The organism is Streptomyces arenae, assembly GCF_022343545.1.
GTDB classification, from domain to species: Bacteria; Actinomycetota; Actinomycetes; order Streptomycetales; family Streptomycetaceae; genus Streptomyces; species Streptomyces humi.
The window spans coordinates 1-114,644 of sequence record NZ_JAKQYH010000097.1; the positions used below are offsets into that span (position 1 = coordinate 1).

Genomic DNA, 114,644 nt, shown 5'->3' on the forward strand with positions numbered 1-114,644 from the left:
CACTGGACCGAGTTGGACCAGCGGGCCGTCGACACCGCCCGCGTCCTGGCCGCCGATGCCGTACAGAAGGTCGGCAACGGCCATCCGGGTACGGCGATGAGCCTGGCGCCGGCCGCGTACACCCTCTTCCAGAAGGTGATGCGGCACGACCCGTCCGATCCCGACTGGGTGGGCCGCGACCGCTTCGTGCTGTCCGCCGGTCACTCGTCGCTGACCCTCTACACGCAGCTGTACCTGGCCGGCTTCGGCCTGGAGCTGTCGGACCTCGAAGGCTTCCGCACCTGGGGCTCGAAGACCCCCGGTCACCCGGAGTACGGCCACACCAGGGGCGTGGAGACCACCACCGGTCCGCTGGGCCAGGGTGTCGCCAACGCCGTGGGCATGGCCATGGCCTCCCGCTACGAGCGCGGTCTGTTCGACCCGGAGGCGCCGCAGGGCGAGTCCCCCTTCGACCACTACATCTACTGCATCGCCGGTGACGGCTGCCTCCAGGAGGGCATCTCCGCCGAGGCGTCCTCGATGGCCGGCCACCAGAAGCTCGGCAACCTGATCCTGCTGTGGGACGACAACCACATCTCGATCGAGGGCGACACCGAGACGGCCGTCTCCGAGGACACCGTCAAGCGGTACGAGGCGTACGGCTGGCACGTGCAGCGGATCGCCCCGAAGCCGGACGGCGACCTGGACCCGCACGCCATCTACAACGCGATCGAGGCGGCCAAGGCGGTCACGGACCGGCCGTCCTTCATCGCGATGCGCTCGATCATCGCCTGGCCCGCCCCGAACGCGCAGAACACCGAGGCCGCCCACGGCTCAGCGCTGGGCGCCGACGAGGTCGCGGCCACCAAGCGCGTCCTCGGCTTCGACCCGGAGAAGAGCTTCGACGTCGCCGAGGAGGTCATCGCCCACACCCGGCAGGCCCAGGAGCGCGGCGCGGCCGCCAAGGCCGAGTGGGAGAAGTCCTTCCAGCTGTGGCGTGACAACAACGCCGAGCGGGCCGCCGACTTCGACCGCATCGCCGCTGGCGAGCTACCCAAGGGCTGGGAGGAGAAGATCCCGGTCTTCGAGCCCGGCAAGGGCGTCGCGACCCGTGCCGCCTCCGGCAAGGTGCTCCAGGCCCTCGGCGCGGTGATCCCCGAGCTGTGGGGCGGTTCCGCCGACCTCGCCGGGTCGAACAACACGACCATCGACAAGGACAGCTCGTTCCTGCCGGCGGACAACCCGCTGCCGGGCGCGGACCCCTACGGGCGCACCATCCACTTCGGCATCCGCGAGCACTCCATGGCCGCGGAGCTGAACGGCATCACCCTGCACGGCAACACCCGCGTCTACGGCGGTACGTTCCTCGTCTTCTCCGACTACATGCGCAACTCCGTCCGCCTGTCGGCGCTGATGCACCTGCCGGTGACCTACGTGTGGACGCACGACTCCATCGGCCTCGGCGAGGACGGCCCGACCCACCAGCCGGTCGAGCACCTCGCCTCGCTGCGCGCCATCCCCGGCCTCAACGTCGTACGTCCCGCCGACGCCAACGAGACCGCGATCGCCTGGCGCGAGATCCTCCGGCGCTACACCAAGGTGTTCGGCAAGGGCGCCCCGCACGGGCTCGCGCTGACCCGCCAGGGCGTGCCGGTGTACGAGTCCAACGAGGACACCGTCAAGGGCGGTTACGTCCTGTTCGAGGCTTCGAACGGAGCCCCGGAGGTCATCCTCATCGCCACCGGTTCCGAGGTGCACGTCGCCGTCGAGGCGCGCGAGCGCCTGGAGGCCGACGGCGTCCCCACCCGTGTGGTGTCCATGCCGTGCGTGGAGTGGTTCGAGGAGCAGGACCAGGGGTACCGGGACAGCGTTCTGCCGCCGTCCGTCAGGGCTCGCGTCTCGGTCGAGGCGGGCATCGGTCTCACGTGGCACAAGTACGTGGGCGACGCCGGCCGCATCGTTTCCCTGGAGCACTTCGGTGCTTCCGCGGACGGCAAGGTGCTCTTCCAGGAGTTCGGCTTCACTGCCGAGAACGTGGCCGACAAGGCCCGGGAATCCATCGCCGCCGCCCAGCGCTGACGCTCATATACGACACGTAGGAGATGTAATTCCATGACAGACGCACTCAAGCGCCTCTCCGAAGAAGGCGTCGCGATCTGGCTGGACGACCTGTCGCGCAAGCGGATCACGTCCGGCAACCTCGCCGAGCTGATCGACCAGCAGCACGTCGTGGGCGTCACCACCAACCCGACGATCTTCCAGAAGGCGATCTCGCAGGGCGACGGCTACGACCAGCAGGTCTCGGACCTCGCCGCCCGCAAGGTCACCGTCGAAGAGGCCATCCGCATGATCACCACGGCGGACGTCCGCGACGCCGCCGACATCCTGCGCCCGGTCTTCGAGGCGACCGACGGCCAGGACGGCCGGGTGTCGATCGAGGTCGACCCGCGCCTGGCGCACAACACCAAGTCGACCGTCGCCGAGGCCAAGCAGCTGGCCTGGCTGGTGGACCGGCCCAACACCCTCATCAAGATCCCGGCCACCGAGGCGGGCATCCCGGCGATCGCGGAGGTCATCGGCCTCGGCATCAGCGTCAACGTCACGCTGATCTTCTCGCTGGAGCGCTACCGCAAGGTCATGGACGCCTACCTGACCGGCCTGGAGAAGGCCAGGGAGCGCGGCCTCGACCTGTCGCAGATCCGTTCGGTGGCGTCGTTCTTCGTGTCCCGGGTGGACACCGAGATCGACAAGCGCCTCGACGGGATCGGCACCGACGAGGCGAAGGCGCTGCGCGGCAAGGCCGCCGTCGCCAACGCCCGGCTCGCCTACCAGGCGTACGAGGAGGTCTTCTCCTCCGACCGCTGGAACGCGCTGGAGTCCGCGGGCGCCCGCAAGCAGCGTCCGCTGTGGGCCTCCACCGGCGTGAAGGACCCGGCGTACAAGGACACCATGTACGTCGACGATCTGGTGGCGCCGAACACGGTGAACACCATGCCGGAGGCCACCCTCTTCGCGGTCGAGGACCACGGCGAGATCACCGGCGACACGATCACCGGCACGTACGAGCAGGCCCGCGCCGACCTCGACGCCGTCGAGGCGCTCGGGATCTCGTACGACGACGTGGTCCAGGTCCTGGAGGACGAGGGCGTCGAGAAGTTCGAGGCGTCCTGGAACGACCTGCTCAAGTCGACCCAGGCGGAGCTGGAGCGCCTGGCCCCCTCGGAGGGCTGACATCTTGTCAAGCAGCAACCCGCTGCGTGACCCCGCCGACCGACGGCTCCCGCGTATCGCGGGGCCGTCGGGCCTGGTCATCTTCGGCGTCACGGGCGACCTCTCCCGCAAGAAGCTCATGCCCGCCGTGTACGACCTCGCCAACCGGGGTCTGCTGCCGCCGGGCTTCTCCCTGGTCGGCTTCGCCCGCCGTGAGTGGGCCAACGAGGACTTCGCCGCCGAGGTCCACGACGCCGTCAAGGAACACTCCCGCACCCCGTTCCGCGAGGAGGTCTGGCAGCAGCTCATCCAGGGGATGCGCTTCGTCCAGGGCACCTTCGACGACGACGACGCCTTCGAGCGGCTGCGCTCCACCATCGAGGAGCTGGACAAGGCGCAGGGGACCGGCGGCAACTTCGCCTTCTACCTGTCCGTGCCGCCGCGCTCCTTCCCGGTGGTCATCCAGCAGCTGAAGAAGCACGGGCTGGCCGACCAGTCCGGCGGCTCCTGGCGGCGCGCGGTCATCGAGAAGCCCTTCGGCCACGACCTGAAGTCGGCCGAGGAGCTCAACAAGGTCGTGCACGAGGTGTTCGAGCCGGACCAGGTGTTCCGGATCGACCACTACCTCGGCAAGGAGACCGTCCAGAACATCCTGGCGCTGCGCTTCGCCAACACCATGTTCGAGCCGATCTGGAACCGGTCCTTCGTGGACCACGTGCAGATCACCATGGCCGAGGACATCGGCATCGGCGGCCGCGCCGGCTACTACGACGGCATCGGCGCCGCCCGTGACGTCATCCAGAACCACCTCCTCCAGCTGATGGCCCTGACCGCCATGGAGGAGCCGTCCTCCTTCGACGCGGACGCGCTGGCCGCGGAGAAGGAGAAGGTGCTCGGCGCCGTACGGCTGCCGAAGGACCTGGGCAGGTCGACCGTGTTCGGCCAGTACGCGGCCGGCTGGCAGGGCGGCGAGAAGGTCATCGGCTACCTCGAAGAGGACGGCATCGACGCCAAGTCGAAGACCGACACCTACGCCGCCGTGAAGGTCGAGGTCGACAACCGCCGCTGGGCGGGCGTCCCCTTCTACCTGCGCACCGGCAAGCGCCTCGGCCGCCGGGTCACCGAGATCGCGGTGGTCTTCCAGCGGGCGCCGCACTCGCCCTTCGACCACACCGCCACCGAGGAGCTCGGGCAGAACGCGATCGTCATCCGCGTCCAGCCCGACGAGGGCATCACGGTCCGCTTCGGCTCCAAGGTGCCGGGCACCTCGATGGAGATCCGGGACGTGTCGATGGACTTCGCCTACGGCGAGTCCTTCACCGAGTCCTCCCCGGAGGCCTACGAGCGGCTGATCCTGGACGTGCTGCTGGGCGACGCCAACCTCTTCCCGCGCACCGAGGAGGTCGAGCTGTCCTGGAAGATCCTCGACCCGATCGAGGAGTACTGGGACAAGCACGGCAGGCCCGCGCAGTACAAGTCGGGCACCTGGGGTCCCGTCGAGGCCGACGAGATGCTCGCACGAGACGGACGGAGCTGGCGCCGGCCATGAAGATAGACCTCACGGACACCACGGCCGGCCAGGTCAACAAGGCGCTGGTGCGGGGCCGCCGGGCCATCGGCACGCCCGCCGTGGGCATGGTGCTGACCCTTGTCATCGTCACCGACGAGGAGAACGCCTACGACGCCCTGAAGGCGGGCGGCGACGCCTCGCACGAGCATCCCTCGCGCACGCTGGTCGTCATCAAGCGCGTCTCCCGCTCGCCCCGCGACCGTACGGCGTCCCGGCTGGACGCCGAGGTCCGGGTGGGCGCGGACGCGGGCACCGGCGAGACGGTGGTGCTCCGGCTGCACGGCGAGGTCGCCGACCACGCCGACTCGGTCGTCCTGCCGCTGCTGCTGCCGGACGCCCCGGTCGTCGTCTGGTGGCCGGTGAACGCCCCGCTCGACCCGGCGAAGGACCCGCTGGGCGCTCTCGCCCAGCGCCGGGTCACCGACACCTACGCCTCCGAGCAGCCGGTACGGGAACTGTCCGCCCGCGCGGACACCTACACCCCCGGCGACACGGACCTGTCCTGGACCCGGATCACCCCCTGGCGCTCGATGCTGGCGGCGGCCCTGGACCAGGTGGTCTGCGAGGTCAAGGCCGTCGAGGTGGAGGGCGAGGAGTTCAACCCGAGCTGCGAGCTGCTCGCGATGTGGCTCGCGGACCGGCTGGACGTCCCCGTCAAGCGGTCGCTCTCCGCGGGCCCCGGTCTGACGGCGGTCCGGATGCACACCAGCGAGGGCCCGATCGCGCTGGACCGCGCGGACGGTTCCCTCGCCACCCTCTCCATCGACGGGCAGCCGGACCGCGCGGTGGCGCTGAAGCGCCGGGACACCGCCGAGCTGATCGCGGAGGAGCTGCGCCGGCTCGACCCGGACGACACCTACGCGTCGGCGCTGCGGTTCGGCGTGGAACGGCTGAACGCGTCGTCGGCCGCCGTGCCGCCGGACCCGGCCCCGGACCCGGACCCGTCGCCCAAAGGAGAACCGGTCACCGTCGCGGCGGCTCCCGAAGCCGCTGCCGAGGCTCCCACGACAGAGGCGGCGCAGGAACCGGCACCGCTGAAGAAGAGGGCGAAGGCGACATGAGCACTCCCCAGCTGGTCGTGCACCACGACAAGGAACTGATGGCGCAGGCCGCCGCGGCCCGTCTGATCACGAAGATCGTGGACGCCCAGGCCTCCCGGGGCGAGGCGTCCGTGGTCCTCACCGGCGGCCGCAACGGCAACGGCCTGCTCGCGGCGCTGGCGGCGGCACCGGCCAGGGACGCCGTGGACTGGAGCCGGCTCGACCTCTGGTGGGGCGACGAGCGCTTCCTGCCCGAGGGCGACCCGGAGCGCAATGTCACCCAGGCCCGCGAGGCCCTGCTCGACCAGGTCCCGGTGGACCCGAAGCGCGTGCACGCCATGCCCGCGTCGGACGGCCCCTGGGGTACGGACGTGGACGCGGCGGCCGAGGCCTACGCGGCGGAGCTGGCCGCCGCGGCCGACCCCGAGAACCACGGTCCGGTGCCGACCTTCGACGTCCTGATGCTGGGCGTCGGCCCGGACACCCACGTGGCCTCGCTCTTCCCGGAGCTGCCCGCGGTCCGGGAGACGGAGCGCACGGTGGTCGGCGTGCACGGCGCGCCCAAGCCGCCGCCGACCCGGGTCTCCCTCACCCTTCCCGCGATCCGCTCGGCCCGCGAGGTCTGGCTGCTGGCGGCGGGCGAGGACAAGGCCGAGGCCGTCGCCATCGCCCTCTCGGGCGCGGGCGAGATCCAGGCCCCGGCGGCCGGCGCCAAGGGCCGCCAACGCACCCTGTGGCTCCTGGACACGACTGCGGCGGCCCAGCTGCCGAGGTCGCTGTATCCGCCGGCCTCGCCGTGAGAACCCTCGCTTGAGAAGAACCCGTACGGCCCCTGGCCGTACGGGTTCTTTCACGTCAGGACCGCCTTGGCCGGGCCGTCTCGGGCCGCCTTGGGCCTACCGCCCGCGCAGCTCCCGGTACTTGGCCACCAGTGCCTTCGTCGACGCGTCCAGGCCGGGTACCTCCGCGCCCTCGGTCAGGGCCGGTTCGACGCGCTTGGCGAGCACCTTGCCCAGCTCGACGCCCCACTGGTCGAAGGAGTCGATGTCCCAGACGGCGCCCTGGGTGAACACCTTGTGCTCGTAGAGGGCGACGAGCTGCCCGAGGACCGACGGGGTCAGCTCGCGGGCGAGGATGGTCGTCGTCGGGCGGTTGCCCTCGAAGGTCTTGTGCGGGACCAGTTCCTCGGCGACGCCCTCCGCGCGGACCTCGTCGGCGGTCTTGCCGAAGGCCAGCGCCTGGGTCTGGGCGAAGAAGTTGGCCATCAACAGGTCGTGCTGCGCCTTGAGTTCACCACTCAGCTCGGCGACCGGCTCGGCGAAGCCGATGAAGTCCGCCGGGATCAGCTTCGTGCCCTGGTGGATCAACTGGTAGTAGGCGTGCTGCCCGTTGGTGCCCGGGGTGCCCCAGACGATCGGCCCGGTGGTCCAGTCGACCTCCTTGCCGTCCCGCGCCACGTGCTTGCCGTTGGACTCCATGTCCAGCTGCTGGAGGTAGGCGGTGAACCTGGAGAGGTAGTGGCTGTACGGCAGCACCGCGTGCGACTGGGCGTCGTGGAAGTTGTCGTACCAGATGCCCAGCAGGCCCAGCAGGAGCGGGACGTTGCTCTCGGCGGGCGCGGTGCGGAAGTGCTCGTCGACCAGGTGGAAGCCGTCCAGCATCTCGCGGAAGCGGTCCGGGCCGATGGCGATCATCAGGGAGAGGCCGATGGCGGAGTCGTAGCTGTAGCGGCCGCCGACCCAGTCCCAGAACTCGAACATGTTGGCCGTGTCGATGCCGAAGTCCGACACCTTCTCGGCGTTCGTGGAGAGGGCCACGAAGTGCTTGGCGACGGCCTCCTGACCGGCCTTCAGCTCGCCCAGCACCCAGTTGCGGGCAGACGTCGCGTTGGTGATCGTCTCGATCGTGGTGAACGTCTTGGAGGCGATGATGAACAGCGTCTCCGCCGCGTCCAGGTCGCGGGTGGCCTCGTGCAGGTCGGCGCCGTCGACGTTGGAGACGAAACGGACCGTGAGGTCGCGGTCGGTGAAGCTGCGCAGCACCTCGTAGGCCATCGCGGGGCCGAGGTCGGAGCCGCCGATGCCGATGTTGACGACGTTGCGGATGCGCTTGCCGGTGTGGCCGGTCCAGGCACCCGAGCGGACCCGGTCGGCGAAGTCGGCCATCTTGTCGAGAACCGCGTGCACCTGCGGCACCACGTTCTCGCCGTCGACCTCGACCACCGCGTCGCGCGGGGCGCGCAGGGCGGTGTGCAGCACCGCGCGGTCCTCGGTGACGTTGATCTTCTCGCCGCGGAACATGGCGTCCCGCAGCCCGAACACGTCGGTGGCGGCGGCCAGCTCCCGCAGCAGCCGCAGCGTCTCGTCGTTGACGAGGTGCTTCGAGTAGTCGATGTGGAGGTCGCCGACCTGGAGGGTGTAGCCGGTGCCACGCCCCGGGTCGGCGGCGAACAGGTCCCGCAGATGGGTGCCGGCCAGCTCCTCGCGGTGCTTGGCGAGCGCGGTCCACTCGGGCGTCTGGTTGAGCCTGGTACGGCCGTCTGCGTTCATGTGCGACTTCAGCCTTCTTCCTTGCACCTGTCCTGTTGCACGGCTGCCCCGCCTGCCGGTTCCAACCTAGTTGATCAGCGCGGGACACCGCCTGCCGTCACGCTGTCCGGCGGCGCAACAACAGGTACGTCCGGCCGGCGCACCGGTATCAACGAGGTGACGGCCAGTCCGAAGAGGGCGGCGGCGAGGAGCGAGGGCCCGTTCAGGCCGACGGCGCCGGCGACGGCTCCGCCCAGCAGGGCGCCGAGCGGAGCCCCGGACGTGGCGCAGGTGCGGAAGGCGGCGGCGATCCGGCCGGTCATCGACTCGGGGGCGCGTTGCTGCATCAGCGTGATCTGGTTGACGTTCCACACCATGCCCATCGCGCCGAGCAGCAGCATGCCGGCGACCAGGGCGCCGAGCTGCCGGACGGTGCCCATGAGGACCAGGGCGGCCGTCTGGACCGTGCCGGCGACCAGCAGGGCCCGCGGCCGGCCGGTGCGGCGGGCGACGCGCTGGGCGAGGAAGCCGCCGGCGATGCTGCCCGCCGAGTAGGCGGTCATGGCCGCCGCGTATCCCGCGGTGCCCGCGTGCAGCCAGCGCGTCACGTGCAGCACCAGGGTGGCGATCAGGGCGCCCATGCCGATGTTGCAGAGCAGGGTGGAGACGCAGACCGCGCGGAGCGCCCGGTCCTGCCACAGGGCGCGCAGGCCTTCGCCGATCTCGGTGCGCAGGGTGCTGCCGGCCGGGCGTGGCGGCCGGTCCGGGGGCCGGGTGCGGAGCGAGGCGACCAGGGCGGCGGCGACCAGATAGGTGCTCGCGTCGGCCGCGAAGGGCATGAACGCGCCGGCCGTGAGCAGCAGCGGCACCAGCGGGGCGCCGAGCAGGCCGCCGGCGACCTGCTGACCGGTCATCAGCCGGGCGTTGGCTCCGCCGAGGGCCTGGCGGTCGACCAGGGCGGGCAGCAGGGCCGTGGACGCGTTGTCGAAGAGCGTCTGGAGGGTGGTCAGCGCGAAGGTGAGCACGAGCAGCAGCGGGATCGAGGCGTGGCCGAGGCCCACGGCGAGCGCGAAGGCGGCCACGAGCAGCCCTCGGACCGTGTCCGCGGCCCACATGGCGCGCCGCTGGTCCACCCGGTCCGCGACGGCACCGCCGAGCAGCCCGAACAGCAGCCACGGGACATAGCCGCAGGCGGTCACGGAGGCGATGGCGAGCGGGTCGTCGGTCAGCCGCGCGGCCAGCAGGGGCAGCGCGGCGGTCCGTAAGGCGTCCCCGAACCGGGAGACCACGGCGGCCGTCCACAGCCGTCCGAATCCCCCGCGCCACGCGGGTGCCCGCTCCCCCGTCGTCACCGTCGCCCCCTCATGATTCGCCGATGTGCAAACCGTAGAGGGCACCACTGACAACGGACCGGGACCCGGCCGCGGAGACGACTGCGGCCAGGCGCCCGAAGGCGCCCGGCCGGGGTCAACTCCTAGATCTCGCCGCGCAGTTTGGCGAGCGCCTCGGCGAGGATCGCCTCGCCGTCCGCGTCGCTGCGCCGCTCCCGTACGTACGCGAGGTGCGTCTTGTACGGCTCGGTGCGCGGCGGGTCCGGCGGGTTGTCCCGGTCCTGGCCGGCCGGGAAGCCACAGCGCGGGCAGTCCCAGGTCTCGGGCACCTGCGCGTCGCTGGCGAAGCTGGGCTGCGTCTCGTGCCCGTTGGAGCACCAGAAGGAGATGCGCAGACGCGGCGCGGACTCGCCGCGCTCGGCCTCGCCCATCGGCCCCGCCCCGACCCGGCTACCTCGGATCGCGTTGCCACTTGCCACGGTGTAACTCCCTGCGTGATGGTGCCGCGAAGCGAGTCGGCGTGTCGCTTCGTTGCGAGCGCCTCAGTCTACGTAAGGCCCAACGCGCGTCCAGTGTTGGGAGTTACCGTCCCCGCACCTAGACGCAAGCCCCATGATAGGCCGCGCTCAGGGGCGCGTACCGAACATGGGGCCTTACGTGCGGATTGTGCGTGTGTGCGAGCCGCGGATCAGCTGTTCGTCTTCATCAGCATGCCGAGGACGATGATGCTCGCGAACCACAGCAGACCGATCACCACGGTGATCCGGTCCAGGTTCCGCTCGGCGACCGAGGAGCCGCCCACGGAGGACTGCATGCCACCACCGAACATGTCGGAGAGGCCGCCGCCCTTGCCCTTGTGCATCAGCACCAGCAGCATCAGCAGCAGGCTGAAGACGATCAGGGCGATCGAGAACCCCAAAACCACGGCTGGACCAACTTCCTCGGATACGGATGGACTGCGGGGCCGGAGCCTGTTTGAAGTCTCACGTTCCAAATAACAGCTTCGGCCCCGCAAGGGTACGACGGATCGTCGCTACCGCCTACTCACGGGTGTGCTCACTGATCGCGGAAACGCACGATCTTGACGAACTCGTCCGCGTCCAGCGAGGCCCCGCCGACCAGAGCGCCGTCGATGTCGGCCTGCGCCATGATCTCGGCGACGTTGCCGGACTTGACGGAGCCGCCGTACTGGATGCGGACCTGGTCGGCCAGCTCCTGGCCGTACAGCTCGGCGAGCTTGGCGCGGATCGCGGCGCAGACCTCCTGGGCGTCACCGGCGCCGCAGACCTTGCCGGTGCCGATGGCCCACACCGGCTCGTAGGCGATCACGACCGACTCGGCCTGCTCGGCGGGGAGGTCCTTGAGGCCGCCCTCGACCTGGGCGAGGGTGTGGGAGACGTGGTTGCCCGCCTCGCGGACGTCCAGCTCCTCGCCGACGCACAGGATCGGGGTCAGACCGTGCTTGTAGGCGGCCTTGACCTTGGCGTTCACCGTGTCGTCGGTCTCGTGGTGGTACTGGCGGCGCTCGGAGTGGCCGATGACCACGTAGGTGCACTTCAGCTTGGCCAGCATCGGGCCGGAGATCTCGCCGGTGTAGGCGCCGGAGTCATGGGCCGAGATGTCCTGGGCGCCGTACTTGATCTTGAGCTTGTCGCCGTCGACCAGGGTCTGCACGGAACGCAGGTCGGTGAAGGGCGGCAGGACGGCGACCTCGACGGCCTCGTAGTCCTTGTCCGCCAGGGCGAAGGCGAGCTTCTGGACGTGCGCGATGGCCTCGAGGTGGTTGAGGTTCATCTTCCAGTTGCCCGCCATGATCGGCGTGCGCGTGCTCATGTAGGTCAGTCCTCCAGTGCGGCGAGGCCGGGGAGCGTCTTGCCCTCGAGGTATTCGAGGGAGGCGCCGCCACCGGTCGAGATGTGTCCGAACGCGTTCTCGTCGAAGCCGAGGATGCGCACGGCGGCGGCGGAGTCACCGCCGCCGACGACGGTGAAGCCCTTGGACTCCACGAGGGCCTGGGCGACCGCCCGGGTGCCCGCGGCGTAGTCGGGGTGCTCGAAGACGCCCATCGGACCGTTCCAGAACACGGTCTCGGCGTCGGCGAGCTTCGCGGCGTACAGCGCGCCGCTCTCGGGGCCGATGTCGAGCCCCATCTGGCCGGCCGGCATGGCGTCCGCGGCGACCGTGGTGGGGTTGCCCGGGGCCTTGGTCTTCAGGTCCGGGAACTCGGGGGCGACGACGGTGTCGACGGGCAGGACGAGCTCGACGCCGGTCTTCTCCGCGCGCTCGATGTACTCGGTGACCGCGTCGAGCTGGTCCTCCTGGAGGAGGGAGCTGCCGATCTCGTAGCCCTTGGCCTTCAGGAAGGTGTAGGCCATGCCGCCGCCGATGAGGATGCGGTCGGCCTTGCCGAGGAGTTCGTCGATGACGGCGAGCTTGTCGGAGACCTTGGCGCCGCCGAGCGCGACGACGTAGGGGCGCTGGACGTCCTCGGTGAGCTTCTTCAGGACGCCGACCTCGGTGGCGATCAGGTAGCCGGCGTAGTGCGGCAGCCGGGCCGGGAGGTCGTAGACGGAGGCGTGCTTGCGGTGCACGGCGCCGAAGCCGTCGCCGACGTAGACGTCCGCGAGGGCGGCGAGCCGGTCGGCGAACTCGCCGCGCTCGGTGTCGTCCTTGGCGGTCTCACCGGCGTTGAAACGCAGGTTCTCGATGACCGCGACCTGGCCGGGCTCGAGGCCGTTCACCGCGTCGTGGGCGGCGGGGCCGACGGTGTCCTGGGCGAACGCGATCGGGGCGCCGAGCAGCTCACCGAGCCGTTCGGCGGCCTGGAGCAGGGAGAACTCCGGGTCCGGGGCGCCCTTGGGGCGGCCCAGATGGGAGGCGACGACCACCTTGGCGCCCGCGTCGGCGAGCGCCTTGACGGTCGGCAGGACGGCGCGGATGCGGCCGTCGTCGGTGATGAGGCCGCCGGCCATCGGCACGTTGAGGTCGGCGCGGACGAAGACCCGCTTGCCGTCGACGCCTTCGGCGAGGAGTTCGTCGATCGTCTTCATGGTTGGGGACTCCTACAGGAGGGCTCTTGATCGTACGAGGACTGATCGAACCGTAGACGGCGGGTCGATCCTTACGTGCGTCAGGGCTCGGGCAGCGCGACGGTGCGCTGCCCGAGCCCTGCTACCGCATCGAGGTGCGTGCTCGGTCGATCAGAGCTGGTCGCCGACGAAGACCGTGAGGTCGACGAGGCGGTTCGAGTAGCCCCACTCGTTGTCGTACCAGCCGAGGATCTTCACCGTGTTGCCCTCCTGGACCATGGTCAGGGAGGAGTCGAAGGTGCAGGAGGCCGGGTCGCCGACGATGTCCGAGGAGACGATCTCGTCCTCGGTGTACGACAGGTAGCCCTTGAGGTCGCCGCCGTCGGCGGCCTTCTTGAACGCGGCGTTGACCTCGTCCTTGGTGACCTCGCGCTGGAGGGTCACGACCAGGTCGGTGGCCGAGCCGGTCGGGACCGGGACGCGCATCGCGATGCCGTCCAGCTTGCCCTTGAGCTGCGGGAGGACCAGGGCGGTGGCCTTGGCGGCACCGGTGGTGGTCGGGATGATGTTCTCGGCGGCGGCACGGGCGCGGCGCAGGTCCTTGTGCGGGAAGTCCAGGATGCGCTGGTCGTTCGTGTACGCGTGCACCGTCGTCATCAGGCCCTTGACGATGCCGAAGTTCTCGTCGAGGACCTTCGCCATCGGCGCCACACAGTTGGTGGTGCAGGAGGCGTTGGAGATGACGTGGTGGTTCGCCGGGTCGTACTTGTCCTGGTTGACGCCCATGACGATGGTGATGTCCTCGTTCTTGGCCGGAGCCGAGATGAGGACCTTCTTGGCGCCGCCCGCGATGTGCTTGGCGGCGTCCTCCTTGTTGGTGAAGATGCCGGTCGACTCGATGACGATGTCGACGCCAAGGTCGCCCCACGGGATGTCGGCGGGGTTGCGCTCGGACAGCACCTTGATGGTGTGGCCGTCGACGGTGATCGTGTCGGCGGTGTGCGACACCTCGGCCTTGAGGCGGCCGAGGATCGTGTCGTACTTCAGCAGGTGCGCGGTGGTCGCGGTGTCACCCAGGTCATTGACAGCCACGATCTCGATGTCAGCGCCCTGCTCCAGCAGCGCGCGGAAGTAGTTGCGACCGATACGACCGAAGCCGTTGATGCCTACGCGGATCGTCACGAACCGATCTCCTCGTTGGTACGCCGGCCATGCGGTGCCGGCGAGCTGTATTTGGGATGTCCCCGACCACCCACGACCCTACCTCCCTGAGGCTCCCCTGGTGACATCCAGATGCCCCATACACGGCGAGGCGGTCCGTACCCGCCAGTAGGGGTACGGACCACCTCGGATCGTGGGCCGGATCGCCCCGTTCTGTCAGGGAATGCCGACCACTTCTTGCCTCGAAATCACTCTTTCGTGAGCGGGTCGGCTCACTTGTCGAGTGCCGTGAACGCCTTCTTCACCAGAGCGGCACGATCGGTGGCCGAGGTGACCTGTTCCAGGCCGAAGCCGAGCAGCACGGTCCGGTCGGTGGTGACCGCTCCGTACGTCTGGAACAGGGCTCCGGTGCGGGCCCAGTCCTTGAGGACGGCCGGGCTGCCCGCGGGCGGTCCGGCGGCGCTCCAGGGACCGAGCGAGGTCTCGAAGCCCTCGGTCTCGGCGGCCGTGCCGTGGAGCAGGAGCGAGGCGTCGTCGACGAGGACGCCGTGCCCGCCGGTGCTCGGGTCGGTGACGTAGCTGATGGACACCTCGACCTTGTGACCCGCGTACGCGCTCAGGTCGAAGCTCGCGGACTGCCAGCCCGCCGAGCTGCCGGTGAAGCTGTTCCAGGCACCGCTGGTGCCGCTCGCGGCGCACTGGTTGTCCCCGATGGTCAGGTAGTGCTTGAGCCACGGGTGCTCGGCGATCAGGAACCCGGCTCCGCACTCGGACGGCACGGCGCTCTTCGTGCCGCCTTCCCTGTCGGGCAGGGTCGTCCAGTCGTCGGCGCCGACCGTGTGGATCTCGACGATCGCGTGGTCGTAGCCCGGTTCGGTGTCCCACAGCAGCTTGGTGCCGAGGGCCGGCTGGTCGGCCGCGGTGACACCGGTGAGGTCGATGGTGCGGGTGAGGCGCTTGTAGGAGTCGTCGGTGTGGACGGCCGCGGCCATGTACGACCCGGAGTACGGCCCGTACGGGTTGACGGTCCCGGCGAACTGTCCGGCCCCCGCGCTGGCGAACTGGGGGTAGGTGCCGGTGGCGAGCTGGTCCGAGGTGACGGCGTAGGTCCCGGCCTTGTCGAGCGGGTTGGCGGTGGTGCCGCTCAGCGGGCCGGAGAACCCGGCCAGCGCGCCGGAGCCGGTGAAGCCGGTCGCCCCCGGTGTCGACGTACGGGAGTAGGCGCCCAGGTAGTACTGGCTGAAGTCGTCGGACGGCGTGCCGTCCGCCAGGTTGACGCTGCCGCCGGCGAGCTCACCGGCCTCGATCAGCTTGCCGCCCTCGTTGAGGTACGCGCGCAGCTGGAGCTGGGTGTCGTTGCCGGGGCCGCCGGTGCCGGAGTAGTGCACGACGGTCCGGAAGTGCCCCAGGACGCCCAGCGCGTCGGGCGCGCCCTGGGTGGCGACGTCCCAGACGACCGCCTTGTGACCGGCGGCCTTCAGCGCGTCGACGTATGTCTGCGCCTGGGTGGCCTTGGCGCCCTCCTCGGCGACCACCAGGGTGTCCGCCTTGGGCCGCTGGGCGACGGTGTACGTGAAGTGCGAGCTGGAGACCTTCTTGCCGTTCTTCGTCCTGCCGTCCTTCGTCCTGCCGGTGAACCACACCTCGACCTTGTCGCCCGGCGCGCCGTCCCGCACCTTGGCCCGGTACTCGTCGAAGTAGAGGTCGTCCGCACCGCCATAGGTCTCGCCGCCCTTCCAGCGCCGGAGCGACGCGTCATGGGTGCGGCCGCCGTTGACGCGGTACCTGAGCTCCTTGTCGCGGACCGCCTTGCGGACGACGACGGAGACCTCCTGGTCGGCGCCGCGCGAGTACGAGGTGGAGAACGTGGCCGGGGTGAAGTCGGCGGCGCTCAGGCCGACCGAGGAGGCCGGCTGGTCCGGGTGGGCGGCGGTCTCGGCGACGGAGAGCGCGAACGGGATGTTCTTCAGGAACTCGTCCTGGATCAGCTTCTCGTCGTCCGGGAAGTTGAAGACCGACTGGCAGTCAGCCGCGTTCCAGGCGTCGTTCGGGTCGATGTCCGAGGCCGTCTGGCAGGTCGACATCTCCGGGGTGAACATCGCCATGCCGTTGACGTTGGACGCGTGTCCGTCCGCCTCGCCGTTGGTGGTGTACAGCTCCGAGGAGACCTGCGAGTGGTAGCCGGGGATCGCCGGGTTGTCCGGGGTGCCGGCGAGCGCCTTGTAGAGCACGTCGTCCGGGGTCGGGGTGGCCACCTGCCAGCCGACACCGTAGAGCAGCAGTTCGGCGGCCGAGTGGTAGTTGATGCCGTACGTGAACCCGACCCGCTTCTCGAAGGCGTCCAGCGCCTTGGTCTCGGGCTCGGACTCGGGGCTCGCGCCGCGGTAGGTCTCACTGGTGGGGTTGGGGGACGAACCCTCGTCGTCGTAGCCCCACTTGTAGCCGAAGTTGCGGTTCAGATCGACGCCGTCACCCGTGCTGATGACCCCGTCGCCGTTGACGTCCCGCAGGTTCTTGCGCCACAGACGGGTGTCGGAGTTCTGGAAGGTGTAGTCGTAGCCGTCGGGGTTGGCCGACAACACGAACCACAGCTCGGTCGAGTCGACGATCTTCTTGACGCGCTTGTCGGTGCCGTAGTTGTCCAGGTAGTAGTGCATCAGCCGGCGGGTCATCTCCGGCGTGATCCACTCGCGCGCGTGCTGGTTGGACATGTACAGCACGGACGGCTTGGAGCCGTCCGCCGACTTCTTCGCGCCCTTGGTCAGTTTGAGCGCGAGGATGTCCTGGCCGCCGACCGTCTTCCCGATGGACTCGACCTTGGTGAGGCCGGGGTTGGCCTGGGCGGTGCGGAGGATCTCCTCCCGCAGGCCGCCGCTGCCGCTGTAGGGGCGGAAGACGCCCTGGGAGGCGCTGTCGACCCGGGCCTCGGCCCTGGCCGAGAGGGTGTGCTCGGTGAGGGCGACGCCCTGCTTCTTCAGCTTCCCGGCCTGCTGGTCGGTGAGGTAGAGCTCGACTTCCGTCTTCCCGGATCCGGAGACCTGGTCGCCGAGTTCGTGGCCGTCCTGGCCGGCCTTGAGCAACAGGGGAATCTGCTTCTTGGTGACGTCGGCGTGGAAGACCTTCACCTCGTCCGGGTCGGTCGTGCCCGAACCTCCGGTCACGGCCTGTGCCACGGGTGCGAGTGCGGCTCCGCCGAGCAGGAGCGCGCCGACAGCGAGGATCGATCTCGCTCTGTGTCTCATGAACCCCCCTAGCAGTGGTCCGCCACGGCGGCGAACTCATGCCAGGCTCATGACACTTCATGATCGAGTCAAGGGCGACTCACGCTCGGCCCACGGGAACCGCACCTGCGGGCAAAAAACTGGTGCCGACGGCCCAATGGGCCGCCGGCACCGTGGAACTGACGTGGGCTCAGACCGCGAGGTTGTCGGCCAGCTCGTCGGAGAGGTTGGCCTCGGTGCCCGGGATGCCGAGGTCGGAGGCGCGTTTGTCGGCCATCGCGAGCAGCCGGCGGATCCGGCCGGCCACGGCGTCCTTCGTCAGCGGCGGGTCGGCGAGCGCGCCCAGCTCCTCCAGGGAGGCCTGCTTGTGCTCCATGCGCAGCCGGCCGGCCGCCGCGAGGTGCTCGGGCACCTCGTCGCCGAGGATCTCCAGGGCACGCTGCACCCGGGCGCCGGCGGCGACGGCCGCGCGAGCGGAACGGCGCAGGTTCGCGTCGTCGAAGTTGGCGAGGCGGTTGGCGGTGGCCCGCACCTCGCGGCGCATCCGCCGCTCCTCCCAGGCCAGCACCGACTCGTGCGCGCCGAGTCGCGTCAGCAGCGCACCGATCGCGTCACCGTCACGGACGACCACCCGGTCCACCCCGCGCACCTCACGGGCCTTCGCGGCGATGGACAGCCGGCGGGCCGCGCCGACCAGGGCGAGGGCGGCCTCCGGGCCGGGGCAGGTGACCTCCAGGGAGGAGGAACGGCCGGGCTCGGTCAGCGACCCGTGGGCCAGGAAAGCACCGCGCCAGGCCGCCTCGGCGTCACAGGTGGCCCCCGAGACCACCTGCGGGGGCAGGCCCCGGATCGGCCGGCCCCGGCCGTCCACCAGCCCGGTCTGACGGGCCAACTGGTCACCGCCCGCAACCACCCGTACGACGTAACGCGAGCCGCGGCGCAGCCCGCCGGGAGCCATCACGATCAGCTCGGAGCTGTGACCGAAGATCTCCAGGATGTCCCGCTTGAGGCGCCGGGCCGCCATCGCGGTGTCCAGCTCCGCCTCGATCACGATGCGCCCGCTCACCAGGTGGAGGCCGCCCGCGAACCGCAGAATGGCGGAGACCTCCGCCTTCCGGCAGCAGGTCCGGGTGACGGGTAGCCGGGAGATCTCGTCCTTCACCGCTGCCGTCATCGCCATGGGCCGATCCTTCCATGCATCCGAAAAATACGGTCGTACGCGGCGGCCAACAGCTCCGGGTCATGCCGGGGTGAACCGTCGGTCCGGGCCACGGGGCCCAGCTCGACCGCGGCCCCCAGCCGCTTGGCGGCCTCGGTGAGCGAGTCGCGGTCGGGCACGGCGGCCTCGTCGGCCAGCACCACGTCCAGGGCGAGTTTAGGGGCGTGTCGCCCCAAAACCTCCAAATGACGCTGCGGGGAGAAGCCTTCGGTTTCTCCCGGCTGGGGTGCCAGGTTCAGGGACAGGACCTTACGGGCTTTCGTCTCGGTGAGCGCGTCGCTCAACTCCGGGACGAGCAGGTGCGGGATCACCGACGAGAACCAGGAACCGGGACCGAGCACCACCCAGTCCGCGTCCAGCACCGCCTCGACGGCCTCCGGAACGGCCGGCGGGTCGTGCGGCACCAGGTGCACGGACTGCACCTCGCCGGGTGTCAGCGCGACGGTGGCCTGGCCCCGGACGATGTCCACCTCGTCCGGCCGCTCCGGATCGTGCCCCTTGACCAGCGCCTGCAGTTCCAGCGGCACCGCGGACATGGGCAGCACCCGCCCGTGCGCGCCGAGCAGCTTGCCGACCAGGTCCAGGGCCTGCACATGGTCGCCGAGCTGTTCCCACAGCGCGACGATCAGCAGGTTGCCGACCGCGTGCTCGTGCAGGTCGCCCTTGGACTGGAAGCGGTGCTGGATGACCCGGGCCCAGGTCTGGCCCCAGTCGTCGTCCCCGCACAGCGCGGCGAGCGCCTTGCGGAGATCACCCGGGGGGAGCACGCCCAGCTCGTCGCGGAGGCGCCCGCTGGAGCCGCCGTCGTCGGCGACGGTGACGACGGCGGTGAGGTCACCGGTGATCCGGCGCAGCGCGGCGAGCGAGGCGGACAGGCCCATGCCGCCGCCCAGGGCGACCACCTTGGGCTGGGTGCCCCGACGGCGCGGCCGGGCGCCCCGGACCTCGACGGGACGGCCCGCTCGGCTCTCGGGAGCCATCCGGCGGAGTCTGCCCAGCCGCGGAGAACGTCCGGTCACTCGCGCCCCATGTCCCGGTGCACGACTACGGTCTCCACTCCCTCGGCGGACAGGCGGGCGGCGAGCTTCTCCGACACGGCGACCGAGCGGTGCTTGCCGCCCGTGCAGCCGATGGCGATGGTCACGTACCGCTTGCCCTCACGCCGGTAGCCTGTCGCGATCAGCCGCAGCAGCTCGGCGTACCGGTCGAGGAACTCCTTGGCGCCCGGCTGGTTGAAGACGTACGCCGACACCTCCTCGTTGAGACCGGTGTACGGGCGCAGCTCGGGCACCCAGTGCGGGTTGGGCAGGAACCGCATGTCGGCGACCAGGTCGGCGTCGACCGGCAGGCCGTACTTGAACCCGAACGACATCACCGTCGCCCGCAGCTCGGGCTCCTCCTCGCCGGCGAACTGGGCGTCCATCTTGGCGCGCAGTTCGTGCACGTTGAGGCTGGAGGTGTCGATCACCAGGTCGGCGTCGCCGCGCAGCTCGCGCAGCAGCTCCCGCTCGGCGGCGATGCCGTCCACGATCCGGCCGTCGCCCTGGAGCGGGTGCGGGCGGCGCACCGACTCGAAGCGCCGGACCAGGGCGTCGTCGGAGGACTCCAGGAAGACGATCCGGCGGGTGACGGCCCGGCTGTCGAGGTCGGCGAGGGACTCCCGCAGGTTGTCGAAGAAACGCCGGCCGCGCACGTCCACGACGACCGCGATCCGCGCCACGTTGCCCTGGGAACGGGCACCGAGCTCCACCATGGTGGGGATCAGGGCGGGCGGCAGGTTGTCGACGACGAACCAGCCGAGGTCCTCCAGGCACTTCGCCGCCGTCGAACGGCCGGCTCCGGACATACCGGAGATGATCACCAGCTCGGGGATGGCCGCCTCGGCGGCCCCGGCCGGGGTGACGTCCGTACTCACTTCTGCTCCGTTTTCCCGGACCGCTTCCGCTTCCTGCGGCTGATCCTGGCGCGCCTCGCTGTGCGTTTCCTCTGGCTCGCCCTGTGATTCGCTCAACGCCGGATCTCGCCCGGCTGTGGGCTGTGCGTCGCGCTCGGTCATCTCTCCTGCCCCCGTCGATCGTCCGGGGCGCCCGCGGGTACGGGCTCCCCCGAGGCGTCCGCCGTCGTCTCGGGCGCCTCGTCTTCCCTGTCATCCATGATCTCTCCCGTCGCCGTGTTCACGGCGGGTGCGGCCGGGGCCGCCTGGGCGAGGGCCGCGGCGATGGTCTCGGCCGTCTTGCGGCCTATCCCGGGGACTTCCTGGATCTGTTCGATTGTGGCGGACCGCAGCTTCTTCACCGAGCCGAAATGCTTGATCAACGCCTGTTTGCGGGTCTCGCCGAGGCCCGGCACGTCGTCCAGGGGGCCGGCACGGAAACGCTTGGCCCGCTTTGTGCGCTGATAGGTGATCGCGAAGCGGTGCGCCTCGTCACGGACGCGCTGGAGCAGATAGAGGCCTTCACTGCTGCGGGGCAGCACCACCGGATCCTCGTCCTCGGGCAGCCAGACCTCTTCGAGGCGCTTGGCGAGACCGCAGACGGCGATGTCGTCGATGCCGAGCTCGTCGAGCGCCCGCTTGGCGGCGGCGACCTGCGGGCGGCCGCCGTCGACGACCACGAGCTGGGGCGGGTACGCGAACTTCTTGGGCCGGCCGTCATCGTCCTTGAAGCCGTTGACCAGGACGCCGTCGGGGTGGGTGCCGGTGTCCGGGAAAGCGCCGTCGTGGCCGTCGTCGCCGTCGTCCGTGGCGGTGCCGGGGCCGGGGCCGGTGGGGGCGGCGGTGCTGGGGCCGGTGGGGGCGGCGGTGCTGGGGCCGGTGGGGGCGGCGGTGTCCTCGAGGGCGCCGTCGGTGCCGTCCTCCACCCACTCGCCGGTCTTCTCCTTCTCGGCGAGGTAGCGGCGGAACCGGCGGGTGATCACCTCGTGCATGGAGCGCACGTCGTCCTGGCCAGCGAAGCCCTTGATCTGGAAGCGGCGGTACTCGTTCTTGCGCTGGAGGCCGTCCTCGAAGACGACCATGGAGGCCACCACGTCGTCGCCCTGGAGGTGGGAGATGTCGTAGCACTCGATGCGCAGCGGGGCGCTGTCCAGGTCCAGCGCGTCGGCGATCTCCTCCAGCGCGCGCGACCGGGTGGTGAGGTCGGAGGCGCGCTTCGTCTTGTGCAGGGCGAGCGACTGCTGCGCGTTGCGCTCCACGGTCTCCATCAGGGCCTTCTTGTCGCCGCGCTGCGGGATCCGCAACGAGACGTTCGAGCCACGACGGCCGGTGAGCCACTCCTGGACCGGCTCCAGCGGCTCGGGCAGGGCCGGGACCAGCACCTCCTTGGGGACGGCGTCGCCGGTCTCCTCGCCGTAGAGCTGCTGGAGCGCATGCTCGACGAGGGCCCCGGTGGTGACGTCCTCCACCTTGTCCGTCACCCAGCCGCGCTGACCGCGCACCCGCCCACCGCGCACATGGAAGATCTGGACGGCCGCCTCCAGCTCGTCCTCGGCGACGGCGATCAGGTCGGCGTCGGTCGCGTCGGCGAGCACGACCGCGTTCTTCTCCATGGCCTTCTTCAGGGCCCCGATGTCGTCGCGCAGCCGGGCGGCCCGCTCGTACTCCATCTCCTCGGCCGCCTCCGTCATCTGGTTCTCCAGACGGCGGAGGTAGGTGCCGGTGCGGCCGGCCATGAAGTCGCAGAAGTCCTCGGCCAGTTCCCGGTGGTCCTCGGGGTCGATCCGGCCGACGCAGGGCGCCGAGCACTTGCCGATGTAGCCAAGCAGACAGGGGCGGCCGGTGCGGGTGGCGTTCTTGAACACCCCGGCGGAGCAGGTCCGCACCGGGAACACGCGCAGCAGCAGGTCGACGGTGTCCCGGATGGCCCAGGCGTGACCGTACGGACCGAAGTAACGCACGCCCTTCTTCTTGTGACCGCGCATCACCTGGACGCGCGGGAACTCCTCGTTCATCGTCACCGCGAGGTACGGGTAGCTCTTGTCGTCGCGGTACTTGACGTTGAACCGGGGGTCGTACTCCTTGATCCAGGAGTACTCCAGCTGGAGCGCCTCGACCTCCGTGGACACCACGGTCCACTCCACGGACGCAGCGGTCGTGACCATCGTCCGGGTGCGGGGGTGCAGGCTCGCCAGGTCCTGGAAGTAGTTCGCCAGGCGCTGGCGCAGGCTCTTCGCCTTTCCGACGTAGATCACCCGGCGGTGCTCGTCACGGAACCTGTACACCCCGGGAGAGTCGGGGATCTGTCCCGGCTTGGGGCGGTAGCTGGAGGGGTCGGCCATGTCTCACACCCTACTGGCGAGCACCGACACCGCGACGCCCTGTGGACAACCGCCGGGGCGCCGGCGGCCGGGGTGCCGGGCGCCCCCGGCGTCAGGGGCGGCGACGGGGCCTGATCACCGATGTTCGAGGGGGTGGAGCCGTTCGGTCGGTCCGCTCCGCTCGGTCCGTCCCCGTCTCTGCCGTCTCTCCCGTCCATCCGGCCCGTGGGGCAGGCGATCTCGGAATCGGCCACCTCGGCGGCGTCGGGGACGGTTCCGGCGCGGCCCGTGCGCGAGCCCGGCCCGAGGCGGGAGCGCGGCCGGTGCGCGGCGGCCGTGGCGATCCCCAGAGGGCTTGTGCCGCTTCCTCCCCGAATCGGCCGCTTCCCGGCGAACGATCTTCGATCGCCGGGACGACGACGGCGCCGCCAAGCCCACCCGGTGCCACCCGCGCGAGGGGGCGCGCCTCGGCCAGGTGAGCGCCCTCGGCCGGACGAAGGTGTTGTCGGGGCTTGGTCAACACGCTTCAATGCGGGGGAACTCGGGGCCGCGAGCGACGGCCTGCGGACGCGGCGTACCCAAGCGCGGCCGCCCCGGCACCGATGGGGTGGCCCTGGCACCGACGGGGTGGCCCCGGCCCGCGCCAACGGCCTGACCAGCCGTTGAGCACCCCCCAAGAGAAAGGCCCCCTGCATGCGGCACGGCACACAGCACGCGGACGTCGCCACCGCGGAACTGGACTCGGCCCTGCGGGGCGGCCCCTTCCACGCAGCCCTGCGCGCCGCGATCGCCGCCCGCGGCCTGCCGCTCCAGCGCGTGCAGCACCATCTGTCGCGCTACGGGGTCAAAGTGGGCGTCACCAGCCTGAGTTACTGGCAGCAGGGCGCCCGCCGCCCGCAGCGCCCGGAGTCGCTGCGGGCCGTCCGCGCGCTGGAGGAGATACTCCAGCTCCCGGACGAGTCCCTGATACGTCTCCTGGCCGAGAGCGACCAGGGCACCGCCGTGCGGCGCCCCGCGGCCCGCTCCTACCGCTCGCTGGTCGAGGCGTCGGACGTCGTCGACCGGCTCCAGGCCGAGCTCGGCTGGTCCCTCGACGGTGGCCTGCACACCCTGGGGCACCACGAGCGGGTGCGGATCGGCGCCCACCGCGAACTGGCCGCCCGCGAGTCGCAGCACATCGTCCGCGCCCACCGGGACGGCATCGACCGCTTCGTGGCCGTCCACCACGGTGACCCCGGTTGTGCCCCGCGGCGCATGAGCGTGCACGCGCTGGAGAACTGCCGGACGGGTCGGGTCCGTTCGGACCAGGAGACCGGCCTGCTCATCGCCGAACTCCTCTTCGGCACCCGGCTGCGCTCCGGCGACACCTTCCTCTTCCGTTACGCCGTCGAGGACGGCACCGCCGGTGTCTCCCGCGAGTACGTCCGCGGCTTCGGCTTTCCCGGCGGTCAGTACACCCTCCAGGTCCGCTTCACCTCCGAAGCGCTGCCCGCCAGGTGCCACCGGTTCGCCCAGCACTCGGCCGCGGCCCCGCGCAGTGGCCGGCAGAACCTGCCGCTGAGCGGGCTGCACCGCTCCGTCCACCTGGTCGAGCCCCGGGTACGGCCGGGCCTGCTGGGCATCGGCTGGGACTGGGACTGACCCCGACCGGCCGCCTCTGATCCGGGTCGACCACCCCTGGGTCCGGATCGGCCACCCCGGGTCTGAGGTGGTCGGCCCGGGTCCGACGTGGTCGGCCCTGATGCGGCGGAGAAGCGGCCTCGGCCCATGGCCCTCGGCCTCAGGCGCCGGGCCCGGCGACGATCCGGCCGTTCGCCGCCTTGACCGGCAGTTCGTTCAGCGGCTCGGTGGCCGGTGACCGCACCACCTTCCCGGTCAGGGCGTCGAACTCACTGCCGTGGCAGGGGCAGACCAGCGTCGTCCCCTGGAGCTTGTTGATCGGGCACCCCGCGTGCGTGCAGATGGTGCTGTACGCCTTCAGTGCACCGTCGCCGGACCGGCTGACGACGACGTTGTGGTCCCGGTAGAGCTTGGCGGCGCCCTTGGCGACCTCGTTCTCGGCCCCGAGGTCGACCAGCGCGGTCGGGGTCGCGTCCGCCGAGGCTCCGCCGGCGGGCGCCGAGCAGGCGGCCAGTCCCAGTCCGGCGACCGGCGCGGCCGCCGTCCCGCGCAGAACGGTACGACGGCTTGCGGAGGGACGGCCGGGCATGCGGGACTCCAGGTGGGTCGAGGGGTGTGCAGGGCGACGATACCTGGACCGGTCTGTCCCGCTTCGGGATGGGTCGGGGTGCGAGGGACGGCTCGCGCCGTGGTGCGTAAACGCTTGCGTAAGCGTTTACGCGGCGATGCCGGATGGGATAGCTTCCCGGGCGGGAAGCGGAGAAGGGGAAAACCATGCCCACCATGGCCGACGTCGCCCGAAGCGCCGGCGTCTCCGTGGCGACCGTGTCCCACGTGCTGAACGAGACACGCCCGGTGCTGCCGCACACCCGCCAGGCCGTGCTCGACGCGATCGAGGAGCTGGGCTACACCCCGAACACCCTCGCCCGCTCCCTGGTGACCTCCCGCACCCGCTCCATCGGGCTCGCGGTGTCGGCGATCAGCAATCCCTATTTCACGGAGATCCTCCAGGGTGTCGAGGCCGCAGCCCTGAAGCACGGCTACAGCCTGCTCATCGCCGACCCGCACGAGGACCCCGAACACGAACTCAAGGTCGTCCAGCTTCTCCACGAGCGCCGCGTCGACGGCATGATCGTCGCCCCCTCCGCCGCCCCGGGCGAGCTCCTCACCTACCTCGGCCGCCATGCCGTGCCGACCGTCCTCCTCGACCGGGTGATCCGCGGTCGCCCCGACGCCGCTCCGCGCTTCGACCAGGTCTGCGCCGAGAACGCCGAGCCGACGGCCCGGCTCGTCACCCACCTCGCCGGTCTGGGACACCGCCGGATCGGCCTCGTGGCGGGGCTGCCCGGGCTGAGCACCAGCGGCGAGCGGATCACCGGATACCGGCAGGGGCTTGCCACCTCCGGGCTGGCCCTGGACGAACGGCTGATCGTTTCCGGCAACTCCGAGTCAGCCGGAGCCGAGCGGGCCGTCGCCGCCCTGCTGGCGCTTGCCGCGCCGCCCTCCGCGCTCGTCACCGCGAACAACGCGATGACCATCGGTGCCCTGCGCGCCCTCGACGCCCATGGTCTGCGCGTCCCCGACGACATCGCGCTCTGCTGCTTCGACGACTTCGCCTGGGCGGATCTCTTCTCGCCCCGGCTCACCGCCATCGCCCAGCCCAGCAGGGAGATCGGTGCCGAGGCGGTCCGGGTGCTCCTGGAACGGCTGGCCGCACCCGGCCGGCCGGCCCGGACCGTACGCCTCCCGTGCGCTTTCGTGCACCGGACCTCGTGCGGGTGTCCGGGAGGGGACGGCGGGGCCGCCCCGGCCCGCGAGCGCTCAGAGCCAGAGCACCCAGAGCACCCAGAGCACCCAGAGGAAGGAACCCTGTCGTGATCGTCGTCGCCGGTGAGGCACTGATCGACCTGGTACCGCAGGGCACGGGCGCCCTCGCCGCCCTGCGGCCGGCGCTCGGCGGTGGCCCGTACAACACGGCCGTGGCGCTCGGCCGCCTCGGCTCCCCCACCGCGTTCTGCTCCCGTGCCTCGCGGGACGCGTTCGGCGAGGCCCTGCTGGACGGGCTGCGGCGGGCGGAGGTGGACGTCTCCCTCGTGGAGCGCGGCACGGAACCGACGACCCTCGCGGTCGCCACCGTCGACCCGCGGGGTTCCGCCTCCTACTCCTTCTACGTCGACGGCACGGCCGACCGCCTGTTCACCGCCCCTGCCGCCCTGCCCGCCGCCACCCGCGCCGTCTCCTTCGGGACGCTGTCTCTCGCCCTGGAACCGGGGGCGAGCGCCTACGAGGAACTGATGCGGGGCGCCGCGGCGCAGGGCCTGTTCATCGCGCTCGACCCGAACATCCGGGCGGGTCTGATCCCGGATCCGGACGCCTATCGGGCCCGGTTCAAGAGCTGGCTGCCCTCGGTGACGCTCCTCAAGCTGTCCGAGGAGGACGCGCTGTGGCTGGGCGGAACCCCGCGCGAATGGCTGGCGTCGGGCCCGTCGGCCGTGGTGATCACCCATGGTGGGGACGGTCTCAGTGCCTTCACCCGCGATGGCGCCGAGTATGCCGTGCCGGGTGAGGAGGTCGCCGTCGTGGACACGATCGGCGCCGGTGACACCGTGAACGCGGCTCTGCTGCACGGTCTGGCCGCTCGGGACGCGCTGTCGGTCGAGGCGCTCCTGGGACTGGACGCCGACGGCTGGACCGCGCTGCTGCGATTTGCGGCCCGGGCGGCCGCGATCACCTGTTCCCGCGCGGGCGCGGAGCCGCCGTACGCCTTCGAACTCGGGAGCCTGTGAACTCGCGAACCGATCAAGGACGTTCGGTCGCTGTTGCCGCTGTTTCCACTGTTGAGGAGTCAAGGTTCGCCGTGGCCGCAGTGATCGAGCGGCTGACTGTGCAACGTGCGGTGCCCCGCGGGAAGTTCCCGCGGGGCACCGCACATTTCCGTATTTGTCGAAGCCTGTGACGCTGGGACCTCAGGCCTTGCGGGCTCGCGTCGTCTTCTTCGCGGGCGCCGCCTTCTTGGTGACTCCGGCCGCCTTCTTCGTGGCCGTGTTGTTGGCGGTGGTGGCCGTCGCTGTCTTCTTCGCCGCCGACCTGGCCGCGACCGTCTTCTTCGCCGCCGTCTTGCGCGGAGCCTTCACCGAGCTGGCGTCGCTGATGCGGTCGGCGCCCAGGATCTCGCGCAGGAACTTGCCGGTGTGGCTGGCCGGAACGCCGGCGACCTCCTCAGGGGTGCCCTCGGCGACGACGAGTCCGCCACCGGCGCCGCCCTCCGGACCCATGTCGACGACCCAGTCCGCGGTCTTGATCACGTCGAGGTTGTGCTCGATGACGATGACCGTGTTGCCCTTGTCGACAAGACCGGAGAGGACCTTCAGCAGCTTGCTGATGTCCTCGAAGTGCAGACCGGTGGTCGGCTCGTCGAGGACGTAGACGGTCCGCCCGGTGGAGCGGCGCTGGAGCTCACTGGCGAGCTTCACGCGCTGTGCCTCACCGCCGGACAGCGTGGTCGCGGACTGGCCCAGGCGGACATAGCCGAGGCCGACGTCCTTGAGCGTGTTGAGGTGGCGGGCGATCGAGGGGACGGCCTCGAAGAACGCCGTGGCCTCCTCGATCGGCATGTTCAGGACCTCGGCGATGGACTTGCCCTTGTAGTGGACCTCCAGGGTCTCCCGGTTGTACCGGGCGCCGTGGCAGACCTCGCACGGGACGTAGACGTCCGGGAGGAAGTTCATCTCGATCTTGATCGTGCCGTCGCCCGCGCAGTTCTCGCAGCGGCCGCCCTTGACGTTGAAGGAGAAACGGCCCGGCAGGTAGCCGCGGACCTTCGCCTCCGTGGTCTCCGCGAACAGCTTGCGGATGTGGTCGAAGACACCGGTGTAGGTCGCCGGGTTGGACCGCGGGGTGCGGCCGATGGGCGACTGGTCGACGTGCACGACCTTGTCGACGAGGTCGTCGCCGTCCACGCGCGTGTGCCGGCCCGGCACGTTGCGCGCGCCGTTCAGCTCGCGGGCCAGGTGCGTGTAGAGGATGTCGTTGACCAGCGTCGACTTGCCGGAGCCGGACACGCCCGTGACGGCCGTGAACACGCCCAGCGGGAAGGAGACGTCGATGTCCTGGAGGTTGTTCTCCCGGGCCCCGTGCACGGTGAGCCGGCGCGACGGGTCCTGCGGGCGGCGGATGTCGGGCAGCGGGATCGACTTCTTGCCGGACAGGTACTGACCGGTCTGCGACTCGGCGTTGACGAGCAGTTCCTTCAGGGAGCCGCTGTGCACGACCTTGCCGCCGTGCTCACCGGCGCCGGGGCCGATGTCGACGACCCAGTCGGCGACCTTGATGGTGTCCTCGTCGTGCTCGACGACGATAAGGGTGTTGCCCATGTCACGCAGCCGGACCAGGGTCTCGATGAGCCGGTGGTTGTCGCGCGGGTGCAGGCCGATGGACGGTTCGTCGAGGACGTACAGGACGCCGACGAGACCGGAGCCGATCTGGGTGGCCAGCCGGATGCGCTGGGCCTCGCCGCCGGAGAGGGTGCCGGCCGCGCGGTTGAGCGAGAGGTAGTCAAGGCCGACGTCGACCAGGAACCGCAGCCGCTCGTTGACCTCCTTCAGCACGCGCTCGGCGATCTTCTTGTCACGCGCGTTGAGCCTGAGCTCGCCCAGGAAGTCCGCGCAGTCGCTGATCGACATCGCGGCGACCTCGGCGATCGACTTCTCCATGATCGTGACCGCGAGGACGATCGGCTTCAGGCGCGTGCCCTGACAGGTCGGGCAGGGCACCTCGCGCATGTAGCCCTCGAAGCGCTCGCGGCTGGCGTCGCTCTCGGCCTCGCTGTGCCGGCGCTTGACGAACGGCACCGCGCCCTCGAAGGGCGTGGTGTACACGCGCTCACGGCCGTACCGGTTGCGGTAGCGGACCTCGATCTGGGTCTTGTGACCGTAGAGCAGGGCCTTCTTCGCGCGCTGCGGCAGCCCGGCGAAGGGGATGTCGGTGCGGAAGCCCAGGGCGTCCGCGAGGGCGCCGATCAGGCGGCCGAAGTAGTCCTTGGTGTGGCCGTGCGACCAGGGGTGGATGGCACCCTCGTCGAGCGACTTGTCCTCGTCCGGGACGATCAGCTCCGGGTCGACCTCCATGCGCGTGCCGATGCCGGTGCACTCGGGGCAGGCGCCGAAGGGCGAGTTGAAGGAGAAGGAGCGGGGCTCCAGCTCCTCGAAGGAGAGGTCGTCGTAGGGGCAGTACAGGTGCTCCGAGAACATGCGCTCGCGCTCGGGGTCGCCCTCGGGGAGGTCGACGAAGTCGAGCACGACCATGCCGCCGGACAGGCCGAGCGCGGTCTCCACCGAGTCGGTGAGGCGGCGCTTGGCGCTGTCCTTCACCGTGAGGCGGTCGACGACCACCTCGATGGTGTGCTTCTCCTGCTTCTTCAGGGTCGGCGGCTCGGAGAGCTGGACGGTCGTGCCGTCCACGCGCGCGCGGCTGTAGCCCTTGGTCTGCAGGTCGGCGAAGAGGTCGACGAACTCGCCCTTGCGCTCGCGCACCAGCGGCGACAGCACCTGGAACCGGCTGCCCTCGGGCAGCTCCAGCACCTTGTCCACGATGGCCTGGGGCGACTGGCGCGAGATCGGGCGGCCACACTCGGGGCAGTGCGGCTTGCCGATGCGTGCGAAGAGCAGCCGCAGGTAGTCGTAGACCTCGGTGATGGTGCCGACCGTCGAGCGCGGGTTGCGCGAGGTCGACTTCTGGTCGATGGACACCGCCGGGGACAGGCCTTCGATGAAGTCCACGTCCGGCTTGTCCATCTGTCCGAGGAACTGGCGGGCGTACGAGGAGAGCGACTCCACGTAGCGACGCTGGCCCTCGGCGAAGATCGTGTCGAAGGCCAGGGACGACTTGCCCGACCCGGACAGACCCGTGAAGACGATGAGCGAGTCACGAGGCAGGTCGAGCGAGACGTTCTTCAGGTTGTGCTCGCGCGCGCCACGGACGATGAGACGGTCGGCCACAGCCGGTCCGCACCTTTCTTGAGAGAAGTGACAGGGGCAGGGCCCCGTGCTTCTTCAGACTAGGGGGAGCCACTGACAACGCCGGTCGGATTCCTGGATGCGTAAACAATCCCGGACCATCCAGCATGCCCGACGCCACCACCGACGATATAGCACGCGCATTCGATTTACGGTCCCCGACGGAAACCTTCACCCGAAGGTGTGGCGGGGCTAGTGTCAGCCCCATGATTGATCACGCTCATGACCTGGCGTCTGTACAGGAAGCGACGGAGCGACTCCTCACCGCAGCCGCCGGACTGGACAACGCGTCCGTCGCACGACCGTCACGGCTGCCCGGCTGGACGGTCGGCCACGTCCTGGCCCACCTCGCCCGCAACGCGGACGCGCTCGGCAACGTCCTCGACGGACGCCCCATGTACCCCTCCGCCGAGGCGCGGGACGCCGACATCGAGCGGGACGCGCCGCGCCCGCTCGACGTGCAGCTCGCGGACCTGCGCGAGAGCGACGCCAAGTTCCGGGCCCACGGCACCGCGCCCGCGGACTGGACGCGCACGGTGGAGCTGCGCAACGGGGTCACCGACGTGGCCGCGCGGGTGCCGTTCCGGCGCTGGATCGAGGTCGAGCTGCACCACGTCGACCTCGGGATCGGGTACGAGCTGGAGGATGTCCCGGCGGACTTCACGGAACGGGAGATCGACTTCCTCGCGGAGCGCTTCGGCGGACACCGTGACGTCCCGTCGGTCGGCCTGCGCAGCAGCGGCGGCCGGGTCTGGACGACGGGCGGCGGCGCGCCGGGAGGCCCGATCGGGGTCGAGGGGACGGCCGCCGACCTGCTCGGCTGGCTCGCCGGGCGCCGCGACGGCTCGGCCCTGACGGTGACGGGCGGCACCCTGCCGGCGCTTCCGCCGCTGTAGCACGCGGCGCCGCGCCGGGGCCGACGGCTACAGACGGCTATAGGCTGACCGCCATGACGTACAGCGGAGAGGTCACGGTCGGCGGTCCTGCGGACGTGCACGAGCTCAAGGACCTGATGATCACCAAGATCGCGGTCGGGCCGATGGACAACAACGCCTACCTGCTGCGCTGCCGCGCGACGGACGAGCAGCTGCTGATCGACGCGGCCAACGACGCCGAGACGCTCCTGGGCACGATCGGTGACGACGGCATCGCGTCCGTCGTCACCACGCACCGGCACGGCGACCACTGGCAGGCGCTGGCCGAGGTGGTCGCCGTCACCGGTGCGCGGACGTACGCGGGCCGCGAGGACGCCGACGGCATCCCGGTCACCACCGACGTCCTCGTCGACGACGGCGACGTCATCCGGGTCGGCCAGGTCGAACTCACCGCCCGGCACCTGGTCGGCCACACCCCCGGCTCCATCGCCCTGGTCTACGACGACCCGCACGGCCATCCGCACGTCTTCACCGGTGACTGCCTCTTCCCCGGCGGCGTCGGCAACACGCGCAAGGACCCCAAGGCCTTCGCGAGCCTGATCCACGACGTCGAGACGAAGATCTTCGACGTCCTGCCGGACGAGACCTGGGTGTACCCGGGGCACGGCAACGACACCACGCTGGGCTCGGAACGCCCGCACCTGCCGGAGTGGCACGCGCGCGGGTGGTGAGCGAAGCGGCTCACGCGGTGCGCGGAGGGCGCGGGTGGTGAGCCCGGGGCGCGTAGGTGCGAACGCGCGCCCCGTGTGAACAGTTCGCTCACGCCGGAGTCCGGCGCACGCTCCCCGCGTGCGTGCTGGCGCGGTCAACTGGTGGCAGCCCCGCACAGGATGACGGCTCCTGCGCGGTACGGGCCGCCGGTCTTCATTCCCCGCCCTCGACCGGCGGCCCCGGCATGTCCGTCCACCCGACGGACAGCGGCGTTCACAAGACCGCAACACCCGTTCCCAGTATGCGGACAAATACCCGCTTGACCTGGACAAACGCGGCGTTCGCTGTCACTCTCCCGCCATGCACCCTGCCCCGAGCGCACTGCGTAGCGCTGTCGCCGCCGCCACCATAGCCCTGCTCGCCACCGCTGTCGGCTGTGCTCCGCAGCCGGACGACAAGGCGTCCGGCGGATCCTCCTCGTCGGCCTCCGCGGCCGGAAGCGCCTGCGTCAAGGGCAAGTTGGCCACCCGGACCAGCGGCAAGCTGACGATCGCGACGGACGAGCCGGCGTACGAGCCGTGGTTCAAGGACGACAAGCCCGCCAACGGCGAGGGCTTCGAGTCGGCGGTCGCGTACGCCGTGGCGAAGCAGCTGGGGTACGACAAGAACGCGGTCGTCTGGCAGAGCGTGCCGTTCAACAAGGCGTTCGCGCCCGGTGTGAAGACCTTCGACTTCGACATCAACCAGGTGTCCATCAGCGCCGAGCGCAAGAAGGCCGTGGACTTCTCGTCGGGCTACTACGACGTGCGCCAGGCGGTGATCGCGCTCAAGGGCAGCAAGGCCGCCAAGGCGACGAGCATCGCCGACCTCAAGGGCCTCAAGCTGGGCGCCCAGGTCGGCACGACGAGCCTGAACTACATCAGCGACGTGGTGAAGCCGTCCCAGGAGGCGGCCGCGTACTCCAAGAACGACCAGGCCATCTCGGCGCTCAAGAACGGCCAGGTGGACGCGATCGTCACCGACCTGCCGACCGCGTTCTACGTCACCGCGGCCCAGGTGACGAACGCGAAGATCGTCGGCCAGTTCGAGAACCAGTCCGGCACGCCCGAACAGTTCGGGCTCGTCCTGGACAAGGGCAGCGACCTCACGTCCTGCGTGTCGTCGGCCGTGGACACCCTGCGCGAGGACGGCACGCTGGCGAAGCTGGAGAAGCAGTGGCTGTCCGACGCCGTCGACGCGCCGGTGCTCAAGTGACGGTCACGAAGGCCGAGTCCGGCGAGGACTCCGGCGAAGGCGGAATGCGCGACGCGTACGTCCCCTCGCAGCGACGCCTGGACCGCGAGCGTCACAAGCGCGTCCGCGCCCGTCGCGCGACCGCGATCGCCGCGCTGTCCACTCTGGTCACGGCCGTCGTCCTGTACCTGGTCGTGGTCAGCGCGCCGGGCTGGGAGCGCACCAAGGAGACCTTCTTCGACGGGCAGTACGCGCGCGAGGCCCTCCCGAAGGTCCTCGACGGTCTCTGGCTCAACATCCGGCTGCTGCTGATCTGCGGCGTGCTGGTGCTAGTCCTGGGCATGTTGATCGCCATCGCCCGGACGCTGCCGGGGCCCGTCTTCTTCCCGCTGCGGGCACTGGCGGCGGCCTACACGGACTTCTTCCGCGGTCTGCCGCTGATCATCAATCTGATGATCGTGGTCTTCGGGGTGCCGGCGCTGCGCCTCCAGGGCGTGACCGTCGATCCCGTGCTGCTGGGCGGTACGGCGCTGACGCTGACGTACTCCGCGTACGTCGCCGAGGTCTTCCGCGCGGGCATCGAGTCGGTGCACCCCTCACAGCGCGCCGCGGCCCGCTCGCTGGGGCTGACCAACCGGCAGGCGCTGCGCCACGTGGTGCTCCCCCAGGCGGTACGCCGCCAGGTGCCGCCGCTGCTGAACGACCTGGTGTCGCTGCAGAAGGACACCGGGCTGGTGTCGATCGGCGGGGCGATCGACGCCGTCCGGGCGTCCGACATCATCGCCCAGCGGAGCCTCAACTACACGCCGTACATCGTCGCCGGGCTGGTCTTCGTGGCGCTGACCATCCCGATGACGCGATTCACGGACTGGGTGACGGCCCGGATGGACCGGCAGCGGGCCCAGGGAGGAGCGATATGAGCGACGCGCCCGTCCTGCGCATGGAGTCCGTCCGCAAGACGTTCGGGGACTCGGTCGTCCTGCGGGACGTGGACCTGGCGGTCGCCCCGCACACGGTGACCGCGCTGATCGGTGCCTCCGGCTCCGGCAAGTCGACGCTGCTGCGCTGCGCCAATCTCCTGGAGGAGATCGACGACGGCGCGATCTGGCTGGACGACGAGGAGATCACCGACCCGCGTGCCGACCACGACGCGGTCCGGCGCCGTATCGGTGTCGTCTTCCAGGCGTACAACCTCTTCCCGCACATGACCGTGCTGGACAACATCACGCTGGCGCCCCGCCGGGTGCACGGCGTCTCCCGCGCGGAGGCCGAGGAACGGGCCAGGGAGCTGCTGGAGCGCCTGGGGCTGGGGGGCAAGGCGGATGCCTACCCGGACCGGCTGAGCGGCGGTCAGCAGCAGCGGGTGGCCATCGTGCGTGCTCTGGCGGTACGGCCCCGGCTGCTGCTGCTCGACGAGATCACCGCCGCCCTCGACCCGGAGCTGGTCGGCGAGGTGCTGACCGTGGTGCGTGGTCTGAAGGACGAGGGCATGACCATGGTGCTGGCGACGCACGAGATGGGCTTCGCCCGGGACGTCGCCGACCAGGTCTGCTTCCTCGACGGCGGTGTCGTCCTGGAACGCGGCAGCGCGGAGCAGGTGTTCGGCGACCCGCAGCAGGAGCGCACCCGGCGCTTCCTGCGGCGGATCGTGGAGGCCGGGCGCCTCTGAGGCGCTACGCCTCGGCGGTGGCGGCGCCGACCAGTGCCGCCACCCGTTCCACCCCGAACACGTAGCCCTGCACGCCGCATCCCGCGATCACGCCGTCGGCGCGCAGGGACACGTAGGAGTGGTGCCGGAACGACTCGCGCCGGTGGATGTTGGAGATGTGGACCTCCAGTACGGGCAGCCCGTCACAGGTGTTGAGGGCGTCCAAGATGGCGACCGAGGTGTGCGAGTAGGCGCCAGGGTTGATGACGATCCCGCAGTGGCCGAGGCGCGCCTCGTGGATCCAGTCCACCAGTTCGCCCTCGTGGTTGGACTGACGGAAGTCCACGGTGCCGCCGTGCGCGGCCGCCGCCTTGGCGCACAGGGCCTCGATGTCGGCGAGCGTGTCGGAGCCGTAGATCTCCGGCTGGCGCTGGCCGAGCAGGTTCAGGTTGGGCCCGTTGAGGATCATGATCGGGGCGTTGGCCAGGGTGCGGGGCACGATTCCTCCGGGTCCGTCTTACTGGTGAACGGTCCTGGGAGGACCGCGGCACAGACCGGTTTATCACGGTGCGCCGGGGCGCCTACGAAGGACGTCGTGCGCCCCCGTAACCCGTGATCACTGTGGGTGGTTGACGCGGCATGCGCGATGTACGCACCGTAAGGGCTCCCTCGATGCTGCGGCTGGCCGCGGCCTCGCTCGCCGGGACCGCGATCGAGTTCTACGACTTCTTCGTCTACGGGACGGCGGCGGCGCTCGTCCTCGGGCCGTTGTTCTTCCCGACGTTCTCGCCGGTCGCGGGGACGCTGGCGGCGTTCGGGACGTTCGGCGTGGGGTTCGTGGCCCGGCCGCTGGGTTCCATGCTGTTCGGGCACCTCGGCGACCGGCGCGGCCGGCGGCCCGTACTGGTCCTGTCCCTGCTGCTCACCGGCGCCTCGACGGTCGCCGTCGGATGCGTGCCGTCGTACGGCACGGTCGGTGTCGCGGCTCCCGTGCTGCTGCTGGTGCTGCGGTTCCTGCAGGGGCTGGGGCTCGGCGGCGAGTGGGGCGGGGCGGTGCTGCTGACCGCGGAGCACGCGCCTGCCGGGCGGCGAGCCCTGTGGTCGAGCTTTCCGCAGATCGGTCCGGCCGTCGGCTTCCTGCTCGCCAACGGCGTGATGCTGGCCCTGTCGGCGGTGCTGTCGGACGCGCAGTTCGCGCAGTGGGGATGGCGGGTGCCGTTCTGGGCGGCGGGCGCGCTGGCGCTGAGCGGGCTGTGGCTGCGTTCGTCGCTCGCCGAGAGCCCACGGTTCCTGGAGATCGACGACCACGCGCGGGTGCCGCTCGCCGAGGTCGTACGGCACCACTGGCGGCTGGTGCTGCTGACGGCGGGGGCGCTGGCGGTCGGGTACGCGGTGTTCTACACGGTGACGACCTGGTCGTTGGCGTACGGGACGGAGCGGCTTGGGGTGAGCCGTACGGTCATGCTGGTCTGCATCATGGCCGCCGTGGTGGTGAAGGGCTCGCTCACACCGGTGATGGCACTGCTCGGCGACCGTTACGGGCGGCGGCCGCTGTGCCTGGCGGGATGCGCGGCCTCGGCGCTGTGGTCGTTCCCGATGGTGGCGCTGTTGGCCACCGGCGAACCACTGCTGATGTTCCTCGGGTTCACGGGGGCGCTGATCGGATTCATCACCATGTTCTCGGTGATCGCCGCCTACCTGCCCGAGTTGTACGAACCGCGGGTGCGCTGCACCGGCGCCGCCGTGGGCTACAACCTGGGCGGCGTTCTCGGGGGTGCGCTCACGCCGATCGTGGCGACGGAGCTGGCGCAGCACGGTGGGCGGGTGCCGTGGGGTGTGGGGGCGTATCTGACGGCCGTCGCGCTGCTGAGCCTCGGCTGCTTCGCGATGCTGCCGGAGACCCGCCCGGTGCCCGCCGTCGAGCCGGTCACCGGACAGGAGCACGCTACGGGTTGACCGCCAGCTCCAGATAGGCCAGGAACAGCACCAGGTGGACCCCGCCCTGCAGCGGTGTCGCCCGGCCCGGCACGACGGTCAGGGAGCTGACCACCACCGTCAGCAGGAGCAGCAGCATGTCGGTGGGGCCGAGACCGAGGACCAGGGGGCCGGAGAGCCAGACCGAGGCCAGGGCCACCGCGGGGATGGTCAGGCCGATGCTGGCCATGGCCGAGCCGAGCGCCAGGTTGAGGCTGGTCTGCACGCGGTCGCGGCGGGCTGAGCGCAGGGCCGCGATGGTCTCCGGGAGCAGCACCAGCAACGCGATGATCACACCGACGACGGCGTGGTGCAGGCCGGCCGCCGCGACACCGGACTCGATCGTCGGCGACACGCCCTTGGCCAGCCCGACGACTCCGACCAGGGCGAGACCCAGCAGCCCGAGACTGATCCCCGCCGTCCGCGCGGACGGGGCCACGGCGTGGTCGTCGGCGGTGATCACCTCGCCCTGCCGGGTGATCGGCAGGAAGTAGTCGCGGTGCCGCACGGTCTGCGTCGCCACGAACAGGCCGTAGAGGATCAGTGAGGTCAGGGCCGCGAAGGTGAGCTGTACGCCGGAGAACTCCGGACCCGGCTTGCTGGTGGTGAAGGTCGGCAGCACCAGGCTGAGTGTGGCGAGGGTGGCCACGGTCGCGAGGGCGGCGCCGGTGCCCTCGGGGTTGAAGACAGCGGTGCCGTGCCGCAGCGACCCGACGAGCAGGCAGAGGCCGACGATGCCGTTGCAGGTGATCATGACGGCGGCGAAGACGGTGTCCCGGGCCAGGGTGGAGCTCTTGTCGCCGCCGTCGGCCATGAGGGTGACGATCAGTGCGACCTCGATGATGGTGACGGCGATGGCGAGGACCAGGGAGCCGAAGGGTTCGCCGACCCGGTGGGCGACGACCTCCGCGTGGTGGACGGCGGCCAGCACGGAGGCCGCGAGGACCAGGGTCATCAGCGCGACGACCCAGCCGGGCAGATCACGTCCCCAGGTGAGAGCGAGCAGGACGACCGCGAGCACCGGCACGAGGAACGTCCACTGAGTGGTGAGCGACCTGAGCCGAGTGATCATGCAGTGATGGTGGCAGAGCCGTACAGGGTTCGCATTCCGGTCCTTTCGGGTGCCGGGGGCCTGCCGTCGCACGGCACGGCCCCCGGGTCGTACGGGTACGGTCGGGCGGGCGGTTACGTGAAGTCGGCCCGGTCGATGACGTCGCAGTCGGTGAAGGACGGCGGCCGGGTGCACAGGGCGGCCATCCGCTCGGCGAACTTGCCGGTCTCCGGGTCGCCGCTGTTCCGCATGGCCTCCTCGTAGGAGTTGAAAGCGATCACCGCGAGGTAGTGACCGGGCCGGCCCCTGTCACTGAGGATCAGTCGGCGGGTGGGGCTGTCGTCGCGGCCGGCGAGCTGGTCGGCCATCTCGTCGGCGAGGGCCTTCAGCTCGTCGATGCGGTCGGTCTCGAAGTCGATGATCTGGACGAATGTCACGGTTGCCTCCACCGGGTGGCGGCGCCCCCGACCGGGGGCACTCCGCCACCCAACGAAGCATCCGCCGCGGTGCCGCGGCAATGCGCCGGGCACCGGCCCACGGGATGGTTGTGGCTACGTCGGACGTGGTCAGACGTCGATGCTGTCCTTCGGAGCGCCTTCGCTCCGGGCCTGCGCCGCCTCGGCCGCCGCCTGCTTCCCGGAGGCCCTGAGGCTGGTGATCGTGGTGACGATCAGGACCGCGCAGATGACGCCGAGGGAGACCGGGATGCTGATCTCCGGAACATGGACGCCGGATTCGTGCAGAGCGTGCAGCACCAGCTTCACGCCGATGAAGCCGAGGATGATCGACAGGCCGTACGAGAGGTGGACCAGCTTCTTCAGCAGTCCGCCGATGAGGAAGTACAGCTGTCGCAGACCCATCAGCGCGAACGCGTTGGCCGTGAAGACGATGTACGGGTCCTGCGTCAGGCCGAAGATCGCGGGGATGGAGTCCAGCGCGAACAGGACATCGGTCGTACCGATCGCGAGCATGACGACGAGCATCGGGGTCATGACCCGCTTGCCGTTCTGCTGGATCCACAGCTTGGTGCCGTGGTAGCGGTCGGCCACACCGAACTTGCGCTCGACGGCCTTGAGCAGCTTGCTCTCCTCGAACTCCTCGTCCTCCTCGTCGGCCCGCGCCTCCTGGATCAGCTTCCAGGCCGTCCAGATGAGGAAGGCGCCGAAGAGGTAGAAGACCCACGAGAAGCTGGCGAGGATCGCGGCGCCGGCGGCGATGAAGATCGCGCGCAGGACCAGGGCTATGAGGACGCCGACGAGCAGCACCCGCTGCTGGTACTGCGAGGGCACCGCGAACTTCGCCATGATCAGGACGAAGACGAAGAGGTTGTCGACGCTCAGCGACTTCTCGGTGATGAAGCCGGCGAAGAACTCTCCCGCCGGCTGGCCGCCGGAGAAGAGGAGCAGGCCGAGGCCGAAGAGTCCGGCCAGGGCGATCCAGACGACGGTCCAGATTCCGGCTTCCTTGATGGACACGTCGTGCGGCTTGCGGCCGATGAAGAAGTCGACCGCGATCAGGGCGGCCAGACCCAGAATGGTGAGGACCCACAGGGTCACGGATACATCCACTGCGCCTCCGGTTCGTGAACGGGCAAAGTGCCAGCGTCATCGCTGCCGGAGGTCTCTTCCACCCGAGACGGGCCGACGCCCCGGGATCCGGTCGGATCCGTATTGACGGGTACGCCGCAGCAGACAGGGAGTACTCCCCTCCGTGCGGAAAACAGTACCCCAATCACCAAGGAAAGGTAAAGCGATTGGCAAAAGAAAGGCCAAGTTCGCTGGTCAGGCGACTTTACGTATGCTTGGTACGAGCCGTCGCGACCTGAGTGAGGACCTGCTGGAGCACCTGGCTGCCGTCCGGTACGAGACAGGGTTCGTACGTCCAGGCGTGCCCCACCCACGGGTCGGCCAGGTGGTCGTCCGGCACCGGGGTCAGTCGCATCAGTGAACGCCACAGCGGACCGAGCAACGGACCGTAGGCGGCCGCGTCCTCACGGTCGGCCACCAGCAGGAGGTGGACGCCCACGTCCGGCCCCTCGTCCGCGAGGTAACGCAGCTGGGTGACGGCACGGTCGTCGAAGCCGTGCGGAAAGTCGTTGACGATCAGCAGCCGGCGTGAGGTGTCCAGACCGGGCGGCAGCGCGTCGGGCGCACCACCGCGCAGCGCCATCTGCACCAGGTCGACCCGCTCGGTCAGCCGCCCCAGTACGGCCGCCACACCGGCGGCGCCGGTCGCGGGTGGCGCCGCCAAAGTCCCGGTCCCGGTCAGCGGTGTGAGCGCCGACGCACCCGCACCGGCCGGATCGATGACCTCGACCCCGAACTCCCCCACCGGATGGACGGCGAGCAGCCGGGCCGCCAGCGCCACCGCCGTGTGCATGGCGAGGTGGCGCAGCTCGCCGGTGTCCGAACCGGTCCCGTCGAGGGAGCCGCTGTCGATCCACAACCCCCGCTCCAGTGGCAGCCTGACCAGCAGCGGGATGCGCAGCGGGGTGCTCTCCGGCAGGTGGAGGTCGCCCAGCCGAACGGCCATCGACGGCTCGGTCGGCACCCGGTAGCCGTGCCAGACGGGGTTGTCCCAGCCTGCGTACGCCGGCGGCAGCGCGGGCTCGACGACCTCGGACTCGGCGGTGAGCTGAGCGAGGTCACGGTCGAGGACGGCCCGGGCCTGGTCGACCAGTTCGGCCTGCCGGGCACGGGCCGCCTCGCGCGCGGCGTCGCCCGTCGAACCGAGGCGGCTGCGCGGATCGGAGAGGACCTGGTCCAGCTCCTTCTCCAGGCGCGACTCGGCGAAGTCGACGGCGCTGCGGTAGGCGGCGGTGGACCGGGCCAGGTCCTCGAACATGCCCCAGACCTGGTTGTAGAGGCGCTCGTCCATGGACCAGCCGACCGCGTCTCCCGCGACGGGTGGTGCGGGACCGTCCGCCACCGGGGCCGGAGCCCCCGGGGCCGGCGGCGGGGAGGCCTGGCGGCGCTTCGGATGCGTGTAGTCGACGGGGCCACCGGCGGGTGACGTGGCGGTCTCCGCGATGCCGGGGCCGTCGTCGGAGAAGGACCCGGCGTCGGACGCCGGCTGGGGGCCGCCCACCTCGTCGGCAGGGGTCGGCCGGACGCTGCCGGCGCCGGTTGCCCTGGGGTCGTACGAGGGTCCGGCGGCGGGAGCGGTACCCGCCGGTTCGGGACCGGCGGCGGAGGCGCCGCCCGGGAGATCGGAGCCAGCGACGGACGCGGCCGTACGGCGGGTGCGGTCGGTGTCCGTCGCACGGGCCGGGATGGAGCGGGCCAGGCCCTGGGCCACCGCTTCCTCGATGCCGCGGGCGAGTTCGGCGGCCTGGGGCACGCCCTGATCGGTGAAGAGCGCGGTCAGACCGCCCGCGTAGCCCTGGCCGACCGCGCGGACCTTCCAGGCGCCCTGGCGACGGTAGAGCTCCAGGGCGATCACGGCCGACTCGGCGTCCAGGCCGGTGAGGGTGTAGCCGGCGATCTCGGCGCCGTCGAGGCCGGTGACCGCGGCACGGGGAGCGCGGACGACACCGAAGCGGGGCGGGCCGTCGGGAGTGGCGGGCAGGGCGATCAGGACACTCAGCCGGTGCACGGTTTCCGGCATGGCGTCGAGGTCGACGGCCAGCCGGTGTTCGGCGGCCGCCTGCCGGGAGACCTCCAGCCCGGGCAGGGTGGGCGCGCCCGGGTGCGCCACCCGGTCCGCGCCCGGCACCCGGCCGCTGTCGTCGGCGAGGGTGGCCCCGGCGACCACCGGCACGTCGGCCGAGATCCGGATCTCGATCCGGGTCCGCGAGAGCGGATGGTTCTGCCCGCGCACCAGCTCGGCCGCCATTGCCCATGTCCCCCTGTGTGTCGTGACGTCGTGCGCCGCGGGGCCTCTTCCGGAGGACCGCGGAATCGTGCCCTAGAGGACCGGCAGGATCGTGGGCACGAGGTCCTGGAAGGTACGGCCCCGGGCCGGGACACCGAGGGCCGTCATCGTCCAGCCCGAGCCGGACCGGTGCACCTTCGCCATGATCTGGGCGGTGTACTCGCCGCCGCCGTCGAGCGTGTAGCGGGCGAGTTCCTGGCCGTTGGTCTCGTCGACCAGCCGGCAGAAGGCGTTCTGCACTTCCTGGAAGGTCTGGCCGGTGAACGAGTTGACGGTGAAGATGATCTGGTCGATGTGGACCGGGACGCGCGCGAGGTCGACGACGATCGCCTCGTCGTCACCGCCCTGGCCGGCGCCGCCGACGAGGTTGTCGCCGGTGTGACGGACCGAACCGTCGTCGCTCACCAGGTGGCGGAAGAACACGACGTCGACGGGCTGCTTGTCGGCGAACAGCACGGCCGAGGCGTCCAGGTCGATCTCACGGGTACGGGAGCCGAACAGCCCGCGCCGGGGGGCCGCCTTCCAGCCGAGACCCATGCGGACCGCACTCAGGGAGCCCCCGTCCTTCTTCTCCAGGCTGATGGCCTGACCCTTGGTCATGTTGACGGTCACGGCTGCGTTCCCCTCGTCGGACGTCTCCGGTCGCCGCGGCGTGCGCGGTTGTCCAAAACCCTATGCAGCGGCACTGACAGTGCCGAACCCCGGCCCGCGGTTTGTGTCGGTGTTGCAACACTTCGCGCCCTTACCGGGGTCCGGTGGCGACTGCGGGATCAGGCCAGGCCCGCCTCCTTCATCTGGCGCAGTTCCTTCTTCATCTCTGAGACCTCGTCACGCAGCCGGGCGGCGATCTCGAACTGCAGATCGGCCGCGGCGGCGCGCATCCGCTCCGTCATCTCCTCGATCTGCTCGGTGAGTTCGGCCACCGGACGATCGGTGGGCACCGTTTCCCCGGCCTTGCCCTTGGCCGCCTTGCCGGCCTTCGTGCCCCGGGCCGCCTTGTCGCCCAGGGCCGGGACGGGGGCCTTGGCGCCCTTGCCGTCCTTGGACTTGCGGTAGCCCGAGCCGAGGAGCTGTTCGGTGTCGATCTCCTCGCGCGCGATCTGCGCCACGATGTCGTTGATCTTCTTGCGCAGCGGCTGCGGGTCGATGCCGTTGGCCTTGTTGTAGGCGACCTGCTTCTCCCGGCGCCGGTTGGTCTCGTCGATGGCCTTCTCCATCGCTGGGGTGATCTTGTCGGCGTACATGTGGACCTCGCCGGAGACGTTGCGCGCGGCACGGCCGATGGTCTGGATCAGCGAGGTACCGGAGCGCAGGAAGCCCTCCTTGTCGGCGTCGAGGATCGCCACCAGGGACACCTCGGGCAGGTCGAGGCCCTCACGGAGGAGGTTGATGCCGACCAGGACGTCGTACTCGCCGGACCGCAGCTCGCGCAGCAGCTCGACCCGGCGCAGGGTGTCGACGTCGCTGTGCAGGTAGCGCACCTGGATGCCGAGTTCCAGGAAGTAGTCGGTGAGGTCCTCGGCCATCTTCTTGGTGAGGGTGGTGACCAGGACCCGTTCGTCCTTGTCGGTGCGCTTGCGGATCTCGTGCACCAGGTCGTCGATCTGCCCCTCGGTGGGCTTGACCACGACCTGCGGGTCGACGAGGCCGGTGGGGCGGATGATCTGCTCGACAACGCCGTCCCCGCGGGAGAGCTCGTACGTGCCGGGGGTCGCCGACAGGTACACGGCCTGCCCGATCCGCTCCTGGAACTCCTCCCACTTCAGGGGCCGGTTGTCCAGGGCCGAGGGCAGCCGGAAACCGTGGTCCACGAGGGTGCGCTTCCGGGAGGCGTCGCCCTCGTACATGGCGCCGATCTGCGGCACGGTGACGTGCGACTCGTCGATGACGAGCAGGAAGTCGTCCGGGAAGTAGTCGAGCAGGGTGTTGGGCGGGGAGCCGGGCAGGCGGCCGTCGAAGTGCATCGAGTAGTTCTCCACGCCGGAGCAGGTGCCGATCTGGCGGAGCATCTCGATGTCGTACGTGGTGCGCATGCGCAGGCGCTGGGCCTCCAGCAGCTTGCCCTGCTTCTCCAGCTCGGCCAGGCGCTCCCCGAGTTCCTTCTCGATGTCGTTGACGGCCCGCTCCATGCGCTCGGGGCCGGCGACGTAGTGGGAGGCCGGGAAGACGTACAGCTGCTGGTCGTCGCTGATGATCTCGCCGGTGAGCGGGTGCAGCGTGGACAGCGCCTCGATCTCGTCGCCGAACATCTCGATGCGGACGGCGAGCTCCTCGTAGACCGGGAAGATCTCGATGGTGTCGCCGCGGACGCGGAAGGTGCCGCGGGTGAAGGCCAGGTCGTTGCGCGTGTACTGGATGTCGACGAAGCGGCGCAGCAGGTCGTCCCGGTCGAACTCGTCACCGACCCGCAGCGGGACCATCCGGTCGACGTACTCCTGCGGGGTGCCGAGGCCGTAGATGCAGGAGACCGAGGCCACCACGACGACGTCACGGCGGGTGAGGAGCGAGTTGGTCGCGGAGTGCCGCAGCCGCTCGACCTCCTCGTTGATCGAGGAGTCCTTCTCGATGTAGGTGTCCGACTGCGGGACGTACGCCTCGGGCTGGTAGTAGTCGTAGTACGAGACGAAGTACTCGACCGCGTTGTTCGGGAGGAGCTCGCGGAACTCGTTGGCCAGCTGGGCCGCCAGCGTCTTGTTCGGCGCCATCACGAGGGTGGGGCGCTGGAGCTTCTCGATCATCCACGCGGTGGTGGCGGACTTGCCGGTGCCGGTCGCGCCGAGGAGGACCACGTCCTTCTCACCGGCCTCGATGCGCTTGGCCAGCTCGGCGATGGCCGCCGGCTGGTCGCCGCTGGGCTGGTACGGGCTGACGACCTCGATGGGCGCCACCGTGCGTTCGATGTGGGAAACGGGCCGCATGGATCCACCGTACGACCCCCCACTGACAACCGGGTCTCATCAGCGGTTCTGCGGGGTGCGCGAGCTGTGGTGGCTGTGCTGGTGGCCGACGCGGGGGGACGTGCGGCGGCTCGGATGGTGGGTGACCTCGTCGGCCGGGACACCCGCCTTGCGCTCCACGCGGAGCCGGGCGGGCCTGCCCATGACCAGCAGCGGGTCGAAGATCACGACGACGGCGGCCAGGCACAGGAAGGTCAGCGGGCCGATCAGCATGGGGGCGAGCAACGAGGCCGGCGAGTCGCCGGGAGCGGTCACTCCGGAGCCGTGGAGGTGGACGCTGAGCGCCGCCATGCCGGTGTAGTGCATGCCGCTGACGGCGAGACCCATGACGAGGCTGGCGCCGACGCTCCAGAGGAAGCCGCGGATCTGCCCGGCCGCCCACAGCGCCGAGGTGGCCGCCACGACCCCTATCACCACGGACGCGGCCACGGTGGCGGTGTTGTACTGGAGGCTGCCGTTCAGGCGCAGGCCGGCCATGCCGAGGTAGTGCATCGAGGCGATGCCCAGTCCGGTGATCGTGCCGCCCGTGAAGAGCGCGGTACCGGTGGCGCCCCGGTAGCCGACTATGAAGATCCCGACACCCACCATGACGATGGCGAGGCCGAGACTCGCATAGGTGAGCGGTTTGTCGTAGTGGATCGGCGTCTCCTTGACGCTGAACCCCATCATGGCGATGAAGTGCATGGTCCAGATGCCGGAGCCGATCGCCGCGGAGCCGAGCGCCAGCCAGGCGGGCCGCCAGGCATGGGTCACCAGCATCGCCCGGGTCGTGCAACGCAGCCCCAGGGCACCGCCGAGGCAGGCCATCAGATAGGCCACCAGCGGGGTGACGACCCCATAGCTGAATCCGTCGACCGTGCCCTGCATGCGTGGCTGCCCTTCACCCTTTGCGTCCCGGAATATTTCGATTGCGCCCCCGTCCCAGGACCGCCCGAGCGGTCAGGGTTGACGCAGAGAGTATGACCCGCACCGGAATGGTCGAACGATTTTCCGGCAAAGAAACACGCCCTTGCCTCAGCTGTGCGGCACCGGTGAGCGGCCTCGGCAACGCCGTTCGATCTGTGGTCATCCCGTACCCGGCCACCGCTGACTCCCTGCTGTCACTCTTGTGCTGTCCGTATTCACCCGACGTGAGGTGTACGCATGCACGCGCGCGCAGTAGCCGCCACCACCACCGCGCTCCTGGGGACGGCCGCTCTGCTGAGCCCCGTCCCCGCCGCCCGGGCCGGTGACACCGGGGAACCCACGGTGCTCGCCCACCGGGGCGCCTCCGCCTACGCACCCGAGAACACCCTGGCCGCCATCGACAAGGCGGCCGCGCTGGGCTTCACCTGGGTCGAGAACGACGTCCAGCGGACCAAGGACGGCACGCTCGTCGTCGTCCACGACGACAGTCTCCAGCGCACCACCGACGTCGAACAGGTCTTTCCCGGCCGGGCCCCCTGGAAGGTGAAGGACTTCACCGCCGCCGAGATCGCCCGGCTCGACGCGGGCAGCTGGTTCTCCCGCTCGTACACGGGCACGCGCCTGCCCACGCTGGCGCAGTACATGCGCGAGGTCGAACACAACCACGAGAAGCTGCTCCTGGAGATCAAGAACCCGCAGCTGTACCCGGGCATCGAGCAGCAGATCCTCGCGCAGCTGGACAACGAGGGCTGGCTGGACCGCCGCCACCTCGACCGGCTCGTCGTGCAGAGTTTCAGCGCGGACAGCCTGCGCGCCGTGCACCGGTTGCGGCCCGCCGTGACCACCGGCTACCTCGGCACGCCGGCCACCGGGACGCTGCGGCGGTACGCGGGCTTCGCCGATCTGATCAACCCGTCGGTGGGCTCGATCTCCGCCGGCTACGTGCACGCGGTCCACTCGGTCGACGGACCGCACGGCCGGCCCCTGCGCGTCTTCACATGGACGGTGGACGACGCGGTCACGGCGTGGAAGGCCGTCGGGTACGACGTCGACGGGGTCATCAGCGACAAGCCCGACGTGGTGCGGGCCGCGCTGCGGGCCGGCTGATCCGGCCGGGCGGCGGGCGTTGTCAGTGGCGGGTCGTACGGTGGGGCGCATGGACAGCGAAGGGCAGTACGAGCAGCGGGTGGTGTGGGCCGTCGTGGGCACCGCCATCGGTCCGCTGCTGCTGGCGGCGACCCGCGACGGCCTGGTCAACGTGGTGTTCCACGCCTCCGACGCGGTACGGGAGCGGGCGGTGGAGCGGCTGGCGGCCCGGCTGGGCACCGAGCCGGTCGAGGATCCCGGGGCGCCGGTGCTGGCCGAGGCGATACGTCAGCTGCGGGCGTACTTCGCCGGTGACCGGCAGGACTTCGACCTGCCGTTGGACTGGTCGCTGATCTCCGGCTTCAACCGCCAGGTACTGCGCGAGCTGGCCGCGGGTGTGCCGTTCGGCACCGTGGTCGGGTACGGCGATCTGGCCGGGCGGGTCGGGCAGCCGGGCGGGGCGCAGGCGGTGGGCGCGGCGATGGGCGCCAATCCGCTGCCGGTGGTGGTGCCCTGTCACCGGGTGGTGGAGAGCGACGGCGGCATCGGCGGGTTCGGGGGCGGTCTGGAGACCAAGCGGAAGCTGCTCGCCCTGGAGGGTGTGCTGCCCGAGCCGCTGTTCTGAGGCGCTGTTCTCCCGAGCCGCTGTTCTGAGGTGCTGTTCTGAGGTACGGCTCCGACGCCGGGGGCGCGGTCACTCGTAGTGGCGTGCCTCGACGACGTTGCCGTCCGGGTCCTGGAAGTAGAAGTTGCGCGGCGCCTTCCCGCGGGCGCCGAAGGAGTCGTGCCCGACGTCGGTCATGGGGACGGCGTGCTCGGCGAGGCGGGCACGCAGGGCGTCGAAGGCGTCCGACGGCAGGGCCAGGCAGATGTGGTGGACGGGGTGGCCCGCGCTGCCGGCGGCTCCGGGGAGCGCCGGCATGCGGTCGGCGAGGGTGAGCGGCGCGAGGTCGATGATGCTCCCTTCATCAACCCGCACGGAGGGGAAGGCGACCTCGCCCGCGGCGAACTCGGCGACCCTCAGCGGTTCCAGGCCGACCGTCCGCTCGTAGAAGGCGGCCGCGGCGACCGGGTCGGTGACCCAGAGGACGACGTGGTCCAGACGTACCGGGTGATTCGTCATGCGGTCCAGGCTGGTGGCGTCCACCACGGGCCGCAAGCGTTTAGCCGGCGGTGCCGCCCGCCAGAGATGAGGGAGGACCGACGGACAGGAGGCGGGCGCGTGGTGCTGGTGGTGTCGGAAGAGGTCCGGGAGGCGCTCGACGCGGGCCGGGCGGTGGTGGCTCTGGAGTCCACGATCATCGCGCACGGGCTGCCGCGTCCGCGCAACCTCCGGGTGGCGCTGGAGCTGGAGGAGGAGGTGCGGCGGGCGGGAGCGGTGCCCGCGACCATCGCGGTGCTGGACGGGCGGCCTCAGGTGGGCCTGGCCAAGGACCAGTTGGAGCGGGTCGCGGGCGGGGAGGGGATCCGCAAACTGGGCCGCCGTGATCTGCCGTTCGCCGTGGCCTCGGCGGCGAGCGGGGCGACGACCGTGTCGGCGACGGCGCAGTTGGCGGCGCTGGCCGGCATCCGGGTGTTCGCCACGGGAGGCCTCGGCGGGGTGCACCGGGAGTGGACGGTGACCCAGGACGAGTCCGCCGACCTGGGGCTGCTGGCCCGCACCCGGATCACGGTGGTGTGCGCGGGCGTGAAGTCGATCCTGGACGTACCGGCGACCCTCCAGCGCCTGGAGACCATGGGTGTGGCGGTGGCCGGCTACGGCACGGACCGCTTCCCCGGCTTCTACTTGTCCGACTCCGGACACCCGGTCGACTGGACGCTTCGTACCCCCGAGCAGGTCGTGGACGTCATGCGCGCCCAGGACACGCTTGCCGCGGGGGACACGGCGCTGATCGTCGCCAACCCCGTGCCGGAGGAGCAGCAGCTCGATCCGGAGCTGCACGCGCGCGTGCTCGCGGACGCGCTGCAGGCGTGCGAAGCGGAGGGGATCACCGGGCAGGCGGTCACCCCGTTCCTGCTCGGGTACCTGGTCCGGCACACGGACGGCGCCTCGCTGGAGGCCAACCTGGCGGCGGTGCGCGGCAACGTGCGGCTGGCGGCCCGGATCGCCTCGGCGTGGTCCGCGAGGTGACCACCGCGCGGGAGGCGGTACCGGGCGGTGCGCTGCTCGTGGTCGGGGACGTCGTCACCGATGTCGTCGCGCGGCACCGGGGGCCGCTCGCGGCCGGCACCGACACGGCTGCCGTGATCCGGACCCTGCCCGGTGGCGCCGGGGCCAACGTGGCCTGCTGGGCCGCCCACACGGGCTGTGCGGACGTGCGGCTGCTCGGGCGGGTCGGCGCGGACGCGGCCGAGTGGCACGAGCGGGAACTGGTCGCCGCCGGGGTGCGGCCGCGGCTGGTGGTGGATCCCGAGGCGGCCACCGGGACGGTGGTCTGCCTGGTGGACGGCGGTGCCTCGGCGGAGCGCACCTTCCTCACGGACAGCGGGGCGTCCCTGCGGCTGGAGCCGGCCGACTGGTCGGACACGCTGCTCGACGGGGTGGCCCGGTTGCATCTCTCCGGTTATCTGCTGTTCTCCGCACCGAGCCGGGCCCTGGTGGCGGTCACCTTGGCGGCGGCACGCGCGCGGGGTGTCCCGGTGAGCGTGGATCCGGCGTCGGCCGGGTTCCTCGTGACGCTGGGCGTGGACCGGTTCCTGGCACTCGTCGAGGGCGTGGACGTCCTGTTGCCGAGCCGGGACGAGGCCTGTCTGCTGACGGGGCTGCCCGATCCGGCGGACGCGGCGGCCAAGTTGAGCCGTCAGGTGCCGCTGGTGGTGGCCAAGGCGGGCGCGGAGGGCGCGCTGGTGGCCCGGGCGGGCGGGGTGGTCGCGCGGATCCCGGCCGCACCGGCGGCGCCCCGGGACACCACGGGCGCCGGTGACGCCTTCACCGGGGCGTTCCTGGCCGCGCTGGTCGCCGGCGCGGACGCCGAGGAGGCGGCGGCGCGGGGTTGCCGGGCGGGCGCGCGGGCGGTGGGCCGCGTGGGCGCCAGACCGCCGACGACCCACGGCTGAACCGCACGGCGACCGGAGACGGCGCGCCTACGTCGTACCGCCCGCGCGCGTGCCACCTGGAGGAAGCCGTCGGCACGGCGTCGCACGCCCGCGCGTCCGTCCCCACCCGTCCGTCCGCCCGCGCGTCCGCACATGGGAAGGGCGAGCGGCGGGGCGGGGGCTACTCCTTGCGGCCCCAGGCCGAGATCATCGGGGCCGTGGCGAGGTCCATGGTGCCCGCCTCCACATTGGCCAGGTGCCGGTCGATGTCCGCGTCCGTGGCCAGGCCGGCCGTGACCAGCCGGTCGCGGATCTGCCGGACGGTGGCGGCCTCCAGCGCCGTGCAGGCGGGTGAGGCGACCGGGAAGTGGGCGTCCGCCTCCACGTCGCGCAGTCCGGCCTCACGGAGCAGCCGCGGGAGCTTGCGGCCGTACGACAGGTCGGCGCCGCGTTCGGCCAGCAGCTTGCGGAAACCCTGGCGGAGCCGGTTGGCGAGTTGCTGCTCGGGGCCGTACTCGTAGGGGCAGGTGAGGGGCTGGAGGGCGGGGTCGGCGTCCTCGACCAGCAGTCGCCCGCCGGGACGCAGAGCCTTGATCATGGTGCGCAACGCCCTTTCCCGGTCCGGTACATGGACCAGGACCAGCCTCGCGTGCACCAGGTCGAAGCCCTCTCCCGGCGGTTCCTCGGCGCCGACGTCGTGGGTGCGGACCTCGACGGGTGCCTGGGCGACCGCGGTGAGCAGCGAGGTGTCGATGTCGGTGGCCACGACCTTGCCGGACGGCCCCACCTTCCCGGCGAGCCAGGACACCACGGAGGTGCCGCCCGCTCCCACTTCCCAGCAGCGCCAGCCGGCGCTGAGACCGGCCGCCTCGAGGTGCCGGAAGGTCGTGGGGTCGAAGAGGCGGGCGAAGGCGTCGAAGCGCTGTCCGGCCTCGCTCTGACGGTTGTCGAGAAGGTACCCGTCGGCTTGTGTCATGAAGTGATGATCCCAGTTGCCCGGCTTGTCCGGGACGGTCGACGCCGGTGCGGCGAGAGTGCGTCGGCCGGACGCGGGGAACCCGTGGCCGAACGGCGGGAACCGGCGCCGGGGTTCCGGTCGTCCACAGTCGGGAACCAACCGGAACGCGCTGTTCCCACAGCCTTACCCGTGTCTCACACCGGGCTGGCAGACTTGCCGGACAAGGCGCGGAAGCGGTGTGCGAGGGGATCCACGCGAGGAGATCCGGATGACGATGGCAGGGAATCTGCGGAAGGTCACGGGGCTGGGCAGGGCCGGCGGTCTGCGCAAGGTCGCGCGGCTGGCCCGGCGGCGCCCCCGCGTCGACCTGAACCATCACGCGCGGTCCCCGCTGGGCTCCTCGGTGGTCAACTGTGTGACGTACGAGGAAGGCGTGCGGGTGCCGGAGTGCAGTGATCTGTACTCAGCGGTGGAGCGGGTGCGCAAGAAGGGCCAGGGGTTCGTGTGGCTGGGGCTGCACGAGCCGACGGACAGCGAGTTCGCGGGCATCGCCGAACTCTTCGATCTGCACCCGCTGGCGGTGGAGGACGCGGTCGAGGCACATCAGCGCCCGAAGGTGGAGCGGTACGGCGAGACGCTGTTCGCGGTGTTCAAGACGGTCTGTTACGTCGAGCACGAGAAGCTGACGGCGACCAGCGAGGTGGTGAACACCGGAGAGATCATGGTGTTCGTCGGCGAGGACTTCGTGATCACGGTCCGGCACGGCAGGCACGGCTCGCTGGGGCCGCTGCGCGAGGAGCTGGAGGCCACGCCGGGGCAGCTCGCCAAGGGTCCCGCGGCGGTGCTGCACGCGATCGCGGACCATGTGGTGGACGACTACCTGAACGTCACGGACTCGGTGCAGGCGGACATCGACCAGGTCGAGGCGGACGTGTTCGCGGAGAACGGCGCGCGGGCCGATCCGGGCCGGATCTACCAGCTGAAGCGTGAACTCCTGGAGCTGAAGCGGGCGGTGGTGCCGCTCGGCCGGCCGATGGACGAGCTGACCGCCCGGCCGATACGGGTGATCCCCCCGGAGATACAGACCTACTTCCGGGACGTGCTCGACCATCTGATGCGGGCGAAGGAGCAGATCGCGTCCTTCGACGAGTTGCTCAACTCCATCCTCCAGGCGCATCTGGCGCAGGTGACGGTCGCGCAGAACGAGGACATGCGGAAGATCACGGCGTGGGCCGCGGTGATCGCGGTGCCGACGATGGTGTGCGGTGTGTACGGCATGAACTTCGATCACATGCCGGAGCTGCACTGGCGGTTCGGCTATCCGCTCGTCCTCGGGGTCATATCCGCGGCGTGCCTGGCGCTGTACCGGGGCTTCCGGCGCAACGGCTGGCTCTGACGGCGCTCAGCCGTTCCACGCCGGATGGCGGGGGTCGTCGGCGCGGACCAGGACGTCGGCCGTGCCGGCGGGGTCGGTCTCGGCCGCGTAGCGCTCGAAGGCGGGCAGGGTCCAGTGCTCGGTCTCCGGGGTACGGCGACGCAGGGCACCGGGAGTCAGCAGGAGGTGGACGGTCAGGTCGAACGGGAACCAGTGGCGAAGCAGGAGCGGCCCGTGCAGCAGCAGAAGGCCGCCGGGCGGGAGGGAGACGTAGGGGCTGCGGGTGGCGCGGTCGGTGGCCGGGTCCCAGAGATCGGGCAGGACACGGCCGGTGCCGCCGGGGTCGAGGGGGCCGAAGACCTCGCGCCACAGGGCGTTGGTGTCGAACCAGCCGCCGTAGTACGACTCCGCGTCCCGGCGGCCGTGCTCCAGGCGCAGTGAGGCGGGCCGCAGGAAGCCCTCGGTGCCCACGACGAGGGACGGCCTGCCGCGCACCCGCAGCGCCTCGCCGACGCGCTCCGCGAGGTCTCCGGGCCGGGCGGCGGGGGCGCCGTCGAAGGCGACGCGCGGCCAGGCACCCCCGTCGGCGGGCTTCAGGTCGGCCAGCCGCTCGGCGAGGCGGTCGGCGAGCCGGTCCCAGGTGATCGCTTCGAGTCGCACGGGGCCATGATGCCTCGCGGGGCAGGGAACGCAGGGCTCCGGGGCAGGGTGGTGAGGACGTCTTGGTCAGGGCCGCGAAGGACGTGCAACCAGTCGCCGTAGCGGGCAGGGAACCGCGTATGACACGCCTCGCGACTCCCCCTCACCACGGTGGACTGCTGGTCGTGCAGCCGCTGCGGCACAAGCGGTGCGCGGCCTGCCGGCGGGGGCCGTTGTCGCTGCTGGTGCTGGAGGACGGGGCGCCGCGGTGTCTGGACTGCGCCGATCTGGGGCACCTGGTGTTCCTGCCCCGCGGGGACACCGCGCTGACCCGGCGGTCGCGGGAGGAGAGCACGCTGTCGGCGGTGGTGGTGCGGTTCAACCGGCGCAGGAGCCGGTACGAGCGGCAGGGCGTCCTGGTGGAGGAGGCCGCGCTGGTCCGCGCCGAGAGACGGTGCCTGGCCGACGCCGAGGCCCGGCGGCGCCGGCGGGCGCGGGACGCGAGGCTGCGGGCGGCGCAGGACGTGCGGTTCACGGAGGCGTTCGCGGCGGAGATCCTGCGCCTGTTTCCGGGCTGTCCGGTGGAGCGGGCCATGGCGATCGCGGCGCACGCGTCACTGCGGGGCAGCGGGCGGGTGGGTCGCACCGCGGCCGGGCGGGCACTGACGGAGGGGGCGGTGATCTCGGCGGTGGTGGCGGCGGTACGGCACGTGGACACGCCCTACGACCAGCTGCTGATGAACGGGGTGCCCAGGTACGAGGCACGGCGGCGGATCGCGGGGGCGGTGGAAGCGGTCCTGCGGAGCTGGCAGGCCGGGGTGCGGGTGCGCTTGACCGGATGACGTCGGACGGACGGGAGTGGGTGTGGTGGTCGTGATCGACGGGCCGTATTACGTACTGGTGCTGCTGGGGGTACTGGGGACCGGCCTGGTGGCGGGGGTGTTCTGCGGGTTCTCGACCTTCGTGATGCGCGGGCTGGCCGCCCTGCCGCCGGCGCAGGGGGTAGCCGCGATGAACGCGATCAACCGGGCCGCGGTGACGCCGGCGTTCATGCTGCTCTTCGTGGGGTCGGCGGTGCTGAGCGCGATGATCGCGGTGGTGACGTTCGTGGTGTGGCCGGACGAGGGGAAGGCGGCGCTGCTGCTGGGCAGCGCGCTGTACCTGTTCGGCTCGTTCGGACTGAGCGTGGCGGCGAACGTGCCCCGGAACGAGGCGCTGGCGAAGCTGGAGCCGGGCGCCCCGGAGGCGGCCGCCTACTGGCCGGTGTATGTGCGTGAGTGGACGTTCTGGAACCACCTGCGCACCCTCGCGTCGGCCGCGGCGGCCCTCGTCTACGTACTGGCCCTGGCCTGAGGGGGGCGTGAGAAGCAACTGACCCCCGGCTGAACCTCGGCTCGATTCCGGCTGGCCCCCGGCTGGCCCCCGGCTGGATTCCCGCTGGATTCCGGCTGAGGAGGACCTGCTGGAATGCGTCACCGGCCACTCTGCGGGCGGCACCGGACGGACGTATCGTGGCCGAAAGAGTGCGGCCCGATGACGCACGGCCTGGGGCGACGTACGCGAGGAAGACGACCATGGCCGATCCCAAGGGGTTCATGACCACGCAGCGCGAGGAGTGGCGGCGGCGGCCGGTCGAGGAGCGGGTCCGGGACTGGGACGAGGTCTACGTACCCGGGGCGCTGCTGCCGATCATCAGCAAGCAGGCGGACCGCTGCATGGACTGCGGGGTGCCGTTCTGCCACGACGCCTGCCCGCTGGGCAATCTGATCCCGGAGTGGAACGACCTGGTGTCGCGGGAGGACTGGCGGGCGGCGAGCGACCGGCTGCACGCCACGAACAACTTCCCCGAGTTCACCGGACGGTTGTGTCCGGCGCCCTGCGAGGCGGGGTGTGTGCTCGCGATCAACCAGCCGGCCGTCACGATCAAGAACGTCGAGTGCGCGATCGCCGACCGGGCCTGGGCGGAGGGGTTCGCGCCGCCGATGCCGCCGGAGCGGCTGTCCGGGCGGACCGTGGCGGTGATCGGGTCGGGGCCCACCGGGCTCGCGGCGGCGCAGCAGCTGACCAGGGCCGGGCACACGGTCGCCGTGTACGAGAGGGACGACCGGCTCGGCGGGCTGATGAGGTACGGCATCCCCTCGTTCAAGATGGAGAAGCACCATCTGGAACGGCGGCTGCGCCAGATGCGGGCCGAGGGGACGAAGTTCCGCACCTCGGTGACGGTGGGACGGGACGTGGGGGCGGCGGAGCTGCGGGCCCGGTACGACGCGGTGGTGATCGCGACCGGCGCCACGGCGTGGCGGGAACTTACGGTGCCGGGTCGGGAGTTGGAAGGGATACACCAGGCGATGGAGTATCTGCCGCTGGCCAACCGGGTGTGCGAGGGGGATCTGGCCGAGTCGCCGCTGTCGGCGGCCGGGAGGCATGTGGTGATCGTGGGCGGGGGTGACACGGGGGCGGACTGTCTGGGCACGGCGGTACGGGAGCGGGCCGCGTCGGTGACCCAGCTGGACATCTACGCGCAGCCGGGAGCGGAGCGGGACGAGGACGTCGAGCCGTGGCCGACGTACCCGAAGGTCTACCGGCTGTCGGCGGCGCACGAGGAGGCGCGGGATCTGGAGACGGCCCCCGCGGCGCACGCGGACGCGCGGTTGTTCGCGGCGTCGACGCTGCGCTTCGCGGGCGACGAGAGCGGCCATGTGCGGTCGCTGCACCTGGTGGAGGTGGACGCGGCCCGCCGGCCGCTGCCGGGGAGCGGGCGGACGCTGCCCGTGGACATGGTGCTGCTCGCGCTCGGTTTCTCCGGGCCCGACCGCGAGGACGGGCTCATCGACCAGCTGAGGGTGGCGACGGAACCGCGCGGGACGATCAGCAGGGACGCCGGGTTCGCGACGAACGTCCCCGGGGTGTTCGCCGCCGGGGACGCGGCGCGTGGGCAGTCCCTGATCGTATGGGCGATCGCGGAGGGACGGGCGGTGGCGGCGGCCGTCGACCGGTACCTGACGGGCAGTTCGCAACTGCCGACGCCGATATCGCCGTACGACCGGCCGATGGTCGTGTAGGTACGTCGGCCGGGGCCAGGCCGATGGGTCACCGGGGGTCAGCAGGCCACCGGGAGCGGGCAGGTCACCGGGAGCGGGGCGGTGCCGGAGGGCGGGTCACGGCTTGCGCGCCACCGCCCCGTATCCCGGGATCACCCCGTCGTCCTGCCCCGGCACCGGTTCGCCGAGCTCCGGGTGCCAGTGGTGGACCACCGACACTCCGGGCTCGACGAGTTCCAGGCCGTCGAAGAAGCGGCCGAACTCCTCGCGGGAGCGCAGCGCCAGCGTGACTCCGGCCGCCTTCAGTTTCGCGGTGGCCGCCGCCGACTCCTCCGGGGTGAAGTCGGCGGTGGCGTGGGTCATCATCAGGTAGCTGCCGGAGGGCAGTTCGGAGAGCAGCCTGCCGACCAGTTCGTGCGCCCCGTCCTCGTCGGAGACGAAGTGGAGCAGGGCGACGAGGGACAGCGCGACGGGGCGGTCGAGGTCCAGGATCTCGCGCGCGCCGGCGACGATCGCCGCCGGGTCGCGCACGTCGGCCTGGAGGTACTCGGTCGCGCCCTCGGGGGTGCTGCGCAGCAGGGCCGCCGCGTGGGCCAGCACGATCGGGTCGTTGTCGCAGTACACGACGCGGGCGTCCGGGGCGGTGGCCTGGGCGACCTGGTGCAGGTTCGGCTCGGTCGGGATGCCCGTGCCGATGTCCAGGAACTGCCGTACGCCGTGCTCGGCCAGCCAGCGGGTGGCGCGGTGCATGAAGGCGCGGTTGACCCGGGCCATCACCGGCACCCGGGGGTCGAGGGCCAGCATCTGCCGGCCCATCTCCTCGTCGACGGGGTAGTTGTCCTTGCCGCCGAGATACCAGTCGTACATGCGCGCCGGATGGGGCTTGCCGGTGTCGATCACGGTGCGGTCCTGCCCGGTCATGAAGGGCTCCATAAGCGTCTGACACGGTCAATAGTCAATTGAGCACCAAGAGAACGAAGTTGAACGAGGAGTCGAGAGAGGTCGTCACACAAGGAGAACACTGAGAACAAGGCAACGCTCGAATCAGAAGAAGAGCAGGTCAGGAGAGCAGGAAGTCGGCCTCCCCCGCCTTGGCGCCCTCGATGAAGGCCGTCATCTCGTCGGTGGTGTAGATCAGCGCCGGTCCGTCCGGATCGGTCGACTGGCGGACGGCGATCCGGCCGTCGGCCAGCTTCATCGCCTCCAGGCAGTTGCCCCCGTTGCCGCCGCTCCACGGCTTGTGCCAGCCCTCGCTGCCCAGTTCCCTGGCAGGCATCCCGTTGTAGATCCGCTCGGTGCGGTTCCGCGGGCCGGACTGGGGTTTGATGCGATCCATTCACAGCTCCTTGCGGAGATCCCGGAGGATCTCCTTCGTGCGTTGTGCCGTAGCGGCCTGGGCCGCCATGCGGTCCATGACCTCCAGGTGGCTGGCCACCTCGGTGCGCGCGTCCAGGTAGACGGCGCCGGTCAGGTACTCGCTGTAGACCATGTCCGGAAGTTCGGGCATGGCGAATCGAAAGAGCACGAAGGGCCCGTACGTCCCCGGGTGCGGCCCGCTCGAGAACGGGGCGACCTGGAGCGTCACGTTGGGCAGCTTCGCCACCTCCAGCAGTCGGTCGATCTGCGCGCGCATCACCTCCGGGCCGCCGACCGGGCGGCGCAGGACGGTCTCGTCCATCACCGCCCAGAAGCGCGGCGCGTCGGACCGGGTGAGCAGTTCCTGACGTTGCATGCGCAGGGCGACGTGGCGCTCGATCTCCTCGGGCGACGTCTGGCCGACGGCACCCGACCTCAGCACCCCGCGCGCGTAGTCCTCGGTCTGCATCAGGCCGGGGACGAAGTGCGGTTCGTAGGAACGGATCAGGCTCGCCGCGCCCTCCAGGCTGACGTACATGGAGAACCAGCCGGGAAGGATGTCGTGGAACCGCTGCCACCAGCCGGGCTTGTTGGCGTCCTCGGCGAGCCGGACGAAGAGGTCGGCCTCGTCGTCGGTCACCCCGTAGGCCTTCAGGAGCAACTGGAGGTAGGGGATCTTGAGGGCGACCTCGGCCATCTCCATACGACGGACGGTGGCGGGTGCCACGCGCAGCACCCGGGCGGCTTCCTCCCGTTTGAGCCCGGCGCGTTCCCGCAGGTCGAGGAGGCGCCGGCCGAGGACCACCTGACCCACCGTCGGCGCGGACCGCGGCTCGCTCACGCTCCACCCACCTCCATGAAGTTCCCCGACCGGGCCGCCTTCCGGACTCGCCGGTGCGCCGGCAGCCGTCATCTACAGGTGTCACCCGGCATGCCGACAGCCCAGCGGCGCCATTCGAAGACTCATTCGACGATCTGACGGATCGACCCACATGAACCCACTTAGCCGAATTGCCCGAATAAGCCGGAACTGTCTTGTTCGGTCATCTCCGTCGCATGGGCCGGATCGGTCCGCCGGATCCTCACTGATCCCAACTGGCGCCGCTCGACATGCTGTTGCGAGCAGTGTGCCACGGCCCTTCACCGCGTCACACAGCACTCTGCATTTTTCAGAGTGACACTTGCCAAGTGTTCACGGCGGGGCGATAGTGGCAAGCGTGATTCCGTCCGCGCCCTTAGGAACAGACGCCGCCGGAGACCGTCTCGGTCTCGGCGCTGCCGCGGTGGTCGCCCCAGGTGGGGGCGCTGCCGAGCGCCGGTTCCGGTTCGAGCTGGCCGCTCATCCGGGTTCCCCCGCCCAGGCAAGACGTCTGGCGCGTGCCCGGCTGACCGGCTGGTCGGTCTGCGCGGACACCTGTGACACCGCCTTGCTCGTCATATCCGAGCTGGTGACCAACGCGATCGTGCACACCGCGAGCAGTCGCGTCGTGTGCGAGCTGCACGACCACGACGGCACGGTGCGCATAGCCGTGTACGACGAGGGCTGTTCGCCGGACGAGCCCCACCCCTCCCCGCAGCGTCCCGAGGAGGAGCACGGAAGAGGACTGCTCCTCGTCGACGCGCTGTGCCGGGCCTGGGGGGCGCAGGAGCACGGACCGGGACTGCTGGTCTGGGCGGAGCTGCCGCGCCAGGCCGACGCCGCCCGGGAGACCGCCGGACCCAGCAACGACCTGGGCTGGGGCGCCCGTCCCGGACCGGGCTCCACGCGCGGTTCGTCCCACAACCCCGCGCGTGACCCGGCGCACCGCCCGTCGCCGGCCTCCGGCGAGGAGGCGCGGCCCGAGGCCCGGCACTCGGTGCCCCGGCGGAGGCAGGCGTGAGCAGCGCCCCCGGTCCTGGCCGGCCGCTGGGTCTCGACACCCTGGTCCGCCTGCAGCGGGGCCAGCGGCCGGGAGCCCGGGCCGACACCCGACGACCGCCGGTGCCCGAGGGTATGACGGCGCCGCTGGGCCGCGACGCGGTGGCCGTACCGGCGGCGCTCGGACCATTGGTCGCGCCCCGGCTGCCACGGGTCGGATGCGTGTACGCCGACGGCACGCACTGGTGGTGGATCGTTCCGTCGGACTCCGACGAGGCCCTCACCTGGCCCGCCCCGGCCCTCTACAGCACGGGGGCCGCGCTCCCCGGCGCCGCCCGGCTGATCCACCGCCCGCAGGGGACGGTGCCGTACACCCCGCCGATCCCCCTGTACCTCGCGCTCTGCCGGGTGACGGGCACGACCCCGGAATGGTCCCGGCCCCTCAGCGCGTGACGACCAGGCGTACCTCGCCCTCCAACCGCTGACGGCGACACGACCGCCGGCCTTCAACCTCCGACCGCTGACGGCGACACGACCGCCGGCCTTCAACCAGTGACGGCAGGGTGGTCCGCCGCCCCCGCCCTCCGGGCGCCGTACGGACGTGGTTCGCGGCGTGTTCCGAGCGCACTCCCCCGTGCACCCCGAGCCCCGTCGCGCGCCCTGCCCGGCGGAGGCCGGAGCCCGCGATAGTGGCCGTTCGTCGGCGGCTCCGGGGAGGATCACGGTGAGGAAGCGGCGGGAAGCGGCGGCGCCCGAGGTGTCCGAGTCGGAGCGGCTGCTGTTCGGGGGGCCGCTCCGCTACGACATGGGCTGGAACCAGCACCGGGACGCCTTCCTCGAACTGGACCTCCGCGCCATGATGACCCGCCTGCCCGGCATGCTCGCGTCCAGCCTGCGGCTGGCCCGGCAGGCGGACGCCCGGGACGCGCGGACCGTGCTGGTCGCCCAGCTGGGCGTCGGCGTGGCCCAGGCCGTGAGCCTGCTGGCCGTGAACAGCGTGCTGGGCCGGCTGATCGGCAGCGGCACCATCGAGGCGCGGCTGCGCGGCGCCGCCCCCGCCCTGGTGACCATGGCCGCCCTCATGTTCGTGGCCGCGCTGCTGCGCGCCGCGTCGACCTACGCCACGGGCCGGCTGGAGCCCAAGGTCGAGCGGGTGGCGACCGAGATGTACCTGGAGCGGGCGGCCGCCGTCGAACTCGCCGCGATCGAGGACCACGCCTTCCACAAGCTGCTGGACACCGCGCAGTACGGCGCGGCCTCCGCCCGCCGCATGATCATGTACGGCACCCGTGTGGTGAACGCGATGATCTCGCTGGTCGCGGCGGCCGGGGTGCTGACCGTGCTGCACCCGGCCCTGCTCCCGCTGCTGATCACGATGACCATCCCGAGTGCCTGGGGCGCCCTGACCAACGCCCGGCGCCGCTACGAGTCGTTCCACATCTGGGTGCAGCACGCCCGCGCGGGGCATCTGATCAGCAGCCTGCTCACCGAGCCGGAGGCGGCGCCGGAGATCCGGGTGCACGGGGTCGGCCCGTTCCTGCTGCGGCACTTCCGCGCGATGGCGGAGACGGCCGAGGAGGAGCAGGCCCGGCTGGCGAGGCTCGCGGCCCGCACCGGTCTGATCGCGGCGGCCTGGACCGGCCTGGCGACCGTCGCCACGTACGCCACGCTGGGCGCGCTGCTGCTGAGCGGGGCGATGGCCCTGTCGGTGGCCGGGACGGCGGTGATCGCGATCCGTACCGGCTCGGCGAGCCTCAACACGCTCGTGCTGGAGATCAACACGCTGCACGAGGAGGCGCTGTTCGTCGGTGACCTGGAGCGGCTGTACGTCGAGGCGGCCGAACGGGCGATCCCGGTCGGCGGGGAGCCCCTGCCGGACGACCCGCGGGAGATCCGCTTCGAGAACGTCACCTTCACCTATCCGGGTGACGCCCCGGGCGGTGACACCGGTGCCGCCTCCCGCCCCGCCCTGGACGACGTGACGCTCTCCCTCCCCCTCGGCCGGATCGTCGCCCTGGTGGGTGAGAACGGTTCCGGCAAGACCACCCTGGTCAAGCTGCTGGCCGGGCTGTACCAGCCGGACCGGGGCCGCATCCTGTGGGACGGCGTCGACGCGGCGAAGGCGGACCGGCACCGGCTCGCCGAACGCATCGCGATGGTCGCCCAGGACTTCAAGCGCTGGCCGTTCACCGCCAAGGTCAATGTGGCCGTCGGCCGCTCGTCGGCGCCGCTGACGGAGGAGCGGCTGGCCGCGTCGGTCGCGGAGGCGGGAGCGCAGGAGGTGGTCGAGGACCTGCCGCACGGGCTGGAGACCCTTCTGGCCCGCAGTTTCAGCGGCGGCCACGAGCTGTCCGGCGGCCAGTGGCAGCGTCTCGGCATCGCGCGGGCCGCCTACCGGCGCGGGCACATCCTGATCGTGGACGAGCCGACGGCAGCCCTGGACGCCCGGGCCGAACTGGAGGTCTTCGAGAAGATCCGGGCGCTGGCGGGCGGCGGGCAGACGGTCGTACTGATCACCCACCGGCTGGCGTCGGTCCGGCACGCGGATCTGGTGCACGTTCTCGACCAGGGCCGGGTCGTGGAGTCGGGGACCCCCGACGAACTGCTGGCGAGCGGCGGTGTCTACGCGGAGCTCTACGGACTCCAGGCGAACCAGTTCACGGCCGCGGTGCCCGCCCGCAAGGCGGGCTAGTTGTCGACCCCCTCGGCGGCGCGCACGATGACCAGGAAGGTGTCCGTGGCCAGGTCCATCACGACCTCCGCGGGCATCCCTTCCAGCCGCCGGGCCTGTGCGAACTCCTCCGCAGGCCATGATCCTCGCGGTCCGCCTGCGGGAAAGCACTCGAGCACGGTTCGCCCGTTCACCATCCTGCACCTCCAGAAATGCGTCGTACTCGTAGGAGTTAACGCTCTGGAGAACATGAATGGCTCGCCCGGTGACCGTACTGAGACACAGCCGACACGCCGTCGGCGCGGAGGGTGAGGATCCGTTGACTTTCGGCCACTTTCGTGACCGCTTGTGTCACTCTTCGTACTCGTCGTGATAACGCACGCGGTCGCTGCCCGTGGGCGCCCGGCCGAGGGCGGTCAGGTCGAGCAGGGACGCGGTCGAGCCGAGTCCGTCGAGTCCCCGGTCGTACACCGCGTACGTGTGGAAGACCCGGTCGTGCTCGCGGAGGAAGCAGCTGATCCCGGGGCGTTCGACCGGTTCGTCGTCCACCACGAGGGTCGCCTCGAAGTCGCGGTTGAAGTCGCTGTGGTACGAGGAGTACCAGGGCAGTGTCCAGCCCATCCGCGCCTTGAACGGCAGGATGCTGGTGAAGGGCGCCCGGGAGACCACCGCGAACGAGGTGTCGCGCGCCCGCAGATGGGCGAGGTGGCCGATCTGGTCCAGGAAGGCGGCGCAGTCGGGGCAGCCAGCCTCCCACTCCGGGGCGAACATGAAGTGGTGGACGACCAGTTGGGTCCGGCCGTCGAAGAGGTCGAGGAGGTTCGCCTTGCCGTCGCCGCCCTCGAAGACGTACTCGGGGTCCACCTCGACCATGGGCAGCCGGCGCCGCTCGGCGTTGAGCACGTCCCGCGCCCGCGCGATCGCCTCCTCCTTGCGCAGTAACTCCTCACGCGCGGCACGCCACCGCTCACGCGAGACGATCTCCGGAAGCGACATGGGTCCTCCAGTACGACGGTCGGTTCCGGGTACTGACCGCGGGCGGACGGAGAACTCATCGGTGCGGCGGAGAATTTTTACGTGGGCCCGGTGCGAGAGGCCGGCCTACGCGGCGAGGGGCATCCGCGGCACCGTGACCCCGAGCCGCTGCCCGCCCTGCTCCAACTCGTCAGCCAGATCTTCCAGTTGCCGGGTGTGACGGGCGGTGAGCCGGCCGGTCTCGTCGAGGTGCACGGCGCACGCGGTGGTGGTGTCCACGAGCCGTTCGAGTACGGCGGCCACCGCGTCCGTGCCCTCGGTGTGCCGGGCGAGAGCCGGGAGTTCGGCGGCGGCGAGGGCGATGGCGGTGCGGGCCTCGGCGAGGGTGCGGTAGGCCTCGCGGCGCAGCGCCCAGCGTTCGCCGCGGTCGGCGGACTCGCTCAGTACGTGGGCGAGATAGGCGTGCGCGGCCCGCCCGGCCGCCGCCAGCCGGGCCCGTACCCCGCCGCCGCGCTCCCCCGGCATCGGCAGATGCCCGACGAGCAGCACCAGCCCGCAGGCCAGCAGCGTCTCGCCGATCCGGCTGACGGAGGCCTGCGGTTCACCGCCGACCATGACCAGGGCGAGCACCAGGACGGTGACCACGACGGTCTGGGCGCCGAAGTGCCGGGTGGAGACGGGGACGAGGGCGCCGCAGACGGCCACCAGGGCGATGAGCCCTTCGGGGCGGGGCAGCACCGCGGCGAAGCCCGCGAAGAGGAGGGCGCCGAGCACCGTCCCGGCGGCCCGGCACAGCACCCGCGAGGCGAGCGGTCCGAGGTCGGGCTTGACGAGGAAGACGGCGGTGGCGGGCAGCCAGTACCAGTGCTGGTGCGTGCCGTACCAGCGGGTGTGGTGCAGGGCCTGGGCGATGGCGGCGCTGGCCCCGAAGCAGAGGGCGACCCGCAGCCCGTACTCCCGTCCGCCGCTGCCGAACGCGGCGCGCAGGATCTCCCGGGGGCCGCGGCGCCGTGCGGGCGGCCGCTGGTCCGCACCCTCGGACCGGTCGAAGGCCTCGGCGGCCCGCAGCAGCGCGTCGTCCAGGGCGCGCAGTGCGGGTACCGCGCGGGACGGCGCGGGCAACGGTCCGGTGCCGGTGTTCTCCCGGACGGCGGCGGCGAGCCGCCGGGGTCCTTCGGCGGCCCGCCCGGATATCGGTTCGCCGGCCCAGGCGAGGGCGGTGGCGGCCTCGGCGAGGGGCAGCGCGGCGGTGTACTGCGTGTGCAGCCGGCGTTCGGCGGCGGAACTGGCGTGTCGCCTGAGCCGGGGCCCGGTGAGCGCGTCCTGGGCGTGGTCGAGCGCGGTGCTCAGCGCCTTCCGCCGGCCGAGCGCGGCCTCGCCCGCGACGGCTTCGAGCAGGTCGGCGATGGCGTCATAGACGGCGGCGACGGCGTCCCGCTCCCCGTCGAAACGGTAGTCACCCGCGGTCGCGCCGGGGGTGGGCAGGGCGAGCCGCAGCACCAGCAGCCAGCCGGCTCCGGCGAGGAAGGCGAGGGCCCGCTGCCAGCCCGCCTCGGCGACCGGCATCCCGGCGCCGATGGCGGCGGCGACCAGGAGCTGGGTCCCGGCGCCGGACGCGACCGGCCCGACGGCGCTGATGCCGCCGGCGACCAGGCCGAGCCCCGTGAGCAGCAGGGTCAGGGGGACTGCGGTGAGGTGCGCGCCGCCGTACGTCCCGACGAGCAGCCCTGCCGCGCCGGCCGCCGCGGGCGCTCCGAGCCGCCGCACCGCGGCCCGCCGGCTGCCCGGCCGGTCGTTGATCCCGGCGAGCATGGCGGCGATGGCGGCGACCACGCCGAGGGAGGTGCGGTGGACCATGACCGCGGCGAGCAGCAGCGGCCCGGCGGCCAGCGCGCCTCTGGTCACCGCGCTCCAGGGCACGGGCCCGCGCTGGGCGCGCAGGGCGTGGGCGAGCCACGGGGGCAGGGTGATACGACGGGACACGGGGCTCCTGTCCGGACGAGGGCGGGGTGTGCCTTCGGGCGACGGTGGCCGGGCTGTTGGCTTCGTTGTCCAACGGTAGATCGGGTTCCCGTACGGAAAGGTTCGATCGCATTTCGCGGGTGTGACATGTGTCCCGAAGGACCGAGTTCTTTATGAACGCAATTGCGGGCGGCCTGGATTGAGGGCCGGGTTTCGGGGGCCTGGATTCGGGGCCGGGAACGCGAGCGGGCCCGAGGGCGTAGCCTGCCCCCGGGCCCCGGGATGCCGCCGAAAGTCACACGCCGGCACGCTTGAGAACCCGGGTCAGTCGTGAGGTCGCCGCGTCCTTCCTTTGGACCACCACGCATCGAGCTGCGCGGGCAGGACTTGAACCTGCATTTCGACGTGCTGGGGCCCGGGCCCGGTCGATCCGGCGATCGGCGGCGAATGCTGAGTCTGGAGCGAGAGTCTGAGATTCAACGCGGTCCGCCCCGTGTTCTGTGGGGTACGACCGCTCTTCACGACAAGGCTCAGCTTCAGCTTTGCGCTCCTCGCGCACCCCGGCCACGTCGGGCCGGGGAGTCTGGGAAGGTCACCCGAAGAGGTAACCGAACACGGCGTCCCCGACCCGCTGGTCGACGACGTCGGCGCCGTTCGCCTCCTCTCGGGCGAACTTGACGGCCTGCTGCAACTTCTCGACGCGGTCGAGGAGTTCGTTCACGCGCCGTGCGGGCAGGGCGCCGGAGAACTTCACGGTGGTCCAGTACCCCACCGGAACGTCCTCGTAGTACACCTCGACCTGGGCCGGGTGCTTCTCCGTCGCCTCGGCCTTCACGTGGTTGCGGGGCACCTTCTTGGTGCGCAGGGTCCGCACCGGCTCGGTCTTCCAGGCGTCGGTGGAGGGGTCCTGGACCCACGACTCCGAGGCGTCGAGAAGGGGCAGCTTCCGTACGAACGTGTGGAGATCGACCAGCTGCTTCTCCAGGAACAGCAGATAGGCCACGGGCACCCCGGCGACCAGCACCCGCCCGTCGACCTTCACGTCGGCCCTGGCCTCGCAGTTGGCCCAGTCCTTGGTGGCGGTCACATCGAAGAGCCGCGTCAGCGTGGCCGAGGTCTCCCGCAGCACGTCCTCGGCCTTGACCTGCACTCGCGTGGACTCGGGCGGCAGTTGCTCACCCTCCTCGTCCTTCGGCTGATACGTCCGCGAGATACCGGCCAGCAACGCGGGCTTCTGCAACCCGTGATGAGCCGACGTCAGGTCCTGGTGAGCCTTGGACTTGATGCCCTTCTCGACCGCGATGATCTGATTGAGTTTCGCCACGCAGAGAAAAGTAACAGCGCCAACCGGCCGATCTCCAAGCATTTTCGACCACGGGGTCGGTCACAGAGATCCGAGGTATTCCACCACGGAAAACCTGATGCGGTGGCGAATGGTCTCTTGGATGATCGGAAGGTTCTTCGCCGCCTGTTCCAGGAGCCGCCGTGATCCGCCGTGTCAGCGCCACCGCCCTCTTTCCACCGCCGGCCTACTCGCACGCCTCCGTCGTGGAGGCCGGTACGAGACTCGCGTTCCTCGCCGGGGCTGTCCCCCTCGACGCCGAGGGGGAGTTGGTCGGTGCGGGGGACCCCGTGCGGCAGGCCGGGCAGGTGTTGGCGAACCTCGAGGAGCAACTGCGGGCGGTGGGCGCCGGCATGGAGCACGTGGTGGCGACCGACGTGTACGTGGTCAGCGGCGACACCGCGGTGCTCTCCGCCGTCTGGGAGGTCGTCGAGGCGTCCGGGCTCAGTGCGGGGCCGCATTCCTCGACGCTCGTCGGCGTGGCCTGCCTGGGCTACAGCGGACAGCTGGTGGAGATCACGGCCACGGCCGTCGTACCCGAGGGGGCGGGAGCGTGAGTGGTGGGGTCGTGTTGCGGCGGGCCGGAGGTCCGGATGCCGGGGCCGTCGCCGACGTGTGGCTGCGGTCGTACGGTGCGGCGCTGCCGACCGTCGTCCGGGCGCGCTCCGACGACGAGGTGCGCGCGTACTTCCGGGACGTGGTGGTGCCGGAGCGGGAGACGTGGCTCGCGGAGGCGGACGGTCGTGTCGTGGGGGTGATGGTGCTCGCGGAGGATGTGCTGTCCCAGTTGTATCTGGACCCCGCGTGGCGGGGGCGGGGTGTCGGTGACCGGTTCGTCGCGCTGGCGAAGGAGCGCTCACCGCGGGGGCTCACGCTGTGGACGTTCCAGGTCAACAAGCCCGCCCACCGGTTCTACGAACGGCACGGCTTCGTCGCCGTCGAGTCCACGGACGGGAGCGGGAACGAGGAGCGGGAGCCGGACGTGCGGTACGTCTGGCGGCCCTGAGCCCGTCGCCGCGGGCCAGGCCGCCGCGTGGTCACGCCGCCGCGTGGTCAGGCCGCCGTGCGGTCGGGCCGCCGTGCGGTCAGGCTGCCGTGTGGTCAGGCCTCCGTGCGGTCGGGCCGCCGTGTGGTCAGGCTGCCGTGTGGTCGGGCGTGGGCTCGGCCGCCGTTCCTACGGGTGCCGTGGACCCCATGACCGGCGTTTCGTCAGCGGCTTCGCGTAGCTCCCCGCCCGGGAGGTGGTGAGCCCGAGGGCGACCAGCGACTCCGCCAGCTTGACCGCCGCGCCGACGCCGTCCACGACCGGGACGCCCAGCTTCTCCCCCACCACCCGCTGGAGGCCCGTCATCCCGGCGCAGCCGAGGACGAGGACCTCGGCGCCGGCGTCCCGGACCCGTTCGGCCGCCGCCAGGAACGCGGCCTCCGTCCGCCCGGGGTCACCGGCGAGGTCGAGGACGCCCAGTCCGGTGCCCGCCACGGCCACGCAGTTGCGGGCGACGCCCGCCGTCTCCAGGCTGTCCTCGATCTGCCCGCGCGAGCGGTCCAGCGTGGTGACGACGCCGTAGCGGCGGCCCAGCAGGCAGGCCAGATGCGCGGCGGCCTCTGTGATGTCGACGACCGGGACGTCCAGCAACTCCCGTACGCCTTCCCGTCCGTGCTCGCCGAAGCCGGCCATGACCACCGCGTCGTACGGCGGGCCGTCGTAGCTCCGCAGGGTGTCCAGGACCGCGGCCGCCGAGAGATAGCTGTCCAGCCAGCCCTCCGCCGACTCGGGCCCCCAGCCGGGGGTCAGTCCGGTCACGGTGGTGCCCGGGCCTGCGGCGGCCCGGGCACCTCGCACGATCTCCTCGGTCATCTCCTGCGTGGTGTTGCAGTTGGTGACGACGATCCGCACGTCCGTCAGGCCTCCTCGGTCTCGGGGATCCGGTCACCCCGGCACAGCGCCAGGTACAGGCCGGCGGCCAGCGCGGTGCCGATGAACCAGGAGTACGGCGCCACGTCGCTGAAGGTCTTCACCAGCGCGAGCACGCCCGCGACCGCCGCCGAGGGCAGGAACGCCCACAGCGCCTTGGGGTTGACACCCTTGCGGTAGTGGTACGGGGAGCCGGGCGCCGCGTCGAAGAGCCGCCGTACGTCCACCCTGCCGCGCTTGATCGCGTAGTAGTCGACCATGATCACGCCGAACAGCGGTCCCAGGAAGGCGCCGAGGCCACCGAGGAAGTAGTTGACGACGGTGGGGTTGGAGAACAGGTTCCAGGGGGTGACGACCAGGGCGGCGACCGTGCTGATCATGCCGCCGACCTTGAAGCTGATCTTCTGGGGCCAGACGTTGGCCAGGTCGTACGCGGGTGACACGAAGTTGGCGACGATGTTGACGCCCATGGTGGCGACCGCGAAGGTCAGCGCCGCCACCACCAGGACCCAGGTGTTGCCGACCTTGGCGACCAGTTCGGCGGGGTCGGTGATGGCCTCGCCGAAGACCTCCAGCGATCCCGCGGTCACGATCACCGAGACGACCACGAACGCCGTGGAGTTGATCGGCAGGCCCCAGAAGTTGCCGCGGCGCACGGTGCGGTAGTCGGGTGCGAAGCGCGAGAAGTCGCAGAAGTTGAGCATCAGCGTGCCATAGGTGGCGAGGATCAGCCCGATCGCGCCGAACCACTGGCGCCACTGCTCGCCGGTGGAGACCGGGTGCGGGGTGGAGGTGAGCGAGATGGTCCAGTGGGCCTTGGCGAGGATCCAGACCGCGAGGGCGATCATGACCAGCCAGATCGCCGGGCCGCAGAAGTCCTGGAACTTGCGGACCGACTCCATGCCCCGGCTGATGATCGCCGCCTGGATCAGCCAGAGCGAGACGAAGGAGATCCAGCCCAGCGTGTCCAGGCCGAGGAAGGAGGTCTCCGTCAGGGACTTCAGGCCTGGCCAGGCGGCCAGCAGCATCACGTTGACGGCGACGGACGCCAGATAGGTCTGGATGCCGTACCACATGATGGCGATCACGGCCCTGATCAGGGCGGGGATGTTGGCGCCCCAGACGCCGAAGCTGATCCGGCTGACCACCGGGAACGGCACTCCGTGACGCTGGCCGATCCTGCCCATCCAGTTCATGCCGACATAGATGAGCACGAAGCCGACGAGGAGGGAGGTGAAGACCTGCCAGACGTTCATGCCGAGGACCAGCAGACCGGCGGCGAAGGTGTAGTTGCCGAGGTTGTGGACGTCGGACATCCACATCGCGAAGAGGTCGAAGACCTTCCAGTTCCGCTGCTCGGCGGGGGCCAGGTCTTCGTTGGTGAGCCGGGGGTCGGGGACGAACGCGGGTGCGCCGGTGGCTTCGGCGCGGTCGGCCAGGGACACGGGGCCTCCAGAAACTACGGGGCGGGGAGGGAGGAGGGCGGCTGCGGGTGCTGCCGCCGAGTGCCGCGGATGGGCTGTTGCGCGCGTTTGGTATACCAAACTGCCGTCATGGTCCTCCCGTCAAGCGTTCTGACCGATGTCCGTCCGGTTACGGCTCCGTAAAAGCCCCCTCGGGTCGGCGAAAATGACCTCATGGGCTCCCCCACTACGAAGATCGAACCCCTGGGCGCGGTGCGCGAGCGCGTGCTCGCCACCCTGCGGCAGGACATCATCGAGGGGCGGCTGGCCCCGGGTGACCGACTGGTCGAGCGGGAACTGGCCGAGCGGTTCGGCGTGTCCCGGGTGCCGGTCCGGGAGGCGATCCGGGCTCTGGTCGCCGAGGGCTTCGTGCTCTTCGAGTCGGCCCGCCGTACGGTCGTGCGCCGGCTGACCCCGACCGACGTCAAGGAACTCTTCGAGCTGCGCGAGGCGTTGGAGGTGTACGCGGCCGGGCTGGCGGCCGCGCGGGCGACACCCGAGGCACTGGCCGAGCTGCGGGAGCTGCTCGACCAGGCGGCCTCGGCGACCAGGTCCGACGACGCCGAGACGATCACCGACGTCAACACGCGCTTCCACGACCGGATCCTCGCCCTGGCGGGCAACAGCCTGCTCATCGCGGTCATGGAACCGGTCGACGGCCGGCTCCGCTGGCTCACCCGGCGCAACGAGGAGTGGCCCCAGCTCCTCACCGAGCACCGCGAGCTGTACGAGGCGATCGCCTCCGGCGACCCGGACCGCGCCCGCGCCCTCGCGCTCGACCACGTGCGGGCCAACTACCGGTCGACGGTGAGGCACCTGTTCGGCGAGGAGACCGGCGGCTGACCGTCCCCTAGGCTGGCGGGCCGATCACATCGACACGGGGAGTGCATGACCATGGTGAGCAGACGGGGGCTGTTGAGCGGAGCCGCGCTCGTGGGGATGGGCACGCTGGCCGGTACGGCGGCGGGCACGGGGACCGCCGCGGCCGACGCCCCGCTGGACACGCCGTTCACCCCGGTCACCGCACCGCATCTGGCCGAGGCCGAGCGGATGGTGCAGTACCAGCGCATGCTGGCGGCCGGTTACCTGCCCACCGGACTCGCCGGCCACTGGCCGCTGGACGGCTCCGCCGCCGACCGCTCCGGCCTGGAGCACCCCGTCACCCTGGGCTCCGGGACGAGCTGGACCAGCCTGCGGGCGGGCGGTGAGCTGAGCTTCGACGGCACCTCCACCGCGTACGCGGCCGCCGCCTCCGTGCTGGACACCACCGCCCCGTTCACGGTCGCGGCCTGGGTGCGGCTGGCCGACGACGCCGTGCTGACGAACATGTACACGGCCGTGAGCCAGGACGGCAGCAGCGCCAGCCGCTTCCTGCTCCAGTACGACGACTCGGCCAGGACCTGGGCCTTCAAGGTGCGCAGCGAGGACCAGGCGGTCAAGGTCTCCGCCCTCGGTGCCCGGCCCGTCGACAGGACCGGTGTCTGGACCCACCTGACCGGCGTCTGGGACGGCACGAACATCAAGCTGTACGTCAACGGCGTGCTGGAAGGCAGCGCCGGCACCGCCCTCTCCTGGGCCGCGCCCCAGGGCCTCAGCATCGGCCGGGCCCGCTGGGACGGCGGTTACGTGAACCGCTTCAAGGGCGCGATCAGCGACGTCCGCGGCTACGGACGGGCACTGAGCGCCGACGAGGTCTCGCTGATCAGCGGTGCCACGGCGGACGCCAACAACGTCTACCTGATGAACGCGACGGCCACCGTCACCTGGGGCCGTCCGGACGACCTCGCGAGCTGGGTGTCCCGGGCGCGCTGCTCGTCCTTCGTCACCGCGCTGCTCAGGCACACCTACGGCTGGGCCACCGACGCCTACTTCCTCCAGTACTTCGGGGAGAAGACCCCGGAGGCCGCCGACTACTGCCAGGCCTTCCTGAAGAACAGCGGCGGCCCGCGCCTGCGTCCCGTCCGCAGGGTCGCCGATCTGCGGCCCGGCGACCTGGTCGCGGTCGACTACAACGGGCAGGACACCGCGAACACCGGGCACATCGTGCTGGTCCGCGAGGTCAAGGGGATCTTCAGCGGAGTGGCCGACTTCCCGGGCGAGACCCAGTACGCCGTCGAGATCGTCGACTGCACCTCCGACCCGCACGGCGTCCACGGCCTCTCCAACTACCCGCGATACCCGGACACCCGCATGGTCAGCAACGTCGACGGCGAGAACTTCCAGGGCGTCGGCATCGGCCACATGATGTTCTACGCGTCCGACGCCACCGGTGGGTTCTCCCGCTACCGCTGGAGCGTCAACTCCTCCGCGACCACCGGCACCCACCCGGTCGGTGACCGGCCGGTGGCCGCGGCCCGCCTGGTCTGAGTTCCTCAGCGCAGCCCGGCGGTCTCCGCCGCCGTCCGCAGCACGTCGCGGAGCATCTCGGGGGTGAGCAGCCCGGTGAAGGTGTTGCGCTGGCTGACGTGGAAGCAGCCGAAGAGGTCCAGGCCGCCCAGGTCGACCCGGGTGCCGTGGGCGAAGCGCGGGCGGGGCCTCGGCACCGTCCAGCCCGCGGCGGCGAACGCAGGCAGCGCGGCCTGCCAGCCGAACGCGCCGAGCACGACCGCGGCCCGCAGCGTCGGCCGCAGCAGCGCCAGCTCCTCCACCAGCCAGGGGCGGCAGGTGTCGCGCTCCGCGGGCGTCGGCTTGTTGTCGGGCGGGGCACAGTGCACCGGCGAGGTGATGCGCACGCCGTACAGTTCGAGTCCGTCGTCGACGCTCACCGCCGTCGGCTGCGAGGCGAGCCCGACGTCGTACATCGCCTGGTAGAGCACGTCGCCGGAGCGGTCACCGGTGAACATCCGCCCGGTGCGGTTGCCGCCGTGCGCCGCCGGGGCCAGGCCGATGACCAGCAGGCGGGCGTCGGGCGGCCCGAAGCCGGGGACGGGCCGCCCCCAGTACGTCCAGTCGGCGAACGCGGCGCGCTTCGTACGCGCCACGTCCTCCCGCCAGGCGACCAGCCGGGGACAGGCGCGGCAGTCGCTGACACGGGCGTCCAGGTCGGCGAGAGGGGTGCGGTGCATGCTTCAACGGTAGGGCCGAGGTGAGTGTGCGAGGGCGACCGCGGGTCGGTCGTGGCTGTTCGCGCGGTTCCCCACGCCTCTCGGCCGCGCGTTAAGGTCGGGGCATGTCTTCTCAGGACGTGAACGGCAGCGCGGCACACGAGGGTGCCGGTGCCGACGCCGGTTCCTCCGCCGCGGCCGAGCCGGTGCGGAGCGCCGGGGCTCCCGATCCCGCCGCCGTCGCCGCGGCGGTCGCCGCCGCCGAGGCCGCCGCGCCGGCTCCCGGGGAGAGTGTCCGGATCGACAGCTGGATCTGGGCCGTGCGGCTGATCAAGACCCGCTCCATGGGAGCCACCGCCTGCCGGGGCGGGCATGTCCAGCTGAACGGCGAGCGCGTCAAACCCGCCCACTCCGTGCGCGTCGGTGACGAGGTGCGGCTGAGGCAGGAGGGACGGGAACGGATCGTCATCGTGAAGCGGCTGATCCGCAAGCGGGTCGGCGCCCCCGTCGCCGCCCAGTGCTACGTCGACAACTCACCGCCGCCTCCGCCCCGCGAGGCCGTCGCCCCGATCGGCCTGCGCGACCGCGGCACCGGCCGCCCCACCAAGCGCGACCGCCGCGAGCTGGAACGGCTCCGTGGCCTCGGCGGGCTCGGCGGACCTGGCGGCACGGGCGGCCTGGGCGGGACGGGCAGCACCGGCCGGCCGAGCGGCGGGCGCCCCGGCGGACGGTGATCCACCGGGGCGCAGCGGGGCCGGGTGAGGGCGGGTGGGGCCGGTTTGCTCCCCCTCGCCCGGTGCTTCAGCTCCGTCCCCGCACCAGCCCCCACAGCCGCGCGTTCTGTTCGCGCCGGGCCCAGGCGATCAGGATCAGCGGCACCGTCAGGATCAGCGGGGTCGCCGCGTACTGGCCGTCGAAGACGGTCATCTGCACGATGAACGCGCCCACCATGAGCCCGCTGAGCGCCGTCGCCGCCACCGACTGCAGCACTGGCACCAGCAGGGCGACGGCACCGGCCAGTTCCAGCGCACCGATGGTGTACATGCCCGCGCTGCCCCATCCCATCCTGTCGAAGGACTCCACGGCGGAGGGATGCGCGATCAGCTTGGGCAGCGCGCTCGCCACGGCGTAGAACAGGGCGAGCAGCACCTGCACCGTGCGCAGGGCGAGGCGGGCGACTCGGCGGCCACCGGACGTCGCGGACCGGTCGACGGCCGGGGTCGCGGGGGTGGCGGAAGCGGCGAGGGCGACGGGAGCGGTGGTCTCGGACATGGGGTTCTCCTGGGGAGACGGTCTCTGTTGCTGTCACAGAGGTAGACCCGTCGCCGCCGGAGAACTCATCGCCGCCGAACGGATTTCCCGGATTTCACTCCGCCCGGTCGAACCGGCGCCGGGTCTCCTCGTCGGCCGGCAGGAACGTCTCCAGGTGCAGTCCTTCCAGTGCGGCGTCGGTGGCGGTGCTGAGGGTGGCGGAGGTGCTGAAGAACCGGAGCGGGGTGCCGTCCACCTCGATTTCGAGGGTGACCACCGGCCCCTTGGCACGGGTGGTGGCAGCGGTCGTGCCAAGGTACCCGGCCACCTCTCCGGCCAGCTCGTGCAGACGCTGGTCATGGCTGCGTTCGGCCCGGTGTCGCACCTGTTGCAGCAGGTGGCTGCCCCACTCCGCGCGATTGCCGATCCGGGCGGCCAGCCCGCCCGGGTGCAGGCTGACCCGGACCACGTTGACCGGTGGCTCCAGCAGCTCCGGCGCGCAGCCGGCCAGCAGCTGGTCAACGGCCGCGTTGGCGTCGACGATGTCCCAGTGTTCGTCCAACAGCAGTGCGGGGTACGGCAGGTGGGCGTCGAGGAGCCGGCGCAGACCGTCCATCACCACGGCGATCGACGCGTCGTCCAGCTGGTGGTCCTGATAGCGCGGTGCGTAACCGGCGGCCAGCAGAAGCCGGTTACGGTCCCGCAGCGGCACGTCCAGGTTCTCGGAGAGGTGCATGAGCATCTCCGGTGTCGGGTGCGCCTTGCCGGTCTCCACCCGGCTGAGGTGCCGGGTGGAGACCCGTGACCGGTTGGACAGCTCCTGCTGGCTGAACCGGCGTCGCTCACGCCAGGTCCTCAACAGCGCACCGACCGGGGGGACTTCGACTGCAACGCTCATGTCCGCGAGTGTAAGGGGACGGGTCCGGGGTGCCATGACCTCTGAGGTCATGGATCGGACGCCCCGCCCGGGGCCAGGATCTGGGACATCAGCCGATCGAGACGAACGGAGAGACGAACATGAACGGCATCGTCGAGAAGTACCTGGCCACCTGGAACGCGACCGGCGACGAGCGGACGAAGCTGGTCTCCGAGTACTGGTCGCCCGAGGTCACCTACACCGACCCGATGGCCGAGGTCTCCGGCCACGAGGGGATCACCGCGATCGTCGACGGCGTGCAGGCGCAGTTCCCGGGTTTCGTGTTCACCCAGGTCGGCGAGGCCGACGCCCACCACAGCCAGGTCCGGTTCCGCTGGGGTCTGGGACCGGAGGGCGCCGAGCCGCTGGTGATCGGGTTCGACGTCCTGGTGCTGGACGAGTCGGGCCGGATCCAGGACGTGCGCGGCTTCCTGGACAAGGTGCCGGCATGACGGCGCCGCGTGCGTACGTGGTCGGGTACCTGCGCAACGTCGACGTCGGCCCGGAGATCGCCGAGTACATCGAGCGCATCGAGGCCACGATGGCACCGTACGGCGGTCGCTTCCTCGTGCACGGCGGACGGCTCGTCGAGCACGAGGGCACCTGGAACGGCGACGTCGTGATCCTCGAGTTCCCCGACACGGCCCGCGCACAGGAGTGGTACGAGTCCCCGGACTACCAGGCGATCCTGCCGCTCCGCACCGAGCACGCGACCTCGATGGTCGCCCTGGTCGAGGGGGTGCCCGACGGCTACCGCGCAAGTGACAAGATCTCGCAGCTGTTCCCGCTCATGAACGCCCCGGCGAAGTTGGCGAGCTGAGCGCGGACGACCCACTCAGCGGTGCCCCCCTCGGCCTCTCGACGACGTCGGCGGGGAGCACCGCCGGACCGCACCCACCTGGACCGGGGCTCCGGGGCCGTCAGGCAGCCGGCGCCGCCGGGGCCTACCGGGCCGCGGGTACCGCCCGCACCCATGTCCTGTCCTCCGTCAGATACTCGGCCACCTCCAGGCCCGCCTCCGCCAGCGCCTCCTCGAACTGCTCCGCGGTGAGCGGCCGGGCCAGGAACGTCTGGGTCCAGGTCGCGTCCGGGAACTCGTACTCCGCGCGTACCGAGTTCACCCCGTCCCCGACCGGCTCGGCCGACACGATCCGGACGGTGTAGCCATGGGGGTCGACCCGCTCTCTGGGCACCTTCGTGTGGTAGTCCGCGCCCTCCCGCTGGACGAGCACACAGCCGTCTGCCGCCACGTGCGCCGCGCAGGTCCGCAGCATGCCCCGGCGCACCTCCAGGTCTCCGGTGTGCACCAGGAACGACGCGAGCATCACCACGTCGAACTTCTCGCCCAGGTCGAGTCCCTCGATGGTGCCGCGTATCGTGCGCGCCCCTCGTACGCGCTCCAGCATCTCCGCGGACTCGTCGACCGCCGTGACCGTGAAGCCGCGTGCCACGAGCGGGTGCGTCACCCGCCCTACACCGCAGCCCAGTTCGAGGATGCGGGCACCCGCGGGGACCGCCGCCTCGATGATGTCCGGTTCGTTCCCCACGGCCAGCCGCGAGTAGAACTCCACCGCGCAGCCGTCCGGCGTGATCGCACCGGGTCCTGTTCCCTCGTATCCCTCACGCATTTCAACCGTCATGCCCGAAGAACGGTCGGCCGCCGCACAGCCGTTCCCGCACCCCGATGGTTCACTCGTTCGAGTCGTTCGACATCGCACGGGAACTTTCCCGCACAGTACGGCCCGTGACAGGGCGTCAGGTTGTGTCGGAGGTTGTCACTGCTCCCACGGGAACCATCCGTGCCCGATGTACCAGTGGCCGCCGGCCCGCAGCCGGTCGCCGACCGCCCGCTCCAGCGACGTACGCCGGGGCAGGTCGCGGGCCGGGAGGTCGGGGTCGCCGAAGACGAAGCCGACGGGCGTGGTGTCGGCCGGCTCCCGGTCGTCCCAGCCGGGCCGGAACCGCTCCTGGAAGCGGACGATGTTGGAGTCCGCCGGGAGATGCTGCCGCAGCTGCGGGTCGAGCAGCCAGGAGTGGCAGGTCGCGACGGCCGGGGACTCCGCGGGGAAGTACCGGGCGAAGAACTCCCGGGCCCGGAGCACGGAACGGTCGCAGGCGGCCGGGGTGAGCGGTCCGAGGAAGTCAGGGATGTGCAAGTTCAGGCTGGGACTGTCGGCGGTGACCGGGGTTCCGGCGGCGGTGATCGCCTGTGCCGTCCGGGTGCCGAGCCCCGCCCGCTCGTACTGCAGTCGCCCGAGCTGGTAGAGCTTGCCGCAGAAGTGGCGGGTCAGCCAGTGCGCCTGGCGGGCACCGAGGCCCCCGTGGCCGTACCTTCTGCGGTGCAGCGCCATGCCGCGGCCGAGGTCGGTGAGCGTGTGCCGGCCGATGTCGTCGGGGATGCCGAGTTCCCGGTGCGCGGCGCGCACGCGCGGCACCGCGAAGAGGAAGACGTACACGAGGAAGTACTCGCCGAGGGCGGCCGGGGCGTGGGCGGCCCGGTCCCCGAGTCCGGCCGGGTCGTCGACCTCCCGGACGACGCGGGTCACGTCCTCGGCGCACTCCTCCAGGAGCCGTCGTACCCCGGGGTCGACCGTCACGGTCCGCAGACGCGCGGTCACCTCGTTGATGTCCTCGTGCGGCACGGCGAGATCGAGGAGCAGGTCGGGCAGGTCGTCGGCGTCCGGCAGCACGTGCGGTCCCCCTTGATGTACGCGTCCTTTGGTGTACGCGTCTCCTGGCGTACGCGTCCCTGGTGAACGTCCTCGCCCCTTGGTGAACGTCCTCGTCGAAGAGTACGTTGCTAGGAGGATTGGTGATCCGGGATGCGTACAGGCAGTGAACCGACCACCGCGCGCAGTGCGCTGCGGGCGCGGCTGTGGCTGAGCCTGTGGGGAGTGGCCTGGGCGATCTTCGGCACCGTGGTGTTCGTGCTCGTCGGACGTCCCGGCTGGGCGATCGCCTGTGGGGTGCTGTGGCTGGTGGCCACCGTCGACATGACCATGATCCTCAGACACATGCGGCAGGGCCCGCACTACCAGCCGGGCCGTGACGTACCGCCGTACCGCCCGGCGGACACTCCTCAGCCGGGCACCCGCCCGCCGCCGTTCCGGCGCCCACCGCGGCACCGCCACCCGTGAGCACGCTTCCTCCTCGGCCGGCCTCGGCCACCGTGGGCGAGGATCCGCTCACGTACCGTTCTCGAAGCGAGCCGCCTTCAGGTACTCGGGGTTCGGGTCCAGTGCGGCCGCTAGCCGGAAGTGACGTATCGCGAGGTCGGCCCGGCCCTGGCGCTCATAGGTGCGGGCGAGCGCGAAGTGGGCGAACGCGTTGTCCGGCTCCCGCTCCAGAACGATCGTGAACTCCAGTTCGGCGGGCCGCAGTTGCGCGGCGGCGAAGAAGGCACGCGCGCGCAGCAGCCGGGCTGCGGTGTTCTCGGGGTGCGCGGCGATCACTCCGTCGAGCAGCTTCACCGCGCCCCGTGGGTCCCGTGCGTTGAGCAGTTGCTCGGCGGCACGGAAATCGATGACATGCGTCTCCGGAGTACGTCCGGTCGAACCGCTGGTCTCGGGCACGGCAAAGTCCTTCCCTCGCTGAAGCGGTTCAACGCCCGGACGGGTGTCCGCTATTTCGAAGACGTATTCCGAAGACGGCCGCCCGCTAGCTCGGGGCCGACTCCCGCGCCCGGCGCACGAGCTCGGCCCAGACCTCCGCGACCCGCCGTCGCAGCACGTCCAGGGGCACGTCGTTGTCGATGACGATGTCGGCGATCTCCAGGCGCTTCTCGCGGGTGGCCTGCGCGGCCATACGCGCGCGGGCGTCCTCCTCCGTCATACCGCGCAGCCGGGTGAGCCGGTCGAGCTGGGTCTCGGGGGCGGCGTCCACCACGACCACGAGGTCGTAGAGCGGGGCGAGGCCGTTCTCCGCGAGGAGCGGGACGTCGTGGACGACCACGGCGTCGGCGGCGGCCGCGTTCTCCAGTTCGCGGGAGCGGGCACCCACGAGGGGGTGCACGACCGAGTTGAGCACGGCCAGCTTCTCGGGGTCGGCGAAGACGATCGAACCGAGTTTCGGGCGGTCCAGGCTGCCGTCGGCGGCCAGTACCTCCGGGCCGAAGGCCTCGACGACGGCCGCCAGGCCCGGGGTGCCCGGCGCGACGACCTCACGCGCGATGCGGTCGGCGTCGATCAGCACGCCGCCGTGTTCCACGAGCAGCCGGGACACCTCGCTCTTGCCGGCGCCGATCCCGCCGGTGAGGCCAACTTTCAGCATGCCCCGCAGCTTAGGGCCTGCCACCGGCACCGGCCCGGACAGGCCCCGGAAACCTTGCCGGCGGGCCCTAGTTGTCGCCCTCCCGCTCCGCGAGGAAGCGTTCGAACTCCAGACCGATCTCGTCCGCCGAGGGGATCTCCACCGGCTCGGCGAGCATGTTGCCCCGGGTCTCGGCGCCCGCGGCCGCGTCGTACTGGTGCTCGAGGCCCTGCACGAGGGCGGTGAGTTCCTCGTCGCCCTCCTGGACCTGGCGTTCGATCTCCGTCTGGGTGCGGTGCGCGTCCGTGCGCAGGGCGTGGGCGACACCCGGGAGCACCAGCCCGGTGGCGCCCGTGACGGCCTCCAGGACGGTCAGGGCGGCGTCCGGGTAGGGCGACCGGGCGATGTAGTGCGGAACGTGCGCGGCGACGCCCAGGACGTCGTGGCCGGCCTCCATGAGCCGGTATTCGAGCAGCGCCTCGGCGCTGCCGGGCACCTGGGCCTCGTCGAAGGGGCTGCGGTGGCCCGGGACGAGGTCGGTGCGGTTGCCGTGCGGGGTGAGACCCACCGGGCGGGTGTGCGGGACGCCCATGGGGATGCCGTGGAAGTTCACGGACAGGCGGACCCCGAGCCGCTCCACGATCTGCCGTACGGCGGCGGCGAAGCGTTCCCACTCGACGTCCGGCTCGGGGCCGGAGAGCAGCAGGAACGGCGCCCCCGTGGCGTCCTGGACCAGCCGGACCTCGATGCCGGGCTCCTCGTACTCGGTCCAGCGGTCCCGCTTGAAGGTCAGCAGCGGGCGGCGGGCCCGGTAGTCCACGAGCCGGTCGTGGTCGAAGCGGGCGACGACCTGGTGGGGCAGCGAGTCGAGGAGCCGCTCGACGATCTGGTCGCCGGTCTCGCCCGCGTCGATGTATCCGTCGAAGTGGTAGAGCATGACAAGACCGGCCGACTCCTGGGCGAGCGCCATGTCGACGACGGCGAGGCCCTTCGGCTCCCATGCGTACAAACCCTGCGGATCAAGCACTGTGACCGCTCCTCCTCGTGTTCGTACGTGACAACGCGTCGCACGACGTGGGCATTCCTGATCCGCCGGCCTCTCACCGCCTTTTCGTGCCGGGCCGCGGCATGGCAACTCCCGAGGGGCGCCGGGAAGTTCCCGGCGGGGCGGGCGGGCGGCACCGGAACACGAGAAGGCGGCCCTTCGTAAGCATGCGAAGGCCGGCACCTCGGAGACATACGAAGGCCGGCGCCTCGGAACATGCCGAGGGCCCGCACCTCGGAAGGTGCGGGCCCTCGGTGAAGCGGCTAGGCCTCAGTGGCTAGGCCTCAGCTCTGGCCACCGGCCAGCTTCTCGCGGAGCGCGGCGAGCGCCTCGTCCGAAGCGAGCGCGCCGGAGGTGTCCGCACCCTCGGAGGAGTACGAACCGCCACCCGCGGCCGGAGCGGCACCCGCGGCGTCGCCACCCTCGGCGGCGGCAGCGGCGTCGGCCTCGCGGCTCTTGATGACCTGCTGCTGGTGCTGCTCGAACCGCTGCTGCGCCTCGGCGTACTGGTGCTCCCACGCCTCGCGCTGGGTCTCGTAGCCCTCGAGCCAGTCGTTGGTCTCGGGGTCGAAGCCCTCGGGGTAGATGTAGTTGCCCTGGTCGTCGTAGGACGCGGCCATGCCGTACAGGGTCGGGTCGAACTCGACCGTGGCCGGGTCGGCACCGAAGGCCTCGTTGGCCTGCTTCAGCGAGAGGCTGATGCGGCGGCGCTCGAGGTCGATGTCGATGACCTTGACGAAGATCTCGTCGTTGACCTGGACGACCTGCTCCGGGATCTCCACGTGGCGCTCGGCCAGCTCGGAGATGTGGACCAGACCCTCGATGCCCTCGTCCACGCGGACGAACGCACCGAACGGAACCAGCTTCGTGACCTTGCCGGGCACGACCTGGCCGATCTGGTGGGTGCGGGCGAACTGCTGCCACGGGTCTTCCTGGGTCGCCTTCAGCGACAGGGAGACACGCTCGCGGTCCATGTCGACGTCGAGGACCTCGACGGTGACCTCCTGGCCGACCTCGACAACCTCGGACGGGTGGTCGATGTGCTTCCAGGACAGCTCGGAGACGTGGACCAGACCGTCGACGCCACCCAGGTCCACGAAGGCACCGAAGTTGACGATCGAGGAGACCACACCGGAACGGACCTGACCCTTCTGGAGGGTCGTGAGGAACGTCTGGCGGACCTCGGACTGGGTCTGCTCCAGCCAGGCACGGCGGGACAGGACCACGTTGTTGCGGTTCTTGTCCAGCTCGATGATCTTCGCCTCGAGCTCCTTGCCCACGTAGGGCTGGAGGTCACGGACGCGGCGCATCTCGACCAGGGAGGCCGGGAGGAAGCCGCGGAGGCCGATGTCGAGGATGAGACCACCCTTGACGACCTCGATGACGGTACCGGTGACGATGCCGTCCTCTTCCTTGATCTTCTCGATGGTGCCCCAGGCACGCTCGTACTGGGCGCGCTTCTTCGAGAGGATCAGGCGGCCTTCCTTGTCCTCCTTCTGGAGGACAAGGGCCTCGATCTCGTCACCGACGGCGACGACCTCGTTGGGGTCGACGTCGTGCTTGATCGAGAGCTCGCGGCTCGGGATGACACCTTCGGTCTTGTAACCGATGTCGAGCAGGACCTCGTCCCGGTCGACCTTCACGATGACGCCGTCGACGATGTCGCCGTCGTTGAAGTACTTGATCGTCTCGTCGATCGCGGCGAGGAAGGCTTCCTCGTTACCGATGTCGTTGACCGCAACCTGCGGGGTGGTGGCGGTGGTCTCGGTGCTGCTCGTCATGTGGGAAAGGGCTCCGGTACGGACATTGAAGTCGTAGGTACTGCTTACGCCGGGAGCCCGTTTCGCTCTGATGAAGACCGGACAGCCAAGGAAGCGCCACACAAAACCGTGGTGGCGCCTCGAAAACCGAGGGGGCATACAACAGATGCGAGCGCAGCCTGCTACGTCTGAGGAGCGCAGGCCCGCAGCGCAACTTGTAGCATACGGGGGCAGCCGGGCAGGGTCAATGCGCGAAGGCGCACACCCGGGGCGGATCCCCGCATACCCGGCACAAGAACCGTCCCACGAGGCCACGCAGGTCTGGGAAACCTCTTCCGTGACACCCCGGCGACGGGTTGCAGGGAAGAGTACGACGAGGGAGCCGATCATCCAAGAGCCCGTTTCGTTCGACCTCGAACCGGAAGCCACCCGGCGCACCGCCGGGGCCGCCGAGAGCAGCCGGGCCAACCGGGGCTGGTGGGACCGCAACGCCGACGACTACCAGATCGAGCACGGCACGTTCCTCGGGGACGACCGTTTCGTGTGGAGTCCCGAGGGTCTCGACGAGGTGGAGGCCGAGCTGCTCGGCCCGCCCGAGGAGCTGAAGGGCAAGGACGTCCTGGAGATCGGCGCCGGCGCGGCCCAGTGCGCGCGGTGGCTGGCCGCCCAGGGGGCCCGTCCGGTCGCCCTGGACCTCTCGCACCGCCAGCTCCAGCACGCACTGCGCATCGGCGGATCGTTTCCCCTCGTCTGCGCGGACGCGGGCGCGCTGCCCTTCGCGGACGGCTCCTTCGACCTGGCGTGCTCGGCCTACGGCGCGCTCCCCTTCGTCGCCGATCCGGGTCTGGTGCTGCGCGAGGTGCGTCGTGTGCTGCGTCCGGGCGGCCGTTTCGTCTTCTCGGTGACCCACCCCGTCCGGTGGGCGTTCCCGGACGAGCCGGGTCCCGAGGGCCTCTCGGTCGCGAACTCGTACTTCGACCGCACGCCCTACGTCGAGCAGGACGACGAGGGCCATGCGGTGTACGTAGAGCACCACCGCACGCTCGGCGACCGCGTCCGCGACATCGTCTCGGCGGGCTTCCGGCTCGTCGACCTGGTCGAACCGGAGTGGCCTGCCTGGAACACCTCCGAATGGGGCGGCTGGTCCCCCCTGCGCGGCAACCTCATCCCGGGCACGGCGATCTTCGTGTGCGAGCGGGACTGACCTCGTCGGCGGCACCGGCACTGCTGGCTAGCGCACGCGCGCGCGTGAAACTGGTGTTCGCGGGCGCGCGCGTGATGGGCGTTCGCGGGGGCGTACGACACTAGGGGCGTGATCCGTTACGACGCCCTGGACGCGCTGCCCGTGCGGCAGGCCCTGCCCGGTCTGGACGACGCCCTGGCGGGGCACGGTACCGCCGTCCTGGTGGCGCCGCCCGGCACCGGCAAGACGACGCTGGTGCCGCTGGCGCTGGCCGGGCTGCTGGGCGAGGGACCCGCGCGGCGGGTGGTGGTGGCCGAGCCGCGCCGGATCGCCGCCCGCGCGGCGGCCCGCCGGATGGCCTGGCTGCTCGGCGAGCAGGTCGGGCGGAGCGTCGGCTATACCGTGCGCGGCGATCGGGTGGTGGGCCCGGACGCGCGCGTGGAGGTGGTCACGACCGGTGTGCTGTTGCAGCGGCTGCAACGCGACCAGGAACTGTCCGGCGTGGACGTCGTGATCCTCGACGAGTGTCACGAGCGGCATCTGGACGCCGACACGGTGGCGGCGTTCCTCTGGGACGTGCGGGAGACGCTGCGGCCGGAGCTGCGCCTGGTGGCCGCGTCGGCGACCACGGACGCGCAGGGCTGGTCCCGGCTGCTGGGCGGCGCACCGGTGGTCGAGGCGGACGGCGTCTCGTACCCGGTGGAGGTGGTGTGGGCGCCGCCGGCCCGTCCGGTACGGCCGCCGCACGGGATGCGGGTGGACCCGGCGCTGCTGGCGCATGTGGCGTCGTTGGTGCGGCGGGCGCTGGCCGAGCGGGACGGGGACGTGCTGTGCTTCCTGCCGGGCGTGGGCGAGATCGCGCGCGTGGCCGGTCAGCTGGGGATACCGGGGGACGTCGAGGTGCTCCAGGTGCACGGCCGGGCGCCGGCCGCCGTCCAGGACGCGGCGCTGGCGCCCGGCGAGCGGCGCCGCGTGGTGCTGGCCACGGCGGTCGCCGAGTCCTCGCTCACCGTGCCCGGGGTGCGGGTGGTGGTCGATTCGGGGCTCGCGCGCGAGCCGCGGGTCGACCACGCGCGCGGGCTGAGCGCCCTGACGACGGTGCGGGCGTCCCGTGCGGCCGGGCGGCAGCGGGCGGGGCGGGCCGGGCGGGAGGCGCCGGGGGCGGTGTACCGCTGCTGGGCCGAGGCCGAGGACGCGCGCCTGACGGCCTTTCCGGCCCCCGAGATAAAGGTGGCCGACCTGACCGCGTTCGCCCTCCAGACGGCCTGCTGGGGCGATCCCGAGGCCACCGGGCTGGCGTTGCTGGACCCGCCGCCCGGCGGCGCGATGGCGGCGGCGCGGGGTCTGCTGACGGCGATCGGGGCGGTGGACTCCGCGGGCCGGGCCACCGACCGGGGCGTGCGGCTGGCGCGGCTGGGCTTGCACCCCCGGCTGGGGCGGGCGCTCGTGGACGGTGCCGGGGTGGTGGGGGCGGAGCGGGCCGCGGAAGTGGTCGCGCTGCTGAGTGAGGAGGTCCCCCGGGACTACGGTGACGATCTGGGGGCCGCCCTGCGGAGCGCGCGGCGCGGGGGCGACGCCTATGCCACCAGGTGGCGTGCGGAGGTTCGGCGGCTGCGGGCCGTCCTGACCGGGGTCGCGCAACCGCCCGAGGCCACGACCGCGCCCGACACACGCACCGGCACCGGCACCGGCAGCACCGCCAGCACCAGCACCAGCACCAGCACCAGCACCGAACCCGGCATCGGCATCGACACCGGCAGCACCCCTGACGATCAGGTGGCCGGGCTCGTCACCGCCCTCGCCTTCCCCGAGCGGATCGCCCGGGTCGACGGCGGTTCTCACCTGATGGTCTCCGGCACCCGGGCCGAACTCCGGGAGGGCTCGCCGCTGCGGTCCGCGTCCTGGCTCGCCGTCGCCGTCGCCGACCGGCCGCTCGGGAAGGGGCACGCGCGCGTGCAGCTCGCGGCGGTGGTGGACGAGGAGACCGCGCGGGCGGCGGCCGGGACCCTGCTGGACGTGCGGGACGAGGTGCACTGGGCCGAGGGGGACGTCGTCGCGCGGCGCGTGGAACGGCTCGGGGCCGTCGAACTCGCGGTACGGCCGCTGCGGGACGCCGACCTCGTGCTCGTGCACGGTGCGTTGCTCGAAGGGCTGCGGCAGGAGGGTTTCGGTCTGTTGCGGTGGACGCCCGACGCCGTCGCGCTGCGGCAGCGGCTGGCCTTTCTCCGGCTGCGCCTCGGGGAGCCGTGGCCCGACGTCGGCGACGACGCGCTGCACGCGCGCGTGGACGAGTGGCTGGAGCCGGAACTGAGCCGCGCCCGGCGGCGCGCCGATCTCGGACGGATCGACGCCGGGGAGGCGCTGCGACGGCTGCTGCCGTGGGCGAGCGGGGAGGCGGGGCGGCTGGACGAGCTGGCGCCGGAGCGGATCGCCGTGCCCAGTGGATCACGGATCCGGGTCGACTACGGGAACCCCGATCAGCCGGTGCTCGCCGTGAAGTTGCAGGAGATGTTCGGGTTGCAGGAGTCGCCCGCCGTGGCGGGGGTGCCGGTGCTGGTGCATCTGCTGTCGCCGGCCGGGCGGCCCGCCGCGGTCACCGCCGACCTCGCCTCGTTCTGGCGGGACGGCTACCGGGGCGTGCGGGCCGAGCTGCGGGGGCGCTATCCCAAGCACCCCTGGCCCGTGGACCCCGCCACCGCGGAGCCCACCCGGCACACCAACGCGCGGCTCAGGCGCTGACCGGTTCCGGTACCGACGTCTCCACGGGCTGCGGGTCGGCCGGACGGCGGCTGAGCGCCTCCAGCCACAGGGCGAGCGCGAGCAGCGCGATGCCGAGGGAGAGGAAGCCCCAGGGCAGGTACGAGGTCATCAGCAGCACCAGGGCGCGATTGTGCTTGACCAGGGCGACGGTGTGCTCGATGTAGTCCTCGCGCATCTTCACGTCACCGGCGAAGGCGGTCACCTTGGCGCGGCCGCCCAGCAGGGTGCCGCCGCGCAGTTCCTCCTGGTGGGTCTCCTCGCCGTAGACGGGCGCTCCGGTGACGGGTTCGACCCAGAACCTGCGGACCGTGGTGTACCAGCGGGTGGTGCCGGTCTTGGCGACCGACTCGGGCGTGATGCCCTGCACCGGCATCTTCTTGGGCATCGGGACCTTGGTCCACGGGACGGTCTGCTCGAAGTAGTAGACCTCGACGCCCCGGAAGGTCCGCGTCCCCTTGTAGTGGATGGGGTTGGTGGTGCGGGTCTGCGCGTCGAAGTACTCGTAGTCCCGTTTCTCGGTCAGGAAGGGCCACTTGAACTCGATGCCGTCCCGTTTCACCGGGTCGCCGTCGACCATCTCGCCGGTGGCGTGGACGGGTTCCTGGCTGTGGGCGTCGAAGATGTAGCGCTCGGGGATCTCGGAGACCATCTTGCCGTCGGGCCCCTGGACGTAGGACAGCCCGTCCCAGACGACGACGTCCCGCCCCGCCGTCTCCTCGATCCGCCTCGCGGCCGCCACATCGCCCTTGAGGGTCTGCACGATAGTGACCTGGGGGACCTTCTTCGCCTTCATGGTGCCGTAGTCGAGGAGCGTGGCGTTCTTGGCCACCAGGACCATGTCCTGGTACTGGTTCGCCGGGATCTTGGCCAGGCGCGGGAAGGCGTACCAGCGCAGCAGCGGGGACAGCGCCGCGAAGAACACGGCGCAGGCGAGCAGGACCAGACTGGCCGTACGGCGCATCTCGGCCTCCCGGGGCGGCGGTTACGGGTGGGACGGCACCGTCGTGAGCAGCGGCTTGGGGGACGTCTTCCCGGCCGGCGACCCCAGGGCGCTGATCGTCACCACCAGGACGACCGCGAGGGTGAGACCGGTCGCGGCTGCGATCAGGGCACGCATGCGGAGCCTCCCTGCGGACGGTTTCCTGATGGTTCGTCAGGTCCGGGCACGGTAGCAACGGGAGGGTGAGATGAGAACACGTCGCACACGGCCGTACGACGGCGAGGGCGCCCTCCCGCGTCGGCGGGAGGGCGCCCTCGTGGTCCGTGGGCCGGGCCGCGGGTCAGGACGTGGCGGAGGCGGACGGGCTCGCCGACGGGGCGGCGGACTCACTCGCCGAAGCGGAGGCGGTCGGCGACGGGCTCGGCGAGGCGTCCGCCGCGGCCACCGTCAGTTCGACGGTGAGCGTCGCGCCGCCGGTGGTGGTGACGCGCAGCAGGAACGTGCCGGTGGTGTCGTCCGCGTACAGCTTGGGCAGCGTGAGCAGACCGTTCGCGTCCGTCTGAAGGTCCGTGAGGGTGCGTACGGCCTTGCCGTCGGCGTCCTTGAAGTACGGACCCTTGTCGTCGGTGCTCGGGTCGTCCGCGGACTTGACCAGCGTGGCGGTGGCGGCGACCTTGCCGGCGACGGCGCCCTGGTAGGTGGCCTTCACCTGGACCTGGTCGGCGAACTCGCCGCCCGGGGTGCAGGTCAGCGCGGTGTCGTCGGTGCGGGCCAGGGCGTCGGCGGCACGCGCGATGACGGTCGCCGCGTAGTCGACGCCCTTGACCGTACGGCCCACCACGCTGGCGCGGACCGTGAAGTCGCCGGTCTTCTCGCCGGCCTGGAGCGCCGGCGCGACGGCGACACCCTTGCTGTCGGTGACGACCGTGGCCGTGCTCTCGCCGCCCGTGAAGGTGGTGTCCGTGTCCCCGACGATGGTGAAGCGGACGCGCACCTTGGCGACGATCCGGTCGGCCTTGGTCTCCGCGCGCGTGCTGATCCTCTTGGTGAACGCGTCGCCGGCCATGGCCGTGAGTTTGGCGGTGCCCGCGTCCTCGAGGTGGTCCACGGTGTCGGTGGCCGTGGGCGGCAGGCTCGGGGAGGTGCTCGGGGTGCCCGGCGTCGGCTCCTCGGGATTCGGCGTGGCCGTGCCCGGGGTGCTCGGTGTGCTCGGTGTGCTCGGCGACGGGGAGGTCGAGCCGCCCGAGCCGTCGGAGGAACCGCCGGAGCCGGAGCCGCTGCCGTCGTCGCTGCGGTGGGAGGGCACGGTGCCGGTGCCGTCGGGCACCGAGTGGGTGCCCTTGCGGTAGAACTCGTACCAGGACAGGACCAGGTTCAGGTAGTCCTGCGAGTTGTTGTAGCTGAGGATCGCGCTGTTCATGTCGGCCTGGACGGACAGGTCCCAGCCGTTGCGGCACAGGTAGTGGCCGGCGGCCAGCGCCGCGTCGTAGACGTTGTTCGGGTCCTTGACGCCGTCGCCGTTGCCGTCCCGGCCCGCCCACGCCCAGGTCGACGGGATGAACTGCATCGGGCCGACGGCCTGGTCGTAGCGGCTGTTTCCGTCGTACTTGCCGCCGTCGGTGTCCTGGATGAGTGCGAAGCCGTTGCCGTCGAGTTCGGGGCCGAGGATCCGGTGCAGGGTGTTGCCCTCCGCGTCCACGTCACCGCCGCGGGCCTGGCCGGACTCGACCTTGCCGATGGCGGCGAGCAGTTGCCAGGGCAGGTTGCAGCCGGGCTTGGAGTCGCGCAGTTCCGCCTCGGCCTTCTTGTAGGCGTCCAGGACCGTGGCCGGTATGCCGGCCTCGGCCGCGCCCCGGGAGACGGCGGTGCCGATGCTCGACGAGGAGGCGGTGGGGCTCGCGCTCGGGTTCGGGCTGTTCAGCGGCGGCAGGTCCGTGTAGTACGGCGAGTTGCCGGTGGCGCCGGACTCTTCGGACGCGGCGGTGCTGGCACCGGCGTTGGCCTGTCTGCCGGGGTCGCCGTTGGTGACACCCGGAGCCTGGGACGCGGACAGTGCCGCCACCGCCAACGCGGCCGCGGCGGTCGTCGCCGCCCCCTTGCGCAGCCGCCTGCCGAATTGCGCCGCCATAGTGGTGAACCCCTCCCGTGGACCGCCTTCTGAGCGTCCGTCTCCGTCTGTCTGCTCGCCCTGGTGTGACGATGGACCCGGTGCTGTGGTTGCCCTCGTTACCTCTTTGGAGTCGTGAGGTCGTGCACCCGGTCGTACGTGCACCGGGCAGCGACCCAGGCGACCCTACGACAACTTGCTTTCCACGGACACCCGGTGGTGCCCGGTTTTCACCAGTTGGCCATCCGCCGTTGGACGATGGTGGGCTCGCGGATACTTGTCGTACGCGATCACCGTTCGGCGCTCCGGCCGACGACCGCCCCAGGAGGCCCGGTGCCGTTCACGCTCAGCCATGCCACCGCCGTGCTGCCCGCCGTACGCGGTGACGGGACCGGGCGCGGGCGCCTGGTCCCGGCGGTGCTCGTCGCGGGGTCGTTCGCCCCCGACCTCACCTTCTACGCGGCGAGCGCGGTGCCGGACGCGATGGGGTTCGGCGGCTTCACGCACTCCTTCACCGGAGTCTTCACCGTGGACGTGCTGTTCTCCTGGGCGCTGGTGGCGCTGTGGCTGCTGGTCCGCGAGCCGCTGGTGGCGCTCCTGCCCCGCGCGCGGCAGGGGCGGCTTGCGGCTCTGCTGCGCTGCGGTGCGCCGCGCGCGCGTGCCGGGCTCTCCCTGACGGCACGGTGGTACGTCTCCGCCGTGCTCGGCGGTCTCACGCACGTCGTCTGGGACGCCTTCACGCACCACGACCGCTGGGGCAGCCGGCTCGTCCCCGCGATCGGCCGGAACGTGTCGGGGGTGCCGCTGTACACCCTGCTCCAGTACGGCAGTTCGGCGGTGAGCGCGGCCGTGCTCGCGGTGTTCCTGGTCCGCGCGGTACGGCGGGCGCCGGACGTGGAGCCGGCGGGGGTGCCGTCGCTGTCGGGACCGGACCGGTGGTGGGCCGCGGCCGGGATCGCCGGCTGCGCGCTGCTGGCGGCGGTGCAGCGGGCGACGCGGTGGTGGGCCTACTGGGGAGCCACGGCGAAGCCCTGGGAGCTGCTGCCCACGGTGCTCTTCGGAGCGGGCGCGGGGCTGCTGCTGGGGGTGATCGGATACGCCGTGGTGGTCAGGGTGTGGCGTCCGGTTCCGGTGGCCGGGGTGCGGCGGAGCCGGTCCGCCGTTCGGTGAGGGTCGCCACGAACACGGTCATGGTGCGGGGGCGGCGAGGGCCGGGCAGCGCGGTCAGGAGCAGCGCGAGGTAGCCGCGGCCGAGGTCGAGCCACTGGCGCGGGTGGGGACGGGCGCGGAGCCGGCGCCGGAGGCGGGTGACCGTGCGGCGCACGGTGACGGCGAGGTCGGTGGGGATGCGGGCGGAGCTGGCGCCCGCCGCCTGGGCCGGGGCCGACGGGGTCGCCGTGACCTGCGCTGCGGCGGAGCGGGTGGTGGCCGGGGGCCTGGTCTGGGGCGTCCGGCGGTGAACCATGCGTATACCCATGGCCGCATCCTTGCCGGTGGCGATGCCGGGGGCGTTCTGACGGGGTCCAGGTGAGTGACGGCCCCGGCGCGACTCGGAGGCCGAGCCGAGGGCAGCACCCACCCCGCCCCTTGTCCACCGCACATGGGGCGGGCGGTGCCCGGCTGGAGCCTCCCCTTGCGCGCCGCCTCCTCGTCCGCCGCCCTCTTTTCTCCGCCGCGACGACGGTTGACCACGACGGCGTTGTCCGGCGGTGCCGTGCCGGTCATGACCCGTCGGTTCGGCACCGCCGAGTACCGCCGTGGTGGCCGCTCGCCGTAGCGGCGGACCACGGGGAACGGGAACGAGGAAGGGGGCGAAGCCAGCGGGAGGGCGCCGCCGCGGTCGAAGAGCAGCGGCGGCGCCGGTCGAAGAGCAGCGGCGCCGGCGGTCGGCTGAGCGCCACTGCGGCGGGCAACGTCAGCGACCCGGACGGCAGGCGGCCGCCGCTCCGGTGGAGCAGGGGGCGGCGGCCGCTGTCGGTCTTCACGGTGCGGGACTCCGTCGAACTCCGCCGAAGGCCCGCGCACCCCCCCGTCGGCTCCCGCCGGAGGCTAGTGGGCTGCTGACTCCCAGTCCGGGCCCACGCCCACCGAGACGTCCAGCGGAGCCCTGAGGTGGACCGCGTTGGACATCTGGTCGCGGAGGAGGGACTCGACCTCCGTGCGCTCGCCGGGGGCGATCTCCAGGACGATTTCGTCGTGGACCTGGAGGAGCATGCGGGACTTCAGCCCGGCCTCGCGCAGGGCGCCGTCCACCCGGAGCATGGCGATCTTGACGATGTCCGCCGCGGTGCCCTGGATGGGCGCGTTGAGGGCCATCCGCTCGGCGGCCTCACGGCGCTGCCGGTTGTCGCTGTTGAGGTCGGGGAGGTAGCGGCGGCGGCCGAAGAGGGTCGCCGTGTAGCCGGTGGCACGGGCCTCGTCGACGACGCGGCGCAGGTAGTCACGGACCCCGCCGAACCGCTCGAAGTACGTGTCCATCAGGCCCCGGGCCTCGCCCGCGTCGATGTTCAGCTGCTGGGAGAGGCCGAAGGCCGAAAGACCGTACGCGAGGCCGTACGACATCGCCTTGATCTTGCGCCGCATCTCCGCGTCGACGGCCGACCGGTCGACGTCGAACACCTGGGAGGCGACCGTGTTGTGCAGGTCCTCCCCGGAGGTGAACGCCTCGATCAGGCCCTCGTCCTCGGAGAGGTGGGCCATGACGCGCAGCTCGATCTGGCTGTAGTCGGCGGTCATGAGCGACTCGTAGCCCTCGCCCACCACGAAGCCGCGGCGGATCGCCCGGCCCTCGTCGGTGCGGACCGGGATGTTCTGGAGGTTCGGGTCCGTGGAGGAGAGCCGGCCGGTCGCGGCGACGGTCTGGTTGAAGGTGGTGTGGATCCGGCCGTCGGCGGCGACGGTCTTGATCAGGCCCTCGACCGTGACCCGCAGCTTGGCCTGCTCACGGTGGCGGAGCATGATCACCGGCAGTTCGTTCTCGGTCTGGCCGGCGAGCCAGGCGAGCGCGTCCGCGTCGGTGGTGTAGCCGGTCTTGGTCTTCTTCGTCTTGGGCAGCGCCAGCTCACCGAAGAGGACTTCCTGGAGCTGCTTGGGCGAGCCCAGGTTGAACTCGTGCCCGGCCGCCGCGTGCGCCTCCTTCACGGCCTGCTGCACCGCGCCCGCGAACATCTGCTCCATGGCCTCCAGGTGCGCGCGGTCGGCGGCGATGCCGTGCCGTTCCATGCGGGCGAGGAGGATCGAGGTGGGCAGCTCCATGTCGCGGAGCAGATCGGCGGCGCCGACCTCCTGGAGGCGGTCCTCGAAGGCCGCGCCGAGGTCGAGGATCGCGCGGGCCTGGATCATCAGGGCCTCGGCCTCGGCGCCGTCGTCCGCGCCGAAGGCCAGCTGTCCGTCGGCCGCGGCGGCCGGGGCCAGCTCGCGGTGCAGGTACTCCAGGGACAGCGCGTCCAGGTCGAAGGAGCGGCGGCCGGGCTTGACCAGGTACGCGGCGAGCGCGGTGTCCATGGTGACGCCGTCGATGCGCCAGCCGTGCTCGGCGAAGACCCGCATCGCGCCCTTGGCGTTGTGGAAGACCTTGGGCCGGGCGGGGTCGGCGAGCCAGGCCACCCACGCGTTCTCGTCGGACTCGTCGAGCTGGGCGGGGTCGAACCAGGCGGCCGGGCCGTCTCCGGCGGCGAGGGCGACCTCGGCGACCGAGCCGGCGCCGAGCGCCCAGGTGTCGACGGTGGCGACACCCAACGGCTGCTCCGTGCCGTGCCCGGCGAGCCAGCCGGCCAGCTCGCCGGTGCCGAGGACGGTGGCGTCGACCTCCACGCCCGCCTCGGCGACCGGGGTGGACTCGGCCTCCTCGGCGCCGGGGTCGACGGCGTAGAGCCGCTCGCGCAGCGAGGGGTTCCTGATCTCCAGGGTGTCCAGGATCATCGCGACGTTCTTGCGGTCGTACGGCGCGCGCTCCAGGTCGGCGACCGTCCTCGGCAGCTCCACGGCGCGCTCCAGCTCGGTGAGCCGGCGGTTGAGCTTGACGGACTCCAGGTGGTCGCGGAGGTTCTGGCCGGCCTTGCCCTTGACCTCGTCGACGCGCTCGACCAGCTCCGCGAAGGACCCGAACTGGTTGATCCACTTCGCGGCGGTCTTCTCACCCACGCCGGGGATGCCGGGCAGGTTGTCGGACGGGTCGCCGCGCAGGGCCGCGAAGTCGGGGTACTGGGCGGGCGTCAACCCGTACTTCTCGAAAACCTTCTCCGGGGTGAACCGGGTCAGCTCGGACACGCCCTTGGTGGGATACAGCACCGTGGTGTGCTCGGAGACCAGCTGGAAGGAGTCGCGGTCGCCGGTGACGATCAGGACCTCGAAGCCCGCGGCCTCGGCCTGGGTCGCGAGGGTGGCGATGATGTCGTCGGCCTCGAAGCCCTCGACGGCGAAGCGCTGCGCGTGCATGGCGTCGAGCAGCTCGCCGATCAGCTCGACCTGCCCCTTGAACTCGTCCGGGGTCTTGGAGCGGTTCGCCTTGTACTCGGTGAACTCCTCCGAGCGCCAGGTCTTGCGGGAGACGTCGAACGCCACCGCGAAGTGCGTGGGCGCCTCGTCACGCAGGGTGTTGGCCAGCATCGAGGCGAAGCCGTAGATCGCGTTCGTCGGCTGGCCCGTCGCGGTCGTGAAGTTCTCCGCGGGCAGCGCGAAGAACGCGCGGTACGCCAGCGAGTGCCCGTCCATGAGCATCAGCCTGGGACGGGCGCCGCCGGAGGTCTTGTCGGTCTTCTTCGATGCTGTCTCTGCCACGCCCCCGATCCTGCCACGCCGCACTGACAGTCCGAGCGGCGAGGAGACGGGAGCCGGCCCGGAGCCCGTGCTCGATGGTGGCCGGGGGCGCGTGCGAGGATCGGGTGTACACGGGTGTACAGGGCATTGGTGCCGGCGTAGAGGAGAGCGTGCGATGGCGACGAAGCCGCCTCAGGGGGATCCCGTCCAGGACGCGCCGCGGGTCGCGGAGCCGAAGCACGCGGCCGCCGGTCTGCCGGCCGTCGGGCACACGCTGCGCATCGCCCAGCAGCAGATGGGTGTGCGGCGCACCGCGCTGACGCTGCTGCGGGTCAACCAGAAGGACGGCTTCGACTGCCCGGGCTGCGCCTGGCCGGAGCCGGAGCACCGGCACACCGCCGAGTTCTGCGAGAACGGCGCGAAGGCGGTCGCCGAGGAGGCCACCCTGCGGCGGGTGACGCCCGAGTTCTTCGCCGCGCACACCCTCACCGACCTGCACGGCCGCAGTGGCTACTGGCTGGGCCAGCAGGGGCGGCTCACCCACCCCATGTACCTGGCGGAGGGCGCCGAGCACTACGAGCCGGTCAGCTGGGAGCGGGCCTTCGACATCATCGGCACGGAGATCGCCGCCCTCGGCTCCCCCGACGAGGCCGTCTTCTACACCTCGGGCCGCACCAGCAACGAGGCCGCGTTCCTGTACCAGCTCTTCGCGCGCGAGCTCGGCACCAACAACCTGCCGGACTGCTCCAACATGTGCCACGAGTCGTCGGGGTCGGCGCTGAACGAGACGATCGGCATCGGCAAGGGCAGCGTCCTGCTGGAGGACCTGCACCAGGCCGACCTGATCATCGTCGCCGGGCAGAACCCGGGGACCAACCACCCGCGGATGCTCTCCGCCCTGGAGAAGGCCAAGGCCGGCGGCGCGAAAATCATCAGCGTGAATCCGCTGCCGGAGGCCGGTCTGGAGCGGTTCAAGAACCCGCAGACCCCTCAGGGCATGCTCAGGGGCGCCGCGCTCACCGACCTGTTCCTGCAGATCCGCATCGGTGGCGACCAGGCCCTGTTCCGCCTCCTCAACAAGCTCGTCCTGGAGACCGAGGGCGCGGTCGACGAGGAGTTCGTGCGCGAACACACCCACGGTTACGAGGAGTTCGCGAAGGCCGCCCGCGCCGCCGACTGGGACGGGGCGCTCGCCGCCACCGGCCTCACCCGCGCGGAGATCGAGGAAGCGCTGCGGATGGTGCTGGCCTCGAAGCGGACGATCGTCTGCTGGGCCATGGGACTCACCCAGCACAAGCACTCGGTGCCGACCATCCGCGAAGTGGTCAACTTCCTGCTGCTGCGCGGCAACATCGGGCGCACCGGCGCGGGGGTCTGTCCGGTCCGGGGCCACTCGAACGTGCAGGGCGACCGCACGATGGGCATCTTCGAGCGTCCCGCCCCGGCCTTCCTGGACGCCCTGGAGAAGGAGTTCGGCTTCGCACCCCCGCGCGAGCACGGCTTCGACGTCGTGCGGGCCATCCGCGCGCTGCGCGACGGCGAGGCGAAGGTGTTCTTCGCGATGGGCGGCAACTTCGTCTCCGCCACCCCCGACACGGACGTCACCGAGGCGGCCATGCGGCGCGCGCGGCTGACCGTGCACGTGTCGACGAAACTCAACCGCTCGCACGTGGTCACCGGCGCGCGGGCGCTGATCCTGCCGACGCTCGGGCGCACCGAGCGCGATCTCCAGGGCGGCGGCGAGCAGTTCGTGACCGTCGAGGACTCCATGGGCATGGTGCACGCCTCACGCGGCCGTCTGGAGCCCGCGAGCCCGCACCTGCTGTCGGAGCCGGCGATCGTGTGCCGGCTGGCGCGCCGGGTGCTCGGCGAGAACAGCCGCACTCCGTGGGAGGAGTTCGAGAAGGACTACGCGACGATCCGCGACCGCATCGCGCGCGTGATCCCCGGTTTCCAGGACTTCAACGCGCGCGTGGCGCATCCGGGCGGCTTCGCCCTCCCGCACGCCCCGCGCGACGAGCGGCGGTTCCCCACGGCCACCGGCAAGGCGAACTTCACGGCGGCGCCGGTCGAGTTCCCCGAACTGCCCGAGGGCCGCCTGCTGTTGCAGACGCTGCGCTCGCACGACCAGTACAACACCACGATCTACGGCCTGGACGACCGCTACCGGGGCATCAGGAACGGCCGCCGGGTGGTCCTGGTGAACCCGGAGGACGCGCGGCGGCTGGGGGTCGCCGACGGGGCGTACGTGGACCTGGTGAGCGAGTGGAAGGACGGTGTGGAGCGCCGGGCGCCGGGCTTCCGGGTCGTGCACTACCCGACCGCCCGGGGCTGCGCGGCGGCGTACTACCCGGAGACCAACGTGCTGGTGCCGCTGGACGCCACCGCGGACGTCAGCAACACCCCGGCCAGCAAGTCCGTCGTGATCCGGCTGGAGAGCGGCGCGCGGCACCCGGCACCCGTCGTCTGAGCGCCCGCTCAGCCCGTCTGGAACAATCGACGGCCTACTGAGCGTTTGCTCAGCGGAGAGACAGCCGCAAGACGATCGGAGCCGGCCCATGGGCGAGCAGCAGCATGTGAAGTTCCCGCAGGAGGTCATCGACGAGTACGCCGCGCTCGGTGTCGACCTGCCCGCCCTGTTCTCCGCGGGGCACCTGGGCACCCGCATGGGCGTGCAGATCGTCGAGGCCTCCGCGGACCGGGTCGTCGGCACCATGCCCGTGGAGGGCAACACCCAGCCGTACGGGCTGCTGCACGGCGGGGCCAGCGCGGTGCTGGCGGAGACCCTGGGCTCGGTCGGGTCGATGCTGCACGGCGGCAGCTCGAAGATCGCCGTCGGCGTGGACCTGAACTGCACGCACCACCGCGGCGCGCGTTCCGGCCTGGTCACCGGTGTGGCCACGCCGGTGCACCGGGGGCGCTCCACGGCGACGTACGAGATCGTGATCAGCGACGAGGAGGGGCGCAGGGTGTGCACCGCCCGCCTCACCTGCCTGCTGCGGGACCTGGAGGGTTCGACGCTCCCTTCCGCCGTCCAGGGCTGACGGTCCTCGCCGGCACGTCCATTGCTCCCCGCCGTCGGTGCCCGTAACTTCGGCCCATGGGACGGCGAGGAGGCCCCCGCTCGGGGGTGACGGCACTGGGGCTCGGGCTCGCGCTGCTGACGGGCTGCGGCGCCGCCACGGCCCCCGCGACCCCCACGGCTCCCACAGCCGCACAGGACACCCCGGCCGGCTCGCAGGGCGGTTCCCAGGCCAGCTCGCAGGGCGGTTCCCCGTCGGCGGTCTCGGACGCGGACCTGTGCGCCAGGATCGTCGCGCACTGGGCGCGCGAGGTGCTCGGCAGCGGCACCTACGGCGACTACCAGTCGATGGGGCTGTCCAACGGCCAGTACGAGATCCTCCGGGACGTCGTCGACGCGGCCCGGGCGCTGAAACGCCGTCAGGGGGCCGCTGCCGCCGACCGGTTGATAGACCGCCGGGCACGGTCCGCCTGTGCCGAGCGGTACCGCCGGGGCACGCCGAGCGGGGGCCCCTGGCGATGAGCGGAGCGAGCGGCATCGGACCCGTCGAACCGGGCGACGGCACGCGCGCGCGGGAGTTCCCCGAGGCGGCGGCCGCCTCCGCTCCCCCGCACCCCGCCCGCCGGCGTGCCGCCCTCCTCCTCGGCACCGTCGCCGTGCTCCTCGCGGGCGGCGGCTACCTCGTCGCGACCCGTCCGCACCGGCCGCCGCCGCCCGAAGTCCCGTACCCCGCGCAGACGGTGGCGTTCTCCTTCGTGGGCGGCCGGGGCACCCCGGCGGACGCACCGCCCCGCAGCTTCAGCTTCGCGGTGCGGATGACCGTCATGGACGGGCCGCCGGTCACCGTGCCCCGGATGACCCAGCCCTACGCAGGGCTCACGCTGACCGAGTCGCCACCCGCACCCTTTCGGACAAAAGCGGGCTCACCCCGCGAGATCACGATCACTATGCATGTGACCGATTGTGTAACGGTTCCGAAGGATGCCGGACTGCCTTTCCTGGACGTAACTCTACGTAATGTCCGCGCAATACAAGTCCAGAGTTTCATCCTGGGATCCCGTTACGCACAGCACCTCTCACACGCCCTGAAAGTAGCCTGCAGCAACAGTTAGGAGAGGTTTCCGGTAATCACCAAAACGCACGAGACGCCTGATCCGATGAGGGCGAGTCCTGCGGGTTCTCAGCATGCGGACAGGGCGAATCGGCCGGAATTCCTCCGTTCTCCGCACCGTGTACCGCTCTGCATTACCTCGTGTCATAACAAGAGCGTCACAGCATCGGCCAGACCCTCCTCCACGTTCCCCACACCCGCCTAGAGTCACGGCCAGTCACGGCACCGCCGGAATCCCACGTCGATCTTCGACCCGGTGCGCGTGACTCGACCGTTTCCACGGGGATGCGGTTGTTCAGGGGAAAGGACTGATCGTGCGTCAACGTTCGCTCATCGCCATCACCGCCGCACTGGCAGCGGGAGCACTCACCCTCACCGCCTGCGGTTCGCGAGACAAGGGCGACAATGGCTCGGACTCGGGCAGCGGTGGCACCACGGTCACCATCGGCGTCGACGCTCCGCTGACCGGCGACCTGTCCGCACTCGGCCTGGGCATCAAGAACTCGGTCGACCTGGCGGTCAATCAGGCCAACAAGAAGAACTACGTCAAGGGCGTCACGTTCAAGATCGCGGCCAAGGACGACCAGGCTCAGCCGTCCTCCGGCCAGGCGAACGCCACCGCGTTCGTCGGTGACAGCAGCGTCTACGGCGTGGTCGGCCCGCTGAACTCCTCCGTGGCCCAGTCGATGCAGAAGGTCTTCGACGACGCCAAGCTGGTCGAGGTCTCGCCGGCCAACACCAACCCGGCGCTGACCCAGGGCGACAACTGGCAGACGTCGAAGTCGCGGCCGTACAAGTCGTACTTCCGTACCGCGACCACGGACGCCATCCAGGGCCCGTACGCCGCGCAGTACGTGTACAACACGGCGAAGCTGACCAAGGCCTTCATCATCGATGACAAGAAGACCTATGGCGCGGGCCTTGCCGCCACCTTCACCGAGGAGTTCAAGAAGCTCGGCGGCAAGGTGGTCGGCACCGAGCACATCAACCCCGACTCCAAGGACTACTCCGCGGTCGTCACCAAGGTGAAGAACTCGGGCGCCACCGTGGTCTACTACGGCGGCGAGTACCCGCAGGCCGGTCCGCTGAGCAAGCAGCTCAAGGCCGCCGGCGCCAAGGTCCCGCTGGTCGGCGGTGACGGCATCTACGCCGACGACTACCTCAAGCTGGCGGGCTCCGCCGCCACCGGCGACATGGCCACTTCGGTCGGCGCCCCGGTCGAGACCCTGGACTCCGCCAAGGAGTTCGTCGCCAACTACAAGGCGGCCGGTTACAAGGAGGCCTACGGCGCCTACGGCGGCTACTCCTACGACTCGGCCTGGTCGATCATCGAGGCCGTGAAGAAGGTCGTCGACGACAACGGCGGCAAGCTGCCGTCCGACGCCCGCGCCAAGATCACCGCCGCGGTCCAGAACGTCTCCTTCGACGGTGTGACCGGCAAGGTCTCCTTCGACGAGTTCGGTGACGCGACCAACAAGCAGCTCACCGTTTACAAGGTCGACAGCGGGGCCTGGAAGGCTGCCACCTCGGGCACGTTCACGCCGAGCAGCTGACCCACACCCGCACGCAGCACCGAGCCGCGCGGGGCGCTGTTCCACTGGCGCCCCGCGCGGACTCACATCCGGCCTCATCCGTCGAACATTCCGAACGTCTCGGAGGACATGCGGTGAACGAACTGCCGCAGCAGCTGGTCAACGGCCTGCTACTGGGATCCATGTACGGGCTGGTCGCCATCGGCTACACGATGGTCTATGGCATCGTCCAGCTCATCAACTTCGCCCACGGCGAGATCTTCATGACCGGCGCCTTCGGCGCGCTCACGGTCTATGCGTACGTACTGCCGGGCGGCACCTCGATGTGGATAGCTCTCCCGCTGATGCTGGTGGGCGCCATCATCGTCGCCGTCCTGGTCGCCGTCGGAGCGGAACGGTTCGCCTACCGCCCTCTGCGCACCGCCCCGCGTCTCGCCCCCCTCATCACCGCCATCGGCCTCTCCCTGGCCCTGCAGCAGGCGGTGTGGGCCTGGTACCCCGAGGCCAAGTCCGCCCGTACCTTCCCCACCATCCCGGGCGGCCCCTTCAACATCGGCAACGTCACGATCCAGACCGGTGACATCTTCCTGGTGGTCGTGGCCCCGCTCAGCATGGCCTTCCTCGCCTACTTCGTGATGCGCACCCGCACCGGCCGCGGTATGCAGGCGACCGCCCAGGATCCGGACACCGCGAAGCTGATGGGCGTCAACACCGACCGCATCATCGTGATCGCGTTCGCCCTCGGTGCCGCCTTCGCCGCCGTCGGCGGTGTCGCCTACGGCCTCAAGTACGGCCAGATCGACTTCAAGATGGGCTTCCTGCTCGGTCTGAAGGCCTTCACCGCGGCCGTCCTCGGTGGTATCGGCAACATCTACGGCGCCATGCTCGGTGGCCTTGTCCTGGGCGTCGCCGAGGCCCTGTCGACCGCATACATCTCGGACATCCCCGGCATGGGCCAGTTCGGCAGCCAGTCCTGGGCCGACGTCTGGGCGTTCGTACTCCTCATCCTCGTACTGCTGTTCAGGCCACAGGGTCTGCTCGGCGAACGCGTCGCGGACAGGGCGTGACACCGATGACCACAGAGACCACCGCATCCGAGACCCCCGAGACCCCCGAGACCACGAGCGCCCCGGCGCCCGCGGCGTCCGGTCTGATCGGTCTGCCCGCCCCGTTCGGCCGCGCCCTCGCCACCGGCGGCGGCGTCCTCGCCGTCGTCTCCACGTTCATGTCGTGGACCTGGACCTCCGACTTCCCCGGTGACCTCACCGTCTACGGTTACCCGGGCGGCCTGCAGGTCCTGGTGCTGATCGGCGGCATCCTCACCACCCTGTTCGGCCTGTCCTCCTACGGCGTCAGGGGCCTGTCCTGGCTGACCCCGGGCAGCGCCGACAGCGCGCTGAAGATGGCCGCGCTCGGCACCTTCGGCACCGCCTGGTACACCGTGATCGCCATCACCGTGAAACTCGGCGGCCTGGTGAACCTGGACCCCGGCGGCTTCGTCGTCGCGATCGCCACCCTGGCCTCCGTGATCGGCGCGCTCGCCCTGCCGTTCGAGCGGCCGGAGCCCGACCCGGTCGACCCGGACGACACCGGCTGGGAGCTGTTCAAGCACAACTCCCGGCAGAACTGGAACACCTTCCGCGCCGCCTTCGCCGCCAAGACCCCGGCTCCCGCGGCCCCACTGCCGTCCTGGGCCGAGATCCTGGTCATCGTCGCGGCCATGGCCGTGGGCCTGATCGTCTTCAGCTACGGCATCGGCACGTCGTACGACCAGCTGTTCATCGGCTTCCTGATCACCGCCGGCTTCGGTTTCGCCTCCCTCTCCAAGGCCGGGATCGTGGCCCGGGTCTCGGCGATCACGGGGAAGCACCGGAACATCACCATGACCGGCGCCTTCCTCGCCGCCGCGGCCTTCCCGTTCACCCAGTCCAACGACCAGTACGCGACGATCGGCGTCTACATCCTGATCTTCGCGACCGTCGCGCTCGGCCTGAACATCGTCGTCGGCCTCGCCGGCCTCCTCGACCTCGGTTACGTCGCCTTCCTCGGTGTCGGCGCCTACACCGCGGCCCTGGTCTCCGGCTCGCCGTCCTCGCCGCTGCACGTGCAGTGGCCGTTCTGGGCGTCGGCGCTGCTGGGCGCGGTCGTCGCCATGATCTTCGGTGTCGTCATCGGCGCCCCGACCCTGCGACTGCGCGGCGACTACCTGGCCATCGTGACCCTCGGCTTCGGTGAGATCTTCCGGATCACCGTCCTCAACCTGGACGGCACCTCGGGCCCCGACGTCACCAACGGCTCCAACGGCATCTCCTCGATCCCGAACCTGAACATCCTCGGCTTCGACTTCGGCGCCGAGCACCAGATCCTCGGCAGCACCATCGGGCGGTTCGCCAACTACCTGCTGCTGATGCTGATCATCACGTTCATCGTGGTCATCGTCTTCCGGCGCAGCAGCGACTCCCGTATCGGCCGTGCCTGGGTCGCCATCCGCGAGGACGAGACCGCCGCGCTCGCCATGGGCATCAACGGCTTCCGGGTCAAGCTGATCGCCTTCGCCCTGGGCGCCTGCCTGGCCGGCCTGTCCGGCTCGGTCCAGGCCCACGTCACCTACACGGTGACCCCGGAGCAGTACCAGTTCGCCTACGTGGTCCCGCCCAACTCGGCGTTCCTGCTGGCCGCGGTGGTCCTCGGCGGCATGGGCACCATCTCCGGCCCGCTGGTCGGCGCGTCCCTGCTCTACCTGATCCCGGCCAAGCTGCAGTTCCTCGGCGACTACCAGCTCTTCGCCTTCGGTGTCACGCTCATCCTGCTGATGCGCTTCCGCCCGGAGGGCCTCATCCCCAACCGGCGCCGCCAGCTCGAGTTCCACGAGGAAGCCGAAGCGCCCGCCGTCCTCACCAAGGCAGGGGCCTGACCACGATGACCACGGAAACCACCGTCAAGGACGCCGCCCCCGGCGAGGTCGTGCTCGACGCACGCGGCGTGACCATGCGCTTCGGCGGCCTCACCGCCGTGCGCGGAGTCGACTTCACCGTCAGGAGCGGCGAGATCGTCGGTCTGATCGGCCCCAACGGCGCCGGCAAGACCACCTTCTTCAACTGCCTCACCGGTCTGTACATCCCCACCGAGGGCGAGGTCCGGTACAAGGGCGAGGTCCTGCCGCCGAAGTCCTTCAAGGTCACGGCGGCCGGCATCGCCCGCACCTTCCAGAACATCCGGCTGTTCGCCAACATGACGGTCCTGGAGAACGTGCTGGTCGGCCGCCACACCCGCACCAAGGAGGGCCTCTGGTCCGCCCTGCTGCGCGGCCCCGGCTTCCACAAGGCCGAGGCGGCCTCCCGGGCCCGGGCCATGGAACTCCTGGAGTTCGTGGGCCTGGCGGAGAAGGCCGAGCACCTCGCCCGCAACCTGCCCTACGGCGAGCAGCGCAAGCTGGAGATCGCGCGGGCGCTGGCCAGCGAGCCGGGGCTGCTGCTCCTGGACGAGCCGACGGCCGGCATGAACCCGCAGGAGACCCGCGCCACCGAGGAACTGGTCTTCGCGATCCGCGACAAGGGCATCGCCGTCCTCGTCATCGAGCACGACATGCGTTTCATCTTCAACCTCTGCGACCGCGTCGCCGTCCTGGTGCAGGGCGAGAAGCTCATCGAGGGTGACAGCGCGACCGTGCAGGGCGACGAGCGGGTCATCGCCGCCTATCTCGGCGAGCCGTTCGAGAACGCGCCCGGCGACGAGGAGGCCGCCGAGGTCGAGGCGGCGGAAGCCGCAGCCGAGGCCGACACCCCGACCGACGCCGTGCCCGGCAAGGAGAACGACCGATGACCGCACTGCTCGAAGTAGAGGACCTGCGGGTCGCCTACGGCAAGATCGAGGCCGTCAAGGGCATCTCCTTCAAGGTCGAGGCCGGCCAGGTCGTCACCCTGATCGGCACCAACGGCGCCGGCAAGACGACGACGCTGCGCACGCTGTCCGGGCTGCTCAAGCCGGTCGGCGGGCAGATCCGGTTCAACGGCAGATCGCTGAAGAAGGTCCCGGCCCACGACGTGGTCTCGCTGGGGCTCGCCCACTCCCCCGAGGGGCGGCACATCTTCCCGCGCATGACCATCGAGGACAACCTGCGCCTCGGTGCGTTCCTGCGCAGCGACAAGCCGGGCATCGAGAAGGACATCCAGCGAGCGTACGACCTGTTCCCGATCCTCGGGGAGCGGCGCAAGCAGGCCGCGGGCACCCTGTCGGGCGGTGAGCAGCAGATGCTGGCGATGGGGCGGGCGCTGATGTCCCAGCCGAAGCTGCTGATGCTGGACGAGCCGTCCATGGGGCTGTCGCCGATCATGATGCAGAAGATCATGGCGACCATCGCGGAGCTGAAGGCCCAGGGGACGACGATCCTGCTGGTCGAGCAGAACGCGCAGGCGGCGTTGTCGCTGGCCGACCAGGGGCATGTGATGGAGGTCGGCAACATCGTGCTGTCGGGCACGGGACAGGACCTGCTGCACGACGAGTCGGTTCGCAAGGCCTATCTGGGCGAGGACTAGGTCGTGGGATCACTGCGGGCCGGCTGTGGCCGGTCGCGCAGTTCCTCCCCCAGCCTTCGGCCGGGGGCACCCCCAGCGCCCTGACGGGGCGCGCCGCCCCTCGACGGCGTCACGAAGGCCCGCGTCCCCTTCTCCGGGGCGCGGGCCTTGGCGTAGGGGCGCGGGTCAGCTCTTGCCGGCCTTCTTCTCCTCGCTGTCCGCGATGACCGCCTCCGCGACCTGCTGCATCGACATGCGGCGGTCCATCGACGTCTTCTGGATCCACCGGAACGCGGCCGGCTCGGTCAGGCCGTACTCGGTCTGGAGGACGGACTTCGCCCGGTCGACCAGCTTGCGGGTCTCCAGGCGCTGGGAGAGGTCGGCGACCTCCGCCTCCAGCTGCTTCAGCTCGCTGAACCGGGAGACGGCCATCTCGATCGCCGGGACGACGTCGCTCTTGCTGAACGGCTTGACCAGGTACGCCATCGCACCGGCGTCACGTGCCCGCTCGACCAGGTCGCGCTGGGAGAACGCGGTGAGCATCAGGACCGGGGCGATGGACTCCTCGGCGATCTTCTCGGCCGCCGAGATGCCGTCCAGCTTGGGCATCTTGACGTCCAGGATGACCAGGTCGGGGCGGTGCTCGCGGGCCAGTTCGATGGCCTGCTCACCGTCGCCGGCCTCGCCGACCACCGTGTACCCCTCTTCCTCCAGCATCTCCTTGAGGTCGAGCCGGATCAGGGCCTCGTCCTCGGCGATGACGACACGGGTCGTCATCGGAGGCACGTGCGACTTGTCGTCGTCGGGTGCGTCGACTGGCTGGGGCGACTCGGCGGCGGTCACGGGGGCTCCTCGTTCAGGGCAGGGGTACTGCTGACAAGAGCCTACCTAGCTACGGTATGGTGGACGCGCGGAGGGTCGGGGATAACCTTTGATTCTTCGAGCCCCGGTAGCCCAATTGGCAGCAGGCAACGGATTCAAAACCCGTACAGTGTCGGTTCGAGTCCGACCCGGGGCACTTTTCCTTGGATTCCAAGGTCACAATAATTTCGTGTTAACAAGGGGCCCCACCGGTTACGGAGGGGCCCGTCGGCGTTGTGCGGGGGCACCCGCCGGCGTCACCTGGGGCTGTCGTCCTCGCCGATGTGGTGCACCCGGACCATGTTGGTCGCGCCGGAGACACCGGGCGGGGAGCCGGCCGTGATGACCACGACGTCCCCCTTCTCGCAGCGGCCGTACTTCAGCAGCAGTTCGTCGACCTGGTCGACCATCTTGTCCGTCGAGTCGACATGCGGACCGAGGAAGGTCTCCACGCCCCAGGTGAGGTTGAGCTGGGAGCGGGTGGCCGGTTCCGGGGTGAAGGCGAGCAGCGGGATCGGCGAGCGGTAGCGGGAGAGCCGGCGCACCGTGTCCCCGGACTCGGTGAACGCGACCAGGAACCTGGCGTTCAGGAAGTCGCCCATCTCGGCGGCCGCCCGCGCCACCGCACCGCCCTGGGTACGGGGCTTGTTGCTGTCGGTCAGCGGGGGCAGCCCCTTGGCGAGGATGTCCTCCTCGGCCGCCTCGACGATCTTCGCCATGGTCCGCACGGTCTCGATCGGGTACTTGCCCACGCTGGTCTCGCCGGAGAGCATCACCGCGTCCGTGCCGTCGATGACCGCGTTGGCCACGTCGGAGGCCTCGGCACGGGTGGGCCGGGAGTTGTCGATCATCGAGTCGAGCATCTGGGTGGCGACGATGACCGGCTTGGCGTTGCGCTTGGCCAGCTTGACGGCGCGCTTCTGGACGATCGGCACCTGCTCCAGCGGCATCTCCACGCCCAGGTCGCCGCGCGCGACCATGATGCCGTCGAAGGCGGCCACGATGGAGTCGATGTTCTCGACGGCCTGCGGCTTCTCGACCTTGGCGATCACGGGAAGGCGGCGGCCCTCCTCGTCCATGATGCGGTGGACGTCCTCGATGTCCCGGCCGCTGCGCACGAAGGACAGCGCGATCACGTCGAAGCCGGTGCGCAGCGCCCACCGCAGGTCGGCCTCGTCCTTGTCGGACAGGGCCGGCACGGAGACGGCGACCCCGGGCAGGTTGAGGCCCTTGTGGTCGGAGACCATGCCGCCCTCGACGACCCTGGTGTGCACCCGGGGACCGTCGACATGGGTGACCTCCAGGCAGACCTTGCCGTCATCGACCAGGACCCGCTCACCGGGGGTGACGTCACCGGCCAGGCCCGCGTAGGTGGTCCCGCACTGGCCGCGGTCGCCCTCGGCGCCCTCCTCGACCGTGATGGTGAAGGCGTCGCCGCGTTCGAGGAGTACCGGGCCTTCGGTGAACGTGCCGAGCCGGATCTTCGGGCCTTGAAGGTCGGCGAGCAAGCCCACACTGCGACCGGTCTCGTCGGAGGCCTTGCGCACCCGGTGGTAGCGCTCCTCGTGCTCGGCGTGACCGCCGTGGCTGAGGTTGAATCGGGCGACGTCCATGCCGGCCTCGACCAGGCCCTTGATCTGGTCGTACGAGTCGGTGGCGGGCCCCAGAGTACAAACGATCTTTGCTCGGCGCATGCTTCGAGCCTAGGCCTTACCGGCGGGTAGAGAATCGGTGGTGCATGACGACCCAACAACCTTTGGGTGAAGGCCTATTGACAAGTGTTGAATTGTGCGGCGACCCGCTCCTATGAGCATCCCGCAGGTCTTGAACGCGCTCACAGTTCCGGCGGAGCCATCGTGAAACGCACGCCGACCTCGGCGGCCACCCGCAGGCGCGGGGGTTCGAGGTCCAGCGGCTCGGCGGGGGCGTCGGCGACCGCCCGGCTGCGGACCCCGCCACCGAAGGCCGGCCGGTGCGGCCGCGGGCCCTCGGCGCCGGTGTCGGCGAGTTCGACCAGCGCGGCGAGGGAGGTGCCGAGGGCGCTCGCGTACTCACGGGCCCGCTGCACCGCCTCGGCGACCGCCCGCCGCCGGGCCTCGCCGTGCACGGGTGAGTCGGGGCGCAGGGACCACCAGGGCCCGTCGACCCGGGTCAGCTCCAGGTCGGCGAGGCGGGTGACGAGTTCGCCGAGCACGGTGAAGTCCGTGAACTCGGCGGTGAGCTGCACGCGGCCGTGATAGCTGCGCACCCGCTCGCCCCGGCCGCGCTCGGCGAATTCGGGCGCGATGGAGAAGGCTCCCGTCGACAGCCGCTCCACCGCCTCGCCGTACGACTTGACGAGTTCCAGGGCGGTGGTGTTGCGGCGGGTGAGGTCGTCCAGGGTCGAACGGCGGTCGCGGCCCCGGGCGCTGACCAGGACGCCGATCCGGGCCAGCTCCGGTTCGACCTCCAGCTCGGCCTCGCCGCGCACGACGAGGAGGGGTGCGTCGGGCGTGCCGGCCGAGCGGGTTTCCTCGAAGGTCATACGCCCCACTCTGTCATGTCATCCCCGCTTGTGCGGACCGGAGTTCGGGGATCAGGTCACCAGATCGCAACCTCCCGGACCTGTTGCCGTCGGTCCGGGCAGGACACAATCTACGCGCGTCGTTGACCGTTTCCCGAGGAGATCGAGACATGCCCTTGAACCGCCGGAAGTTCCTGAAGAAGTCAGCCGTCACCGGTGCGGGGGTCGCGGTCGCCGGGGCGGCGGCTGCTCCGGCACAGGCGTCGGCGCGGCCCGACCGGCACCCCAAGCGGTACTCGCTGACCGTCATGGGCACCACGGACCTGCACGGTCACGTCTTCAACTGGGACTACTTCAAGGACGCGGAGTACTCCGACAAGGCCGGCAACGCGATGGGCCTGGCCCGCGTCTCGACCCTGGTGAACCAGGTGCGCGAGGAGAAGGGCCGCTGCAACACGCTGCTGCTGGACGCCGGCGACACCATCCAGGGCACCCCGCTGACGTACTACTACGCCAAGGTCGACCCGATCACCGCCAAGGGCGGCCCGGTGCACCCGATGGCGCAGGCCATGAACGCGATCGGGTACGACGCGGCGGCGCTCGGCAACCACGAGTTCAACTACGGCATCGAGACGCTGCGCACGTTCGAGGACCAACTGGACTTCCCGCTGCTCGGCGCGAACGCGGTGGACGCGAAGACCCTGAAGCCCGCCTTCCCGCCGTACTTCGTCAAGAAGTTCCACGTCCCGGGTGCCCCGCCGGTCAAGGTCGCCGTCCTCGGTCTGACCAACCCGGGCATCGCGATCTGGGACAAGGCCTACGTCCAGGGCAAGCTGGCCTTCCCCGGCCTCGAGGAGCAGGCCGCGAAGTGGGTGCCGAAGCTGAAGGCGCTGGGCGCCGACGTGGTCGTGGTCTCGGCGCACTCCGGCTCCTCCGGCACCTCCTCCTACGGCGACCAGGTGCCCTACGTGGAGAACGCGGCCGCGAACGTGGCCAGGCAGGTGCCGGGCATCGACGCGATCCTGGTCGGCCACGCGCACCTGGAGATCCCGGAGCTGAAGGTCACCAACGAGGCCACCGGCAGGACGGTCGTGCTGTCCGAACCGCTGTGCTACGCCGAGCGTCTCACCGTGTTCGACATCGAGCTGGTGTTCAGCAAGGGCGCCTGGCAGGTGGAGTCGGTCGCGGCCTCGCTGCGCGACTCCAGGACGGTCGCCGACGACCCGAAGATCACCAAGCTGCTCTCCGACGAGCACGCGAAGGTCGTCTCGTACGTCAACCAGGTCGTCGGCACCGCCACCGAGACCCTCACGACGGTCGACGCCCGCTACCAGGACGCCCCGATCATCGACCTGATCACCAAGGTCCAGGAGGACGTGGTCAGGGCCGCCCTGGCGGGCACCGAGTACGCCGCGCTGCCGGTGATCGCGCAGGCCTCGCCGTTCTCGCGGACGTCCGAGATCCCGGCCGGCAACGTGACCATCCGGGACCTGTCGAGCCTGTACGTGTACGACAACACGCTGGTCGCCAAGTTGATGACGGGCGCCCAGATCCGCGCGTACCTGGAGTACTCGGCGGAGTACTACGTCCAGACGGCCGTCGGCGCGGCCGTCGACGTGGAGAAGCTCACGAACGCCGGCAACCGCCCGGACTACAACTACGACTACGTCTCCGGCCTGCGCTACGACATCGACGTCGCACAGCCCGCCGGGTCGCGGATCAGGAACCTGACCTACGGCGGGGCCGCCCTGGACGACTCGCTGCAGTTCGTGCTCGCGGTGAACAACTACCGCGCCAACGGCGGCGGCGCGTTCCCGTACGTCGCCTCGGCCAAGGAGCTGTGGTCGGAGTCGACGGAGATCCGCACCCGGATCGCGGAGTGGGTGACCGCCAAGGGCGTCCTGGACCCGAAGGACTTCGCGTCGGTGGACTGGCGGCTGACCCGCGAGGGCACGCCGCTGTTCTGAGAGAGCCGGTGTTCTGAGAGAGCCGGTGTTCTGAGAGAGGTGGACGGCGCCGGCCCGGGCGGGCCGGCGCCGGTCGCTCAGTCGACCAGGGGCGTGAGCTGCCTCGGCTGCTGCTGGGCCGGGACCCGGTCCTCCGGTCCCTCCAGGCCGAAGCTGGTGAAGGCCGTGCGCGCGGGCAGGGGGTAGGGCTCCTTGCCGGTCACGGAGTTGAGGATGGTGGCGCTGCGCCAGGCGGCGAGGCCCAGGTCGGGCGCGCCGACGCCGTGGGTGTGCAGCTCGGCGTTCTGGACGTACGCCGCTCCGCTCACCGACGGGTCGAGGACCAGCCGGAACCGCTCGTCCACGCGCGGGCGTTCGCTGCTGTCACGGCGCAGGTAGGGGTCGAGTCCGGCGAGCAGACGCCCGAGGGGGCGTTCACGGTAGCCGGTGGCCAGGACCACGGCGTCGGTGGTGAGCCGGGAACGGCCGCCCTGCTGGATGTGTTCGAGGTGGAGTTCGACCTTGGTGGTGGCGATGCGGCCGGCCGTCCGGACCTGGACGCCCGGCGTGAGGACGGCGTCGGGCCAGCCGCCGTGCAGGGTGCGGCGGTAGAGCTCGTCGTGGATGGCGGCCATGGTGTCCGCGTCGATGCCCTTGTGGAGCTGCCACTGGGAGGCGACGAGCCGGTCCCGGACGGGCTCGCCGAGGGAGTGGAAGTAGCGGGTGTAGTCGGGGGTGAAGTGCTCCAGGCCGAGCTTGGAGTACTCCATGGGCGCGAACGCCTCGCTGCGGCCGATCCAGTGCAGCTTCTCGCGGCCGGCCGGCCGGTTCCTCAGCAGGTCGAGGAAGACCTCGGCACCGGACTGGCCGGAGCCGACGACGGTGACGTGCTCGGCCGTGAGGAAGGCCTCGCGGTGGTCGAGGTAGTCGGCCGCGTGCACGACCGGTACGCCCGGGGACTCCACCAGCGGCTTGAGCGGGTCGGGCACGTACGGCACGGTGCCGACCCCGAGGACGATGTTCTTCGTGTAGGTACGGCCGAGGGCCTCGGCCTCTCCTTCGGCGTCGAGCTGGGTGTGGTCGACCTCGAACAGGTCGCGTTCGGAGTTCCAGCGGACCGCGTCCACCTGGTGGGAGAAGCGCAGTCCGGGCAGGCTCTCGGCGACCCACCGGCAGTAGGCGTCGTACTCGGCGCGCCGGATGTGGAAGCGCTCGGCGAAGTAGAACGGGAAGAGCCGTTCGCGGGCCTTGAGATAGTTGAGGAACGACCAGGGGCTGGCGGGGTCGGCGAGGGTCACCAGGTCGGCGAGGAACGGCACCTGGACGGTGGTGCCGTCGATCAGCAGTCCTGCGTGCCAGTCGAAGCGGGGGCGCTGTTCGTAGAAGACGGTGTCGAGTTCGGTGAGCGGGTGGGCGAGCGCGGCCAGGGAGAGGTTGGACGGTCCGATGCCGATGCCGACCAGGTCGCGGGGTGCTTCGGGCTCGTGGTGTGGGGGGTGGGTCATCTCGGGGTCGTTCCTTCCACGAGTTTCAGGAGGACGGCCAGTTCGTCCGGCCGGGTGTGGGGGTTGAGGAGGGTGGCTTTGAGCCAGAGCCGGCCGTCGAGCCGGGCCCGGCCGAGGACGGCCCGGCCGTCGTGCAGCAGGCCGCGCCGTATGCCGGCCACGTCCTCGTCGGTGGCTCCGGCGGGGCGGAACAGCACCGTGCTGATGTCCGGCCGGTCGTAGAGCTCGAAGCCGGGGTGTTCGCGGACCAGGGACGCGAACTCCCGGGCGCGTGCGCACACCTGGTCCACCAGCGCGCCGAGTCCGGAGCGGCCGAGGGTCCTGAGGGTGACCGCGATCTTGAGGATGTCGGGGCGGCGGGTGGTGCGAAGGGAGCGGCCGAGCAGGTCCGGGTAGCCGGCCTCGGTGTCGTCGTCGGCGTTGAGGTAGTCGGCGCGGTGGTGCAGGACGCCGAACTCGGTGGGGCGGGCGACGGCGAGGAGGCCGGCGGCGACCGGCTGCCAGCCGAGTTTGTGCAGGTCGAGGGTGACGGTGTGGGCGCGCTCCAGGCCGGCCAGCTTGTCCCGGTGCCGGTCGCTGAAGGCGAGGCCGCCTCCGTAGGCGGCGTCGATGTGCAGCCGGGCGCCGTGGGCCGCGCAGAGCCCGGCGATCTCGGGGAGCGGGTCGATGAGCCCGGCGTCGGTGGTGCCGGCGGTGGCGGCGACGAGGCAGGGCCGGGGCAGGTGGGTGAGGGCGTCGTGGAGGGCGGCCGGGTCGAGGGTGCCGTTCGGGGCGGGGACCACGACGGGGTCGGGCAGGCCGAGCAGCCAGGCGGCGCGGGGCAGCGAATGGTGGGCGTTGGCTCCGTGGACCAGCTGGACGCGGCCGTCCTGGGCCTCGCGGGCGAGCAGCAGGGCGAGTTGGTTGGACTCGGTGCCGCCGCTGGTGACCACGGCGTCGGCGAGGCCGATGGTGTGGGCGAGGGTGCGGGTGACCATGGCTTCCAGGGCGGTGGCCGCCGGGGCCTGGTCCCAGGAGTCCAGGGAGGGGTTGAGGGCGCTCGCGGCGAGGTCCGCGGCGGTCGCGACGGCCAGCGGCGGGCAGTGCAGGTGCGCCGCGCACAGTGGGTCGGCGGGGTCGGCCGCGCCCTCGGCGAGGGCGGTCACCAGGGTGCGCAGGGCGTCGGGATCACCGTCGTCGGGGAGTACGTCCCCCACGGCGTCCGCGACGCGCTCGGCCACCGTCTCCGGACCGCCCGCGGGCAGCGGTCCGCCGCGTGCCCGGGCGCCCGCGCGCAGGGCGTCGAGCACGGTGTCCAGCAGGGGCCGCAGGGCGTCGGGTCCGTGCGGTCCGGATGCGAGGGGCGGCATGCCCATGGGCTCTCCTCGGGTCGCTGGCCTAAGGGGGTGGTCCGCGGGGGGAGTTCCAGCTTGTACGGGATTGGGCCTGCGCGCCCATAAAGCTCAACGATCGGAACCCGAAAGTGGGTACTGCCGTGCGGGGAAAACCTGTCGGGACGTCCGGCGGCGGGTGGTGGCCCGCGCGTGCGGCCGGGCGGGGCTAGGGCGTTGAGGCGGGGGCTGACCGGGGCTAACGTCGGTCGGGTGGTTGACGCGTGGATGATCGACGTGCCCGGTGAGCGGGTGCTGGTACGGGAGCCGCTGCCCTCGGACGAGGTGCCGCTGCTGGACCTCTTCGAGGCCTGCGAGGACTGGTTCGTGGCGGCGACGGGGCTGCCGTCGGGGCCGGGCGACGTGCAGAGCCTGTTCTACGGGCTGCCCGAGGGCGCCGACCCCGACGACAAGGTGCTGCTGGTGCTGGAACGGGACGGGGTGGTCTCGGGCCTGGTGGACGCGGTGCGCAACCATCCGGGGCCCGGCGCGGTCGCGGTGGGCCTGTTCCTGCTGGCGCCGTGGGCGCGTGGCCGGGGCCTCGGCCGGGCGCTGGCCGAGTCGCTGCTCGCCCATGCCGAGGGGGTGTCGCTGGTGACGGCGACGGTGCCGCCGGGCTGGCGGGCCGGGGAGCGCTTCCTGGAGCGCCTCGGCTTCACCCTGGGCGTGCCGACGCCGAGAGCCGCCGAGGTGGGCAACCGGCGCGCGGGCCCACGGGAGGGCGGGGTACGCCGGGCGGAACTCCGCCCGGCCGCGGGCTGAGCGGCCGTCCGCTCACCCAGCCGCACCCGCTGTCGGGGTGGTGTCTACGCCCCTCGGACCCGCAGCGCCCTCTCCAGGTCGTCCAGTTCGTCGGTCAGGCGGCGGCGCAGGGCGGTGACCGGGTCGGCGTCGCGCAGGCAGTCCCGGCCGAGGGCGAGGTTCTCGGCGTCGACGGCGTGGACCGGGAAGGCCTCCCGGCCGACCACCCCGGCGATGGCGGGCCCGCGCCGGGCGGCGACGGCGACCGCGTCCTGGTAGTAGCGCGGCACGTACTCCCGGACCAGGTCGGCCTGTTCGGGGTGCCAGAAGCCCTGGGCGGTGGCCGCGAACAGGTAGTTGGACAGGTCGTCGCCGGTGAACATGGCCTCCCAGGCGGTGCGCTTGGCCTCCGGGTGGGGCAGCGCGGCCCGGCAGCGGGCGGCGCCCTCCTGGCCGCTGGCGCTCGGGTCGCGTGCCAGCTCGGCGGCGATACGGTCCTCGTCGACGGCGCCGAGGACGGCGAGCCGGCTCATGATGCGCCAGCGCAGCTCGGGGTCGAGTTCGGGGCCGCCCGGCACGGTGCCGTCGGCGAGCCAGGCGGCGATGGTGTCGGGCTGGGCGGCGGCGCGGATGAAGTGCCGTACGGCGATCAGGCGCAGGCCGGGGTTGTCGCCGTCCTCGGTGCGCCGGATGAGGTCCCGGCAGAGCGCGGAGAGGGTCGCGAGGGCGGCCGGGCGCTCCTCCGGCGTGAGGTAGCGGTCGACGAGGTGGACCGCGGTGAAGGCCAGCACGCCCTGGACGAGCGCCAGGTCGGTCTCGCGCGGGAGATGCGCGCGGGCGGTCTCCAGGTAGGCGGCGGGCGCCAGTTCGCCGTCGCGGACCGCGTCTCGCAGGGCGTTCCACACCACCGCGCGGGTGAGCGGGTCGGGCAGGCCCGACAGGTGGGCGCGGATCGTGGCGGCGGAGTCGGCGTCGAAGCGGATCTTGGCGTAGGTCAGGTCGCCGTCGTTGAGCAGGAGCAGCGCGGGCCGCTTGCCGAGGGGCTGCGGGGCGGTCCCCGGGATGTCGAGGTCGATGCGCTCGCGCAGGGTGAGCCGGCCCTCGTCGGTGAGGTCCTGGTCGTAGACGCCCACGCGGACGCGGTGCGGGCGGCTGCCGGTGCGCTCCACGGTGAGGTCGCGGGTGCCGTCGGCGGCGGTGGCCAGGACCGGGGTGAGGGTGTCGACGCCGGTGGTGCGCAGCCAGCTGTCGGCCCAGCCGTGCACGTCGCGGTCGGTGGCGGCGGCGAGGGAGTCGATGAAGTCGGCGAGGCTGGCGTTGCCGAACCGGTGCCGCTGGAAGTGGATGTTGATGCCGGCCAGGAAGTCCTTCTCGCCCATCCAGGCGACCAGCTGGCGCAGCGCGGAGGCGCCCTTGGCGTAGGAGATGCCGTCGAAGTTGAGCAGCGCGGCGGCGGTGTCGTCGACGGCCTCGGGGGCGACGGGGTGGGTGGAGGGGCGCTGGTCGGCGTCGTAACCCCAGGCCTTGCGGGCGACACCGAAGTCGACCCAGGTGTCGGTGAAGCGGGTGGCCTCGGTGAGGGTCTGGTAGCCCATGTACTCGGCGAAGGACTCGTTCAGCCAGATGTCGTCCCACCAGCGGAGGGTGACGAGGTCGCCGAACCACATGTGAGCCATCTCGTGGGCGACGACCATCGCGCGCGTCTGGCGCTCGGTGTCGGTGACGGCGGAGCGGTAGACGAACTCGTCGCGGAAGGTGACCAGGCCCGGGTTCTCCATGGCGCCGGCGTTGAACTCGGGGACGAACGCCTGGTCGTAGGAGTCGAAGGGGTAGGGCTCCTCGAACTTCTCGTGGTAGCGGTCGTAGCACGCGCGCGTGATGTCGAGGATCTCCTCGGCGTCGGCGTCGAGGTGCGGTGCCAGCGAGCGGCGGCAGTGGATGCCGAAGGGCAGTCCGCGGTGCTCGGTGCGCACCGAGTGCCAGGGGCCGGCGGCGACGGCGACCAGGTAGGTGGAGATCAGCGGGGTGGCGGCGGCCCGCCAGCGGCCCTCGCCGAGGTCCTCGGTGACGCCGTTGGCGAGGACGCTCCAGCCTTCGGGAGCGGTGACGGTCAGCTCGAAGACGGCCTTCAGGTCGGGCTGGTCGAAGGCGGCGAAGACGCGCTGCACGTCGTCCATGAACATCTGGGTGTAGACGTAGGTCAGGTCGTCCGTGGGGTCGGTGAAGCGGTGCATGCCCTCACCGGTGCGCGAGTAGCGCATGGTGGCCTCGACGCGCAGCTCGTGCTCGCCCGCGGTGAGGTTCCTCAGGGGCAGCCGGTCCTGGTCCAGCGTCTCGGGGTCGAGGGACTGTCCGTCGAGGGTGACGGCGCGCAGTTCGGCGGGCTTCATCTCGACGAAGGTGTCGCCGTCGGACCGGGCCGTGAACCTGATCACGGTACGGGAGT

The 114,644-nt window shown here is 71.1% G+C and carries 101 protein-coding genes and 1 tRNA gene (1 of these 102 running past the window's edge); 48 read left to right on the top strand and 54 right to left on the bottom strand.

Going from position 1 to position 114,644, the window contains the following annotated elements; translation table 11 throughout:
* The 5 genes from tkt to pgl form a co-directional block, all read left to right on the top strand.
* Positions 1 to 2,058, top strand: a 2,058-nt coding sequence (gene tkt, locus MB828_RS45325) for a transketolase (protein WP_301653266.1), incomplete at its 5' end; no start/stop codon positions are given.
* Positions 2,059 to 2,091: 33 nt separating this feature from the next.
* Positions 2,092 to 3,210, top strand: a complete 1,119-nt coding sequence (gene tal / locus MB828_RS45330; RefSeq protein ID WP_301653267.1) for a transaldolase — start codon at positions 2,092 to 2,094, stop codon at positions 3,208 to 3,210.
* A 4-nt stretch (positions 3,211 to 3,214) separates the two neighbouring features.
* Positions 3,215 to 4,738: a glucose-6-phosphate dehydrogenase gene (gene zwf, locus MB828_RS45335; RefSeq protein ID WP_133027017.1), complete on the top strand. Its 1,524-nt coding sequence runs from the start codon at positions 3,215 to 3,217 to the stop codon at positions 4,736 to 4,738.
* Positions 4,735 to 5,820 carry a glucose-6-phosphate dehydrogenase assembly protein OpcA gene (opcA, locus tag MB828_RS45340; protein WP_301653268.1) on the top strand — a complete coding sequence of 362 codons (1,086 nt, stop codon included), beginning with the start codon at positions 4,735 to 4,737 and terminating at the stop codon, positions 5,818 to 5,820. The genes zwf and opcA overlap by 4 nt, the downstream gene beginning before the upstream one ends.
* Positions 5,817 to 6,599 (top strand): 6-phosphogluconolactonase, encoded by a 783-nt coding sequence (gene pgl / locus MB828_RS45345; protein ID WP_133027019.1) that lies wholly within the window; start codon positions 5,817 to 5,819, stop codon positions 6,597 to 6,599. The genes opcA and pgl overlap by 4 nt, the downstream gene beginning before the upstream one ends.
* 96 nt (positions 6,600 to 6,695) lie before the next feature.
* On the opposite strand, the gene pgi is transcribed toward pgl, so the two are convergent.
* The 12 genes from pgi to uvrC all read right to left on the bottom strand — a co-directional run bounded on the left by pgi (position 6,696) and on the right by uvrC (position 22,563).
* On the bottom strand, positions 6,696 to 8,348 hold the full coding sequence (gene pgi, locus MB828_RS45350) for a glucose-6-phosphate isomerase (protein ID WP_301653269.1): 1,653 nt from the start codon (positions 8,346 to 8,348) through the stop codon (positions 6,696 to 6,698).
* A gap of 74 nt (positions 8,349 to 8,422) precedes the next feature.
* The gene (locus MB828_RS45355) at positions 8,423 to 9,616 is read right to left on the bottom strand and encodes an MFS transporter (protein WP_301653429.1); all 1,194 of its coding nucleotides are present in this window, start codon (positions 9,614 to 9,616) and stop codon (positions 8,423 to 8,425) included.
* Positions 9,617 to 9,801: 185 nt separating this feature from the next.
* The gene (locus tag MB828_RS45360; RefSeq protein ID WP_007448238.1) at positions 9,802 to 10,089 is read right to left on the bottom strand and encodes an RNA polymerase-binding protein RbpA; all 288 of its coding nucleotides are present in this window, start codon (positions 10,087 to 10,089) and stop codon (positions 9,802 to 9,804) included.
* A 257-nt stretch (positions 10,090 to 10,346) separates the two neighbouring features.
* The gene (gene secG / locus MB828_RS45365; RefSeq protein ID WP_207920894.1) at positions 10,347 to 10,577 is read right to left on the bottom strand and encodes a preprotein translocase subunit SecG; all 231 of its coding nucleotides are present in this window, start codon (positions 10,575 to 10,577) and stop codon (positions 10,347 to 10,349) included.
* 137 nt (positions 10,578 to 10,714) lie between these two features.
* Positions 10,715 to 11,491 carry a triose-phosphate isomerase gene (tpiA, locus tag MB828_RS45370; RefSeq protein WP_301653270.1) on the bottom strand — a complete coding sequence of 259 codons (777 nt, stop codon included), beginning with the start codon at positions 11,489 to 11,491 and terminating at the stop codon, positions 10,715 to 10,717.
* Positions 11,492 to 11,496: 5 nt separating this feature from the next.
* Positions 11,497 to 12,708: a phosphoglycerate kinase gene (locus MB828_RS45375; protein ID WP_133027024.1), complete on the bottom strand. Its 1,212-nt coding sequence runs from the start codon at positions 12,706 to 12,708 to the stop codon at positions 11,497 to 11,499.
* Positions 12,709 to 12,858: 150 nt separating this feature from the next.
* A complete protein-coding gene (gap, locus tag MB828_RS45380) occupies positions 12,859 to 13,869 on the bottom strand; it encodes a type I glyceraldehyde-3-phosphate dehydrogenase (protein ID WP_133027025.1) in 1,011 nt (336 codons plus the stop codon).
* A gap of 251 nt (positions 13,870 to 14,120) precedes the next feature.
* A complete protein-coding gene (locus MB828_RS45385) occupies positions 14,121 to 17,090 on the bottom strand; it encodes a M14 family metallopeptidase (RefSeq protein WP_301653271.1) in 2,970 nt (989 codons plus the stop codon).
* A 169-nt stretch (positions 17,091 to 17,259) separates the two neighbouring features.
* Positions 17,260 to 18,249: a DNA-binding protein WhiA gene (gene whiA / locus MB828_RS45390; protein WP_046733457.1), complete on the bottom strand. Its 990-nt coding sequence runs from the start codon at positions 18,247 to 18,249 to the stop codon at positions 17,260 to 17,262.
* Positions 18,240 to 19,307: a gluconeogenesis factor YvcK family protein gene (locus tag MB828_RS45395; protein WP_133027027.1), complete on the bottom strand. Its 1,068-nt coding sequence runs from the start codon at positions 19,305 to 19,307 to the stop codon at positions 18,240 to 18,242. Before MB828_RS45395 ends, whiA begins: the two co-directional genes overlap by 10 nt.
* Positions 19,304 to 20,344 (bottom strand): RNase adapter RapZ, encoded by a 1,041-nt coding sequence (rapZ, locus tag MB828_RS45400; RefSeq protein ID WP_301653272.1) that lies wholly within the window; start codon positions 20,342 to 20,344, stop codon positions 19,304 to 19,306. The genes MB828_RS45395 and rapZ overlap by 4 nt, the downstream gene beginning before the upstream one ends.
* Positions 20,341 to 22,563, bottom strand: coding sequence for an excinuclease ABC subunit UvrC (gene uvrC / locus MB828_RS45405; RefSeq protein WP_301653273.1), 2,223 nt, complete (start codon positions 22,561 to 22,563; stop codon positions 20,341 to 20,343). Before uvrC ends, rapZ begins: the two co-directional genes overlap by 4 nt.
* A 672-nt stretch (positions 22,564 to 23,235) precedes the next feature.
* Here uvrC and MB828_RS45410 point away from each other — a divergent pair.
* Complete coding sequence (locus MB828_RS45410) at positions 23,236 to 24,183, top strand: hypothetical protein (RefSeq protein ID WP_301653274.1); 948 nt, start codon at positions 23,236 to 23,238, stop codon at positions 24,181 to 24,183.
* Positions 24,184 to 24,322: 139 nt separating this feature from the next.
* On the opposite strand, the gene MB828_RS45415 is transcribed toward MB828_RS45410, so the two are convergent.
* Complete coding sequence (locus MB828_RS45415) at positions 24,323 to 24,751, bottom strand: Rieske (2Fe-2S) protein (RefSeq protein ID WP_301653275.1); 429 nt, start codon at positions 24,749 to 24,751, stop codon at positions 24,323 to 24,325.
* A 185-nt stretch (positions 24,752 to 24,936) separates the two neighbouring features.
* On the opposite strand from MB828_RS45415, the gene MB828_RS45420 reads away from it, so the two are divergent.
* Both MB828_RS45420 and MB828_RS45425 read left to right on the top strand, forming a co-directional pair.
* Positions 24,937 to 26,040 (top strand): LacI family DNA-binding transcriptional regulator, encoded by a 1,104-nt coding sequence (locus tag MB828_RS45420; RefSeq protein WP_301653276.1) that lies wholly within the window; start codon positions 24,937 to 24,939, stop codon positions 26,038 to 26,040.
* Complete coding sequence (locus tag MB828_RS45425) at positions 26,037 to 26,948, top strand: carbohydrate kinase family protein (protein WP_301653277.1); 912 nt, start codon at positions 26,037 to 26,039, stop codon at positions 26,946 to 26,948. Before MB828_RS45420 ends, MB828_RS45425 begins: the two co-directional genes overlap by 4 nt.
* 180 nt (positions 26,949 to 27,128) lie before the next feature.
* Here MB828_RS45425 and uvrA read toward each other — a convergent pair whose 3' ends face one another.
* Positions 27,129 to 30,158 carry an excinuclease ABC subunit UvrA gene (uvrA, locus tag MB828_RS45430; RefSeq protein WP_301653278.1) on the bottom strand — a complete coding sequence of 1,010 codons (3,030 nt, stop codon included), beginning with the start codon at positions 30,156 to 30,158 and terminating at the stop codon, positions 27,129 to 27,131.
* Between the two features lie 224 nt (positions 30,159 to 30,382).
* Here uvrA and MB828_RS45435 point away from each other — a divergent pair, with 224 nt between their 5' ends.
* From MB828_RS45435 to MB828_RS45455, 5 genes are all read left to right on the top strand, one after another.
* Positions 30,383 to 31,072, top strand: a complete 690-nt coding sequence (locus MB828_RS45435; protein ID WP_301653279.1) for a maleylpyruvate isomerase family mycothiol-dependent enzyme — start codon at positions 30,383 to 30,385, stop codon at positions 31,070 to 31,072.
* 53 nt (positions 31,073 to 31,125) lie between these two features.
* On the top strand, positions 31,126 to 31,782 hold the full coding sequence (locus MB828_RS45440; RefSeq protein WP_301653280.1) for an MBL fold metallo-hydrolase: 657 nt from the start codon (positions 31,126 to 31,128) through the stop codon (positions 31,780 to 31,782).
* A gap of 340 nt (positions 31,783 to 32,122) precedes the next feature.
* Complete coding sequence (locus MB828_RS45445) at positions 32,123 to 33,016, top strand: ABC transporter substrate-binding protein (RefSeq protein ID WP_301653281.1); 894 nt, start codon at positions 32,123 to 32,125, stop codon at positions 33,014 to 33,016.
* The gene (locus MB828_RS45450) at positions 33,013 to 33,915 is read left to right on the top strand and encodes an amino acid ABC transporter permease (RefSeq protein ID WP_133027038.1); all 903 of its coding nucleotides are present in this window, start codon (positions 33,013 to 33,015) and stop codon (positions 33,913 to 33,915) included. The genes MB828_RS45445 and MB828_RS45450 overlap by 4 nt, the downstream gene beginning before the upstream one ends.
* Positions 33,912 to 34,664, top strand: coding sequence for an amino acid ABC transporter ATP-binding protein (locus tag MB828_RS45455; protein WP_133027039.1), 753 nt, complete (start codon positions 33,912 to 33,914; stop codon positions 34,662 to 34,664). Before MB828_RS45450 ends, MB828_RS45455 begins: the two co-directional genes overlap by 4 nt.
* Positions 34,665 to 34,668: 4 nt before the next feature.
* Here the strand turns inward: MB828_RS45455 and aroQ are convergent, their stop codons facing one another.
* Positions 34,669 to 35,142, bottom strand: coding sequence for a type II 3-dehydroquinate dehydratase (gene aroQ, locus MB828_RS45460; protein ID WP_301653282.1), 474 nt, complete (start codon positions 35,140 to 35,142; stop codon positions 34,669 to 34,671).
* Between the two features lie 173 nt (positions 35,143 to 35,315).
* On the opposite strand from aroQ, the gene MB828_RS45465 reads away from it, so the two are divergent.
* Positions 35,316 to 36,599, top strand: coding sequence for an MFS transporter (locus MB828_RS45465; protein ID WP_301653430.1), 1,284 nt, complete (start codon positions 35,316 to 35,318; stop codon positions 36,597 to 36,599).
* Here MB828_RS45465 and MB828_RS45470 read toward each other — a convergent pair.
* From MB828_RS45470 to MB828_RS45500, 7 genes are all read right to left on the bottom strand, one after another.
* Positions 36,589 to 37,689, bottom strand: coding sequence for a calcium:proton antiporter (locus MB828_RS45470; protein WP_133027041.1), 1,101 nt, complete (start codon positions 37,687 to 37,689; stop codon positions 36,589 to 36,591). The genes MB828_RS45465 and MB828_RS45470 overlap by 11 nt on opposite strands.
* Before the next feature lie 113 nt (positions 37,690 to 37,802).
* Positions 37,803 to 38,105, bottom strand: coding sequence for a hypothetical protein (locus tag MB828_RS45475; RefSeq protein WP_301653283.1), 303 nt, complete (start codon positions 38,103 to 38,105; stop codon positions 37,803 to 37,805).
* Positions 38,106 to 38,234: 129 nt separating this feature from the next.
* Entirely contained in the window at positions 38,235 to 39,236 is a 1,002-nt protein-coding gene (locus tag MB828_RS45480) for a TerC/Alx family metal homeostasis membrane protein (protein WP_133027043.1), read from the bottom strand.
* A gap of 223 nt (positions 39,237 to 39,459) precedes the next feature.
* Entirely contained in the window at positions 39,460 to 41,502 is a 2,043-nt protein-coding gene (locus tag MB828_RS45485) for a TerD family protein (RefSeq protein ID WP_301653284.1), read from the bottom strand.
* Positions 41,503 to 41,574: 72 nt separating this feature from the next.
* Positions 41,575 to 42,153, bottom strand: coding sequence for a TerD family protein (locus MB828_RS45490; RefSeq protein WP_133027045.1), 579 nt, complete (start codon positions 42,151 to 42,153; stop codon positions 41,575 to 41,577).
* A 158-nt stretch (positions 42,154 to 42,311) separates the two neighbouring features.
* The gene (uvrB, locus tag MB828_RS45495) at positions 42,312 to 44,459 is read right to left on the bottom strand and encodes an excinuclease ABC subunit UvrB (protein WP_301653285.1); all 2,148 of its coding nucleotides are present in this window, start codon (positions 44,457 to 44,459) and stop codon (positions 42,312 to 42,314) included.
* A gap of 39 nt (positions 44,460 to 44,498) precedes the next feature.
* Positions 44,499 to 45,365: an MHYT domain-containing protein gene (locus tag MB828_RS45500; protein ID WP_133027047.1), complete on the bottom strand. Its 867-nt coding sequence runs from the start codon at positions 45,363 to 45,365 to the stop codon at positions 44,499 to 44,501.
* Between the two features lie 276 nt (positions 45,366 to 45,641).
* Between MB828_RS45500 and MB828_RS45505 the strand changes: the two genes are divergently transcribed.
* Positions 45,642 to 46,511, top strand: coding sequence for a glycerophosphodiester phosphodiesterase (locus tag MB828_RS45505; RefSeq protein ID WP_301653286.1), 870 nt, complete (start codon positions 45,642 to 45,644; stop codon positions 46,509 to 46,511).
* 49 nt (positions 46,512 to 46,560) lie between these two features.
* On the top strand, positions 46,561 to 47,115 hold the full coding sequence (locus MB828_RS45510; RefSeq protein ID WP_133027049.1) for a methylated-DNA--[protein]-cysteine S-methyltransferase: 555 nt from the start codon (positions 46,561 to 46,563) through the stop codon (positions 47,113 to 47,115).
* A gap of 69 nt (positions 47,116 to 47,184) precedes the next feature.
* Here MB828_RS45510 and MB828_RS45515 read toward each other — a convergent pair whose 3' ends face one another.
* Positions 47,185 to 47,613, bottom strand: a complete 429-nt coding sequence (locus tag MB828_RS45515; protein ID WP_301653287.1) for a VOC family protein — start codon at positions 47,611 to 47,613, stop codon at positions 47,185 to 47,187.
* Between the two features lie 99 nt (positions 47,614 to 47,712).
* On the opposite strand from MB828_RS45515, the gene MB828_RS45520 reads away from it, so the two are divergent.
* Complete coding sequence (locus tag MB828_RS45520) at positions 47,713 to 48,621, top strand: pseudouridine-5'-phosphate glycosidase (RefSeq protein WP_301653288.1); 909 nt, start codon at positions 47,713 to 47,715, stop codon at positions 48,619 to 48,621.
* Complete coding sequence (locus MB828_RS45525; protein ID WP_301653289.1) at positions 48,606 to 49,547, top strand: carbohydrate kinase family protein; 942 nt, start codon at positions 48,606 to 48,608, stop codon at positions 49,545 to 49,547. The genes MB828_RS45520 and MB828_RS45525 overlap by 16 nt, the downstream gene beginning before the upstream one ends.
* Positions 49,548 to 49,707: 160 nt before the next feature.
* On the opposite strand, the gene MB828_RS45530 is transcribed toward MB828_RS45525, so the two are convergent.
* Complete coding sequence (locus MB828_RS45530) at positions 49,708 to 50,502, bottom strand: methyltransferase domain-containing protein (RefSeq protein WP_301653290.1); 795 nt, start codon at positions 50,500 to 50,502, stop codon at positions 49,708 to 49,710.
* A 250-nt stretch (positions 50,503 to 50,752) separates the two neighbouring features.
* Between MB828_RS45530 and MB828_RS45535 the strand changes: the two genes are divergently transcribed.
* On the top strand, positions 50,753 to 51,880 hold the full coding sequence (locus MB828_RS45535) for a magnesium and cobalt transport protein CorA (protein WP_301653291.1): 1,128 nt from the start codon (positions 50,753 to 50,755) through the stop codon (positions 51,878 to 51,880).
* A gap of 6 nt (positions 51,881 to 51,886) precedes the next feature.
* Here MB828_RS45535 and MB828_RS45540 read toward each other — a convergent pair whose 3' ends face one another.
* Positions 51,887 to 52,519, bottom strand: a complete 633-nt coding sequence (locus tag MB828_RS45540; protein WP_301653292.1) for a uridine kinase — start codon at positions 52,517 to 52,519, stop codon at positions 51,887 to 51,889.
* 119 nt (positions 52,520 to 52,638) lie between these two features.
* Between MB828_RS45540 and MB828_RS45545 the strand changes: the two genes are divergently transcribed.
* From MB828_RS45545 to MB828_RS45555, 3 genes are all read left to right on the top strand, one after another.
* On the top strand, positions 52,639 to 53,340 hold the full coding sequence (locus MB828_RS45545) for a DUF2293 domain-containing protein (RefSeq protein ID WP_301653293.1): 702 nt from the start codon (positions 52,639 to 52,641) through the stop codon (positions 53,338 to 53,340).
* A 31-nt stretch (positions 53,341 to 53,371) separates the two neighbouring features.
* Positions 53,372 to 53,851, top strand: coding sequence for a DUF1772 domain-containing protein (locus MB828_RS45550; RefSeq protein WP_133027145.1), 480 nt, complete (start codon positions 53,372 to 53,374; stop codon positions 53,849 to 53,851).
* Between the two features lie 221 nt (positions 53,852 to 54,072).
* Positions 54,073 to 55,560 (top strand): glutamate synthase subunit beta, encoded by a 1,488-nt coding sequence (locus MB828_RS45555; RefSeq protein WP_133027057.1) that lies wholly within the window; start codon positions 54,073 to 54,075, stop codon positions 55,558 to 55,560.
* 96 nt (positions 55,561 to 55,656) lie between these two features.
* On the opposite strand, the gene MB828_RS45560 is transcribed toward MB828_RS45555, so the two are convergent.
* The 3 genes from MB828_RS45560 to MB828_RS45570 all read right to left on the bottom strand — a co-directional run bounded on the left by MB828_RS45560 (position 55,657) and on the right by MB828_RS45570 (position 57,736).
* Positions 55,657 to 56,460, bottom strand: coding sequence for an SAM-dependent methyltransferase (locus MB828_RS45560; protein ID WP_301653294.1), 804 nt, complete (start codon positions 56,458 to 56,460; stop codon positions 55,657 to 55,659).
* 139 nt (positions 56,461 to 56,599) lie between these two features.
* A complete protein-coding gene (locus tag MB828_RS45565) occupies positions 56,600 to 56,875 on the bottom strand; it encodes a DUF397 domain-containing protein (protein WP_089100964.1) in 276 nt (91 codons plus the stop codon).
* Entirely contained in the window at positions 56,876 to 57,736 is an 861-nt protein-coding gene (locus tag MB828_RS45570; protein ID WP_301653295.1) for a helix-turn-helix domain-containing protein, read from the bottom strand.
* Positions 57,737 to 58,226: 490 nt separating this feature from the next.
* Here MB828_RS45570 and MB828_RS45575 point away from each other — a divergent pair, with 490 nt between their 5' ends.
* The 3 genes from MB828_RS45575 to MB828_RS45585 all read left to right on the top strand — a co-directional run bounded on the left by MB828_RS45575 (position 58,227) and on the right by MB828_RS45585 (position 61,445).
* Entirely contained in the window at positions 58,227 to 58,775 is a 549-nt protein-coding gene (locus MB828_RS45575) for an ATP-binding protein (RefSeq protein WP_301653431.1), read from the top strand.
* Complete coding sequence (locus tag MB828_RS45580; protein WP_133027061.1) at positions 58,772 to 59,206, top strand: hypothetical protein; 435 nt, start codon at positions 58,772 to 58,774, stop codon at positions 59,204 to 59,206. The genes MB828_RS45575 and MB828_RS45580 overlap by 4 nt, the downstream gene beginning before the upstream one ends.
* A 352-nt stretch (positions 59,207 to 59,558) precedes the next feature.
* Positions 59,559 to 61,445 carry an ABC transporter ATP-binding protein gene (locus MB828_RS45585; protein ID WP_430381529.1) on the top strand — a complete coding sequence of 629 codons (1,887 nt, stop codon included), beginning with the start codon at positions 59,559 to 59,561 and terminating at the stop codon, positions 61,443 to 61,445.
* Here the strand turns inward: MB828_RS45585 and MB828_RS45590 are convergent.
* The 4 genes from MB828_RS45590 to MB828_RS45605 form a co-directional block, all read right to left on the bottom strand.
* On the bottom strand, positions 61,442 to 61,621 hold the full coding sequence (locus tag MB828_RS45590; RefSeq protein ID WP_301653297.1) for a hypothetical protein: 180 nt from the start codon (positions 61,619 to 61,621) through the stop codon (positions 61,442 to 61,444). The genes MB828_RS45585 and MB828_RS45590 overlap by 4 nt on opposite strands.
* A 154-nt stretch (positions 61,622 to 61,775) precedes the next feature.
* Positions 61,776 to 62,420 carry a DUF899 domain-containing protein gene (locus tag MB828_RS45595; protein WP_301653298.1) on the bottom strand — a complete coding sequence of 215 codons (645 nt, stop codon included), beginning with the start codon at positions 62,418 to 62,420 and terminating at the stop codon, positions 61,776 to 61,778.
* Between the two features lie 105 nt (positions 62,421 to 62,525).
* Entirely contained in the window at positions 62,526 to 64,304 is a 1,779-nt protein-coding gene (locus MB828_RS45600; protein WP_430381530.1) for an FUSC family protein, read from the bottom strand.
* A 649-nt stretch (positions 64,305 to 64,953) separates the two neighbouring features.
* The gene (locus MB828_RS45605) at positions 64,954 to 65,685 is read right to left on the bottom strand and encodes a hypothetical protein (protein WP_301653300.1); all 732 of its coding nucleotides are present in this window, start codon (positions 65,683 to 65,685) and stop codon (positions 64,954 to 64,956) included.
* A 161-nt stretch (positions 65,686 to 65,846) separates the two neighbouring features.
* Here MB828_RS45605 and MB828_RS45610 point away from each other — a divergent pair, with 161 nt between their 5' ends.
* A complete protein-coding gene (locus MB828_RS45610; RefSeq protein ID WP_301653301.1) occupies positions 65,847 to 66,260 on the top strand; it encodes a RidA family protein in 414 nt (137 codons plus the stop codon).
* Complete coding sequence (locus tag MB828_RS45615; protein WP_301653302.1) at positions 66,257 to 66,709, top strand: GNAT family N-acetyltransferase; 453 nt, start codon at positions 66,257 to 66,259, stop codon at positions 66,707 to 66,709. Before MB828_RS45610 ends, MB828_RS45615 begins: the two co-directional genes overlap by 4 nt.
* 168 nt (positions 66,710 to 66,877) lie before the next feature.
* Here MB828_RS45615 and MB828_RS45620 read toward each other — a convergent pair whose 3' ends face one another.
* Entirely contained in the window at positions 66,878 to 67,600 is a 723-nt protein-coding gene (locus tag MB828_RS45620) for an aspartate/glutamate racemase family protein (RefSeq protein ID WP_301653303.1), read from the bottom strand.
* Between the two features lie 5 nt (positions 67,601 to 67,605).
* Entirely contained in the window at positions 67,606 to 69,063 is a 1,458-nt protein-coding gene (locus MB828_RS45625) for an NCS1 family nucleobase:cation symporter-1 (protein ID WP_301653304.1), read from the bottom strand.
* A gap of 192 nt (positions 69,064 to 69,255) precedes the next feature.
* Between MB828_RS45625 and MB828_RS45630 the strand changes: the two genes are divergently transcribed.
* A complete protein-coding gene (locus tag MB828_RS45630; RefSeq protein ID WP_133027072.1) occupies positions 69,256 to 69,924 on the top strand; it encodes a GntR family transcriptional regulator in 669 nt (222 codons plus the stop codon).
* 51 nt (positions 69,925 to 69,975) lie between these two features.
* A complete protein-coding gene (locus MB828_RS45635) occupies positions 69,976 to 71,448 on the top strand; it encodes a LamG domain-containing protein (RefSeq protein WP_301653305.1) in 1,473 nt (490 codons plus the stop codon).
* Positions 71,449 to 71,453: 5 nt separating this feature from the next.
* Here the strand turns inward: MB828_RS45635 and MB828_RS45640 are convergent, their stop codons facing one another.
* Entirely contained in the window at positions 71,454 to 72,146 is a 693-nt protein-coding gene (locus tag MB828_RS45640; protein ID WP_301653306.1) for a uracil-DNA glycosylase, read from the bottom strand.
* Positions 72,147 to 72,250: 104 nt separating this feature from the next.
* Here MB828_RS45640 and MB828_RS45645 point away from each other — a divergent pair, with 104 nt between their 5' ends.
* Complete coding sequence (locus MB828_RS45645; RefSeq protein ID WP_301653307.1) at positions 72,251 to 72,859, top strand: RNA-binding S4 domain-containing protein; 609 nt, start codon at positions 72,251 to 72,253, stop codon at positions 72,857 to 72,859.
* 67 nt (positions 72,860 to 72,926) lie between these two features.
* Here MB828_RS45645 and MB828_RS45650 read toward each other — a convergent pair whose 3' ends face one another.
* Entirely contained in the window at positions 72,927 to 73,397 is a 471-nt protein-coding gene (locus MB828_RS45650; protein WP_301653308.1) for a DoxX family protein, read from the bottom strand.
* A 94-nt stretch (positions 73,398 to 73,491) separates the two neighbouring features.
* A complete protein-coding gene (locus MB828_RS45655) occupies positions 73,492 to 74,274 on the bottom strand; it encodes a helix-turn-helix domain-containing protein (protein ID WP_301653309.1) in 783 nt (260 codons plus the stop codon).
* Between the two features lie 119 nt (positions 74,275 to 74,393).
* On the opposite strand from MB828_RS45655, the gene MB828_RS45660 reads away from it, so the two are divergent.
* Positions 74,394 to 74,744 (top strand): nuclear transport factor 2 family protein, encoded by a 351-nt coding sequence (locus MB828_RS45660; RefSeq protein ID WP_133027078.1) that lies wholly within the window; start codon positions 74,394 to 74,396, stop codon positions 74,742 to 74,744.
* Positions 74,741 to 75,112, top strand: a complete 372-nt coding sequence (locus MB828_RS45665) for a DUF1330 domain-containing protein (RefSeq protein WP_301653310.1) — start codon at positions 74,741 to 74,743, stop codon at positions 75,110 to 75,112. The genes MB828_RS45660 and MB828_RS45665 overlap by 4 nt, the downstream gene beginning before the upstream one ends.
* A 124-nt stretch (positions 75,113 to 75,236) precedes the next feature.
* Here MB828_RS45665 and MB828_RS45670 read toward each other — a convergent pair whose 3' ends face one another.
* Together MB828_RS45670 and MB828_RS45675 are read right to left on the bottom strand one after the other, a co-directional pair.
* A complete protein-coding gene (locus MB828_RS45670; protein WP_301653432.1) occupies positions 75,237 to 75,920 on the bottom strand; it encodes a class I SAM-dependent methyltransferase in 684 nt (227 codons plus the stop codon).
* Positions 75,921 to 76,067: 147 nt separating this feature from the next.
* A complete protein-coding gene (locus tag MB828_RS45675; protein ID WP_301653311.1) occupies positions 76,068 to 76,982 on the bottom strand; it encodes an acyltransferase domain-containing protein in 915 nt (304 codons plus the stop codon).
* A 132-nt stretch (positions 76,983 to 77,114) separates the two neighbouring features.
* Between MB828_RS45675 and MB828_RS45680 the strand changes: the two genes are divergently transcribed.
* The gene (locus tag MB828_RS45680) at positions 77,115 to 77,429 is read left to right on the top strand and encodes a DUF6343 family protein (RefSeq protein WP_301653312.1); all 315 of its coding nucleotides are present in this window, start codon (positions 77,115 to 77,117) and stop codon (positions 77,427 to 77,429) included.
* A 48-nt stretch (positions 77,430 to 77,477) separates the two neighbouring features.
* Here the strand turns inward: MB828_RS45680 and MB828_RS45685 are convergent, their stop codons facing one another.
* The 4 genes from MB828_RS45685 to rpsA all read right to left on the bottom strand — a co-directional run bounded on the left by MB828_RS45685 (position 77,478) and on the right by rpsA (position 81,366).
* Entirely contained in the window at positions 77,478 to 77,864 is a 387-nt protein-coding gene (locus tag MB828_RS45685; RefSeq protein WP_133027083.1) for a tetratricopeptide repeat protein, read from the bottom strand.
* Between the two features lie 85 nt (positions 77,865 to 77,949).
* A complete protein-coding gene (gene coaE / locus MB828_RS45690) occupies positions 77,950 to 78,561 on the bottom strand; it encodes a dephospho-CoA kinase (protein ID WP_301653313.1) in 612 nt (203 codons plus the stop codon).
* 67 nt (positions 78,562 to 78,628) lie between these two features.
* A complete protein-coding gene (locus MB828_RS45695) occupies positions 78,629 to 79,567 on the bottom strand; it encodes a PAC2 family protein (protein ID WP_301653314.1) in 939 nt (312 codons plus the stop codon).
* Between the two features lie 302 nt (positions 79,568 to 79,869).
* Complete coding sequence (gene rpsA, locus MB828_RS45700) at positions 79,870 to 81,366, bottom strand: 30S ribosomal protein S1 (RefSeq protein WP_046729628.1); 1,497 nt, start codon at positions 81,364 to 81,366, stop codon at positions 79,870 to 79,872.
* Positions 81,367 to 81,682: 316 nt separating this feature from the next.
* On the opposite strand from rpsA, the gene MB828_RS45705 reads away from it, so the two are divergent.
* Complete coding sequence (locus tag MB828_RS45705) at positions 81,683 to 82,549, top strand: class I SAM-dependent methyltransferase (protein ID WP_430381524.1); 867 nt, start codon at positions 81,683 to 81,685, stop codon at positions 82,547 to 82,549.
* 108 nt (positions 82,550 to 82,657) lie between these two features.
* The gene (gene hrpB / locus MB828_RS45710) at positions 82,658 to 85,267 is read left to right on the top strand and encodes an ATP-dependent helicase HrpB (RefSeq protein WP_301653316.1); all 2,610 of its coding nucleotides are present in this window, start codon (positions 82,658 to 82,660) and stop codon (positions 85,265 to 85,267) included.
* Here the strand turns inward: hrpB and MB828_RS45715 are convergent.
* The 3 genes from MB828_RS45715 to MB828_RS45725 all read right to left on the bottom strand — a co-directional run bounded on the left by MB828_RS45715 (position 85,257) and on the right by MB828_RS45725 (position 88,356).
* The gene (locus MB828_RS45715; protein WP_301653317.1) at positions 85,257 to 86,249 is read right to left on the bottom strand and encodes a DUF3068 domain-containing protein; all 993 of its coding nucleotides are present in this window, start codon (positions 86,247 to 86,249) and stop codon (positions 85,257 to 85,259) included. The genes hrpB and MB828_RS45715 overlap by 11 nt on opposite strands.
* Positions 86,250 to 86,270: 21 nt before the next feature.
* On the bottom strand, positions 86,271 to 86,405 hold the full coding sequence (locus tag MB828_RS45720; RefSeq protein WP_133027088.1) for an SPW_0924 family protein: 135 nt from the start codon (positions 86,403 to 86,405) through the stop codon (positions 86,271 to 86,273).
* Between the two features lie 163 nt (positions 86,406 to 86,568).
* On the bottom strand, positions 86,569 to 88,356 hold the full coding sequence (locus MB828_RS45725; RefSeq protein ID WP_301653318.1) for a lytic transglycosylase domain-containing protein: 1,788 nt from the start codon (positions 88,354 to 88,356) through the stop codon (positions 86,569 to 86,571).
* Between the two features lie 312 nt (positions 88,357 to 88,668).
* Here MB828_RS45725 and MB828_RS45730 point away from each other — a divergent pair, with 312 nt between their 5' ends.
* Positions 88,669 to 89,505, top strand: coding sequence for a DUF4184 family protein (locus MB828_RS45730; RefSeq protein WP_301653319.1), 837 nt, complete (start codon positions 88,669 to 88,671; stop codon positions 89,503 to 89,505).
* On the opposite strand, the gene MB828_RS45735 is transcribed toward MB828_RS45730, so the two are convergent.
* Together MB828_RS45735 and polA are read right to left on the bottom strand one after the other, a co-directional pair.
* Complete coding sequence (locus MB828_RS45735) at positions 89,444 to 89,812, bottom strand: hypothetical protein (RefSeq protein ID WP_301653320.1); 369 nt, start codon at positions 89,810 to 89,812, stop codon at positions 89,444 to 89,446. The two genes, MB828_RS45730 and MB828_RS45735, sit on opposite strands and share 62 nt — an antisense overlap.
* 572 nt (positions 89,813 to 90,384) lie before the next feature.
* Positions 90,385 to 93,114, bottom strand: a complete 2,730-nt coding sequence (gene polA / locus MB828_RS45740) for a DNA polymerase I (protein WP_133027091.1) — start codon at positions 93,112 to 93,114, stop codon at positions 90,385 to 90,387.
* A 154-nt stretch (positions 93,115 to 93,268) separates the two neighbouring features.
* Between polA and MB828_RS45745 the strand changes: the two genes are divergently transcribed.
* The 9 genes from MB828_RS45745 to MB828_RS45785 all read left to right on the top strand — a co-directional run bounded on the left by MB828_RS45745 (position 93,269) and on the right by MB828_RS45785 (position 103,293).
* Complete coding sequence (locus tag MB828_RS45745; RefSeq protein ID WP_301653321.1) at positions 93,269 to 95,563, top strand: FdhF/YdeP family oxidoreductase; 2,295 nt, start codon at positions 93,269 to 93,271, stop codon at positions 95,561 to 95,563.
* Between the two features lie 88 nt (positions 95,564 to 95,651).
* Positions 95,652 to 96,137, top strand: a complete 486-nt coding sequence (locus MB828_RS45750; RefSeq protein ID WP_301653322.1) for a PaaI family thioesterase — start codon at positions 95,652 to 95,654, stop codon at positions 96,135 to 96,137.
* Between the two features lie 56 nt (positions 96,138 to 96,193).
* On the top strand, positions 96,194 to 96,637 hold the full coding sequence (locus MB828_RS45755; RefSeq protein ID WP_301653323.1) for a hypothetical protein: 444 nt from the start codon (positions 96,194 to 96,196) through the stop codon (positions 96,635 to 96,637).
* Complete coding sequence (locus MB828_RS45760; RefSeq protein WP_301653324.1) at positions 96,634 to 97,227, top strand: Tat pathway signal sequence domain protein; 594 nt, start codon at positions 96,634 to 96,636, stop codon at positions 97,225 to 97,227. The genes MB828_RS45755 and MB828_RS45760 overlap by 4 nt, the downstream gene beginning before the upstream one ends.
* A gap of 313 nt (positions 97,228 to 97,540) precedes the next feature.
* Positions 97,541 to 98,779, top strand: coding sequence for a branched-chain amino acid ABC transporter substrate-binding protein (locus MB828_RS45765; protein ID WP_133027095.1), 1,239 nt, complete (start codon positions 97,541 to 97,543; stop codon positions 98,777 to 98,779).
* Between the two features lie 113 nt (positions 98,780 to 98,892).
* On the top strand, positions 98,893 to 99,825 hold the full coding sequence (locus MB828_RS45770; RefSeq protein WP_133027096.1) for a branched-chain amino acid ABC transporter permease: 933 nt from the start codon (positions 98,893 to 98,895) through the stop codon (positions 99,823 to 99,825).
* A 5-nt stretch (positions 99,826 to 99,830) separates the two neighbouring features.
* On the top strand, positions 99,831 to 101,672 hold the full coding sequence (locus MB828_RS45775) for a branched-chain amino acid ABC transporter permease (protein ID WP_301653325.1): 1,842 nt from the start codon (positions 99,831 to 99,833) through the stop codon (positions 101,670 to 101,672).
* Between the two features lie 5 nt (positions 101,673 to 101,677).
* On the top strand, positions 101,678 to 102,580 hold the full coding sequence (locus MB828_RS45780) for an ABC transporter ATP-binding protein (RefSeq protein ID WP_133027098.1): 903 nt from the start codon (positions 101,678 to 101,680) through the stop codon (positions 102,578 to 102,580).
* The gene (locus MB828_RS45785; RefSeq protein ID WP_133027099.1) at positions 102,577 to 103,293 is read left to right on the top strand and encodes an ABC transporter ATP-binding protein; all 717 of its coding nucleotides are present in this window, start codon (positions 102,577 to 102,579) and stop codon (positions 103,291 to 103,293) included. The genes MB828_RS45780 and MB828_RS45785 overlap by 4 nt, the downstream gene beginning before the upstream one ends.
* Positions 103,294 to 103,458: 165 nt before the next feature.
* Here the strand turns inward: MB828_RS45785 and MB828_RS45790 are convergent, their stop codons facing one another.
* Positions 103,459 to 104,115, bottom strand: a complete 657-nt coding sequence (locus MB828_RS45790; protein ID WP_301653326.1) for an ANTAR domain-containing response regulator — start codon at positions 104,113 to 104,115, stop codon at positions 103,459 to 103,461.
* Between the two features lie 100 nt (positions 104,116 to 104,215).
* Between MB828_RS45790 and MB828_RS45795 the strand changes: the two genes are divergently transcribed.
* A tRNA-Leu gene (locus tag MB828_RS45795) sits at positions 104,216 to 104,290 on the top strand.
* A 100-nt stretch (positions 104,291 to 104,390) separates the two neighbouring features.
* On the opposite strand, the gene pyk is transcribed toward MB828_RS45795, so the two are convergent.
* Together pyk and MB828_RS45805 are read right to left on the bottom strand one after the other, a co-directional pair.
* Positions 104,391 to 105,827, bottom strand: a complete 1,437-nt coding sequence (gene pyk, locus MB828_RS45800; protein ID WP_301653327.1) for a pyruvate kinase — start codon at positions 105,825 to 105,827, stop codon at positions 104,391 to 104,393.
* A gap of 140 nt (positions 105,828 to 105,967) precedes the next feature.
* A complete protein-coding gene (locus MB828_RS45805; protein WP_301653328.1) occupies positions 105,968 to 106,657 on the bottom strand; it encodes an SIMPL domain-containing protein in 690 nt (229 codons plus the stop codon).
* A 149-nt stretch (positions 106,658 to 106,806) separates the two neighbouring features.
* On the opposite strand from MB828_RS45805, the gene MB828_RS45810 reads away from it, so the two are divergent.
* Positions 106,807 to 108,603, top strand: coding sequence for a bifunctional metallophosphatase/5'-nucleotidase (locus MB828_RS45810; protein WP_301653329.1), 1,797 nt, complete (start codon positions 106,807 to 106,809; stop codon positions 108,601 to 108,603).
* A gap of 77 nt (positions 108,604 to 108,680) precedes the next feature.
* Here the strand turns inward: MB828_RS45810 and MB828_RS45815 are convergent, their stop codons facing one another.
* Positions 108,681 to 110,087, bottom strand: coding sequence for a lysine N(6)-hydroxylase/L-ornithine N(5)-oxygenase family protein (locus MB828_RS45815; RefSeq protein ID WP_301653330.1), 1,407 nt, complete (start codon positions 110,085 to 110,087; stop codon positions 108,681 to 108,683).
* A complete protein-coding gene (locus MB828_RS45820; RefSeq protein WP_301653331.1) occupies positions 110,084 to 111,442 on the bottom strand; it encodes a pyridoxal phosphate-dependent decarboxylase family protein in 1,359 nt (452 codons plus the stop codon). Before MB828_RS45820 ends, MB828_RS45815 begins: the two co-directional genes overlap by 4 nt.
* Positions 111,443 to 111,670: 228 nt before the next feature.
* On the opposite strand from MB828_RS45820, the gene MB828_RS45825 reads away from it, so the two are divergent.
* Positions 111,671 to 112,219: a GNAT family N-acetyltransferase gene (locus MB828_RS45825; protein ID WP_301653332.1), complete on the top strand. Its 549-nt coding sequence runs from the start codon at positions 111,671 to 111,673 to the stop codon at positions 112,217 to 112,219.
* 44 nt (positions 112,220 to 112,263) lie between these two features.
* Here the strand turns inward: MB828_RS45825 and pepN are convergent, their stop codons facing one another.
* A protein-coding gene (gene pepN / locus MB828_RS45830; protein WP_301653333.1) for an aminopeptidase N crosses the window boundary here: on the bottom strand, positions 112,264 to 114,644 show its 3' portion. Its footprint extends 103 nt past the window's final position; 2,381 of the gene's 2,484 nt are visible here — the last part of the coding sequence; its start codon lies off the right edge, out of view; its stop codon occupies positions 112,264 to 112,266.

Excerpts from the sequence above, each read along its gene's own strand:
- MB828_RS45735 (WP_301653320.1), bottom strand. The coding sequence starts at position 89,812 with ATGGGTATACGCATGGTTCACCGCCGGACGCCCCAGACCAGGCCCCCG.
- MB828_RS45440 (WP_301653280.1), top strand. The coding sequence starts at position 31,126 with ATGACGTACAGCGGAGAGGTCACGGTCGGCGGTCCTGCGGACGTGCAC.
- tpiA (WP_301653270.1), bottom strand. The coding sequence starts at position 11,491 with ATGAGCACGCGCACGCCGATCATGGCGGGCAACTGGAAGATGAACCTC.
- MB828_RS45375 (WP_133027024.1), bottom strand. The coding sequence starts at position 12,708 with ATGAAGACGATCGACGAACTCCTCGCCGAAGGCGTCGACGGCAAGCGG.
- MB828_RS45820 (WP_301653331.1), bottom strand. The coding sequence starts at position 111,442 with ATGGGCATGCCGCCCCTCGCATCCGGACCGCACGGACCCGACGCCCTG.
- MB828_RS45360 (WP_007448238.1), bottom strand. The coding sequence starts at position 10,089 with ATGGGCGAGGCCGAGCGCGGCGAGTCCGCGCCGCGTCTGCGCATCTCC.
- MB828_RS45725 (WP_301653318.1), bottom strand. The coding sequence starts at position 88,356 with ATGGCGGCGCAATTCGGCAGGCGGCTGCGCAAGGGGGCGGCGACGACC.
- MB828_RS45635 (WP_301653305.1), top strand. The coding sequence starts at position 69,976 with ATGGTGAGCAGACGGGGGCTGTTGAGCGGAGCCGCGCTCGTGGGGATG.
- MB828_RS45500 (WP_133027047.1), bottom strand. The coding sequence starts at position 45,365 with ATGCAGGGCACGGTCGACGGATTCAGCTATGGGGTCGTCACCCCGCTG.
- MB828_RS45775 (WP_301653325.1), top strand. The coding sequence starts at position 99,831 with ATGACCACAGAGACCACCGCATCCGAGACCCCCGAGACCCCCGAGACC.
- rapZ (WP_301653272.1), bottom strand. The coding sequence starts at position 20,344 with ATGACCGAGCGCGACGCACAGCCCACAGCCGGGCGAGATCCGGCGTTG.
- uvrC (WP_301653273.1), bottom strand. The coding sequence starts at position 22,563 with ATGGCCGACCCCTCCAGCTACCGCCCCAAGCCGGGACAGATCCCCGAC.
- MB828_RS45535 (WP_301653291.1), top strand. The coding sequence starts at position 50,753 with ATGACGATGGCAGGGAATCTGCGGAAGGTCACGGGGCTGGGCAGGGCC.
- MB828_RS45785 (WP_133027099.1), top strand. The coding sequence starts at position 102,577 with ATGACCGCACTGCTCGAAGTAGAGGACCTGCGGGTCGCCTACGGCAAG.
- MB828_RS45420 (WP_301653276.1), top strand. The coding sequence starts at position 24,937 with ATGCCCACCATGGCCGACGTCGCCCGAAGCGCCGGCGTCTCCGTGGCG.
- MB828_RS45665 (WP_301653310.1), top strand. The coding sequence starts at position 74,741 with ATGACGGCGCCGCGTGCGTACGTGGTCGGGTACCTGCGCAACGTCGAC.
- MB828_RS45630 (WP_133027072.1), top strand. The coding sequence starts at position 69,256 with ATGGGCTCCCCCACTACGAAGATCGAACCCCTGGGCGCGGTGCGCGAG.
- MB828_RS45530 (WP_301653290.1), bottom strand. The coding sequence starts at position 50,502 with ATGACACAAGCCGACGGGTACCTTCTCGACAACCGTCAGAGCGAGGCC.
- MB828_RS45510 (WP_133027049.1), top strand. The coding sequence starts at position 46,561 with ATGGACAGCGAAGGGCAGTACGAGCAGCGGGTGGTGTGGGCCGTCGTG.
- MB828_RS45805 (WP_301653328.1), bottom strand. The coding sequence starts at position 106,657 with ATGACCTTCGAGGAAACCCGCTCGGCCGGCACGCCCGACGCACCCCTC.
- MB828_RS45595 (WP_301653298.1), bottom strand. The coding sequence starts at position 62,420 with ATGTCGCTTCCGGAGATCGTCTCGCGTGAGCGGTGGCGTGCCGCGCGT.
- MB828_RS45470 (WP_133027041.1), bottom strand. The coding sequence starts at position 37,689 with ATGATCACTCGGCTCAGGTCGCTCACCACTCAGTGGACGTTCCTCGTG.
- MB828_RS45645 (WP_301653307.1), top strand. The coding sequence starts at position 72,251 with ATGTCTTCTCAGGACGTGAACGGCAGCGCGGCACACGAGGGTGCCGGT.
- MB828_RS45565 (WP_089100964.1), bottom strand. The coding sequence starts at position 56,875 with ATGGATCGCATCAAACCCCAGTCCGGCCCGCGGAACCGCACCGAGCGG.
- MB828_RS45560 (WP_301653294.1), bottom strand. The coding sequence starts at position 56,460 with ATGACCGGGCAGGACCGCACCGTGATCGACACCGGCAAGCCCCATCCG.
- MB828_RS45720 (WP_133027088.1), bottom strand. The coding sequence starts at position 86,405 with ATGCGTGCCCTGATCGCAGCCGCGACCGGTCTCACCCTCGCGGTCGTC.
- MB828_RS45415 (WP_301653275.1), bottom strand. The coding sequence starts at position 24,751 with ATGCCCGGCCGTCCCTCCGCAAGCCGTCGTACCGTTCTGCGCGGGACG.
- MB828_RS45750 (WP_301653322.1), top strand. The coding sequence starts at position 95,652 with ATGGGCGAGCAGCAGCATGTGAAGTTCCCGCAGGAGGTCATCGACGAG.
- MB828_RS45545 (WP_301653293.1), top strand. The coding sequence starts at position 52,639 with ATGACACGCCTCGCGACTCCCCCTCACCACGGTGGACTGCTGGTCGTG.
- MB828_RS45780 (WP_133027098.1), top strand. The coding sequence starts at position 101,678 with ATGACCACGGAAACCACCGTCAAGGACGCCGCCCCCGGCGAGGTCGTG.
- opcA (WP_301653268.1), top strand. The coding sequence starts at position 4,735 with ATGAAGATAGACCTCACGGACACCACGGCCGGCCAGGTCAACAAGGCG.
- pyk (WP_301653327.1), bottom strand. The coding sequence starts at position 105,827 with ATGCGCCGAGCAAAGATCGTTTGTACTCTGGGGCCCGCCACCGACTCG.
- MB828_RS45445 (WP_301653281.1), top strand. The coding sequence starts at position 32,123 with ATGCACCCTGCCCCGAGCGCACTGCGTAGCGCTGTCGCCGCCGCCACC.
- whiA (WP_046733457.1), bottom strand. The coding sequence starts at position 18,249 with ATGGCGATGACGGCAGCGGTGAAGGACGAGATCTCCCGGCTACCCGTC.
- MB828_RS45755 (WP_301653323.1), top strand. The coding sequence starts at position 96,194 with ATGGGACGGCGAGGAGGCCCCCGCTCGGGGGTGACGGCACTGGGGCTC.
- MB828_RS45590 (WP_301653297.1), bottom strand. The coding sequence starts at position 61,621 with ATGGTGAACGGGCGAACCGTGCTCGAGTGCTTTCCCGCAGGCGGACCG.
- MB828_RS45815 (WP_301653330.1), bottom strand. The coding sequence starts at position 110,087 with ATGACCCACCCCCCACACCACGAGCCCGAAGCACCCCGCGACCTGGTC.
- coaE (WP_301653313.1), bottom strand. The coding sequence starts at position 78,561 with ATGCTGAAAGTTGGCCTCACCGGCGGGATCGGCGCCGGCAAGAGCGAG.
- MB828_RS45585 (WP_430381529.1), top strand. The coding sequence starts at position 59,559 with ATGGGCTGGAACCAGCACCGGGACGCCTTCCTCGAACTGGACCTCCGC.
- MB828_RS45650 (WP_301653308.1), bottom strand. The coding sequence starts at position 73,397 with ATGTCCGAGACCACCGCTCCCGTCGCCCTCGCCGCTTCCGCCACCCCC.
- pgi (WP_301653269.1), bottom strand. The coding sequence starts at position 8,348 with ATGAACGCAGACGGCCGTACCAGGCTCAACCAGACGCCCGAGTGGACC.
- MB828_RS45655 (WP_301653309.1), bottom strand. The coding sequence starts at position 74,274 with ATGAGCGTTGCAGTCGAAGTCCCCCCGGTCGGTGCGCTGTTGAGGACC.
- MB828_RS45660 (WP_133027078.1), top strand. The coding sequence starts at position 74,394 with ATGAACGGCATCGTCGAGAAGTACCTGGCCACCTGGAACGCGACCGGC.
- MB828_RS45640 (WP_301653306.1), bottom strand. The coding sequence starts at position 72,146 with ATGCACCGCACCCCTCTCGCCGACCTGGACGCCCGTGTCAGCGACTGC.
- rpsA (WP_046729628.1), bottom strand. The coding sequence starts at position 81,366 with ATGACGAGCAGCACCGAGACCACCGCCACCACCCCGCAGGTTGCGGTC.
- MB828_RS45410 (WP_301653274.1), top strand. The coding sequence starts at position 23,236 with ATGCGGCACGGCACACAGCACGCGGACGTCGCCACCGCGGAACTGGAC.
- MB828_RS45680 (WP_301653312.1), top strand. The coding sequence starts at position 77,115 with ATGCGTACAGGCAGTGAACCGACCACCGCGCGCAGTGCGCTGCGGGCG.
- MB828_RS45505 (WP_301653286.1), top strand. The coding sequence starts at position 45,642 with ATGCACGCGCGCGCAGTAGCCGCCACCACCACCGCGCTCCTGGGGACG.
- MB828_RS45810 (WP_301653329.1), top strand. The coding sequence starts at position 106,807 with ATGCCCTTGAACCGCCGGAAGTTCCTGAAGAAGTCAGCCGTCACCGGT.
- MB828_RS45515 (WP_301653287.1), bottom strand. The coding sequence starts at position 47,613 with ATGACGAATCACCCGGTACGTCTGGACCACGTCGTCCTCTGGGTCACC.
- MB828_RS45435 (WP_301653279.1), top strand. The coding sequence starts at position 30,383 with ATGATTGATCACGCTCATGACCTGGCGTCTGTACAGGAAGCGACGGAG.
- MB828_RS45465 (WP_301653430.1), top strand. The coding sequence starts at position 35,316 with ATGCTGCGGCTGGCCGCGGCCTCGCTCGCCGGGACCGCGATCGAGTTC.
- MB828_RS45485 (WP_301653284.1), bottom strand. The coding sequence starts at position 41,502 with ATGGCGGCCGAGCTGGTGCGCGGGCAGAACCATCCGCTCTCGCGGACC.
- MB828_RS45715 (WP_301653317.1), bottom strand. The coding sequence starts at position 86,249 with ATGCGCCGTACGGCCAGTCTGGTCCTGCTCGCCTGCGCCGTGTTCTTC.
- MB828_RS45455 (WP_133027039.1), top strand. The coding sequence starts at position 33,912 with ATGAGCGACGCGCCCGTCCTGCGCATGGAGTCCGTCCGCAAGACGTTC.
- MB828_RS45555 (WP_133027057.1), top strand. The coding sequence starts at position 54,073 with ATGGCCGATCCCAAGGGGTTCATGACCACGCAGCGCGAGGAGTGGCGG.
- MB828_RS45745 (WP_301653321.1), top strand. The coding sequence starts at position 93,269 with ATGGCGACGAAGCCGCCTCAGGGGGATCCCGTCCAGGACGCGCCGCGG.
- pgl (WP_133027019.1), top strand. The coding sequence starts at position 5,817 with ATGAGCACTCCCCAGCTGGTCGTGCACCACGACAAGGAACTGATGGCG.
- uvrB (WP_301653285.1), bottom strand. The coding sequence starts at position 44,459 with ATGCGGCCCGTTTCCCACATCGAACGCACGGTGGCGCCCATCGAGGTC.
- MB828_RS45670 (WP_301653432.1), bottom strand. The coding sequence starts at position 75,920 with ATGCGTGAGGGATACGAGGGAACAGGACCCGGTGCGATCACGCCGGAC.
- MB828_RS45385 (WP_301653271.1), bottom strand. The coding sequence starts at position 17,090 with ATGAGACACAGAGCGAGATCGATCCTCGCTGTCGGCGCGCTCCTGCTC.
- MB828_RS45760 (WP_301653324.1), top strand. The coding sequence starts at position 96,634 with ATGAGCGGAGCGAGCGGCATCGGACCCGTCGAACCGGGCGACGGCACG.
- tal (WP_301653267.1), top strand. The coding sequence starts at position 2,092 with ATGACAGACGCACTCAAGCGCCTCTCCGAAGAAGGCGTCGCGATCTGG.